This is a genomic window from Albibacterium profundi, from assembly GCF_042159835.1.
GTDB lineage: Bacteria > Bacteroidota > Bacteroidia > Sphingobacteriales > Sphingobacteriaceae > Albibacterium > Albibacterium profundi.
The window spans coordinates 1672472-1787814 of the sequence record NZ_JBBVGT010000002.1; the positions used below are offsets into that span (position 1 = coordinate 1672472).

A 115343-nucleotide genomic window follows, 5' to 3' on the forward strand; every position below is an offset into this window, starting at 1 on the left:
GTTGACGAAAGCCACATCCTGTTCAGAGGCGATACTAAAAACGTCCACTTTGCTTAACGAGGTGCTAACCACCGTAGATTTGCTCTGATAGTTAGCCAATAGGTCCAGTTTTCGTTTAAGCTGTTGCGCATATTCAAAGCGAAGCTCATTTACAGCTATTTCTAATTCACTTTTCAATCTGTTTAAGACAACTGAGATCCGTCCTTGAAGGATATTTTCAATTTGCTCTAAATTAGCATTGTAGTCTTCTTCACTTTGAAGATTCTCGCAGGGTCCTAAGCAATTTCCAATTTGATACTCTAAACATACTCTGAATTTCCCCTTTTCAATATTCTCCGGTGTAAGCTTCAGGTTACATGTTCGTAATGGAAAAAGCTCTTTGATAACATCTAATATAGCGTGCATCATGCTGACAGAAGCATAGGGCCCATAATACTTCGAGCCATCTTTAATTATTCTTCGTGTCCAGTAAATTCGAGGATACGGTTCATTCTTGATAACAATCCAAGGGTAAGTTTTGTCATCTTTCAACATCACGTTGTACCGGGGTTGATGTCTTTTAATCAAGCTGTTTTCCAAGAGCCAGGCATCAATTTCCGTGTCAACGATGGTGAAGGTAATTTTATTGATTTTTCGAACTAGGACTTTTGTTTTTGTGTTGTTATTCAAATCATTGTTGAAATATGAGCCAACTCGATTTCGAAGATCTTTTGCTTTTCCGATGTAAATCAGTCTATCGTTTGAATCCCAATATTGGTATACCCCAGGTTTATGAGGGATGTTTTTTAGTGCTTCTCTATGATTGAATGATGCCATGCTAGTCTCCTAAATCCAAAGTTAGAAAGCTATGTCGATAATAAGCGTTAAAAAGATGTAAAATCTTCTCTTTAGTGTCATAATTCGCTTTGTTTTAGCTATAAACCAATTACTATTGATATTTTTGCTAGCACTAAGTGAATACATTATGTTGCGCAAGCCACTCTTTATTTTCTATTTTCTTTTTTTCTACGCAATTATGCAGCTTATTTGGTGGGGTGTATTGCTTGCGCAGATTGCTCCAGAGCGGAAAGCAATGTTTATTGGGGAAGGGCTTTTCTTCTTTGTTATCTTTATAGGCGGCGCCATCAAGTTAAAACAGGCTTTAAAAAGAGAGAAGAAATTGCATCAGCAACAGCATAACTTTATGTTATCAGTCACCCACGAGTTAAAATCGCCACTTGCATCCATTAAGCTTTATATACAGACAATTTTAAAACGTGAGTTAGATAGAGAGCAACAGCAACAGTTCTTAAAGAACTCATTGAAGGATATTGAGAGGCTCGATGATTTAGTTGAAAATGTGCTGATTGCTACCAAACTGGAGAGCCAAAAGGTGCAATTCCAGAAAGAGCGATTCAACTTTTCTAATGTGGTGACCAGAATTTCAGAACGTTTGCAAGTCTATTCGTGCACAACACAAAGTATCAAATTGAATGTCGAGCCGGATATCTATATCAATGGAGATCATTTCGCACTTTCTTCAATGATAACCAATCTGCTTGAAAATGCTATCAAATATTCACCACCCTGCGAGCAGGTAGCCGTAAAGCTATATGAGGATAAAGGAAGCATTGTCCTTTCGGTTGCTGATTTTGGCATCGGGGTAGATGACGAAGAGAAAAAACGTATATTTAGTAAGTTTTACCGTGTTGGGAGCGAAGAAACACGTAAAACGAAAGGAACGGGGCTTGGCTTGTATATCGTGAAAACAGTGGTTGACAGGCATTACGGCCAGATTAAGGTAAAGGATAATAAACCTTCAGGAACTATTTTTGAAATAACATTTAATCAGTAAGTATGCAACATAGTAAGCAAAGAATATTGCTCGTCGAAGACGAAGAACACCTTCTGGAAGCCATTAAGTTAAATCTTGAGATGGAAGGTTATAAAGTTTCAACCGCCACTGACGGGAAAAAAGCTTTAAAAACATATAAAGAGGAGCGTTTTAATCTAATTATTCTAGATGTCATGATTCCGGAGATCGATGGATTTCAAGTTGCTGAAACAATCAGACTTGAGAATTCAGATATTCCCATCATGTTCCTGACAGCTAAAAATACAAGTGAGGACCGAGTAACCGGTTTAAAAAAAGGAGCTGATGACTATTTAGTCAAACCTTTTAATCTTGAGGAACTGATCCTCCGTGTAGGAATCCTTGTTCGCAGGAGTCTTTCCGGTGATGAATTAAAAGAACTTACGACTTACAAAATAGGTGACAAGACTATTGATTTTAAGTCTTTTGAGCTCAGGAAAGGTGACGAAGTAATCGCTGCACTGACGAAAAAGGAAACAATGTTATTGAAGTTGTTAATAGAGCGACGGAATGAAGCGGTTTCGAGAGAGCAAATTTTAGAAACCGTATGGAATTACGATGTCTATCCGTCGACACGTACGATCGATAACTTCATCTTGACGTTTAGAAAATACTTTGAACCTGATCAGAAAAATCCTACTTATTTTCATTCCATTCGCGGAGTAGGGTATAAATTTACTGACCCTAAAAGAGACTAATGCTTACATCCAAATGGCGGTGGGTAATCATCGTAGTTGCTATGATGCTTTTGGCATGGAACCTTTATAATCGCTCGTATCAGCTAGTGTATTTATTAGCGGCTTTGATAGCCTATACGATATGGTCGCATTTTAAAGAAGGTACCGTGGTGTCAGCATCACAAGCATTTAAAGACAAAGAATATGATAAGGCTAGAAAACTATTAGCCGATATTAAAAATCCAGAATATCTCCGTAAAAACCGTAGGAACTATTACGAATTTATAAGTGGTAATTTGGCTCTGCAACTCTTAGATGATGCAAAGGCTGAATATCATTTTCAGATAGCGTCTCGATTACCATTTAGGCGCCCTAACGATAAAGCGATCATCTTTGTACACTTAGCTAATATCAACCTTAGAAAGAAAGACTATGATCGAGTAAGAGCCTATCTCGAGAAGGCATCAGAGTTGGATGTTAGCTCAAGAATAGCACAAATAATTAATAGAATAGAAAACGAAATACCAAAAACGAAGTGAATCAAAACGTAGAGAACAGTTTGTTTATCCGCGCTGCCCAGTCAAAGCAGACGGAGCGTCCACCTGTATGGATGATGCGCCAGGCCGGTAGATTTATGCCTGAATATTGGGAAATAAAGAATAAATATTCTTTCCTTGAAATGTGTAAGACACCTGAATTAGCAGCCGATGTGACGATGCTTCCAGTTGATCTTTTAGACATCGATGCCGCTATCTTATTCTCGGATATTTTAGTGACTGCGGAAGCAATGGGAGGCGACCTGAGTTTCGAACAAGGTGTAGGCCCTCGTTTCTCCAATCCGGTTCGGAGTAAAGCAGATGCCGACGCTTTGCGTACGGATGTAGTTGATAAGCTTCAGTATGTAGCCGATGCAGTAAAAGAGACTCAGAGCAGACTAAACGGTCGGATTCCATTAATCGGATTTGCTGGAGCTCCTTTCACTGTATTAAGCTATTTAGTTGAAGGTGGAGGCACCAAAGATTTTAAAAAGACCAAGAGGTTGATGCATAATAATCCAGAACTTGCACACTTGATTTTGTCTAAGATCACAAAGGTGACTATTGATTATCTAAATATGCAGATTGAAGCTGGTGTAAATGCTCTTCAGATCTTTGATAGCTGGGCGCAGGCCTTATCGTGGGACGATTATGAGGAATTTTCTCATCGCTATATAAAGGAAATTATCGCTGGTTTAAATCGGCAAAATGTTCCCATTATTTCGTTCGGAAAAGGGAGTTCTGTTTTTGCCCCTTTAATGGCCGAAGCAAAACCGGATGTGATTTCCGTCGACTGGAATGCGAATCTGCGCACACTCAAGGATTCGCTTCCTGCGGGTATTGCAGTGCAGGGAAACTTGGATCCCTATATTTTCTACGCTGACAAGGAAGTCATCAAAAAGCGTATATATAAATTATTCGATAGTATGCGTGGAGTGGACGGGTACATCTTCAATTTGGGACATGGTATTATGCCCGATTTCTCTTTTGATAAAGTGAAATATGCAGTAGACGCAATTAAAGAGTACCGATATTAAGGAACATAGAGCCTAAAAAGTGATTTATTTATACGCTAAATCGATCCATATTATATTTGTCATTTGTTGGATGGCCGGACTTTTTTATATCGTCCGGCTATTCGTTTACCATGCCGAAGCTAAACTGAAAAAGGCCGCTGAATATAAGGTGTTGCATGAGCAATTTATGGTTATGGAAAAGAGGTTGTGGTGGGTTATAACCACTCCCTCCATGTACCTGACTATTATGGCGGGTATCGTGATGTTGTTAGTTAATCCAGCTTTGTTGCAGACACCGTGGATGCATGTTAAACTAGGCTTTGTTCTCGCACTGATAATCTATCACTTTAAATGCCAGCAGATTATTAAAAAACTATCCTTAGAAAAGAATCAATGGACGTCTTCGCAGTTGAGGTTGTGGAACGAAGTTTCGACGATTATTCTATTTGCGATCGTTTTTATCGTCGTGTTAAAAAGCGCGGTAAACTGGATATATGGTTTGGCGGGACTAGTTTCATTAGCGATTATCTTAATGATCGCTATTAAAATGTATAAACGTTATCGACAGAGGAAGCAAGAGAATCAGGAAAGCTAATACAATATTGTGAACTTAAAATCAAGTGGTTGAAAGGCTTCAATCAGACTGTCAATTAATTCATCTCCATATTTCACATAGAAAGAACCGAAGTTCTCCATTCGCTCTTGCAAAATACCTCCAGGGAACATTTTTTTCTTGATAAGCTCAATCTGTTCGAGTGCTTCCGTGTAATTTTTTTGGTCAGCTTTAAGTAGTTTTTTCTCCAGCCTGTCAATCGCTTTTTTTAATCTCGCTTCGATAGCTTCTGTACTTGGACCTAATGTTGGGTCAATTTTATGAGCGCGTAGTTTAATCTTCTCAAATATTGAATTGAACTCTCGCCACTCATCGTTAAGGTTGAGCCGGTGTTTGCTGTGAACACGAACATATTCTTTTTTTAACTCTGAAGAATCCTTAAAAAAGCTCTTATATGTGAAGTTTAATCGGAAAATTTTTTCGCTAAGCTCTTTACTGACAATCATTGCTGAATTGCGGGGGATAAGGATTGGAAACTCGATTTTATAGAATTCGAACAATCCTTTTAGCTGGAGCCAGTAGCTCACTTCCGCGCCACCGCCTATATAAGCAATGTTAGGTAAGACAAGCTCTTGATATAAAGGACGCATAATCACATTTGGACTAAAACGCTCAGGATGCTCATCCACTTCTCTTTCAAGTGCCTCTTTCGTAAACGTAATATCACTATTCAATACCTCAAACTCTCCGCTCTTATTCACGATAATCCGCTCTCTTAACTTATCCAATAAATAGAAGAAGTTGATGTCACGAACATGAACTTGCGACTTATATCCCTGTTCTTCCAGGACCTCACTGGTTTTAGAAACTTCTCTACTGCTATTCTGCTCAAGGATATCCGCCTTTATAATTGGTGATAACAGTTGTTTTAATTCGGGTCTGTCGGCATCAATAACAACCAAACCGTATTCGCCAAATAATTGGTTAACTAAGGAGCGGGTCGCATCGGCTAAGTTAGCATGGCTCATGTAGGCGTTCCCGATAATGTTAGATAGTTTCTCCGAATTAGCGGAAAGTCCTAAGATATTTTGATATGCTTTTACAGTCTCTTCGATTCCATCGGTTGTCAGCCGCCCCGTGGCGCCTGAAGCATCTCTGTCCCAGCGAATGGTATCTCTGAAAATGTGCGTATGATTTATCTCCTCAAAATCATGATCTTCCGTTGCCATCCAATATACTGGTATGAAGTCATGGTCTGGGAATTTAACCTTTAGGTCTTGGCTTAACTTAATGGTAGAAGCAATTTTAAAAATGAAGTAAAGCGGACCGGTAAATAGATTTAATTGATGACCAGTTGTTATTGTAAACGCATTTTTATTTTTCAATAACCGGATATTCTCTGACGACTTTTCTGTGGTAGATTCATCTTGTTGATCCAATAAGCTTGACACCAAGATGTCACGATTCTGAAAGCTAGCTTTTTTCTTTATCTGACGTTCGAAACCGTCAATTGTAGGTTTATTCGAATAAAAACCACTAAGCGAAGCATTATCTTCTATATAATCCAAAAGAAGAGAGGAGAAGCTGAATGTATCACGGTAGTCAATCGATGTCGCCTTCATTATACGTTTTATTTTACAACGGAACCATAGAGATCGAAGTCGTCTGCACGATCTATCTGAATTTCTGCAAACCTGCCAACGGTGAGATAGTCAGCTTGCTTCGGAATCAAAACCTCATTATCTACTTCTGGAGAGTCAAACTCGGTCCTTCCAACATAGTAGTCACCTTCCACCTTATCGATCATCACTCTAAAGGTTTTTCCAACCTTTAGTTGATTCTTTTCAAAAGAAATATTCTGTTGGATCTCCATGATCTCTTCAACCCGAGCATTTTTAACCTCATCGGGAACGTCATCGTTCAATGTATGAGCATGTGTATTTTCTTCGTGTGAATAGGTGAAGCAGCCCAAGCGATCAAATTTTGTTTCAGCAACCCATTCTTTTAATTCTTCAAAATCATCTTCTGTTTCGCCTGGATACCCTCCAATGAGCGTAGTTCTGAGAGCTATATCCGGAATGATGTCTCTAATAGAATTTACAAGATCAATTGTTTTTTGCTTTGTAATTCCTCTACGCATTGATTTTAGCATATTGTCCGATATGTGTTGAAGGGGCATGTCTAAGTAATTGCAAATATTACTCCGTTCCTTCATCACATCAATAATGTCCATCGGAAAGCCTGATGGATATGCATATTGTAAACGAATCCATTCAATACCTTCGATATCGGAAAGATTTTTGAGTAAGTCGGAAAGGTTTCGCTTGCCGTATAGGTCCAATCCATAATAGGTCAGGTCCTGCGCAATCAATATTAGCTCTTGGGTTCCGTTCTTAGCAAGATATTTTGCTTCTTGAACCAAGGCCTCGATGGGTTTTGAAACATGTTTGCCTCGCATAAGTGGAATCGCACAAAATGAACAAGGCCTATTACATCCCTCCGCGATTTTAAAATACGAGAAATGAGAAGGAGTTGTTAGAAGTCTTTCACCCACAAGCTCATATTTATAATCGGCCCCAACCGATGTTAATAGCTCTTGCAAGTCATTTGTTCCAAAGTAATTATCGACATTTGGAATTTCTTGCTCTAATTCTGGTTTGTACCGCTCGGATAAGCATCCCGTGACGATCACCTTTTTTAGTTTTCCTTGATCTTTTAGCGCACTGTATTCGAGTATGGTATCAATCGATTCTTGTTTAGCATTATCGATAAAACCACACGTATTGATAATAACAATGTCATCTTCACGAACGTCCTGGTCTTCATGAACCACGTCGATTTTATTGCCTTTCAGCTGCCCCATTAACACCTCACTATCGTGTGTGTTCTTCGAACAACCCAAGGTTACAACATTTATACGTGGCTTCTTCACGGCCTCCACCTCTTCTAGTCTTGTTTTCATTCTATTTGAATAGCGAGTTCACAAACTCTTTTTTGTTAAACAACTGCAAGTCATCGACGCTTTCTCCGACACCAATATACTTAACAGGAATCTTAAACTGGTCAGAAACGCCAATTACAACCCCTCCTTTGGCAGTGCCGTCAAGTTTCGTCAATGCTAATGCGTTTACATCGGTTGCCTGCGTAAATTGACGACATTGTTCAATGGCGTTTTGCCCTGTTGACGCATCTAGAACTAACAGTATTTCATGAGGAGCATCTGGAATTACCTTTCTCATGACATTCTTTATTTTTGTCAATTCGTTCATGAGTGCCACTTTATTATGTAGCCTTCCGGCGGTATCAATAATCACGACATCTTCATCATTTGCAACCGCCGATTGTAGTGTGTCAAAGGCTACGGATGCTGGATCTGACCCCATCGCTTGATGCACTACGCGAACGCCAACACGTTCACCCCATAGTCTAATTTGATCAACCGCAGCAGCGCGAAACGTGTCAGCAGCTCCAAGGACAACTTTATTCCCGTTTTTTTTAAGCTTATGGGCAAGTTTTCCTATGGTGGTCGTCTTTCCTACTCCATTAACCCCTACTACCATGATCACATAGGGTTTACTTTTTCCATATTCAAACTCCGCAAAATCGTCACTGTTGTTCTCGGCTAGCAGCCCCTGAATCTCGTCTCTTAAGATCTGATTTAATTCGGATGTATTAACATACTTATCACGCGCTACTCTAGCCTCGATACGATCGATGATCTTAAGCGTAGTGGTGACTCCCACATCAGATGTTACTAGGATTTCCTCTAATTCGTCTAAGACTTCATCATCAACAGTTGATTTTCCTACAACTGCTTTAGAAATCTTTGAAAAAAAACCTTCCTTAGTTTTTTCCAGCCCCTTGTCCAGAGCCTCTTTCATCTCCTCGGTAGGTTTTTCTTTCTTCTTAAAAAAATCGAATAACGCCATGATATATTTGAAATATTAATCCTGATAAAGATAGGAATTTTGCAACTGTATAAAAGCAAAAAAGCCCTTCCAGATTAGAATTGGAACGGCTTAAAATAACGTTTGGTAAATTTATTACTCGGCTGTTGGAGTTTCGATACTTTCTTTAGCTACTTCAACCGCATCTTTGATGTGGTCGTTGTGCGCAATAAGCTCTTTGAACGAATACGCTCCAGTTTTCGGAGAACGTACAGCTGTAATAACTTTTGTATAATCTTTTCCTTTTCCTGTTTTTAAGGATGCTACTGATTTCTTTGCCATTTCTTTATGTCTTTATTACGCGATTGCGTTTATAAAAAGATGTTATTTGATTTCTTTATGAACAGTAACTTTACGCAATACCGGATTGAATTTCTTCAGTTCTAAGCGTTCAGTTGTGTTTTTCTTGTTTTTAGTAGTAATGTAACGAGACATTCCCGGCATACCACTTTCTTTGTGTTCAGTACATTCTAAAATTACTTGAACTCTGTTACCTTTTTTAGCCATTATTGTATTTCTTAGATTCGGTCCTCAATAAATAATAGTGGAACGAAAAGTTTATTTTAAGATTCGAAAAGCATATGGGTGAGAAAATGCTAAACGTACCCTTTTTTGATAAATTTATTAATAACTGCAGATATCCCTAACTTATTGATTGTTTTGATAGCTGATGTAGATACCTTCAAGGTAATCCAACGGTCCTCTTCTGGGATATAAAACCTCTTTGTTTGAAGGTTTGGGTAAAATCTACGAATGGTTTTAACGTTTGAGTTAGAAACCTTATGTCCTTTTAATGCTGATTTACCAGTTAAATCACAAACTCTTGCCATGACTAATGCTATTTCGTTCTGTTATAATACTCTACTATTTTAAAGAGTGTGCAAATATCGAAAATTGTTTTTGATTATGCAATAATATTTCGATTTGATTTTATTCGTCACCCACAAAGATAATTCATATTCAGTAAATTGTTCAATGTATTAGTCTGGTTGAGGTATCGATTGAGTGATTGACATACTGGGCTTTTGTTTATTGTAGAATGAGGCTCGCGCGCGAAGCAATTTATAAAGCAAAACGTAAACTCGGAATAAACGGGTACGGTAACGTTGAATCCCCAACATAAACATAGAAATAATTTGCTTTTGTATTTTTATTCTTAAATTTAGAAATTCAATAACCTAACCTACGATTTAGAAATTATAGAACAGTAAGACAACCATGGAATTAAAAGTTAAAGATTTTGATGATTACCAAAAGACCTACGATGATAGTGTTAAAAATCCGGAAGAGTTTTGGGAAGGAATTGCAGAGACATTTTTTTGGAAGAAAAAGTGGACAAATGTATTGAGTTGGGATTTTGACAAACCCGATATCAAATGGTTCGAGAATGGTAAAGTCAATATCTCAGAAAATTGTCTGGATAGGCATATTTACAATAACGGCGACAAGCCCGCTATCATTTGGGAGCCCAATGACCCGAGTGAAGCAGCTCGTATTTTAAGTTATAAGCAATTGCTGGAAAAGGTAGAGCAATTCGCAAACGTACTTAAGAATAATGGTGTTCGAAAAGGAGATAGAGTATGTATCTATCTTCCTATGGTGCCCGAATTGCCGATTGCAATTTTAGCGTGTGCGCGAATAGGAGCTATACATTCGGTTGTTTTCGGTGGTTTTTCTGCCCAGTCGATCTCTGATCGGATTAATGATGCACAATGTTCGCTTGTTATTACGGCTGACGGCGGATTCAGAGGGTCAAAGGTGATCGAATTGAAAAGTATTGTAGATGATGCTTTGGTGACTTGCGATAGTGTGGAAAAGGTAATCGTATTGACGCGAGCTCGTATCGGGGTATCTATGATTAAGGGGAGAGATGTATGGTGGGAGGATGAAATACACAAAGTGGAAAGCCAAGGTAATCCGGTTTGCCCAGCTGAAGAGATGGACGCTGAAGATACCCTATTCATTCTATATACCTCGGGATCAACAGGCAAGCCAAAAGGTGTCGTGCATACTACGGGGGGATATATGGTTTATACCGGTTACACGTTCAGCAATGTATTTCAATACAATCCGGAAGAAATATTCTTTTGTACAGCGGATATTGGTTGGATAACCGGGCATTCCTACATCGTCTATGGCCCTTTGTCACAAGGTGCGACATCTGTAATGTTTGAAGGTGTTCCTACATGGCCCGATGCAGGACGTATGTGGGATATTGTAGAGAAACATAAGGTTAATATTTTATATACCGCCCCCACTGCAATCCGTTCCTTAATGGCTGCTGGTGATGAATATGTTGACGGCAAAGACTTGAGTTCAATTACTAAGTTAGGTTCAGTTGGTGAGCCTATCAATGAAGAAGCATGGAATTGGTATAATGAGAAAGTAGGAAAAGGGAAAGCTCCGATCGTAGATACTTGGTGGCAAACTGAAAACGGTGGAATCTTAATTAGTCCGATCGCTGGTGTTACGCCTACAAAACCAGGCTATGCCATGCTTCCATTGCCGGGTGTACAGCCGGTTTTAGTTGACGAAAAAGGAAAGGTATTAGAAGGTAATGGCGTTTCGGGTAACTTATGTATCAAGTTCCCATGGCCGGGGATGCTTCGTACCACATGGGGCGATCATGAACGCTGTCGACAGACTTATTTTTCGACCTATAAAGGTATGTATTTCACTGGTGATGGTTGTTTGCGAGATGAAGATGGTCATTATCGTATTACCGGCCGCGTGGATGACGTGCTAAACGTGTCTGGACACCGAATTGGGACTGCGGAATTAGAAAATGCCATTAATATGCATAGCGATGTTGTAGAGTCTGCCATTGTGGGATACCCACATCCGGTTAAAGGGCAAGGTATTTACGCCTTCGTTATTTTGGATAACGTCCATCACGATGAGGACTTAACTCGTAAGGATATTAATGCGACAGTTTCTAGGATTATTGGCGCAATTGCGAAGCCGGATATCATTCAGTTTGTTCCGGATTTGCCAAAAACTCGTTCCGGCAAAATCATGCGACGGATTCTTCGGAAAATTGTCGAAGGCGACTTAGGCAGTATCGGTGATGTGTCTACCTTGCTTGATCCTAGTATTGTAGAAGAAATAAAAGATGGTGCAGCAAAAATGAAGTCGTAAATAGTATTGTTACAAAACAAATTCTTATCAATGGCTGTTCTCCTAATAGTTAATTAATTGAATATTTTAACTTTTAAAATAAAAGAGAATGTCGAATTTAAAATTGAAAGGATCTTGGAACGAGATCAAAGGAAAAGCAAAACAGTCATACGCAGATTTGACCGATGATGATTTGTTATATGAAGAAGGAAAAGAAGACGAATTGTTAGGTCGGCTACAGAAAAAGACAGGAAAGACCCGTGATGAAGTAGTCAACTGGCTTAATGAATTATAATCTGATCCTGAATCAAAGAAAAGCGCCGTAACTTTAATTAGTTACGGCGCTTTTCTTTTCTTAAATTCGCAGAATGGCAGACAAGAAAATGACCGACGCACGAAAGCCCACCATACTAGTTGTCAATGACGATGGCATCACTGCCCCGGGGATTAAAGTGCTCCTTGAGGAAATGCAGAAAATAGGTGACGTGACGGTAGTTGCTCCCGACAGCCCACAATCGGGTATGGGGCATGCGATTACGATAGGTAAACCACTTCGGATCGATGAGGTACACATCTATCCCGGCGTGAAAATGTATAAATGCTCCGGAACGCCCGTGGATTGTGTTAAGTTAGCCGTCAACAAAATTTTCAAAGGTAAAGCTCCTGATATCTGTGTTTCCGGAATCAATCATGGGCTTAATAATTCCATCAATGTACTTTATTCGGGTACAATGTCAGCCGCTGTAGAAGGTGCAATAGAAGGGATCCCATCAATAGGTTTTTCCTACGATGATTTTGCTTACGATGCGAATTTTGGGAATTGCCGTCCCTTCGTAAGAGCCATTACAGAAGAAGTATTAAAACATGGCTTGCAAAAAGGAACTCTCCTAAATGTAAACTTTCCCAAAGTGGATCAGATAAAAGGCGTGCGTGTTTGCCGGCAAGGCAATGCCAAATGGGCTGAAGAGTTTGATGAACGTCTCGATCCGTATCAACGAAGTTATTTCTGGCTCACGGGCGTTTTTGTTTCTACTGATCATGGAGAGGATACTGACGTTTGGGCACTAAAGAATGGATATGCGTCTATGGTGCCTGTTCAATTTGACATGACAGCACACCATGCTATTCCAGAGCTTAACTCTTGGTCATTTGATATTAGTTCAAAGCCAGGTCCTATAAAGACTACGGAAGGCAAAGCAAGTGAGGAAAACTCATTTGACGCTAACCCCGGATTAGGATAATACATTGAAAAGAGATAATTTATATTTCGGATTACTGCTAGGATTGGTCGCTCCATTGCTGTCTTATTTATTGCTTAGCACAAATCTGATCGCTACCAATAAACCTCTTGCGTTTTTTGCTGTCGCGGGTTTGTTAAATCTTTTGTTAATGCGCTATTTCTATCATTTTCAACTGGGAAAAAGTGCGCAAGGCATTATCATTAGTACTTTCATTAGCTTGCTGTTTTTGCTATTTTTGGGGAATCTTCATTTAGAGATCTAATAATGAACTATTATCTCATAGCCGGTGAAACCTCGGGCGACCTACATGGCGCGAATCTTATGCGTGCGCTTAAAAAGAAAGATGAACAGTCTTCGTTTCGATTTGTAGGTGGCAATGAAATGGAGGTTGAAGGCGGTCAAAGCGCCGTTATTCATACATCTTCCATGGCTTTTATGGGCTTCGTAGAGGTGCTTGCCAATGTCTTCACTATTTTTAAAAATTTGAAGAAAGTAAAAAAGGATCTTTTGGATTACCGCCCAGATGCACTTATTTTAATCGATTTTCCAGGTTTTAACCTGAAGATTGCTGAGTTCGCTAAAAAAAATCAGATCAAGGTTTTCTATTATATATCCCCGAAGGTATGGGCTTGGAATCAAAAGCGAGTTTTAAAGATTAAGAAACGTGTAGATCATATGTTTTGTATCCTGCCCTTCGAAGTAGATTTTTATGAAAAATGGGGCATGCGAATCGATTACGTGGGAAATCCACTACTTGATGCGATTAGTCGGTTTGGGCCAGAAAGCAACTTTAGAGAAAAACACGGGTTATCGTCGAAGCCAATTGTTGCGCTGCTGCCGGGTAGCCGTAAGATGGAGGTGTCAAAACATCTGCCGCTTATGGCTGTATTGCCAAAGCATTTTCCACGATATCAGTTTGTTATAGCCGGAGCGCCCAATTTTTCTACAAGTTATTATGAACAATTTTTTGATGCAGATCAACTTCCTGTGATCTTCAATCAAACATATGACCTTCTTACCCATGCAGAAGCAGCTATTGTGGTCAGCGGCACGGCAACATTAGAAACTGCCTTGTTTCATGTACCGCAGGTAGTCGTCTATAAAGCGAATGCACTTTCCGTATGGTTGGCACGAAAGCTTATCAAGGTAAAGTATATTTCACTGGTGAACCTAATTATGAATGTTCCTGTCGTTCGCGAGCTTATCCAAGGTGAATATAATGTTGATTTGGTTAAAGATGAAGTTGACCGCCTGCTGAATAATGAACCCTACCGTGCAAATATGCTTCAAAATTATAAGTCCTTGGATATTAAAATGGGAGAAGTAGGTGCCTCTGAGCGAACCGCTGAATTAATCATAAAGTATCTTAGATAGAAAGTTTCGTTTTATAATCAAAATATTTATCTTCATAAAATAAACAAATCATACATAATGAAAAGCGTACTGCCAGTTGTAGCCATATCCATATTGTTAGCCTTCATTGGTTGCTCTACCGTTAATCAAACTGATAAGCTTAATTATTCAAATGTGGTATTTATTGATTCAACAGACACTCAAACTGACATTGTCAGAAAGGCTGCCACCGTACGTCCTTCTGACAAGCAACTGACATGGCAAAAATATGAACTAACCGCTTTTTTCCATTTCGGCGTTAATACGTTTACGGGACGTGAGTGGGGGACAGGAGATGAAGACCCGGCAATTTTTAATCCTACGGATCTAGATGTTGAGCAATGGGTAAAGACCATGAAGGATGCGGGGTTTAAGTTGGCTATTCTAACAGCGAAACACCATGATGGCTTTTGTTTATGGCCTTCGGAACAGACAGAGCATTCCATAAAGAACAGTCCTTATCAGGATGGGGAAGGCGATCTTGTTAGGGAGTTTACCGACGCGTGTAAAAAGTATGGGATGAAAGCTGGGATCTATCTGTCACCTTGGGATATGAATCATCCCACATATGGAGACTCTCCTGCCTATAACGAGGTGTTCCGTCAGCAATTGACGGAATTATTGAGCAATTACGGGCCAATAGACGAGGTTTGGTTCGATGGTGCGAATGGAGAAGGGCCAAATGGAAAAGTTCAGGAATATGATTTCCCGTCCTATTATAAATTGATTAATGAATTGCAGCCGAACGCAGTCATAGCTATCATGGGTCCGGACGTGCGGTGGGTAGGTACAGAGACTGGTTATGGTCGCCTAACCGAATGGAGTGTAGTGCCGACCGACGGTACAACCATTGATAAAGTTGCTGCAGAATCTCAAAACCAAGTCAGTTTTGCACCCAAAAAAGATTTACGTGGCGAAGATCTAGGTAGCCGCGAAGTTATTAAAGATGCTTCCGGCCTAGTATGGTATCCCGCAGAGACGGACGTATCTATCCGTCAGGGCTGGTTTTTTCATGAAGATCAAGAACCGAAAAGTTTAGAAAAACTTCTTGATATCTATGTTAGTTCAGTCGGCAGAAATGGAGTTCTTTTACTGAACGTTCCACCGGATAAACGAGGAAGAATCCATGAAAGTGACAGCCTTGTTTTGGCCGAGTTTGGTAAAGTTATTAACGAGGTGTTCAGTAACAACCTAATTAACGGCGCAGAAGTGTCGGGTGATGGGAAAGGTCTTCATACTCTCTTAGACGACGATTTCGACAGCTATTGGACAACCGAGTCGGAGTCTGACACGACGGCAACCTTGGAGTTTACAGCTGAGAGCCCGGTTCAGTTTAATACCGTACAACTGCAAGAGTACATTACGCTTGGTCAGCGCGTCGAGTCTTTTGTTGTAGAGTACTGGTCAGAAAACGAATGGAAGGTAGCTGGTGAGGGGACAACAATCGGTTATAAGCGTATCTTGCATTTCGATCCGATAATAAGCTCTAAAATACGCCTGCGTATCACCTCGTCAAGATTAAATCCAAGGCTTAGTAGCTTCGGTCTATTCAGTATGCCGGAGTTTAAGTCGGCTCTCTAATAATTAATGAAAGTCATTGAAAAATTCTCGAGTGTATGGTCCCGATGTTGCATGGTCACCCGTTTTAAAGATAAAATTAACAACGTTCACCGAGTCTAACTCACTAAACGCATAAGTCGCCTCTGCTAAATAGCTGTTAGCACCGGCTGATCCCATTCCTTGCGTCAAATGTGTAGCATCATCAATAAATACGTCCAGAGTATCCGATCGTTGATCACCCATTCGTATGTTGATTTCGGGGTACTTTGTGTTTAGTGCTTCAACATACCCATCACCATTGGGTACGAAGCCAGAATCATCCGGATTTTCGATAATGTTAAAACGAGCAGTTTCTTCACTAAAAACTACGATGTAAGGTAGTGCGGGAGGAGTAAGATCGACACCGGATGTCGTATCAATAACAGACGTGCTATCAATTACCACGATAGAATCTTGTTCCTGGGCATTTTGTCGACTGTCGCTCACGCAAGCATTCAGGATTAGAGAAAAGGCGAGAAGCGAAGGGATTAAATATTTTAGTGATTTCATCGTTTTGGTTTTTCTTGTACAGATACAACACAAAACCTCAAGGTGTGTTTACTGCAACTGGCAATACTTTTCCATTGAAAAATTTATGACCCGTCAATGCGAAGTCTGCAATGTATTTACCCATCTCGAAAGCTGCGACAGGAGACTGGAACTTGGGGAAGGCTTTTTCCAGCATTTCCGTTTGTGCCGAGCCCAAAGCTAAGCAATTAATGCTCACCTTCTTCTCGGCAAGCTCCGGAGCCAGGCATTCCGTTAAAATGTGCAAAGCGCCCTTGCTAGCCGAGTAGGCACTTAGGCCCGGAAACTTCACGCTTCCCTGATAGCCACCCATACTCCCAATGTTTAGAATATGGGAATTTTCACTCATCAGTGGCAGTAGGTTCTGAATCATTTTTACATGCCCCAATAGATTGGATTGGATCATTTGCGCAAATTCGATCTGGCTGACCTCCATAAACGGTTTGTTAATAAGCGCACCCGCATTATTAATTAAAATATCTACTTCACCCAAACGTTCGGATACAAAAGGCACCAAACCTCCCTCGTAATCATCATGGACAATATCAAATTGAGCAGGGTATAAGGTGCAGTCTGGATTTAACCCTTTTGCTATCTCATAGAGGGTGCTCAGTTTTCGCTGATTTCTAGCGAGCGCAATAACTTTGTGTTTTGAATCTAAGATCAAATCTAACACGGCCTCAAATCCTACACCGCTGCTTGCACCTGTAATAACAATGTTCATTTTTCTAATTGCTTAATATCTAAAGTTACGAAATTGAATTAAAACTTAGCCTTCAACAGCATCCTCGTTTTCTTCTTTCTTCGGAAGTTCTCTTTCTCCTAAAGCTTGTGGATGGAAGATAAAGTAGCTCCCCGTAATCGACATCAGTGCTGCGACGAAATAATACAATAAGCTTATGAGAACAGCGAGATGTGGATCTAAATTGAATATTTCCGCTCCGTATAGGAACACCACTTCTCGAGCACCTAAGCCACCGACGGTAAAAGGGAAAACGGCAACTAGTGACGATGCTAAAAACATAAAAAGGTACGGCGAGAATTTTCCGTCAAAATGAAGAGCATATAAAAGGCAGATTGCGCTGATTAATTGAAAAGACTGTACACAGATAGCTCTAAAGTGTGTCATGAAGAAGGTTTTGCTATAATCAGGAAAAACCTTCTTCATAAGAAGAAAATAGATCATCGTTCCCACGCAGATCGCGACAATCGGCATCCAGCTTGGGATATTTAATTGTGGCATAAAGATAATCAAACCCACTGTAATCAAACACAAAGCCCATAACCCACTTAGGCGGTCGAAAAAAATAGCCTTTAAAATCCTCCGTCCTTTAACACCGAATTTTTTACGAAGGAAAAATATTTTGTATCCATCACCTCCTATACCTCCAGGGAGGAATAAGTTGTAGAACATACCAAGTAGGTACAATTTGAAGTTGTACCATTCAGTCAGTTGCAAGCCGATACCCCGAAAAAAGCCATTTAGCCTTCTTGATGTAATAACTTGCGATATGCAAAACGAGATAAAGGCTAATAGAAAGAAAATCGGATCAGAAGTGGTCATCGCTTCCTCTAAGTCTTTCAAAGATACCCTACTAAAAACCAAATAGAGAGAAAGAGCGGTTATCCCGATTTTTAAGACGAGCTTAGTGATGCTCCATAATTTCTGTTTCGTCATTAATTCTCGTTGCCTAGTTTAGTTAGCGTTCAAAGGTAAACAAAGCAAAATAATTTAAGCGTAAAGACAGTTATAATTTATTCAACGTACACATGGTATAGTTTTTGACTTTTTATATGTAAACTTGTACATACTAAAATTAATACAAACATTATGAAACGATCAATTCAACTTTTTGGTATAATGGCATTAATAGCTCTTTTCTTTGGAGCATGTACTGCACAACAAGGAAGCGGCGGACCGTCTGCCTCGGCTTGGCGTAATGGGGTAAAAGGACAGTGGACATTAAACTCAGTTGAGAAAGAAGGTTTTCCTACCGGCGCATCGGTAAAAACCATTTTCGAAGAAGCCCCGATCGACTGTTTTATTGGCAGCACATGGGATTTGACTGGAAGCGGTAAAGGATCCATTACATTTTCAAATGCAGGCGAATTATGTGCGCCGGGAGCCGTAAGAGATATATTTTGGTCAATATTTCAGGCTGAAGGATCGTCAAGCTCACAATTTCAGTTCAAAAAAATTATGCCGGGCGACCGTGCGAAGGATGTAACCGCAGGATTCCGTTTAGATCTTCTGAGCGCTAACGACAGCGGACTTGTAATGCGTATGCCGGTGGACGTTGGAAACACCACAGCATACTTGGTCTTCAACTTTAGTCGGAATTAATCGATAAACCTTAGAATATAACTGAGAGTAGGTCTTAAGAAAAAGCCTGAATCATACTTAAATGAATCAGGCTTTTTCTTGTCTTAAAAATTAAGGCTCTGTAAATTAGATTATTAATGCTATTGCGAAAAAAAACCTTATAAATATTTTTGAAATCCATAATTCTAATCTATATTTGCATTCCCAAAAGGGAGATTAGCTCAGCTGGTTCAGAGCATCTGCCTTACAAGCAGAGGGTCACTGGTTCGAATCCAGTATCTCCCACGAAAAAGCCTCGAAATCCGAGGCTTTTTTTGTACAGTCTTGTCTAGCCTGTTCCGTTTAATGGTTCCTCCATTTCTCACGATAAGATGTTTTCGCTTAGACTTTTTGATTATCGATATAGTTATTTATATTTAAGTTTTTGCCGATAAAACCAATCGCTAAATTATGTCAAACGAAGTAAGAAAAACTACTATAGCTATTTTATTTGTAATATTATGTATTCCCGTTTCTTTCGCTCAAGAAATGATAGATCAGCGCAGGATTCCTATACATCAAAGCAAAGGTGCGAACGTAGAAGATCTATTTAGTAGTGTAGAGTATATTCCTCTCGAAAATACTGAGAACTCGATGATCCAGGAAGTCGATGATTTTTGGGCAACCGAGGATGAGATTATTGTATTTGATAGAAGAGGAAGAGCAATTCTGTTTTTCGATCATAACGGCCAGTTCAAGCATAAAATAGACAAGGTTCCTGATTGCGGACCATGCAATCGGGCTGAGTATCTTTTTTCTTCCGTCTTCGTGAATAAGGAGAAAAGAAAGGTATATGCCATTTACGGAACCTCTATGGACAATGTAACTATGGGAATCTTCGATTTTAACGGAAATTTTCTGGGTGAAAAAAAGGAGTGGTATACGCTGAACGGGATGGGGTTCATCGGCAACTCGATCTTGCTGGCACACTATTTCTTTAACGAAAAGAACCTTGACAATATTCAGTTCTTTCACCACGATAGCACAACGACGATTTCATATTTTGACCCAGAATTCAAAGCTGACTATGCCACAATCCCAAACCGCATTAGCAAGAATACATACGATGGAAAGCTTTATTGGAGCGAACCCTATGAAAATACGATTTATGCTATCGACTCCAACGGCAATATTTCCGGGGTTAAATTAATTTTTCCGGCGCACTACTCATTGCCCAACGATTTTGTCAAAAACAACCTTGGCAAAATCAGTAACGTGATCAGGTCTACTTATCCAAATGCAATCTTCGGCATTACGAATATCATGAAGATCGGGGATTTTATGGTGTTGAACCTCATGAGTCACATGTCGCTGAACGGGCTCTCGTCTATACTGTTGGATACCCGGTCGGGTGAGGTGTACGACCTGAACCAGATCAGACCCTCCGCATTGAACCATTATATGCCGATATCTTCACCTAAGAACCAGAGCTTCTTTCTGGACGACAATAACGAGCAATTGTATTCACTGGTCTACCCGCAGGATTTGATCGTGCGTTATAATGAAGGAGATATGATGAAGTATATCGGCCAAACCCCATCCTATGTCCAGGATATCGTAAAGAACAGCGATGTCTACAGGAATCCCATCTTAGCGATCTCCTCAATGAAATGATGGTGTCGGCATGAAGATTTACTCCGTTTTCTTATTGTTGTTTATTTTCTATGGTGGCTCCACGGTAGACGCTCAGACGAATGTAAAAGGGGACAATGGACTTTCGCTCTCCGGTTCGATAAGTGATTCAACCAGAAACATCAGGTTGGAAGCGGCATCTGTAGCCCTTTATAGACAAGGTGAGGACAAGGTACATAGCATCGCATTGTCTAGCCGGACCGGCCGGTTCATGCTTGAAAAGCTGCCTCCTCAAACTTCCTTTCGATTACAGGTCATCCACATGGGGTATGAACCTTTCGAACGAGAGATCATTATCGTGGATTCAAGTATCAATCTTGGCGAGTTGTATCTAACGCCAAGGGCCAACGAGTTAGAAGCGGTCGAGATCCTGTCCCCGGTCAGGATGAACGGTGATACGATCGAGTTTAATGCGGATGCCTTTCATCTTGATTCTAATGCCGTTGCGGGAGATCTACTGACGAAGTTGCCCGGCATAACCATATGGGGAGACAATGAAATAACATATAACGGTAAGAGGATCAATAAGCTATATGTTAACGGAAAGGATTTCTTTTCCACCAATGCAAATATTGCGCTCCAGAACATACCCAAGAATATAATCGATAACGTGCAGATCTTCGATACGGATCGAGAAAGGCGGGAGTCGAAAAACGCTAACATTGTCTTAAAAAAGGGAAAGGACCGAGGTATCTTTGGAAAAATCGGCGCAGGTATAGGTACTAACAAGCAAAACGAACTGGAAGCCATTGCCAACCTCTTTAATTCTTCTAACCAACTATCGGTAGGAGGGACAAAAAGCAACATCAACAAGCCCTTGGATGATATTGATCAACTGCTCAATAATACAACGTTTGGGGGCATCAGTCTGAAAGTCGATTACTTTTCAGATTTGAGAAAAAAGGGCTACCATGAAGATTCCGCCTATGGAATGATGTTTAATCATAACTTCCGTGACAAACCTTCGTATCAGATGGGGGATCATAATGAATTAAAAATTGATCTGTTCAGGAAATCATCAAATTCATTGACGGAACGTAACATCAATATGATTAGGTCAATGTCTGAGGGAGCCGACAACTCATCGGTTACCAAAGAGAGCCGGCATTCCGATTTTAATAATTTTCTCGGTAACGTGAGGTACCAATTTAAGAACGGTCAGAGAACGGACTTAAATATTTCGGCGAAGTTCGAAAAGCGGCAGGTGGACAATAACAGGAACACCTCGACGGTGGGCCAGCTATATGACATCGAGACCCGTGAGAGCGATTTGAGCCGGGAAGAGCTTGATGAAAGTATTCTAAGCCTGAATGCCGATCTCCGAATATCCAGTAAATTAAGATCGAACTGGGTCAAGTGGTACGACCATGTCTATTTTAAGTATGATTTGCTTTATAACCCATCTACATCCATCGTTGAAACCGATAAAAGCATCCAGAGTAGCAGTGCCGATTTTGATGACAGATCCTTTTTGAGAAACTCTAAGTTTAACGGAAGCATAGTGAACCAAGATGCGTACGTTAAGTTAGAAAGGATATTCCCCCAAAAGATGAGCGGCATCGTAGACATTGATATCGCACAGCGGGTCCGTCTAAACCACAACAGTTCGGATCATGTCGTTCGCGACTCCTCGGAGCTCAATGAATCCCTAACGTACGACGAGATCGAGTATGGGATCGTCTCAACTTCATCGTTGAGCCTGGGGAGAAAATTCATGATCGATGAACTATATATGAGGTATGAAAAGAGCATTGGCTTTTATTCAAATTTTGATGTACAGGTCGCCAATGATGATGTACGGTCCGGCTATTCGGACAGGAATATCAACAGGACAAATGCTTTTCTGCTGCCCTCGCTTCGTATTAATTACCTCAATAAAGTTGAGCAGAACTTTGTTAAGGACCTCAGTCTTTCATGGGATATCTCTTACCATACACCTTCGATCGGATTGGTCGCCCCCGTTGTTGACAGTATTAATATACTTAATCAGACCTATGGTAATCGTGATCTGGAGAACAGTAAAAATAATAATATTAGTCTTAGGTATATCTATGCAAGCTTTAAGCCAACAGGCCTTCACTATGACCTGGGATTTCACGCAAAGTTTTTGGAAGATGCCTTCGTGCCTAATATAAGCTACCGGAATGATGGTCGGCGAGAGCTTTACTTTATCAACGATAAGAATGTTCAAGTGAACTATGTCGCTTCGGCCAATATGCGGAAAGCATTCAAAATGTCCCGAGAGAGTAACTTTACTGCAAAGCTTTCCAACATGGGCGTGTTTTCGAAAAAGGGACAGGTAATTGACGGGGACTACGATAAATTAAAGAGCATGAGCTATCATGGCAAGTTGGATCTGTTGTTCAATTTTTCCGATTTTATTAAACTTGGCGTATACCAACAATTCGATTTTTTTCAACAAAAAAGTCGGTTGAATGCTGATTTCAAAAGTACGACCTCCGATTCAAACCTAAGTTTCGGACTCGGACTTAGAAAAAGGGCTTTCTTGAATACAAGCATTTCATATTTAAATGTCGAAAATAACAGCACCTCAGATGGTGTTTTACTTTGGAACGTTTCAGCTTCCTATCGGGCTTTGAAAAAAAGAAATCTGGAAATTAAGCTGTCTGCCCTCGACATACTGAACAACAACTCATCGATAACTGTCAATTCCACGAGTACATATACCATGTATGAGACCAATAATATTATACGCCGATACGTGATGGTGAACTTGTCTTACTATCCGAGATTTTTTTATTATTAAAAACATCTATTTAGCTAATAACTTTGAATGCAAACCTCATTGTCTGACATATTTTTATGACTTTCCGAATTCTGCTACGCAAGCCAGGGATTAGTTGAATTCAATATTCCACAAAAAAAGCCTCCTCTTCTTATTTTGTTCACAACAAAAATGTGAACTGTTTCACGATTGACTCCAAAATAAAATATACTAGACTCGATCCGTTTTGTTACGATATAGTTTTGGTCACGTTAGCTTTTTCTGTTTTTTTTAAATTTATTTGCGGATATTATCTTAATTGCATACATTTGATATGTAGAACATATAAACTTAAAAAATTGATTGTTTATTCTGAGGTCTATCAGTCGCGCTAATAGTTATGGCTGCTTTAAATAGTCCTCGTTGAATCTTTAGTGTAACCATTTATAAAACTAAGTCTCATGAAAAGACTAAAACCGAAGGTTTGTTTGTCGCTAATTGCTCTTTTTCTTATTGCTAGTTCATGCAATACGGTCTTTGATGATCATTACCACCCTGAAAACAAGTTAAATCTAAACATTATTCAGGTGCTGGAAGAAGATCCTGAGTTTTCCCATTTTGTCGCACTGATAGATAAAGCTGATTTGAGAAAAACTTTAGGAGAGGCCGCTATTTACACCTGTTTGGCACCTAATAATGAGTTCGTAGAAAATTATTTTCTAGACGAAAAAGGATATTCCAGTATGGATCAAGTACCCGTAGAAGATGCCAAAGTGTATATTAACTATCATTTTATTAACGGGATGTATTATATGTATGATTTTGAAAAAAATTATAGAAATATCGTTTCTCCTATTAGTAAAAGCCGTCGAACCAATTATAAGACACGTTCGGAAGGAAACAATCCTGGTAAAAACATTCGGATATTTTCATCTGCTTTTTTTGCAGAGCAAGGCAGTGATTATACTGCGCTTTTTGGTGAGTTCGATAATAACGCTGATTTTAGAATTGAGGGAGCCGACATTTCCGAACGTCGAGACATCGGTGCCAGAAACGGTGTTATTCATGTCCTAGCCACACCTTTATCACCCATGGCGAGGACCGATGAGGCATTGGCAGCAGATCCTGAGACGAGTATATTTTCGTCGTGGATAGAACGCCATTCTCAATATATTTTGGGCGAAAAAGATGAATTTGGCTATGTTGATACCACACTTTATAAAACCTATAGTTTTGGTCGAAACTTAGCAGATGAGAACATTGCTTCTACGCTTTTTGTTCCGACAAACGAAGCTATTGCGAATTATTTTGAACCTTATATGGATGATATCCATAACACTTTAGACTCGGTTCCCATACACGTAATGTATTCATTTATCCGATCGAGTATTCACAGTAATTTCTGGTATCCTTCAGATCTTAAACGAAATGACCCAGAATGGTCCGCCCTCACCGGCTATGTAAGTTACGGAAATGATGTTTTACCAACTATTCAGTCGATTACTCCCGCCAGCAATAGTTTACTTTATAAAGTAAATAGGATTGTCGAGTCTCCTGATATGAATAGCGTTCGAAGCGGCATCATGATGAAATATAAAAAATATCGTCAATGGTATTGGATGCTTACCAATAGAAATTTGGGTGCAGGTTTAACTGATGGGTTGTATTATCAACATAGCCCAAAAACTCTTCTTGTACAGTCGGATGAAGTGTGGGGGACACCTCTTGCCGAAGATATGGAGGTTGAAGCACAAGAGTTACGTCTCCAGGAATGCCGAGCAGGGGTATTTAACATGGACATCCGTGAAGATGGAGGGTTTAGAAAAAGATTTTATCCGACGGATTTTGGTTATATCTTATACGAAGATGGAAGATTTTATGATTACACTGGTCATTCGGTTGCTCTACTAACTCCACAACCGGTTTGGGAGAAAGTCAACGGAACCATATATGAAATAGATGGTTTTCTTAACCCAATAGATCGTCTGGATAATACCATAACTGTCTACCAAAAGATGTTAGAGGATCCGCAGATGTCATCATTTGTGGCTGCAGTTGACAAAGCTGGTCTTGCTGGTGAATTGCAATTGACGGGCTTTTTCACCTATTCGATTTTTGCTCCGAGTAATGTAGCTATGCAAGCAGGCGGGATTCAGGTTGATGAGTTAAGTCCTGAGGCGTTACGGAGTTTTGTTAATACATATATCGTTCCTAGTCGTTACCTTTTTACTGACGGAGTTTTCAATGGGCGGATTGCAAATAGAAATGCGCAGCAATTGAACATGCAGGGATCATGGGAAATGTTTACTATTTCCAAAGAGTCTCAAACGGCTTCTATAGAAGTTGCTAATAGACAAGCAAGCAATGGTGTATTACATCGTATAAACCAGATTTTATAAACTAAACAGCATATCAGATGTTTCAGCATTTTTGTTCTAACATATTAAAAATCATTTGTTTTCTGGGGATTTTGACTTCCCAGACTTTTGGGCAGTCAAAAGTAGTCATTGGAAAGGTGTTTGATAATAATCGATCCGTATCGTTTTCACATGTATCGGTAATGATCGTTAACCGGAATGACCTGATTTTAGGAGGTACAAAAACGGGCGAGGACGGAAGCTTTCGAATTACCGTTCCGGAGCAGGGCGCTAAGATTGTCTTTTCATTTATCGGTTACGTTAAACAGGAGATCCCCATTTCAACGATAACAGAGCCATTAAGTGTGATACTGCTCAGTGACAATCAGCAACTTGAAGCAGTTTCTTTGACTGCGCAAGGCACGCAAAGAGTAGATTTGGGCTTTATGACGATAGATAGGAAAGAAGTGTCGAGTTCTATAGCTAGTGTAGATTTAGAAGGAATCGAAAATGTGCCTGTGGCTTCTGTCGATCAATTATTGCAGGGTATGGCGCCTGGTCTGCAGGTGGTTGCTGCAAGTGGCGACCCTGGCGCAGCTGCATCCATTCGTATTCGAGGAATTTCGAGTATCTCAGGTATCAATGACCCTCTTTGGATTGTCGATGGTGCGGAGGTTATCGGAAATAATTATGATGTCCAAAGTATCTCCGATTTTGGTTTTAGTCCTATTGGTGATTTGGACCCGTCTGATATTGAATCTATTGATATTCTTAAAGATGCCTCGGCCACAGCCCTGTACGGATCTAAAGGAGCCAATGGTGTAATTGTCATTAAAACCAAGAGGGGAAAGAGGGGAAAACCTCAAGTTAATTTTAATTCAAAGTTTACACTTACCGAGGTGCCGAGAACTATTCCCATGCTTTCTGGAGATGAACAAAGGATATATTATATAGAATTATGGACCGGAGGACTAGATAATGGTTCTGCACTTCCGCAGCTCCGCGGAGATATGTCGCATCCTGATGCTTGGATCTATAACAATAATACCAATTGGATGGATCAAATAACCAGAACTGGCATGTATCAGCAATATAATACATCGCTAAGTGGTGGAGGTGAACGTATAAATTATTATTGGGGACTTGGTTATACCAATCAATACGGGACAACCAAGGGTACGGGTTACGATCGGTTTAATACCCGATTTAACTTGAATTACACCGTTTCAGATAAAGTATCCATCTCGGCAGACTTGAGTTATACGAATTCGTTGACTGATAAGCGAGGAACTGTTCACCCGACAGATCTTGATTCCGAACAAAAGATCAACCCAGTTTTGATTGCTCGGGAAATGCCAGCTTACTTTCCGGTATATTCGCGTAATGGTCTAAACTATTTTGTTGAACGAAATGAGCCAGTGTCGTATCATTCTCGCTTTAACCCATTGGCCATTATAGACTACTCTTCATTTTTGTCTAAAGCCAACCGTTTAATGGCATCGAGCAGTTTGAATTGGAAAATTATAGATAACCTCGAGTTCCGTGCCCAAATGTCTGCTGATTTTCGAGAAGCTGGAGATGAATATTTCCTTCCTGGATATGCCACAGATGCCATCCCTGGCGAAGCATTATATAATGCAGGTCGTCAGACCGAGGGGTATCAATTACTATTGAGCAGTACAAACCGGATGATTTGGAAACCCATAGAAGAAGAAAATCACAGATTGACCATGACTGGGGTAGTCAATCTCAACTTGAATAAGAGCAACTCTTCATTGTTGCATTATCATAATGGAGGATCACCTCAATTGCGTTCGGCAGATGCTTCGGCTATCATCTCACAAATTAGTGGCTCATTTGGTGATAAGCGCTACATTGGGATGTTTTTACAAGGACATTATGCTTTAAAAGATAGATACTTTCTTACTGTGACGGGCAAAACAGAGGGCGATTCTCGTTATGGTAACGACAATGCTTACTCAATCTTTCCAGCGATAGGAGCTGCTTGGGAGTTAACTAAAGAACCTTGGGCAGAGGATGCTGATTGGATTAGTTCTTTTAAGCCGCGTGTTGCCTATGGTATTACAGGAAATCTCCCAAATATTGATAATATTTATGATATTGCTTATGGGACTAATACCGGTTATCTCGGTAATACCTATATATATCCCAGTAAATTTGCTTATGAAGGCATAACCGAAGAGCGAACAACAGAATATAATTTTGGCGTGGATTGGTCGCTTTTCAATAATCGAATTAGTGGGCAGTTTGATTATTACACCAGAACTACTGAGGATCTACTCCTTAAAGAGACCTTGTCTTCGACACTTGGCTATTCTTCACAATATGTCAATTTTGGAACAGTAGAGAACTCTGGTGTCGAGCTAGGGATCACTGCCGATATCTTCAGGGGTGATGAAGACAGGCTGCGGTTAAAATCATTTTTTAATATTGCTTATAACCGCAATAAACTAATCAGCCTACCAGAGAATTTTGATGAAGGTTCTTTTCAAACTTCAAACCGGTCATTTGTATCACAACTTCAGGAGGGGGATGTTATCGGCGGTTTCTATGGTTATCGAGCGTTAGGAGTATATCCAAGCGACGCAGACGCTGAATTAAAAGATGAACTTGGCCGTACTATCTACGAGGCCGATGGAATCACACCAAAATACATGCGTTACGGGTCGGCAACTGGTGCTCGTTACCAAGGTGGTGATATGATATTTGAAGATATGAATGGTGACGGCATAATCAACGATCTCGACATGGTTCAAATAGGTGATGCTAATCCTTCTTTCTATGGGGGCTGGAATAACACGTTAACTTATAAGGATCTAACTTTGACCATAAATTTTCAGTATCAATTTGGTAATGACATCATTAATGCTGCTCGTATTTCGATGGAGCAAATGGCTTATTCCTATAATCAGTCAAGGTCAGTTATGAGCCGATGGCGAAAACAAGGAGACATAACCGATATGCCGCGCGCCCATCCGGATGGCGCCAGAAACCGGATAGCCTCGACACGTTGGGTAGAAGATGGGTCCTATGTCCGATTAAAAACTGTTTCGTTAACCTATAACGCTGATAAGGTTTTTCGTAAGTATGGACTTAAGAATGTGAGTTTCTTTGCGACAGCGTATAACCTTTATACATGGACCAATTACTTGGGGGTAGACCCAGAAGTGCCGATCACAGGAAGTGTAACTCTTTTTGGTATTGATAACAACAGTACCGCTCCACCAAGACAGTATACATTAGGTTTAAGGTTTAATCTATAACTCCTCTGAAATGAACAGAATAATAAAATATATTACAATAAGCTTCTTAAGCATCAGCATGGTATCATGCGACTCTTTTTTAAATGTCGACGTCCCCGATAATTTGATCCATGAGGAGTTTTGGTCGAATAAAGATCAAGTTGATGCAGCACTAAACGGGCTTTATACTTCACTTCATAATAATCTGGAGCGGTTTCATGCGTGGGGCGACGTTCGTTCTAGTCTGTATAAGCCAGGAAGTAATTTTAGCAGCTCCTATAGGCAGTTTTTGTCACACGATATTTATCCGGAGAATCACTTGGTTTCATGGTCTCCTGTATATATATCAATAACTTGGATCAACTCATTTTTGAAAAATGCACCTTCAACCTTGGAACGTGATGATACGTTTAAAGATAGTGATCTTCAGATTATGATGGGCGAGGCGCGTGCCTTGCGGGCATTAAACTATTTCTATTTGGTTCGTGCATTTAAAGAAGTTCCCATTGTCGACACACCCTATGAATCAGATACGCAGGAAATAAATACGGCTGCTTCATCTGAAGAAGATGTGCTGGATTTTATTGAAGCAGACCTGGCAGTCGCACTGGAAAAAACAGCAGAAAGTTTTGATAATGTCAATCTCCAATATGGTAGGTTTACCAAGAATGCCGTTCGTGCATTATGGGCTGATGTCAAGTTATGGAGAAATCAATATCAGGAGGTTCTGGACTTAACAGAACGTTTAGATCAACAATACAAAAATTCGATGGTTGCGCCTCTTGATTGGTTTACCATTTTCAATCCGGGCAATTCGAGCGAAAGTATATTCGAATACCAATACGTTCAAACCGGCTTAGGGTCTCCGCTGTATAACTGGTTTTCGCAAGGTCAACGTGGTGATGCAAGATTCCTCGCCAATATTACCAATATTAGTGTTAATGCGGGTGAGCTACTATATCCTCCAATAGATGATAAGCATTTCAGCGCTGACACGATCCGTTTAAAGAATTTTTCAGCATTTATGTTAGATCCAAGGTTTGAAACGTCTAATGGAACTGGATATGAAGTTTATAAGTTTACGGGTCAGACTGCGTATCAGTTAAGCTATAGACCAGCAGGAAGCCGGAATGCCAATTATATTTTCTATCGCTACCGCGAAATATTGTTTATGCAAGCTGAAGCACTAGCGATGTTAGGTAGATATTCGGAAGCTGAAAGCCGCATTAATATCATTCGTGAACACACTGATCTGCCACAGATAGAAGCCGGCGGTCTTAGTGATGGCGTTGATTTTATGAACTTCCTTCTCATGGAGCGGGAGTTTGAGTTAGGCTTTGAAGGGAAAGAGTGGTTTGCAGCGGTACGTGTTAGCCGTCGTTCAGGATATGAGAATATCTTAATAGAAAAGGCATCAAACAACAGTGCTCTTGGAGATTCGTATCAAGTTATTCGTGCCAGACTACTTGAGCCAGAAGCTTGGTTCTTGCCGTACCACGAGACAGAGATCGAAACGAATCAGATGTTGGAGCAGAAAGATTATTATAAGAATAAGTAAGTAATAACCATAAATATGAAATATAGGATATTGTTTTTAGGGCTTATAATAGCCTTGGCTGGATGTGAGAAACAATTCTCGGATGCTCGATATAACTCTGATGATGAACTTCAGATTATCGATTATATAGAAAGTCGTGAGGATCTCAGTACTTTTCTAGAATTGGTGGAGTATACGAACCAACGGAGTTTGTTGAAAACTGCAGGTGCTTACACATTATTCGCTCCCACTAACAGTGCGTTTGAGAATTTATTTAAGACCTTGGCCATTGATGGTAAGCGCATTTCGTCAATCAAAGATGCTGAGCCCACGTTTTGGTTAGAATACTTTCGATATCATTTGCTTGATGCTAAGATAAACACAAACGTATTTACCCATGGCCCATTACCCGAACCGACGCTCTTTCAAGATAAGTTTCTTATCGCCGACATCAGTAATTCCTATACGGCTATTAGTCTGAATAACAACGCCGTGATAAAAGAATATAATATTAATCTAAACAATGGTTTTGTAAATATTATCGATCAAGTTTTGGTACCGCCCACACAGTCCATTCACGATTTGCTGAGTCAATCTGGTAGGTACACTACAATGCTTTCGGTTTTTGAAGAAACTGATTTGGTCCACTACCTAAAAGATAGCCTTATTACATTATTAATTGAGTCAGACGAGGCACTCGAAGAAAGTAATTTTAAGAGAAATGAGATAGAAAACCTGAAGGAGTGGGCGTCGTATCATATTATTCCAGATTCTGGTTACTATCTAAATCTGTTGACTGCCCAGCGCTTTTACCCGTTATATGATAAAGAGTCGCTTGGATTTAGCGTAGATGAATTTGGACAATACAGCGTGAACAGTACTGTCAAATTTGATCAGACTAGCGGATATGGAATCGATCGAGTGGCTAGCAATGGTATCTTTCATACTCTCGCCGAGAAACTTGAAATTACAGAATCAGTTCCAGCGGTTATACGTTTAAATTTATATCCGCCTGGAAGTAATCACGGAAAACAGAATGTGTTTGCAAGCCCGCCTGCACGTATCTTACTCAATACGGGAACCCGTAGTTATCATCAAAATAAAGAGTTTAAGATTGTACAATTTAATGCAACACAGGTCGGCGATTACTTTTGGACGACCGTACCAGATGTTCCCTCTGGGAAATATAGAATCAGAGTAATGCACCGCGTGGGCGGGACTAGGGGGAAGTTCTTGACGATTTATAATGATGAGATTGTTGGGGAAAACATAAACATGGCGGTTAGGGACGGTATTTTCGAGGAATATGATTATTATGGTTTTAACTATGCGGGAGATATTGAAGTAGAAGAGAGAGGCGACGTTCAGCTCTATTTTGCTTTCACAGATTTCGGTTCAAACAAAAACCCGAGCTACTGTTGCGATCTGTTGCTAGATATGATTGAACTTATACCAATTAACGAATAAAAAACCTAATTATGAATTGCAAGACAATTTGTGTAAGAAACCTTATATATATCCTGATCACTCTATTTTGTGGTTTAAGTACGCGTCTTTATGCCCAGGAGGGTGAGCAGCAAGACGAGCCTGGTATAGTTGACTCAGTACTGCTCCAAAAACCAGACTCCATTATCCTTCATCTCAAAGAGCAATCATCTTCATTGACTGCTTTAGGAGCACTACGCGGTAATCCCAAATTATATGTTGCCGAAAATGGAAATATAGGAACCCCCTCGCAAGCGATCATTCGCGGTGTAAGTTCTATTAATCTACCCGCCTCTATACAGGTTTATGTAGACGGTATACCCCTGCGCTATTCGCGGTCGCTACCATCTTTTTTGTCCAATTATGACCCTGATCGGTTAATTTTTCTGAATCCGCAAGACATCGCAAATGTTCATGTCATCGGTGGGGCAAATGACTATCCCATATTAGGTGGCCGGGGCGCCAACGGAGCGGTCTATCTGGAAACAGAGCGTGGAGAATTTGGTGGTACAAAGTTGGATGTATCCGTTAACCATGGTTTTAGTCAATACGACTATACTATTCCGAGATTTGGTTCTGAAGCATTGAAAGCCTATTTATGGGAGCGCATGGCCGCTGACGGACTAAGTTATGACGAGCGCAGCGCACATCCGATTTTTGATCCAAATGCGGCTGAGACAAACAATGAAACCGACTGGCTGAAAGATATTCGGCAAACTGGAACATATAAAGACTACCATGTAAAATTAAAAGGAGGGGATGGAGATGCCAATTATCTGTTCTCTTTAGGGTATACCGATAAGGACGGAACCATCAAGAACAATGAAATGCAGCGCGTAGGCCTACGTTTTAATTTGGATTACCGACTTTCTCAGAAAATAGAAATCGTGAACAATCTTTCCTATACCAACAGCTGGGGCAGATTTTCAGAATATGGCAGCAACTATTCCATACATCCGATTTATGTGGCGGCAGCGAAGGCTCCTTTCTTTTCGCCGAATTATTATGACCAAGAAGGAGTGCGGACCGGACTTATGGCCGGTGTCGATACGTTAGGATTTAGCAATCCGAATGCACTGGTTAATAATATGGAAAACTCTAATCGATATAACCGGATCGACGGACTTATGGGGTTGCGGTGGAATCTGGCAGACGATTGGAAACTGACGGCTAATCTTTCTGTTAACTACACCAATTTAATCGAACGCCAGTATAGACCAGCGTTGGGAATTGCACCAGATGAATACCGTATCCGGCAGAACGCTGAACGCAGTTCAAGTGAATTTGGTTTAATCGGAGATGTTAAAGCCGTTAAAACAGGTGACCTGACTGATCAGATAGCCTACAAGGCTTCCTTAATGGCGAGCATCGATACCTACGAAGAAAAATCAATGTATGGTCGCAAGGTGAATGCCGGTACAGACGATTATGAAACCTTAAAACAAGGAATTGTTGATAGTGCGTCAAATACAAAATTCAAATCAAACTTAATGACCTTCATCGCTCAAGGCGAGTTGAAATTATCGAACAGAGCTTATCTGTCGGCTTTCGTCAATTTACAGGGGACATCTAATTTTGGAAGTCAGGGTAGATGGAACGTATATCCGGGAGCCACGGTTTCGGTAAACCTTCTCGAAGAAAACCAACCAACCGCCTGGGCAATTGATGTAGCTTATTCACGGACCGGAAATCACGACTTACGTGGCTTTTACCACTATAATTTATATTACCCGGTTAATTATTTCGGATATGGAGGGGCTTACTTCGGCAATGCAAAAAATGAAAATATCAGGCCGGAAAAAACAGATACCTATGAAGCGGGTTCTACACTATCCTTGTTGAATAATCGAATCTCCCTTCGCGCAGGGTATTATTATAAGCAGACAAATGATTTAATTACTTATCGCTCGGCTCCCAATGAACTAGGGCTGGGCGTTTCCGTAGAAAACAGCGGATCGGTTATCAATCAGGGAATTGAAGTCTCCTTAATAAGCAAGTTGATTCAGAAAAAAGATTTGCGTTGGGATCTGAATGTAAACGTATCAACATTGAAAAATTCGGTAGAATCTTTAGCTAATGGTTCTATCGAACGCACATTCGGAAATGTAACCGGTATTGCCATGGAAGGTGAATCTATCGGATCGTTCTATGGATATAAGATATCAGGCGTTTTCGAATCTGATGAGGCGGTTAATCTGATGAAAGCCGACGGCACACCATATATGGCGGGTGACTATATCGTAGAAGATGTGAATAACGATCAGAAGATCAATGCGCTTGACAGGCAAGTTATCGGATCGCCGTTACCAACACTTTTTGGTAATTTATTTACACAATTAAGTTATAAGGAACTGGGGCTGTCCGCTCAGCTTAGTTTTGCTTCTGGTCAGGATATCTACAATCGTTTCGATCAGCAGATGCATAGTATGAAAGACTATGCCAATCAGAATCCGGACGTATCACAGCGATGGAAATCGTCTACAGAAACCGGAAACGGACTAAGCCGCGCTGCACTTGACGATCCTTCAAACAATACAGCAGCATCAGATCTTTGGATCGAGGATGGTAGTTACCTCAAGTTGAAAAGCCTGACGGTGCATTACGATATTGCAAAGATAACCGGATCAAAAGCTTTTAAGAATATCAAACTCTACGCTACCGCTGAGAACCTATGGACACTTACTGACTATTCCGGTTTTGATCCTGAGATCAGCAATTTTACTGATCCTTTACTCCGCAACATCGATTTTGGTGCGCCACCACTGGGCCGAACCTATATTTTTGGAGTCAAAGCAACATTTTAACGGTGATTTAAGAATCTAACTATCATGAAGAGAATAACAAAATATAGCATATGGAGTGTAGCTTTACTCGCTACATCACTTGCTTCCTGTGGTGATTTCTTTGATGTAAAGCCCTATGACGCTGTCGTTGAAGATGAATTTTATCAAAATCAGGAAGACTTAAATGCAGCAGCTTTTGCAATGTATGAACCCCTGAGCAAAGATGTTCATAAGTTTTTATTGTGGGGTGATGCTCGTGCAGATATGGTCACTGCCGGACAAAAAGAGCCTGAGCCGTACATCAACGAGTTTGTGATTAATAATATCAGTGTTCAAAATCCGTATACCGATTACAGCAGTATCTATAAGACGATAGCACGCGCAAACCGACAAATGGAAAAAGTCGAACACGTATTTGCGATCGATAATAAGCTGGATGACCGTGATGCTAAAGCCTATTATGCCGAGGCGCTCCTGCTAAGGGCTATCTGCTATTATTATCTGGTTAGGACTTTCGATGAATTTCCGCTGATCTTGTCAGATCATGCTGAAAATATTACCTATACCGATGTAAACGGGGAACTTGTAAGTCGCGCCACGAATAAATTGACATCTTCTGAAATCCGAGGCTTACTCAATTACCCTGAAACGAAACAAGAAGTTTGGCTGCAAATCTATAACGATGCTTTATCCGTGATGGGATTATTGCCGCTTAACTATCAATGGAACAGGAATAGCTTGCCGGCAAACGAACGCTACGGTCGGGTTTCACAGCCTTTAGCGGCAACCTTTGCTGCCGAAGTGGCGATCTGGTTGGGAGAATATCAAACCGCATCTGCGTTTTGTAATTCTCCGATCTCCAATAATAACCATTCGCTGGGTACGTCCGGTGGCTGGCCTAATCAGTTTACTGCATCTACTGCTAGTCAGCATTCTATGTTTCTACTTGGATATCGCTATGACAATAGTTTTGAAACCAATCGCTTGCAGGAATTCACATCGCACAGGCGTGAAGACGGCGGGAAATATTACCTGAAACCTGTATCACAGACCATCAGTAAGATATTCAGCTATGAGCCAACTGATGTGCGCACTACCTTTAGTTACAAAACCTTCGGGAAGGACACCGTAATCTGGAAATACATCGGTTTAGACAATGTTAGCAGTATGCGGAGTGCCTATCAGGGGAACGCCAGTTGGCATGTATACCGTAGCGCGGATGCCTATCTGCTAAAAGCCCTGGCCGATTTGCTTTTAGATGATTATTCATCGGCATTTAACTTTATAAACAATATACGGACAGCAAGAGGTTTAGAAGAATATGAGCCAGAGGAAATAGACTATACCAATAAAGAAATGATGATGGAAATGATATTCAGAGAGCGTGCCCGTGAATTTGCGTTTGAAGGCAAGCGCTGGTACGATCTGATGCTCTATTCAAAATTATCAGGCGAAAATAAACTCGCAGAAATTGTCTCATCGAAATACTATGGAGAGATGAGGCAACAGGTAAAGCAAAAGCTGCAGACAGAAAGCAACTGGTATATTCCGGTGGATCCAACACTTTGGAACAACGTTAACTAAAACAACGATCGCATTATAAAGAATTATATTATGAAAAAAATCATTCCTCTTTTGTATCAATTTTTATTTACAATGCTTTTGTTGCAAACTGGATGTTATAAAGAACAACATTTTGATTTTCCAGGTCCTTTTGATGAAGACATCAAATTGCCGGATACCCTGCCTTTCCCTTTTGATGAAAGCAGGCAAGCGGGTATCTGGCTTATGAAAGATGGAATACCGGAACACGATAAAGTGTTGTTCAAAGGATATACTGACTACAAGGCAATGCACGATACCGTGTCTTGGATATTGGAACCAAATGGTGTTCGTTTACGGCCGCATCGTAATTTTTATCCCTTAAGTAATGCGGATCATTTAGGAGGTGACCCGAACAGCTACCAGCGAAACTGGGTTGTTTCTAAATATTTTGTTCCTGTAGGTACTGGGAAAAGCTTTTATATGTATTTTAAAGCTACTGTGGGCACGTTTAGTGGTACTGCGGCAGGTCTGGTTCTCGGAAGGAGTTGGGAAAACGGAAGAGAGTTTATATTTGGCTTTGACGGTTATTCGGCCATAGCACCTATGTTTTTCGTTGATTTGTACGAACGTACCTTTAGTGTCAGTCCGGACAATGGATGGCCCACAGTAAACGAGGTAATCACACCGGGTGTACCTGCAGAATTCGAAGTGGTGATCCATGAAAACCTCTTTTATGTAAAAGTGAATGGTGTATTGTGTTTTCAGTTTAAATTGCCTCATCAAGGTATGTATTTCTTTACACCCACGATTCGTCCATGGCGTAACTTCCTGACCATGTATGATTTTTATATTGAAGCACCCGAAGCCTATACTGTAGATTACGCGTTTTACCATACCGAATTTGATTATAACCGCTTCCAGCATCCTTCTTTGGCGCTAGCGGACAACGATGAAGTGCTTCTTTTTGCTGAAGGACGTAAAGATTATACTACGGCGCAGGAACGAATCGATCAGACGGTGAAGCCCGTGGGGAATACAGATATTGTCTTGCGCCGATCGACTGATGGCGGAAACACATGGAATGATCAGGTTCAGGTGATTGCGGGTGAGGGATCGAATGAAACCTTTGCCTATCCTCAAGTTGTAAAAGCGGCCGATGGAACATTAATCTTACATTATAGCAAAGTGGTTAGCGCCGCAGGTGTTAACGGATCTTCCTACAATACGAGTGAACAACGTGTATATCAGGTAAGTTCTACCGATAACGGCACTACCTGGTCGTCGCCACAAGATATTACCAATGTATTAAAGCCTGCTGACGGCGGAATGCAACATGCGTCCGGTCATGGGATTGTTTTAGAGCAAGAGGTGAATAAGGGCCGTTTGTTAATGCCGGTAAATTATGGGACTAATCAGGTTCGCGTTGCCTATTCAGATGATAAAGGCAATAGCTGGCAATTAGGAGGCGCGATAAGCGGTACGAATAATCTGCGCTACGGCTCGGTGGTCGAACTTGAAGACGGGCGCCTGATGATGTTGCTTTCGCATACCAATGTTAACCCGAGAAGTAAAGTAGTAAGTTATAGTGAAGACGGTGGGGTTACTTGGTCTTCCACAACGGGTTATTCGGAAGGAATTACCACTTTTGATTACGGACATATGTTTCCTAGTGTTTTAACAAAAGATGCTAACGGTAAATTGATGTATGTGGCACCAACGGGAAGAGAGACGGATGCACAGGCCTTTAATAGCCCGGCATACGCTCATACACCTGTATTGTTTACCAGTCAGGACAATGGAGCATCATTTTCATCGGCCGGTAATTTATTTACCAAACAAACCTACAATACCTATGTAACACCTACAGGTTTAATGGATGCGGTAGTATTGTCAAATGGAAAACTCCTTATCGCTACAGAAGGCGGAGTAGAAACTCCGTTTGAAGGGATTGTAGTATATCAGAAATAACACATTTAAAGATTAAAGTAATGAAATATACTTTTGTTATAACACGATTAGCCGTAATATTCGGGATTATCTCATCGGTTACACTCTTTGCTTGTTCAGACGAGTTTACCGGGATGGTTGATTCAGAAAAATTCGTGAAGCCAGCCGATGATTCCGAAGACAACGGGGAAATTGAAGCCCCGCACAAAATGAATGTCCGCGTATTTCAGGCTGATGAGGAGGGCTATCATTCGTATCGGATTCCAAGTTTAACCCGCGCTCCAAATGGCAACCTGATCGCCTTAGCCGAAGGGAGGAAAAGATCGAGTCTGGATTATGGCGATATTGATATAGTTTATAAAGTTTCAACAGATCAAGGTGAAAGCTGGTCGGCTCTTATGCCTTTGTTAGTAGAAGGTGAAGGAACCTGGGGGAATCCGACTATTCTGACCGATGAAGAAAATAACCGAATCTGGTTGTTCGTGTCCTGGAACGATGAAAATCACAGTCAGCACGGTGGCCGATTTGAAGGAAAAGATTATCCTGCGGTATCGGAATGGGGTGACAGACGGGTGTTTGCGACCTACAGCGACGACAATGGAATGAGCTGGTCCGAGCCTGCGGATCTGACCGAAGAATTGGTTCCAAAAACCTTTGTATGGGATGCTGTAGGTCCCGGAAATGGTATTCAGGTGAAACAGGGACCCACGAAAGGCCGCTTGATCATTCCTGCCGGCGAGCGTAATATCTATAGTGACGACCATGGTCAGACCTGGCACTTTCAGTCGCTGCCATTAGGTACTTTTGAGAGCGCTGTTGTCGAGCTAAGCAATGGACTGTTGATGCGGAATGATCGTGCAGTTTCGAGTTACTGGCTTCTTAGCAAAACCAGGCATGTAGCTATAGGTTCCATCGAATCCGGATTTTCGGATTTTACGGGTGACCGAAATCTGATCGATCCGCGTAGTCAGGCTTCTATTTACCGGTTGTCCTTTAACCCAAGTGTATTGGTCTTTTTAAATCCGGCCAGAAACGATGGCGATGAATTGGTAAATCGGTGCAATATGACGGTTCGGCTGAGTTACGACGAAGGCCAGACATGGAAAGACTCGCGCGAGTTAACTTATGATGGGGTTGAGCAGGCCGATCTTTGCACACTGGGTTATGGTGGTTATACGAGCCTGACCGCTATTAATGAAACCACGATCGGTGCCCTGGTAGAGCATAATACCACACCTGTAGGTGGCGCCGGGGCTACGCGGTACTTTTCGGTAGATTTTCATAAGTTCAATACCAGCTGGGTTCAGGGAGAGTGATAAACTGCTTTAGACTCACTGGCATAGTTGAGTCAAGGAAAAATTACAATAATTTTAACATTATTTAACGTAAAATATGGTTTTACTTAAAGAATACGGGGTATATTTGTAGTATCATAATTTAGGTTTATAATTGGTTAGTAAAGCCCCTGATCCTCCCCGTTTCAGGGGCTTACTTTTTGGTAGGAATTTCCATTAATCAGCTGAGATATGGATGCCGAGTAGCTTATAAAACTCCCTCAATATAGCCGGATGCCCGGGCCAGGCCGGTGAGGTGGTTAGATTGCCATCAGTAATCGCTTCCGTTGCTGCTATCTTTTTGTAAGTGCCACCGGCTAAATTAATATCCGGACCTACTGCGTCATAAGCCGTTAGGGTTCGACCTTCCAATACACCTGCTACAGTCAGGATTTGAATACCGTGACAGATGGCTGCTACAGGTTTATCGGCTTCGAAGAAATGACGTGTATATTCCAGCACTTTCTCATTTAGACGGATGTATTCTGGCGCACGTCCACCACAAACATATAGTCCGTCATAGTCGGCTGGATTCACTTCGCTGAAAGTTTTGTTCAGAATGAAGTTATGACCTCTCAATTCAGCATAGGTTTGAAATCCAACAAAGTCATGAATAGCAGTTGCTATAGAATCGCCCGATTTTTTGTCTGGGCAGACAACATCAACTTCAGCACCTGCCGAAAGAAGTGCTTGATAGGGCACCATGATTTCGTAATCCTCTACAAAATCGCCGGCCAACATTAAAATTTTCTTGCTCATTTGTTTGTGTTTTTTGGTTATTCGTTCCGAGCAATTTAATCAATCCATGGTCAAAAAGCGAGCAACATGCACTAACTTCATGTAAAATTAATCTGCTGACCTTTTAATTTTTGTAAAACAGAAAAGGTATATCACAATAGACATGTATCACATGAACGGGATATTATTACATATTGAATTTTTAATAACTCTCTATAATCATCGGTTTGACCGAGAGCATTAGGAAAGAAATAGATAATCAATTTGTAGTCATGTATAACAAGTTCTTTATCCGACCCTATGATTTTTAATAAAAAATCAAACAATTAAGTTCTATTATTTATTTTAGACAGAGAAGCTTATGCTAGGAAAATGATATGAAACAAAAGATAATATTAATAGGGTGATCATATAAAATCAAAATCATGAAAAAGTACATCAACAATTTGGGTGGAACCTTGACTGCATTACTGGTTTTTTTCAGTCTTGGAGTCCATGGGCAATCTGCAAAAGACATTGCCGGAGCTTGGAAAATGAACGATGGAGACAAAACCTCGGTATTAGTTTTTCAAGATAATTATTTTACTGAAAGTATCTTCAAGAGTGATCAGTATATTAAAAGCTATGGAGGACCCTATTCTGTGAGTGGAGATCAAATGGAGGTCGATCTTGAATTTGATTCGGAAAGGAGCGACCGCGTAGGATCGAAGTTAACAGCTAACGTAGCGATTGATGGCGATCAGCTGACAATAACTCAGGACGGAACAACACAAACTTGGACGAAGTCAGATGCGGGCGATGCTCCTTTAGCCGGCGTTTGGCATATTACAGAACGTATGCAAGGCGGGGAATTAGTGCCCATTCATCAAAGCGGAACGCGTAAAACGTTGAAAGTGCTTACGGGAAACCGCTTCCAATGGTTTGCAATTGATCCGGGAACAAAGCAATTTTCTGGGACTGGCGGAGGTACTTATACCTTTGAAAACGGCACCTACACAGAAAATATAGAATTCTTTTCAAGGGACAACAGTAGAGTGGGTGCCAGTCTTTCTTTTGACGGAGAGTTAAAGGATGGTAAGTGGCATCATAGTGGTCTCAGCTCAAAAGGGGATGAGATCTATGAAGTATGGAGTCGGGTGGAATAGCAAGAGGATTTAAACAAGAAAAGGCAGTCATTCTCGACCGCCTTTTCTTGTTTAAATCCTCTTAATTTTAATTAAGCTGAAACTTAGTAACCTGGGTTTTGAGTCAATCCTGGTTCTACTTTTAGTGAGCTTTCGTGGAAAGGCCACAGGTATTGATGCGGAGAGAATTTCCGATCTTCAATTTTCAATGATACAAGCTTGCCATTTACTTCTCTGGTATGGCCTAAGGCTGGTTGATTTAATACATCCTCAGCGATTCTCCAACGAATGATGTCGTAGTAACGTAAACCTTCACCAGCAAATTCAATTCGTCTCTCGTTCTGGATTAATTCCAACCACTGATCATTAGTATAACTGCTATAGGCAGGAAGCGTTACATCTGCAACAGTCATGTCTAAGCCGGCTCTTCTGCGGATATCGTTAATGCTCTTTTTTGCTAAAGCATCAAAGTCACCCATCATTAATTTAGCTTCGGCGTATGTCATTAATACCTCCGCATAACGTAATAAACCAAATTCCATATTCCCATCCCGGAAAGCATCACTTTCGGATACGAATTTTTTCCACCAGAAACCTGATTTACTTGCGCGTTGATTTTCATAGAACATCGGATTGTTTTGGTTGTAGATATCGATGGTCTCGCCATAGAATTCATCGCCTTGTCCAAAGATACTAGCTTCATAGCGCGGGTCGCGGTTCAAGTTAGGGTCTAATTCGTACTCTTCTTTCGTATGCAATGGACACTGGTCAATTGGGCGACCTTGCTTCGTCCAGTAAGCGTCTACTAATGATTTGATCGGCACCATATAGGATTGTCCATTACCAGTTCTGAAATGAGGTCCTAAATCTCTAAACGAATAGGTTTTATCCCCACTATGACTTTCAACGTTAAAGTGGATAATGAACTCATTATTGTCAGAGGACGCTTCATATTGAAAAAGATCACCGTAGTTCGGGTGAAGAGAATACCGACCGCTATCCATAATTTCTTTTGCCAATTTAGCTGCAAGTTCGTAGCGACCGTTAAAGAGAGCAAAGCGCATAATCAAAGCTTTGAACGAGTAACGATTGAACATATATTTATCAACCGTATATTCATCAGGTGGAAGAGCGTTTGCCACCGCCTCTGCCATTGGAAAGATGGTGTCTAGGATCTCTTGTTTGGGAGTAGCTGGCTGTAGAGCTTGCTCCAAATCGGCCGGTTCCAAATAAAAAGGTACGTTGCCAAAATGGAAGGTGAGACGGAAATAGTGCCAAATTCTAAGAGCTTTTAGAATGTTTTCATAGCGTGTCCGGATAGACTCATCTTCAACGTACGGTTCATCAATTGTTGCTAGGTAGTTATTCAAGCGGCCTACGTGCTTCAAATGGATCGTATAATAATATTCACCAAGACGGGAATTACTGTTCATTGTTCCATTTGCCATAAGCTGGTGATGGTCACCTGCTACACGTGCGTATCCATTGTCACTCCGACCGTCAAGCATATAGAAAAGAAGTCGGCGATCATTGTGATTCGTAAATACGTCGTAAAAGCTACTATAGGTAACTCGCTGTAAGTCGGCCTCAGTATTGAAAAACTCGTCAAAGGACGTGGCTGTAGGATCACTTTTGTCCAGAAACTTTTCACACCCTGTAAGTGCAAATGTTAGTAGGACAATGAAATATATTTTTATCTTTTTCATTTTTACGAATTTGATTCTTTATAAAATTGTTGCTTTAATCCCCAGACTGAATGTCGCCATCCGTGGATAGCTACCATCTCCACCATTACGTTCGGGTTCTAACCCTTCCCAATTTGTGAAGGTGATCGCATCTTGCGCATTCAGGTAAACGCGAAAGTTACGAATGCTATTGCTTAATTTAGGAAATGTGTAGCCTACCTGAAGGGTTTTGATTCTAAAGAAGGATGCATCACTCAACCATACGTTGCTAAGGTTGGCATTTGAGCTGTTTCCGGTCCACACACGAGGGAACCTAGCATTTGGGTTTTCAGGTGTCCAGCGATTATCCATATAGTATTGTCTTGGTGTACCGAGACTATTATCGCCCCCGTCCATCAATACAGGGTAACCTTCCAATCCATTTAATCGACCTGTACGTTCTCCGACGCCCATACCTAATGCGTAGAAATCCCAGTTTTTATAACGAACATCCAGTGTAATCGAATAGTTCATATGCGGGAAAGGGTCTCCCAAATCTACGCGGTCCATATCATTGATGATGCCGTCATTATTTTGGTCCACCAATTTGATGTCACCCGGAAGTGTATTGGGTAATTTTGCTTCTGTCGCGTCAACTTCCTCCTGTGTTTGGAAATAACCATTGCTTTCATAACCATAGTAGTTGTCAATCGCAATACCACGGTACCAGATTTTATCGGAGTTGCCTTTGAATATCAAGGTGTCGCTAGCTGAGTGTCCGGCTTTCAAAACTTTGTTTTCGTTATTGAATAGCATGGCACCAATACTGTAAGAAAGATCTCCTTTCGTTTCTCCCCAACTTGCGGATAACTCCCATCCTTTGTTTTCAACTTCACCAATATTCATTGATGATTCTAATGAGTTTGATCCGGTTAATGGGGGCACCGGGAAATCTCCATAAATTAGGTCGAATGAGTGTTTTTTATAAATTTCGGCAGTTAAGTTTAAACGATCGTCAAACATTGCCAAGTCCATACCCACATTCCATTGCTTTTGTGTCTCCCATGAGAATAAAGGATTCGGAACACGAATTGTCCATCCCCATGTGTTCACAATTTCTTGCCATAAATAAGGGGCAACATCTTCATTCCCAATAAGGCCATATGAGACTCTAAATTTCAGATTGTTGATCGTACCATCTTGTCGAATCTCATCCATAAAGCTCTCATTATGTACGTTCCAAGCAACAGCTCCAGATGGGAATAAACCCCAACGGTGGCCTGGAGCAAACTTACTGCTTCCATCCGAACGTAGCGTACCTTCGATGAGGTATCTATTGTCAAAGGAATAATTTACCCGACCAAAAAAGGAAGCTTTGCTTATTTCCCGATAGTCCGTATACGTATGGTTCATGATTTCTGTACCGGCAACTACGTACAATTTGTCCTTGTCCTGTCTTAGACCTCTTTCATAGTTCACGTTAGCGCGCGCAGTAAGTTGGCTAGTACTCACTCCTTGGCTTGCACCGACTGCGTTCCCCCATGTAGTAACGGGTTTCTCATCACCATCGAAAAACTTGAAGGTTGACCTTTTATGTTTATTGGCAGACTTGTTAACCATGTAAGACACATTTCCTTCCACTCGGAAGTTATCGTTGATGTAATAACGAGGTCTTAGGTTGATCGTGCTCCGGTCGTGCAGCGCATTCCATGATCCACCATGATGAATTGACGCTACGGGGTTCAAGTTGTTGTGGAGCATGTAATGATTTGGCCGGTCAGAATCGTAAAAAATGTCCTGTGTCGGGTTCATCTTCCAAGCATTCTTATATAAACCGTGTCCATCATCATTGGCGTATAAGCGATCTACTTGTAAACGATGAGCATAAAAATCGGCGAGGAGGACAAATTTGTCATCGATATTGATGTTTGTATTAAAGCGCGCAGAGAACTTCTCAGTTCCTTCAAGTGTATTAAGGCCATTCTCTTGGATGTAGCCAAGCATTAAATTAAATGTTCCAACGCCACCACCACCTGACACGCTAGCGGCAGTATTATGTGCTATGGCTTGTCTTTCCATGACGGCATCTAGCCAGTCGGTAGTTGCACTTAAGCCGTTTCTAGCCGAGTCGATCATAGCATCTGTATAGAGTAGGCTTTGATTCTGAGTAGCTCTGGCTTCATTATTCAAAAGCATATAATCAGCACCATTCACAAAGTCAGGCAAGTCTATTGGGTCACTAATGGCCGTCCACGTATGGATGTCAACTTTAAACTGACCACGATCTCCTCGTTCCGTTTCAATAACGATTACACCGTTCGCTCCGCGAGATCCATACATTGATGCAGATGCAGCATCCTTTAATACGGTAATACTTTTAACTTGATTAGGGTCGATATCGGAGAGCGATTGCTCCATACCATCAACGATAACTAAGGGGGCGGCATTTTGTAGTGTACTAATACCTCGAATTGAGATCGCTCCAGGGCCCGTTCCCGGAAGGTTATGTCCTTGCAAAACGGTCGCTCCAGGGATTGTCCCAGCAAAAGCTTCTTCTAATTTGAAAATTGGGCGAGATTTAATTTTTTCCATGTCAACTTCAGCGATGGATGAAGCAAGGTGTTGTCGCTCAACTGCGTTGTAGCCCATAACAACTACTTCATCCAGGTCTTGGCTGGATTCATATAATGTTACTTCGATTCGAGTTTTCCCTTCGGTACTCACTTCTACATCGGAAAATCCGAGTAGACTGAAGATTAATGTAACATCACCATTTGTCGTGATCTGGTAATGCCCATCGTTATCGGTATTGGCTCCGACGTTTGAGCCTTTTACCAGAACATTAACGCCAGGCAGTGTTAAGCCATTTTCATCTGTAACCGTCCCTGTGATGGTCTTTTGTTGAGCCATAGCAGGAAGCGTACAAAATAGAACAGCTATCGCAATTAAAGTCCTAATTTTAAGCATAGTAATTTTTGTTAAAGTGTTTCATATTATTTCATATTTCGTGGATGCTCTATACCGCTCAAATCATTCTATAGCATACCGCACCTTCGATTAGACGAACGGATATAAAATGGGTATAGAGTATAAATAATTGACTAAAGGTTTACGGAAGTAAGATTATCTACATTTAGGCTCCTTTCTTTTTTGTTAAGTAATGTGTGCATAAATATGGTTAATAAAACGCTCGTGTGCAAGAAAAAAGAAATTTCATAATATTTAATGAATAGAAACGTAATGATTGGTAATACCAAATCGGGCGATAACGAAATGTAACGCAATGTTTACGAATAAGATATCAAAGAAAAAAAGTCTTACTGATGAAATGCTATTGTAACAAGTTAGCGTTCATCTTTTGTGATTACTTGCTGAAACAAAGAAATCACAAAACAAAAGAAAAATACAGCTATTGCTCCGATAACATTCAGCCATAGAAAGGAAATAAGGTCTAAATTATAAATCAGGATAATACTGAGCTCCGCAAGGATGGCGGATATGAACATATTAGAGCCATTGATCTTTTTGTAGTAGAAGGCTACTAAGAAGATTCCAAGAATGGGGCCATAGAAGAGAGAGCCTAATATATTCACTGCCTCAATGAGGGAGCCCATTTGGGTGGCAAACATAGCGACTCCAATAGAAAATATAGCCCAGAACAACGTGTGGAGACGACTATGGAGTAATTGTTTTTTATCGTCATGATCTTTATAGCGAAGCCGCAATTGTATATCCTTATAAGATGACGAGGCTAAAGAATTTAGGGCGGCCGATATGGAACCCCAGGAAGCTAAAAAAATGACGGCAAATAAAAGGCCGATCATGCCTTTGGGTAAGGTATTCTGTACGAAATATAGAAAGATGTAATTGGTATCCGTTTTTTCAATACTGATTCCTGTTTCGTTTATCGTGTCTTCGACTGTGCTATGGAGATCTTTAATCTCGCTTTGGACGGCTTTATATTCGGCTACTGTTTGGTCTATGTTCGCAGAGTTTGCATCTCGTTCTTGAAGCAATTGCTTGGAAATCGCGATCTGTTTTTGCTGAAGAGCATTATGTTGTTCGTTAAATTGGTTAGCTATTTCTGGATGCCGATCTTCTAGGATGTCATATGAACGTTCATTAAAATAAACCGGTGCCGGCTTTAGTGCGAAAAAAGCGAAAAGCAAAGCACCGATAAGAAGGATACTAAACTGCATCGGTATTTTTACTAAACCGTTCAACAATAAACCAATGCGACCGGTCCGAACATTTTTTGCAGATATATAACGGCCTACCTGACTTTGATCGGTGCCGAAATATGAGAGAGCCAAGAAAAAACCACCAATAATACCGCTCCATATATTGTATCGGTCATTTAGATCAAAGTCGGTCGTGATAACATTTAACTTTCCTGATTTGCCGGCAATGAAGAGTGCATCGTTAAATGTGATTCCTTCGGGCATTTGTTGGATAAGTAGGTAGCCTGCGAATGCCATGCTTCCTAGGATAATCAGAAACTGAATCTTCTGGGTATGAGCAATGGCTTTCGCCCCGCCTGAATAGGTATATATAAGAAGGAGTCCGCCGGTAAGGATATTGGTAATATATATATTCCAGCCCAGAATGGTTGAGAGAATAATACTTGGAGCATATATACTAATCCCCGTAGACAGTCCGCGTGACATGAGAAACAGGAAAGACGTGAGGATACGTGTCTTTTTGTCGAACCGGCTCTCTAAGTATTCATAGGCTGTGTAAACTTTAAGCCGTTGAAATATAGGTATAAAGGTTACTGATATAACAATCATCGCTAAGGGAAGGCCGAAATAATACTGGACGAAACGCATCCCGTCCGTATAAGCCTGTCCCGGTGCGGACAAAAAAGTAATAGCACTGGCTTGAGTAGCCATAATTCCAAGTAGAACTACATACCAAGGAAGCTCTTGATTGGCTAATAGATAAGATTTTGCATCCTTTTGTCCACGACCCTTATACATGCCATAGAGCAGGATGAAAACTAGGGTCAAGAAAAGTACTAGCCAGTCGGTTAAGCTCATTCCCAATATTTAGTAAAAAGATAATATAAAACGATTTGTATTACTAACGCTGCAATGAGCAATATGTACCAAGTATTCCAGTTGTTCAGTTTTTTATTTTTCATCTTGGCCAATTGAAAGTAGATTGAAAAATAACTTGGATGCCCCACTGTGTCCTATCGGCAGTTGTCTAAAAAAGGATAATGGTGTATAAATAAAGTGACCTTTGCCGTACTGAGCATAAAGCAAGGCCCCTTTTTGAGGGTCTTCACCTTGATCATGCATTTCCAATAATGGCGTATAAGCCGGATCCCATTCGGATGGAAAGTAAGGTCCCATTTCTTGTATCCATCCTTTGAAATCATCTTGGTTGATTTTGTTTGGTGTGTTTAAGAGAGCGTTGTTCGGCTCTAAAATCGTGACTTTTGCATTTTCTTCCGCTACGCGATTTCGACTGATGGTAAAAGGATAGGGGCCAATATCAGTTGTAGCCATGTCTTGTAAGGTGTTGAATTGCATGACGACAGTTCCGCCATGGAAGACATACTCGTTAAGGACGGGCATCCATTGATCCATTCTCTTTTCTACGTTGATTGCACGAATTCCTGTGATAATTGCATCATAATTTTTAAGATTTTCCGCATTTTCGAAATCTGCCTCAGTCAAAAAGGTGACATCCATGCCCGCTAAGCGTAAAAAGGTCGGTATAAAGTCGCCCGCCCCCTGAATGTATCCGACTTTTTCTATTGTGCTTGATAAGTTTCCGTTCATTATCAGTGCGCTCGCCGGTGTAAAGTACTGCAGCGTGGGTATGTGATCGTATTGAACAAGGTGACGGTTCTTTGTGTAGGTTTGATTTTCTGTATGGAAGCTTGCCGTAATTGGTTGATTTGGATTCAGGTTTTTAAGGCTTTTGCTTTCAAGTGTAAAGCTTATTGTCGAATCCTGTCCAGCGGCGAGAGTTACGTTATTAATTGAAGTCAGCTTTTTTGTCCCTTGGCTTACGATCAATTTTCCTGCGTTCTCTTCTCCGCGATTTTCAATGTCCAAGGTTAAGTCTAAAGATGAATCATTTTTAACAAAATAGATCGGCTGGGTAAAGGTAATGTTGACGGGAGGTATTATTTGTAGCTGTTCAACAATGCCACCTTTGATGGGGTCCAGCTTTTTATAGGAAAAAGGAACGGATACATGAAACCGTTGCTCGCCAATCCGTAATGTTACCTGTGCATTTAAGTCAGCTTGTTTAAAAGGCAAGCCGATGAGTTCAGTTGAACTTACGCTGTATTGAGAGTCAGTTTTCGGTTCGTTGCTCAACCAATAGGGCTCTGTTGGTTTGGCATCAAATGGTATCCTTAAGTCGAAACTAAAATCGATGACTGAATCAATGGGTAATTCTCGTTGAGGCTCAAGTTCTTCAGTTAGTACTGTTATTTTTTCTACAACAACCGGTGTTGAGGATCTAGCAATCAGATTCAGATCGAAAGACAGAGCTTCGCCGGGTATTGCTTCATGTCGGTCCGTTACCATTTCAGCCATGAAGCCCGACGCACTTTGTATGGTATGATCGATAGCGGCTAGTTTGCTTTTTTGGGTAGAGCCTTCTTCTAGCGACTCGATCATGACGCGGATATTTAATAACGCTGGTAGGCTTGAACTGGGATTTTTGAAGTCGTATTCATCTAGGACTTTATTTATTGCCTGATCGATATCAGGACGTTCTAAATCACTGAAGGTGAGTGTAATATCATCGAATAGTGAAGATTGCATTGGTTCGCCATCGACGTGCGAGAAATATTCCGTTCGAACACCCGCAACCGATGGGGTGCCGGCACCTTGGCTCTGATGTTTACTGCGACTTACCCCAGCGAGTTCACCATAACCCATGCCTAACAATGGATCGTACTGACCAACTTCTATTTTAAACTGATTCTCGTTGGTCGTGTTTGTGTTACCAAAACGGAACGTGTTCCATACTAGCCGCTTAGCTTGCCATACTTTTGTATCCTTTAACTGTTCGGGGAATTTACTGGGATCGGCCGCAGCTTTAAAAGCAGCTTCGGCGATGGTGGCTGAGGCTGAATGCTGTCCATGTCCAGCAGCAGATGTAGGGGGAAAACGGGTAATGATCAAGTCAGGTTGGAATTGACGAATGATCCAAACCACATCTTTTGTGACGCTGTCGAGATTCCACTGTGTAAATGTGTCCTCAGAACTCTTAGAATAACCAAAGTCTATGGCTGTACTGAAAAGTTGTTTGGCGCCATCCACTTTGCGAGCTTCTAGCAGTTCGTAGGTTCGGATAAGGCCTAGGGCAGGACCTTGTTCGCTCCCTAATAGGTTCTGTCCCCCGTCGCCTCGTGTCAACGACAAATAGGCGGTTTCAACATTTTTTTCATTGACGAGCCAAGATAGTAGCCCCGTATTTTCATCATCAGGGTGGGCTGCTAGATATAGAACGCGTGGAAGGTTTTTTAGCATTTTTATTTCTTTGTAGATTGCTCCAGCGGGCTTTGGTCGGACTTGTTGGGAAAAAACAAAGGTGTACGAGCAAATGAAAAAGAATACGAATAAGGTTCTTATCATCGAGGTTCATTTAGTTTGTTATAAAAATAGCAAATCCAGTAAGAAATCAGTAAGAGTGAGCGTATTTGTTACCTATATTGTATATTTATATTTATAAACTTCAAAATATTTTGTCCTACATATGAACAAGATTGATTAAGATTAATATATTTGAACCTAAATTTTGAGAGTAAAATGAGTATTACCGGATTAACAAAAGATCTTCAAAAAATCAGTACACCAACGATGGCTGATATTGTAGAGGTCAGACTTATTGACTTTTTGAAGAAGAAAGCTTTTAAAGCAGGAGATGCTTTGCCAAAGGAAATGGAAATGGCAGAGGCTTTAGGTGTGAGTAGAAACGTTGTTAGAGAAGGTCTCAGTAGGTTAAAGATGCTTGGTCTTATTGAGTCTAGAAAAAAAAGAGGGATGGTTTTTGTCAATCCAGATATATTGGGGTCTTTCGAAAAGATCTTAGATCCCTTAATTATTGACGCTGCAACTATCAAAGATATATTCGAATTACGCTTGGTGTTAGAAATGGGGCTGGGTAAATTACTTTTTAGAAATAAGACGGATAAGAATATTGCCGAACTTGAGAAGATTGCCAAAACCCAAAACTTAGAGGACGATTCTTTCCGAATTAAGCATGAAATTGACTTTCACGGAAAGCTTTATGAGATTACCGCTAACGATACGCTAAAACGTTTCCAGAAAATGCTACTGCCAATTTTTGGTTATGTTACTTCGAAAGAGGAGAAGCCGACACGGGGAAAGACAAGTCACCTAGATTTGGTGGAAATTTTGAAAAATGGAACTCTTGAAGAGTTTAACAAAGGAATGGAAGAGCATTTGCAACCACATTTTGATCGGTTAAATGACTTTTAACTGAGTCAACACCGCATCTAACAAAAGATTTATAGCCGAAGTAAGTAAAAAAGTTGTTATGTAGTTGAGAATACTAATTCATAATTTATATATTGTCGATATGTTCTACATAAGGACAGAGCTAACAATTAAAATTTATCTTAATTATGAAAGTGTTTCTCTTATTTTTTGTAATTGCCGGATGGGTAGTATTGCCCAATCAGGAAGCATGGGCGCAGGATCGGACGGTTTCTGGTCAAGTCGTTAGCAGTGACGGGCTTCCATTAGAAGCGGTGACCGTCTCAAGAAAGACGGTTGCTAGTCAAGCTGTTACCAATAGCGAAGGACGGTATCAGATTACGATTCCTCTGAATGATACGGTTCTGGTTTTTTCCGCTATCGGATATGAAACTCTTGAATTCACTATTCCGTCATCAAACGAATTGAATGTTACCTTGGTTCCCGCCGAACAGAACCTGGATGAGGTTGTGGTTGTCGGTTACGGTACACAGTCGCGACGTACAATAACCTCAGCTATCACAAAAATCAGTGGCGAGACATTGCAAGACATACCAATTAGTACTGTTGGGGAAGGGTTGAAGGGGAAGGTGGCCGGTGCCCGGGTCTACCAATCGAATAGCACTCCCGGAGCTGATGCTGTTTTTAGAATTCGCGGTGGGTCGTCGATTAACAAATCAAACGACCCATTGGTGCTGGTCGATGGAGTTGAAAGAGCGTTTTCGGGAATTAATCCGAATGATGTAGAGTCAATCGAAGTATTAAAGGATGCTGCATCGACCGCTATCTATGGTTCACGCGCATCAAATGGGGTTGTGCTGATTACAACTAAGAAAGGTTCAGCTTCGCAAGCACCTCGTATTACCTTTGATGCAAACGTGGCATATCAGGAGGCTGAATCGTTGATAGATTTCATGAATGCCAGAGATTATATCAATACCGTTCGTCCGGCGGTTGCACAAAGCCCGAATCCACAATACAACAGCGCCTCCGGTTATTCGGCTAGTTCCGGTAATGATGAGAACTCTCTTTATTCTACACGTTATCTGAGGGATGGTGAAACTGTGCCAGCTGGATATTATTCAATGCCCGACCCGTTGGACCCGACTAAAACCTTGATTTATCAGGATAATGATTATCAGTCGCTGTTGTATCGTGATGTGTTGTGGCAGAACTATTATCTTGGTGTCGATGGTGGAAGTGAGTTTGTAACCTACTCCGCCAGTGGAGGATATACTGAAGATGAAGGAGTGGCTTTAGGTACAGGGTATACACGATATAGCGCCCGAGGCAGAACTGATGTGAAAGTCAGTGACCGGTTGACGCTTAATACTGCATTTGACTTTTCAAATTCACTTTCGAGCGCTTTCGAAAATCAAATGAATGTAATTGCAAGGGGATTAGCAACGCCGCCCACGCAGAAAATTTATTATGAAAATGGGAGACCAACACCAGGCTATAATTCATCATCGCCCAACCCAGTGTGGTGGGATTATACCCGTGACCTCGCAAACAAAGACAAGCGATTAGCATTAATAGGTGGTTTAGATTATCGTATCTTGGATCAACTGAAGGCCAATGTTCAGTTTTCAAATTATACCCATGTGGCGCAGTTTGACTATTTTGAGAAAGCACATGAGTTTAGCGGCTTGAGGACAACGAAAGCTGAATTTGGTGAATTGGAACGATCAAAGCTCGACGGGTATTTGTCTTATAATGACACCTTTAACGATCTCCATTCGCTGTCGGGGATGCTAGGATATTCTTATCAGGTAACGAATAATAAAGGGTTTTCGGCAAGTGTCACGGGTGCGAGTTCAGATAGAGTGCCAACACTTACAGCAGGACCGAACAAAACTGGGGCAGACAGTAATTTTGATGAAGAAGTGTTAATAGGCTATTTCGGTCGTTTATCCTATGATTATTTGAAGAAATACCTGTTAATGGCTACTTTTCGTTATGATGGTTCTTCATTGTTTGCTGTGGATAACCGGTGGGGTTTTTTCCCGGGAGTATCTGCAGGATGGATCATATCTGATGAAAACTTTATGTCGGATATTAATGTAGTCGATCATTTGAAATTACGTGCTAGCTACGGTCAAACGGGTAATAACGGGATAGGCTTGTATGATGCATTGGGTCGTTATGCAACCGATGCAAGGTATAATGAGGCAGCAGGGATTATTCCGACAATTATGCCTAACAACGCCCTGACATGGGAAACGTCAACGCAATTAGATGCGGGTTTTGACCTTAATATGCTAAATAACCGAATTTCAATCAGTGCAGATTATTTTAACAAAATAACCGAAGATTTACTTTTTCAAAAGGAACTGCCGAATACAGCGGGTTTTGGTAGTGTTCAGACGAATATAGGAAAAGTGAAGTTCCATGGCTTTGATCTGGAATTGTCATCACGGAACATTAGTACCGACAATTTCTCTTGGGATTCTAAATTAACTTGGAGTTTTGTCAAGAATGAGGTTTTGGAGTTGCCCGATAATGGTCGGGACAAAAATAGAATCGGAGGTATTACACTCGCAGATGGAACCGCCTTTGGGGGCACTGCTGAAGGTGAGTCGCTTTACAGATATTATGGCTACGTGGTCGAGCGAATTCTTCAGAATGAAACTGAGGCTGCCAATGCACGGTATGATGAACGTGCTCGGGGTTGGAACCCAGCTGATGGACAAAGCATTAGAGGTAGAAAATTGCCCGGAGACTATGAATGGGTGGATCGTGACGGTGATGGTGTGATTACCAATAATGATCAGTTTGAGCTGGGCGTCACTGTTCCGCATACCACCGGAGGGTTAAACAATGCGTTCTCTTACAAAAATTTTAGCTTAAATATCTTTGTAGACTGGGCTTTAGGACACTCGATAAACCATAATGCTTATATGCGGTATTTTATGAACACATTCGCCAATAACTATACGCTGGTTGATGAAGTTAAAAATACATGGAAGCAAGAAGGTGATAATACGAAATATGCTCGGTTTACAGCAAACGACCCAGATGCAGGAAATTCGAATTTCTCAAGAACTTCTGATGTCTTTAATTATAAAGGGGACTATCTGGCAATAAGGGAAGTTACGATACAATATCGTGTACCGGAGCAGGTGTTTAGTCGTGTAGGAATTAAAGGCTTAACAATTACATTATCTGGAAATAACTTGCATTACTTCTCAGCGGTTAGTGGCAAAGGGATATCACCTGAAATAGGGGCTGCCACAACATACAATGCCAGATATTATAATTATCCTCCGATCAGACGATTCTCATTTGGAGCTAAAATTACATTATAAAGACCTTGAATTATGAAAAATAGAATAAGTATCGTTATCTGTATGATCATTGGTTTGTTTGCATTTCAAGCCTGCCATGATAAATTAAATGTAGACTCAAAGAGTGCAATTACGGCCAATTCGATGTGGGAAAGTGAGGGCGACGCTATTGCCGCAATGTATGGGATGTATAATAGAATGCGTACAACCTTTAATAGCACGTATGCGTTTTGGGGCGAATATCGTTCGGGGCTTTGGGGGCCGGGTTTGGCAACCAATGCCACCTATAGCGATGTGTTTACTAACGAATTGACGAGCTCGCATACGCATGCAAACTGGCAAAATTTGTATACGACAATTAATAATAGCAATTTAATATTAAAGTATACTCCTGGAATCCAATTTACAAATGACGCTGAGAAAAATAAAGTGTTAGCCAATGCTCATTTTGTTCGTGCTTTTTGCTATTACTGGATCGGCAGGATATGGGGTGACGCGCCTATATTATTGAATGGGTTCGAGTCCGGAGAGCAAGAAGACTTATATCCTTCACGTGAGCCCGCTGATCAGGTTTTTGCGCAGGTGGCTGCGGACCTGGAAGCAGCCTATTCATTAATGCCAGAAAATGTTACGGATAGAAATATGGCATCGCGGGCAGCGATTAATCTACTGCGTGCTGATTATTTTCTATGGATGGCCAAGGTTAGAGATGGTGGAAGTTCGGCTTTGAATTCTGCGAAAACAGCTGTCGATGAAGTTATAAATGATGGTAATTATGTATTGCTGACGGACTTCAGGGACGTGTTTGAATCGAAATTAAATCAGGAGGTTGTATTTGCCTGGAGTTTTCTAATGGATGAACATACGGGGGGGTATCCAGCAGACTTTTTAGTTCCGCTCCAGTATGTATCCTCTCAATATGTTGAGAATCCTATTAAAGTAGGATCACATCAACAATGGATATTTCTGACGGACGAGTATATGAATTTTCTGTCCAACGATGATCGGGACAAACGGAGCGGTGTGAGTTTCGAAACGTTTTTTGATGAGCAGAAGAACTCCACCTTTCATTGGATTAATAAGTTTTCAGGCACATGGGAAAATTCTACCCGGGTTTTTGATTCGGATATCATCGTTTACCGCTATGCAGATGCCTTATTGCTGAGCGCAGAGGTGGAAAATGAACTAGGGAACACTCAGCTTGCGGTTAGTCGTCTAAACGAGCTTGCTAAACGTGCTTATGGAGTCGATAATTTTTATTCATCGACATTGTCCAAAATTGATCTGGACAAAAAGATTATCGATGAGCGAATGAAAGAATTTGTTGCCGAAGGTAAAATCTGGTGGGATTTTATTAGATTCGGAGTGGTATTCGAAAAGGTTCCGACCTTGGTTGGTCGCTCTGGTGAGCAGAATGTTCTGTTTTGGCCGGTTCACAATTCTTCAATCAATACCAATCCAAATATTATACAGACACCCGGACTTTAAATATGATGAATCTCTAAATTTGCTAATAATGAACTTAAATAACATAGTGATAAAAAGTAAGATACTTTGCTGCATATTCCTTTTGGGTTCCGTGATGATAAGTAGTGCTTATGCTCAAAAACATATAGAAAAGGAAGAAAGCAAGCCGATTCCGGTACTGGAGACCAGCGATCACCCGTATTCTTCTCTCCGTATACCAGCATTGGCTGTTACGCAAAAGGGAACTTTGTTGGCATTTGCAGCTGGAAGGATTGATAGTGGAAGCGATTGGGCTGATATGGATCTGGTGATGCGTAGAAGTGTTGACGGCGGAAATACCTGGCAGGCTTTGCAAGTGGTTGCTGAACGGGAGGGTAAGACGCCGGTCGACAATCCTACACCTATTGTAGGCAAAGACGGAACTGTTCACTTGATTTATCAACGAGATTATGCCAGGGCATTTTATACCTCGTCTACAGATGATGGCAAAACATGGTCTGCAGCTAAGGATATTACCGGCGTTTTTGATGCTTTTAAGGATGAGTATGATTGGAAGGTATTAGCGCCGGGTCCAGGTCATAGTATTCAACTGACTAGCGGTCGCCTGATTGTGCCGGTATGGCTAGCTGATTCTGATGTTGAAACGCCTCATAGAAGTCATAGACCGTCACGAATCGCTACAATTTATAGTGACGATAATGGCATAACTTGGCAAAGAGGAGCCCTGATTCCAGATGTGCCCGGATTTACAAATCCGAGTGAGACGATGGCTGTGGAACTCAGCGACGGACGAGTGATGCTGAATATTCGTAACGAATCGACTGAAAGACGACGAGGGGTTAGCTATAGTGACGATGGGATATCAGGATGGACAGCACCGGAATATGTTGATGAATTGTTTGAACCGATTTGTATGGCGACTATCGTTCGTGTTGATAATCCGGGTGTTAGTCCTTATCTGCTGTTTGTTAATCCAGATAGCAAAGATATTCCGAAGCATCCCCGTCGAAATCTTACGATTAAGTTGAGTGCAGATGAAGGTAAAACCTGGTCAGTAGCTCGGGTATTGAACGAAGGTGTTTCGGGATATTCAGATTTAGCTATGGGGCCTGATGGCACGGTTTATTGTTTATATGAAACACGGAAGGAAAATTCGAAAGGGGTGTCGCTGTATCTGAAAAAGTTTGATGTCCAACCACTTATCGATGCACTATAGCACATCCCAAATAAGAGTTTGTTATGACATGGAAGAGTATGAGCTTGTTCGCTATTTTGCTTGCTTTGGTTTTCAAGCTGGTGAATGCTGGGACGCCTCGTGATTCGCTAAGAGACGAACGTCCGAACTTTCTCTTTATTGCGGTTGATGACCTTCGCCCTCAACTGGGTAGTTATGGAGATTCTATTGCGATAACACCGAATTTAGATCGTATCGCAGAGATGGGGATGGTTTTTAATAAAGCTTACAGCCAACAGGCGGTTTGTGCACCATCCCGAGCATCAGTCCTAACCGGTCGGCGCCCGGATGCCACGAAAGTCTGGGATCTGAAAACTCATTTCAGAGAGGCTCTGCCCACGGTGGTTACGTTGCCACAAAACTTTAAGCTGAATGGTTATGAGGCTAGGAGCGTAGGCAAGATTTATCATGATACGCAACGTTTACAAGATACAGCGTCATGGTCATCGCCGGCAGTTTTGGAGATAACCGGTGAAGCTGGTCCAAAATATGTTCTTCCTTCAAATCAGCCAACCCAGAAGACATGGAAGAAGGATGCAACGGAACGTGCTGACGTTTCTGATTCTGCTTATGTAGATGGAAAGGTAGGTGTAGCTGCTGTTAAAGCGATCCGGGAACTTAAAGATACTTCATTTTTTTTGGCTGTAGGATTCAGACGTCCCCATTTACCGTTTTCTGCGCCATCCCGCTATTGGGATTTATACAATCGGAATGATTTGCCGCTTCCTTCTCATATGAACCCTCCAGAAGGTGCTCCGAAAATAGCATTACACCGTGGTGTGGAGCTTCGCGGTTATCAGGATATAGCAGATTCAGGAAGAATTTCTCATGATAAAATACGACAACTGCATCATGGGTATTATGCTAGTATTTCCTATATCGATGCGCAAATTGGTATGTTAATCGATGAACTTGAGAAACAAGGTCTGTTAAAGAATACGGTGATTGTTGTTTGGAGTGACCATGGTTTCCACTTGGGGGAACTCGGCTTGTGGGCTAAAACCACGAATTATGAACTGGATACTCGTGTGCCTCTGATTATATCAGCCCCGGGTCAGAAGACCGCTGGTTCAAAAACCGATGCGATAGTTGAGTTGGTAGATTTATATCCCACCCTTTCTGAATTGGCGGGAATACCGCTTCCTGAAGATCTGGATGGTGAAAGTTTATTGCCTCTATTGCAAGACCCTTCGACACCATGGAAAAATAGGGCCTTCAGTCAGTTCCCACGTCCCTGGATGTATAAAGGAGAGCCAAAGATTATGGGCTACTCGATACGCACAAATGACTTTCGGTATACAGAGTGGAGAAACGTTAAGAATGGTACAATTGCGGCTACTGAATTATATCGGTATGATGAAAGCGGAATTGAAGAAGTAAATTTGTCAGGGAAACCATGCTATAGATCGATTGAGATATCAATGAAGAAACGGTTGCTTAAACTTTAAGGAAATAAACGAGCGTTATTTTTTGCTTTTATAATTTATATACATACATTTGATATGTAGAACATATATACAAATTATTATTTGCCGAAATTATGAAAAAAGCTAGTCCCTGTCTGTTTCTTTTTATCTGTTTTCACTTTTTTATAGTAGAAACAAAATCTCAAGAGAGATCCGATTTGAACTATGTTTTTGAAGAAGGTACATATGGTTACGAGGTTTATAGAATTCCGGCAATTGTAAAAGGTAAAACTGGAAAATTGCTTGCTTTTGCGGAGGCGCGGAAATTAAGAAGCAATGGCGATTCGGGAGATATAGATATGGTCGTTAAGGTTTCAGAAGATAATGGGAAAACGTGGGGGGATATGATAACGATCTGGGACGACGGTCTGAATACCTGTGGTAATCCCGTGCCCATAGTGGACCAGGAAATCGGTAGAATTCATCTACTACTAACATGGAATCATGGCGATGATCGATGGGGGGATTTGACCAATGGGAGAGGTAAGGATACAAGACGAGTATTCTATACTTGGTCCGATGATGAAGGGCAGACATGGGAAGAGCCGAGAGAGATAACTGAGAGTGTGAAAGATGAAAAATGGGACTGGTATGGTACGGGGCCTGTTCATGGAATACAGATTTCGAAAGGTGCACAGAAAGGGAGGCTGGTTTCTCCTAACTATTTTACGGTACGCGAAGATGGTATTAGAAAAAATTATTCTCATGTAATTTACTCCGATGATCATGGAAGGACTTGGAAGGCCGGTAGTCAGACGATTGAAGAGGGTGTTGGAGAGTGCACGGTTACTGAATTGTCTGACGGAAAACTGATGTTGAACCTTCGGGCAAATAGTGGTACCACACGAAAGTTCTGTATTAGTGAAGATGGCGGTGAAACCTGGGGGGCAATGAAGACCGATTATAATTTGATTGATCCCTCGTGTCAGGGAAGTCTCTTCACCGACCATCGTGATGAAGCATTGCCTTTGTATTTTGCAAATGCTGCAAGTGCTGAAAGAAAGAACATGACGGTTAAGAAGAGTTTGGACAATGGGAAGACGTGGTCTGCTGAGCTGCTTGTTCATGAAGGACCATCCGCATATTCTGATCTCGTTGTGACCGAAGATGGTAAGGTTGCTTTATTGTATGAAGGGGGAATAGGCAGACCGTATGAGGGTATCGCCCTAAAGCTGATTGATGTCAGTGAATTTAAATAATATATACTTGGATAATAATACGATACATTAAATTTAATTCTATGATACGCATCTTTTTGCTTTCTAGTTTGATTCTTGTCTTTTTGGGGTTCAAAGTCGATACGGAGATTTCTGAACATCAATATCAGCTCCCTGTTCTTAAAAACAAGGAAAATAATCCGATTGTAAGGGTGAAAGTTGTTGCTGACAGTGATGGTCAAATTTTAACCGATGTGAGATTTGGGACGGAGGGTACGACTGACTTAAAAGACATAAAATCGGCAAAGCTTTATTATTATGGACAGGATTCATTGCCTGGAAAAATGGAGAATATTGAATCGCGTTTGTATGCTTCGGTGACTGACGTTGGAAAGAAGATCGTTTTTTCGGGTAATCAGAAGCTGAATAAAGGGGATAATTTCTTTTGGTTGTCATTTGAACTTGAAGAACACGCTGACTTGTCGCATTTTGTCGATGCTCAGTTTGTTTCAGCAAAACTAGATGGAAAAAAGCTTAGAGCTAAAGTGACGGGTAATCAACTCGTGCAGCGAATAGGCGTAGCAGTTCGCAAACATAATCAAGATGATGTTCATACTTCACGTATTCCTGGATTGACAACCACAAACGAAGGGACCTTGATTGCCATTTTTGATGCTCGTTACGAAAGTGGTCGTGATCTACAGGGACATATGGATATTGGTATTCACCGAAGTGAAGATGGCGGACAAACATGGGAGCCTATACAAATTGTAATGGACATGGGTGAATGGGGTGGCCTGCCACAGAAATTTAACGGTGTTTCTGATGCGGGAATTTTAGTAGATAGAAATACGGGTGATATATACATTGCCGGACTGTGGATGCATGGTCTGCTGGATAAAAATGGTAACTGGATAGAAGGTTTGACTGAAGAAAATGAAGAGTGGGATCATCAATGGAGAAATAAAGCTTCGCAACCAGGTTTTGATGTTAAGCAGACATCGCAATTCCTGATTGTAAAGAGCACTGATGATGGCAAAACCTGGAGCAAACCTGTGAATGTTACAGAGATGGGGAAAAAAGAGGAATGGTGGCTTTGGGCGCCGGCGCCTGGACAGGGAATTACGCTAAAAGATGGAACGCTCGTGTTTCCAACTCAAGGAAGAGACAAAAATGGCCATCCGTTTTCGAACATTACATATAGCAAAGACGGTGGGGAAACATGGGTATCAACTAACCCTGCTGTAAGTGAGGGCACGACCGAATGTATGGCGGTCGAGCTAACTGACGGTTCAATAATGTTGAACATGCGGGCGAATAGCAATCGGGGCGATACGACATCGACAAATGGGAGGGCTATTGCTGTTACAGATGATCTGGGCGAAACATGGACAGTACATCCTACTTCACATAGCGCATTGATAGAGCCCGTATGCATGGCAAGTATTATCCGACACGATTATCAGTCTGATAAAGGTGAACAAACTTATCTGCTTTTTTCAAATCCAGATTCCAAAACGCAGCGTAATAGGCTTTCAGTAAAAGTGAGTGATAATGATGGAGATAATTGGGATCAGTTTCCAGCCTTGATGTTAGATGAGTTTAACAGCCGAGGTTATTCTTGCCTGACCTCGATTGATAATGAAACAATCGGAATTTTATATGAAAGTAGTCAAGCCGATATGGTATTTCAGACCTTGACTATAGATGAACTAACAAATAAGAACTAATATATTTTATAATCAGAATAATAATACAGAAGATGGAAAAAATAACAGGATTAGTAGCCGCAACATTTGCAGCTTACAAAAGTAACGGAGAAATTAACCTCGATGTTATACCCGATATTGTTGAAAAGTTAATTGAAGATGGGATCTCCGGTGTTTTTGTGTGCGGAACGAATGGTGAAGGCCCTAACCTAACGATCGAAGAGCGGATGGAAATTGTTGAAGCATATGTCAAGGCTGTGAATAAAAGAATAACTGTTATGGTTCACGTTGGTCATAGCTCTGTTAAGGAAGCGTGCAAGCTCGCGGCTCACGCACAGGATGTTGGCGCGGATGCATTTTCTTCAGTCTCGGCGTTCTACTTTAAACCTGCTTCGGTAACTGAGCTGGTACGAAGTATGGCAGAAATAGCTTCAGCAGCACCTGATATTCCCTTTTATTATTATAACATTCCTCACCTTACAGGTGTTGCTATGAATATGTTAGACTTTATCGAGCAAGCAGAAGAAATTATTCCTAATTTTAGGGGATTAAAATACACAGCAACTACTTTATACGAATACGAAGCCTGCTTGAATTATAAAAATGGAAAATATGATATCTTGTATGGTCTCGATGAGATGCTATTGGGTGCGTTAGCTGTTGGAGCGAAAGGTGCGGTAGGAAGTACATATACATTTGCAGCACCGCTCTATAGAAAAATTATTGAAAATTTCGAGAATCACCGTATCGAAGAAGCTCGTGCGTTGCAGATGGTTTCCATTAAGATGGTTCAATCACTAGGTAAATTTAGCCCTATTCCGGCACAGAGAGCCATCGTAGGAATGGGAGGAATTGAGCTTGGTCCATGCCGCTTACCTTTAGTAGAGCTAACTGATGACGAGATTAGTTTATTAAAGAGTGATCTAGATAAAAAGAGTTTTTTTGAGTCTGTAGATCAGTGCCGTGACGCTCGAATAAAAGCATAAGTATTTATGAAACCTTTTTTTTATTTAACCGTACTTTTTATGACTATAATATCTGCTTGTAAAGAAGAAGCACATCCTTCATTGAAATGGGGAGATTTGCCAAATATTCCTGACAAAGTAGGTTTTGCCGGCTCGTTTGGCGGAGTATCAAATAATACTTTATTGGTTGCCGGAGGGGCAAATTTTCCAGACGGTGGTGCGCCTTGGGCAGGGTCAAAGAAGGTATGGCACGATCAGGTGTTTGCACTTGAACAAGATAGTCAAGAGTGGAAAATAGTTGGAAAGTTGCCAAGACCGTTAGGATATGGAGTTTCGATCAGTACTGATGATGGCTTGCTTATCATCGGTGGAAGTAATGAGGAGGGACATTATAGTGATGTATATCGACTGAGATACGCAGACGACAGCCTGTCTTACAGTCAACTTCCAAGTTTGCCTGAACCTTTAGCGAATTCTGCTGGGGTATTACTAAACAATATTGTTTATGTTATGGGTGGGACTACCGATTCTGCTTCTAAAGAGGCTGAAGATAACTTTTGGTCTCTGGACTTAAATGATATGGACGCCGGTTGGACTACTAGAGAACCTTGGCCTGGCCCTTCGCGAATGTTAGCAGTTGCTGGCGCAGATGAACATGCTGTCTACCTTTTCAGTGGTGCGCATTTAAAAGATGGTGTTCGAGAGTATCTTTCCGACAGTTATCGGTTTTCTGAGGAAAGGGGTTGGGAGAAGCTGCCTGCTCTTCCACGATCCGTTGTGGCAGCACCTACACCTGCCTATACTGACGCTAACTCCAATCTGCTCGTGTTTGGTGGAGATGATGGTAGCTTAGCAGATATCGATCCTCAAACTGAAAAACACCCTGGTTTTTCAAAGGCAGTGCTGAGTTTTGACCCAAATAGCAATGAATGGTCGACAATTGCGGAGCAACCGGGGAATGCTGCCGTAACAACCTCACTTGTGGTGTGGAATGGGGAAGTAGTTATCCCCGGAGGAGAAATAAGACCTGCTGTTCGAACCACGCAAGTCCGAACGGTTATTATTGAGTAGCTGTCAATTATACCTATTTTATGAAAAATACAAAATATTATCCATGGTTGGTGGTCGGCTTATTGTGGGTTGTCGCACTTCTGAATTACATGGACAGACAGATGCTGTCGACTATGCGACCGAGTATGGAAGCCGATATCCAAGAGTTGCAATCGGCTGCAAATTTCGGACACTTAATGGCTATATTCTTATGGATTTACGGATTTATGAGTCCTATAGCGGGTAGTATAGCAGACAAGTTCAGCCGAAAATGGTTGATCGTTGGGAGTTTGTTCGTTTGGTCAGCAGTTACCTTTGCAATGGGCTACGCAACAACTTTTAGTCAACTTATGTGGTTACGGGGGATTATGGGCGTTAGCGAAGCTCTATATATACCAGCTGGTTTGTCTCTAATTGCTGATTATCATAAAGACAAGACTAGGTCTTTAGCAATCGGTATACATATGACAGGTTTGTACATGGGGCAAGCTTTGGGCGGCTTTGGTGCCACCTTAGCGGAAGCATTCACGTGGCATACGGCGTTTAGATCTTTTGGTTTAGTAGGCGTAGTTTATGCTGTGATTTTGCTGTTTTTCTTGCATGAATCAAAAGAATCAGCGAGAACAACCGGGGGTAATACGAATTCTAATAATGCTTCTGTGAAAAAAGTACCTGTTTTTAAGGGTTTAAGTGTACTGTTGTCTAATATTGCTTTCTGGGTTATCTTGTTCTATTTTGCCGTGCCTAGTTTACCGGGTTGGGCTACGAAAAATTGGTTACCTACTCTTTTTGCACAAAACTTGGATATACCTATGTCATCGGCGGGACCACTGTCGACTATCACAATAGCTGCCTCATCATTTATTGGTGTTATATTCGGGGGACTTCTTTCTGATAGATGGGTGCAAAAAAACATTCGTGGCCGGGTTTATACGAGCGCCATCGGAATTGCCTTAACAATTCCTTCTTTGCTTTTACTCGGTTTTGGGAGCTCGTTGTTTCACGTAGTGGGTGCTGCTTTATGTTTTGGGCTGGGCTTTGGCATGTTCGATGCCAATAATATGCCGATTCTCTGCCAGTTTGTTTCGGCCAAATATCGTGCTACAGCTTATGGATTGATGAATATGGTCGGCGTTTTTTCCGGAGCATTTATAACAGATTATTTGGGACAGTCGACTGACGAAGGAAATTTAGGTCATGATTTTGCTATGTTGGCCGGCATTGTAGGTATTGCATTAATCGTGCAATTATACTTTTTACGACCCAAAGTCAATGATTTTACAGACTCGTAAAATTAGACAATCGATTGTGTTGAAAAAAGATGTTAAAAAATTTGGAAGATATATTACTTAGTGTTACTTTTACACTATCAAATCAGAGCAATCTATTCTGGTAATTGGTTAAATGTCTTTTCATAATTTAGGTTTATAATTGGTTAGTTCAAAACCCCTGCCCATCAGGGGTTTTGTTATTTTATAAGTTTTTGGTAATCTCGAAAGATAAAGGTTTAACAGCCGACCGATACCGATGGATCAACTTGCCATTTTCGTCAATAAGAAATTTCTCAAAGTTCCACTTAATTTCCCCGGTAAAATCTGGATTATTAGCGGAGGTGAGGTATTTAAATAAAGCATTGATGTCTTCTCCCTTAACGCTCGTTTTTTCAGCTAAAGTGAAGGTCACTCCGTAATTTTTCTCACAAAATGTTTGGATATCCTCATTGCTTCCGGGTTCTTGGCCGCCGAAATTATTCGCGGGCACTCCAATTACAACCAGTTGGTCTTTATATTTCTTTGAGAGCTCCTCTAGCTCGGCGTATTGCGGGGTAAAGCCACATTCGGAAGCAGTGTTAACGATCAAGATTTTTTTTCCTTTGAAGGTTGAAAGGTCGATCGGTTCGCCATCGATGCTGTTTAATTTAAATTGGTATACGTTTTCTGGGGGAGTCATAAATAAGACACTAAATAATAAGATAAAGAGAGTTTTCATGATTGCTGTTTTTAAATGTCATTTATATAGTCGCTCCGCTGAGCTTCCTTTTCTAATATGAATGCATACAAATCTTCAATCGGTTGTTGAATGATTTTTCCGATACGGATATTATGTTTTTTGCAAACATTGCGCAATTGCTTATTATAGAAATATGCTATCGAACCTACGAAATGGCATTCGTGTTCCTGATAATCAGCATAGCTGAAGACATTGGTTTTCACAAATTCTTCAAAGCCGTTATCTAAGAGCTCAGAAACATAACTATGATCGGTATGTTCAGCGAGAAATGGGGCGAATGAAGCTAAAAATGCGTTTGGATTGGGTTCTTGATAAACGTGTTTCATGATGTTCTCTTTATTAACATCATAGGTAGCTCCAAATGCCAAATTAATTTCCGAAGGCATTCGCCCGTATAGATAGTCGGTTACAAGTTTTTTTCCAAACCAAGCTCCTGAACCTAAATCGCCTAAGATAAAGCCAGTTCCAAATTTGCTAGGCAGTACATTCTCGCCGTCAAAAAAGGAAATGTTAGACCCCGTTCCCATCGTGCTGATAAAGCCAGGTCGCGCACCGCAAGTGGCATATGCGGAACCAATCAGGTCTGTATCAACAGACACAAATGCGTTTTTAAAGATGTGTGAAACTGCATTTGAAACAATTTCTCGTCGGTCCGGAGACGTACAGCCCGAGCCGAAAAAGTAAATTTCAGTAATATCGTTGATATAGGGTACTATTTCCTTAAACGATTGGATGATTTTGACGATTTCCTTTTCCTGCGTGAAAAATGGGTTGATTCCCTGTGTGCGATAACGTAATGGTTCACTACCATTGGGAGCGAACATCCAGTCCGACTTAAATGAACCACTATCGACGACAAGTATCATATGCAAATATTAAATTTCAAAATGTGTAGATTCAAATTTACAAATAATTTTAGTTAATCTTGTTGGGGTTTAAAACGACCCCGTGTGGGATATTGACTATATTGGGTTGAATTTACTTTCAAAGTTGTTTGCAATTTTCTTCTTTAACTATAAAAACTATGAGGACACGTTTTATCTATTTATTTATGATTCTAATGACGACAGCTTTCGCAACGAGGGCACAACCAAAAATAAGCTTTGATGTTTCGTTCACGGAGCCACAAGCACATTATATTGACGTTCAAATGGAAATCGACGATTTAAGTAAGGGTTTTGTCGACCTGAAGATGCCAGTATGGGCACCAGGATCTTACTTGATTCGGGAGTTTCCTAAAAACGTTGAAAGTGTTCAGGCGCGGGATTCCGGTTCAGAGGACCTGAAGGTTTATAAGATTGATAAGAATACATGGCGAGTAGAAAATGGTAAGGCAAAAAAGATTGTTGTGAATTACAGGGTCTATGCCTTCGAAGTGTCTGTTCGTACTAGTTTCGTCGACGAAAGTCATGCGTTTTTGTCGCCAACCGGGGTGTTTATGTTTGTTGATGGGTTTATTGATGAGCCGACCGAGGTGACGGTCACACCTTATGAGGGCTGGTCTAAAATATCGACAGGTTTAGAACCTGTTACAGGCCAAAAGAATACATTCTACGCTGAGAATTTTGACATTTTGTTCGATTCTCCGATTGAAGTTGGTAATCAAGATGTGTTTGAGTTTACTGCCGCCGGAGTGAAGCATGAGGTCGCCATGGTCGGTGGAGGAAACTATGATAAAGAGCGTCTAAAACGGGATATGGCCAGTATTGTTGAGGAATCTACTGCTGTTTTCGGTGTTAATCCGAATAAGCGATATGTCTTTATTGTTCATAATTATGCCTCGGGTGGAGGAGGTCTAGAGCACTTGAATTCGACCGTTTTAGGGGCGTCTCGTTTTGCTTACAGTAATCCGGCCCGCTATAATGGCTTCTTGGGACTTGTTGCTCACGAATATTTTCACGTTTGGAATATAAAGAGACTTAGACCGGAGAGCTTGGGTCCATTTAACTATAGTGCAGAAAACTATACAACAAATTTGTGGATAGCGGAAGGCTTTACAGCGTATTACGATAATCTATTAGTTCGTAGGGCTGGCTTTTATGATGAGAGTAATTATCTGAGAATGTTAACTAATGATATCGAAGCGGTGGAGAATAGACCGGGAAATTTGATCCAGCCATTAAGCTTGGCGAGTTTCGATGCTTGGATTAAATATTACCGTCCAGACGAGAATTCGGCAAATACTAGCGTGTCGTATTATAATAAAGGAGCGTTAATGGGTATGCTACTTGACCTGAAAACTCTTCATGCTACAAACGGTGAAAAGCGATTGGACGATATTATGAAGGCGATGTACGATCAGTATTACATTAAACTAAACCGTGGCTTTACAGATGCTGAATTTAAATCAATGGCTGAAAAGGTGGCGGGCGTTTCAATTGATGATATATACCATTATGTAAATAACGCCGAGTCGATCGATTATAATAAATACCTCAGTTATGCGGGAATGAGACTTGTCAATCAGTTGGAGGGAACTAGTATACCTGATTTCGGTGTCCGATTGGTCGGTAATCGTATCGCATCTGTCTCTAGAAATAGTGGAGCATGGAATGCCGGGTTAAATGTCCATGATGAATTAATTGCTATCAACGGTTATCGTATTGACGAGCAGGGAAATGAGATGGACCGTATTTTGGGGGGAGCCAGTGTCGGTGATGAAATTACTGTTTTGGTTTCTCGAGACGGAATCATCAAGGAGTTTAAGGTTACTTTGCCCGAGAGCAAACGCGCTGATTACGTGATTGAACCTATGCCTAACGCGACCAAAGAGCAGATATCTATAAGAAAAATATGGTTATCTATAGATTAGTGATTCGCTAAGATAAGAAAAGGCGGTTATGTGAATAACCGCCTTTTTAATTGTTGATTTTGTGGGTTTAGTTAGAATGCGAAACGAATGGAAAGACCAAAACCTTCAGCATCAAAACCTGTATCCGGAGTGACCTCTAAAGCTGGTTTCCAGTCTAGTGAAGCGTTAATCGGTGCGCCGTTAAACTTATAATCCAAACCTAAGACTCCGTCTATGCTAAGCGCAATTTCCGAATCATGATTGTCATGTTTATAATCCCATACACCAATTCCGGCACCACCACCATAGTACCATCTAAGTCCTGGAGCGTTGTTTATTGGTAGATGTCGCTCATACAAACCGATTAAACGGAAGGTAGAGTACTGGTTTTTCTTACTGCGGAAGTTCACGATAAAATCTAACGCATCGCTGCTGTTTACGAAGTGCTTGAACGTGATACCGTTTGCTACTCCGAAACGACCCCCGATAGCATTTCTATAGTCATTCCCTAATGCCTGAGCTTTTGCTTCCTGACTAGAAATGCTTAGAAAACCTACGGTAATAAATAGTAAAAATAGTTTTTTCATTTCTTTTCGTTTTTTTATATATACTATGCATTAACCAAATTTAATGCCAAATAGGCTTGATCTGCTTTATTAGACGATGTTGATTATGGACGTCTTAAATCAAGCTTATGTTCTAACATCATAGATTGGAATTATTTTCTTATTTTTAAGCAGGCGCATCACCTTAAAATTGACATTATGATGGAGATAAAAAGAATGTTTGATATTTTGGAAAACTACAAGCATAATTTTTCAAAAAATGAAATGGTGTCTGGAAAATTTAAAGGGCAATGGCAAACCTATAGTACAGACGAATTTGTTCATAATGTAGATAGCTTGAGTCGTGCTTTATTGAAGTCGGGTATAAAAAAAGGTGATAAGGTCGCCATTATGTCGGCAAATCGACCCGAGTGGAATTTTTGTGATTTCGGCGTTATGCAAGTCGGCGCGGCAATTGTACCTCTTTATCCTACCTTGTCACGACAGGATCTAAATCATATATTGACAGATGCAGGTGTGCAGCTAATTTTTGTTTCTAACGCGGAGTTATATAAAAAGTTAGAGAAATGTATCAGCGCTTTATCTACGTCAGTAGAGGTGATCTCTTTTGATGATGTGCCAGGAACGACTGCGTGGTCGGACTTTCTAAAAAAGGGAGATGCGGAAGACGATCTAGAAGAAATAAAGAGTCAAATAGATGAAGAGGACTTGTTGACACTGATCTATACATCTGGTACAACAGGAAAGCCAAAGGGGGTGTGCTTAAGTCATCGGAATATAATTAGTAATATTTTAGCTTCAAGAGATTTGTTCCCGGACGAGTATCAGAAGGCTATCAGTTTTTTACCTCTTTCGCATGTCTTTGAGCGAATGGTAGTATACATGTATTTTTCGCTTGGAATATCCGTATACTATGCCGAAAGTATGGATACGATTATTGATGATATCAAAGAGGTGAAACCTGATGGTTTTACGACGGTGCCAAGAGTATTGGAGAAGGTGTATGATGCTATCTATGCTAAGGGAAAAGCCTTGACTGGAATTAAAAAATCCATCTTTTTTTGGGCATTGAACTTAGGCTTGCGCTACAAAGAGCCTGGTAAAAATAGTGCTTTATATAATATCCAATTAGCCCTAGCTCGGAAATTGGTTTTTAAGAAATGGCAAGAGGCGCTAGGAGGCAATATTGTAGCTCTTATTTCTGGCGGGGCTGCATTACAAGAAAGGCTGACAAGGGTGTTCTGGGCGGCTGGAATACCCGTGTTGGAGGGATATGGATTGACGGAAACGTCGCCTGTTATCGCTGTAAATGGGTTAAAGGCTGATCAAATTAGGTTCGGGACAGTGGGTAAAGTCTTGTCTAACGTAAAAGTCAAGATAGCAGAAGACGGAGAAGTGCTGTGTAAGGGCCCCAGTATTTTTATGAGCTATTATAAAAACGAGGAGGCGACAGCTGAAATCATTGATGAAAATGGCTATCTCCATACGGGCGACATAGGAGAGTTAAGTAAAGATGGCTTTTTGAAGATTACAGATCGCAAGAAGGAGATGTTTAAGACCTCTGGTGGAAAATACATAGCACCACAGGTGTTAGAGAACAAGTTCATGGAGTCATTATTTATTGCTCAGGTAATGATTGTGGGTGAGGGGCGACGGTTTCCCTCGGCGCTGATCGTTCCTGCGTTCGAAAAGCTGAAAAGTTGGTGTAAAATTAAGGGCATCGAATGGCAGTCTGCGGAGGAAATTATTAAGAACCCTCAAGTGATTGATAAATATCAGCGTGAAATTGATCGACTAAATAAGGGTTTTGGTCACTGGGAGCAGATAAAGAAGTTTATTCTCTTGCCAAACGAGTGGACAATCGATGCGGGAGAGCTAACCCCCAAGCTAAGTTTGCGCCGTAAGATTATTTTAAATAATCATGCGACGGAATTGGACAGTATTTACGAGGGTGAGACTAAGAAATAAGTAGTTGATTTAGGAGTCAATTAGCTTATTGATATTCTCCATCTCGCCGAAGATGACCAATAAGTCGCCAGCCTCTAATCGGGTATGGGAGGTTGCGATGCCCGATGCTTCTTTGATAACTTTTGCTACTCCTTTGACCGTCTCTTGTTTTTCTTTGATGGTGGTAAGAACAATAAGCTGGTATTGATTGGTGAAATCAGCCTCGATCAATGTTTTACCTACATAGCGCTGGGGTACTTTGGTTTCAACAATACTGTATTTTTCCGATATTTTAAATGAGTCGACGATATTTAGGTTGACCAACCTCACGGCAAGCCGCTCGGCCGACTCTTCTTCAGGCATAATGAACTCTTCAATTTTCATTGCTTCTAATACCGTCTGCTGTAGATCGGATACTACACGGGCGATGATTCTTTTGATGTCAAATTGTTTTAAAACGGCAGTGGACATCAGAGAGGAGGCTTCATCTTCTCCGATGGCAACGATAACTGCATGAGCATCTTTCACAGGAAGCGATGCTACCGCGTTTTTGTCGGTAGCGTCTAAGCAAACTGTGTGGGTGATTTTATCTTTAAATTGCTCGACTTTTTTCATGTCATTGTCGGCGCCGATGACTTCGTGTCCGAGCTCCGTGAGTTTAACGGCGAGCGATTTCCCGAAATGTCCTAATCCAAAAACTATAAACTTCATATTTAATTTTTAATAATCTAACCTTATAATTGTACCGTATCAGATGGGTATTTGTAGGCTTTTATTTTTGTGTCCTTAATAAATGCAATTAATAATGTCAACGCACCAATTCTACCAACAAACATAGCGAATACAAGAATGATTTTTCCACCTTCGGAAAGTGAGGAAGTAATACCCAGACTTAGTCCACTAATGGCAAATGCGGACATGCTTTCAAAAGCAAGCGCTTGATAGTCTTTGTCGCCGTCAGTTAACGACAGCAAAAAGAGAATGATGCCATAGATCAATACTGAGAGTATAATAACGGCGAGAGCACGGATGCTAGTTTCTTTGGTCACTCGCCGCTTAAATAATTCTAAATTTTCTTTTCCTCTTGCGATACTAAAGATATTTAAGAAAGAAATGGCAAACGTAGTTGTTTTGATACCTCCACCGTTTGATCCTGGCGATGCGCCAACCCACATAAAGAAAAACAGCAACATAATGGACGGGAAGGTGAGATGCTGCATGTTAACGGTTGTGAAGCCCGCTGATCTAGGGGTTACACTTAGAAAGAAAGAGGAAACCATTTTTCCCCAAAGACTTTCGTGCTCCTGCAGACTGTGGTTGTACTCGAGCGTAAAAAACAACAAGGTGCCAACTGTTAGAAGGATACATGTGGTATAGAGAATAATTCTTGAACTGAATTGAAGTTCTTGAGCTTGATAGATAAATTTTTCACCATACAACAGTTTTCGATAGATGTTATAGGCCCAGCGTCGTAAATAAGAATATGTGTTCATTAATATATTGAACCCTAATCCGCCAAAGATGATCAGGATTGAAATGACTAGATGGACGTTGTAGTTCGACTTGAAAAGTGGATTATACAGACCATCGTGAATCGTCGTAAATCCGGCATTACAAAAAGCTGATACAGCATGGAAAACTGAAAAGTAAATAGCTTCGCCGGTCGAAATAAAGGTGTTCTTCGGAATGTTAAAATAAATGATAGCAGCTCCGATAATTTCAAACAACAAGGTGATATAGACAATTTTAGAGAGGGTGCTAATGACAGATCCAATTTTATTTTCGTTAATAAGTTCGGTGTACATTAGTCGGTTTTTATATGAAAACCCTCCGGTAAAAAAGAAACCGAAAAAGCCGGTAAAGGTCATAATACCTAATCCGCCTAATTGAAATAAAATTAAAATGATGGTTTGGCCAAACTGGGTGAACTTAACCGAGACATCGAAGACAGTTAGTCCAGTTACACAGACAGCGCTGGTTGATGTGAATAAAGCGTCTACAAAGCTAATTTGACTGTCTGTAGTTGAATTTGGCAGGATCAATAAGAGCGTCCCTACGAGAATCAATAGGAGGAAACTTATAACGAATAAAAGGGTAGGGTTAAAATAGAAATCATCGAAGAAAAGACTGACTTTGGATATTTCGATGAGGAGAGTGGCGAAAAAACCAATATAGAGCCATTCTGCACGAAAGAAGTTGATTCCTAAACTGCCGAAACCGAATATGCTGACAAAAATAACAAAGAGGAAGTAGATCGATATAATGATCTCTCCGTAGTGGATTAAGCGCCATTTTTTGTATAAACGCGTAATTAAAACGAGTCGTGCAAAATGTAAGGCGCCGAATAAATAGAACAGATATCGTAGAATATGGTCAACGAATAGAACGGTCTCAATATTCTTATTATACCCTACGTTAAAGAGAATAGTGAGGGTGCTGGCTATACTAAGATATAATAATCCCCGGTCACCGACCTTTAATAATTGTGGTATCTTCTTCGCTAGGCTTTTCCCCATTTACGGTTGTTTTATACTATTGGCTAAACGCTAAAATGTTAAGCATGTTTGCCTTTTAGGTCTCTAAAAGTAGTAAATTTATAGCTTTCGCAAATTTTTCTTAACGGTGTAGTGCTTTCTCCCCTCGCTTTAACGCAATATTGGTTTTATATTCGAACCATTGTTCTTTGAAGAGTTTTCGCATAGCGTTATCAAAATGTCTAGTAATCATAAGGTTTCTGAAGCCTCGCCACCGATTTATTGGCTCACTCGGCAAGGCGCGAACGCTAATAGAAAAACCTTCAGTAGCGTACTGTATAAAATGCCAATACCCGGACGGCATAAAAAGAGTCTCACCGGGTTTTATTTCGGCCTCTATTCCCTGGATAAGACGGAGAGCTGGGAATGTTTTATAATCCGGCTCTTTGAGATTGGCGATGCTGTGGAAGTTATAAGGTAGTTTATACAGGTTTGCAGATTGCTCTAGCGGGAATAGCCAAATTTTTTTAATCCCCTTATATTGCGAAATAAACACATGAGACATGTCGATGTCATAGTGGTTTCTTGTGCTGGATCCTTCACCACCAAAAAATAGATAAGGTAGCCATTTTAAAATCTTACCACCGGTTGGGTCATTATAGATTATGTCCTTATTCAGCTCAGGCTTCAATTTCAATAGATTGAATAAGAAGATGCGTAAATCGGTTGGCTCTTTCTCGATAAGATCAAGGTAATCACCAAATTTCATCTGCGTCACTGGAGCGCTGGCGACACGGTCTTTTGATGATTCTTCTTTGCCATACAGAGAAACGATTTGACTACCCGCAATTTCTTTAAAATAACTGTAAGTCCATTTGGTGAATGCCGGACTCTGCGGATCAATAAAATCTGATAAGATAACCGGTTTTCCCGGTTTTAGGTACTTGGCAATAAAGTCGTCACTGCTGATACCAGATATTCTTTCTATCTTTTCTAGTTGCACGGTACGTTCGTTTAATATGCCTTTGGCCTTACAAAAATACAAATAAACTGCATCTATGACGATGTGAAGAAAAAAATTAAAATACTTGTTTCCTAAATCTTTAAAAGTTAAATTTGATATGCAAGCATAATAATATTCATATGTCGAAAAATAATACAATTGATTACTATTTGAAAACAGCTTGGCAGTCGGTAGCTAATTCCTATAATCAGGTAGCATCGAAGGTTGGGTTAACACAAGCTTCTGGTTATGTGTTGATTAATATTCATAAAGAAGGAACGGCTGTGTCGCAGATTGCGAATCTTTTAGGGGTTCGATCGACAAGCTTATCAAGAATGCTGAATGGAATGGAGGAGCAGGGTCTTATTTATCGTGAGGCAAGTTCTCAAGACAAGCGATCTGTAAAAGTGTTCCTTACAGACTTAGGTTTAGAAAAGCGTACAGAAGCTAAAAATATTGTTCGGGAATTTAACGACTATTTGATTGATAATATGACAGAGAGTGAGCGTGATAAATTAGAGGCTTCCCTTATAAAAATCAATCAACTGGCGCAAAAATACATACAAGAAAATAATAAAGCGAGTAAGATATGAATAGACGGATTAGGAAAGTAGCTGTTCTGGGGTCGGGGGTTATGGGATCTAGGATTGCTTGTCATTTTGCCAATATCGGGGTGGAGGTGATGCTGCTTGATATGGTTCCGACTGAATTGTCGCCACAAGAGGAGAAAAAAGGTCTGACGATTCAAGATCGCTCGGTGAGAAATCGTATTGTAAATATGCATTTAGATAATACGGTGAAATCGAAGCCTTCACCCATATTTAGCAGGTCGGTCCTCAATTTAATTAAAACCGGAAACTTTGAGGATGATATGCGTGATATTGAAAGTGCCGACTGGGTGATTGAAGCGGTGATTGAAAGATTGGATATAAAAAAGAAAATATTCGAACAGGTAGAGCAATATCGAAAAAAAGGAACGTTAATTACTTCTAATACGTCTGGTATTCCTATTCGGCATATGGCTGAAGGTCGTTCTGAAGATTTTAGAAAGCATTTCTGTGGAACTCATTTTTTCAACCCACCACGCTATCTACGCTTGCTTGAGATTATACCAACTGAAGAAACAGATAAAGAGTTGGTTTCCTTTCTGATGGATTACGGCGATCGGTTTTTGGGAAAGACAACGGTACTTTGCAAGGATACTCCAGCATTCATTGGAAACCGAATAGGTGTCTATGCTATGTTGGCAATGTCGCATTTGGTAGAGCATTTCGACTTGAGTGTAGAGGAAACCGATAAATACACTGGACCCATTTTAGGTAGACCCAAGTCCGGAACGTTTAGAACTGCTGATGTTGTGGGACTGGATACATTGGCAAATGTTGCTAAAGGGTTGTATGAGAATGCAAGTGATGATGAAGCTAAGGATATCTTCAAGTTGCCATCCTACTTGCAGCAGATGATTGACAAGAACTGGCTGGGTGAGAAAAGTGAACAAGGGTTTTATAAGAAAATAAAAAAAGAAGGTAAATCTGAGATACTGTCTTTGGACCTTGAAACGCTAGAGTATGGGCCTCAAGAAAAAGTAAAGTCGGAAACGCTAGAGGCCGCAAAAGGAGTGGAGGATATGCGCAAGAGAATGAAGATCTTTGACGCCGGAACAGATAAAGCTGCTACTTTGTTTAGGGCTGCTCATTACCCTTTATTTGAGTATGTATCTAAAAGGGTTCCTGAGATATCTGATGAACTCTATCGGATCGATGATGCAATGCGTGCTGGTTTTGGCTGGGAGTTAGGTCCTTTTGAAATTTGGGATGCCTTAGGTGTGAAGGAGGTTGTTAGCAACATTGAGAACTCCGAGCGGTTGTTGCCCGGACAGTCGGGGAAAGTTGCACAGTGGGTCTATGATATGCTAGAATCGGGAAACGACAGCTTTTATCAGATAGATGACGAGGGAAGGAAATATTATGACAAGAACACGGGTTCCTATCAGATTATCCCAGGATCAGAAGAATTGCTTGTTTTAAATGATTTGCGTCGAAATCATACGATTTGGGAAAACAAAGGTGTGAGTATAATTGATCTGGGAGATGGTGTCCTAAACGCTGAGATTCATACGAAGATGAATACGGTCGACGGTGATGTTATTCGAGGCATCAATAAGGCAATTGATTTGGCCGAAAAAGATTATCGAGGATTGGTTATCGGAAATGACGCTGCAAACTTCTCGGCGGGAGCTAATATCGGTATGATTTTCATGCTTGCTGTGGAACAAGACTATGATGAGCTCGGGATGGCAGTTAAGGCTTTCCAGGATACGTCGATGAGAATTCGGTATTCATCCATTCCAGTCGTTGTAGCTCCGTTTAACTTGACTTTAGGCGGAGGTTGCGAGTTCTCGATGCATGCAGATTTTATTCAATTGCACGCCGAGACATATATGGGCTTAGTTGAATTTGGGGTTGGTGTTATTCCTGGTGGCGGAGGATCGAAAGAGATGGCTTTGAGGGCTGCAAACGAGTTCAAAGAAGATCAGATCGTTCAAAATATTTTGAAAGAAAAGTTTTTAACGGTAGGTCAAGCAAAGGTTTCCACTTCAGCAGTGGAAGCATTTGAGTTAGGATATTTGGAAGCAGGCAAGTATTCGATAACAATGAATCGGAGCAGACTATTAGCTGATGCCAAAGCAAAAGTTATTGAACTTGACACAGCAGGTTATACTCCACCTGTTAAGCGCCGAGTTAAGGTTTTGGGTAAACAGGGCCTAGGTATCGTTTATGCGGGAGCGAATTCTATGAAGGAAGGGAATTACATCTCGGAACATGATCAGCTAATTTCAGAAAAGTTGGGTTGGGTAATGTGTGGTGGTGATCTGTCTGAACCTACGGAGGTTTCCGAACAATATCTATTAGATTTAGAACGAAAGGAGTTTCTTTCCTTGGTTGCCACAAAGAAGAGCTTGGAACGAATACAGTTTATGTTGACTAAGGGTAAACCTTTACGAAATTAATTATGGAAGCATACATAGTAGCAGGATATAGGACAGCCGTGGGCAAAGCGCCACGGGGTAGTTTTCGGTTTACCAGAGCCGATGATCTGGCTGCCGAGGTGGTTAAGCATCTAGTGGCATCCGTGCCGAATCTTGACAAAGAAGAAATCGATGATGTGATCGTTGGAAATGCGACACCAGAAGCAGAACAAGGGCTTAATATTGGTCGCATGATCTCATTGATGGGGTTGGATACTGAACGAGTTCCAGGGGTCACGGTTAACCGGTATTGCTCTTCAGGTTTGGAAACAATTGCAACCGCAGTTGCTAAAATTAAGACTGGCATGGCTGATGTTATTGTCGCAGGCGGTGTTGAGGTTATGTCAGGAATGCCTTTTGGAGGTTGGAAGTTGGTTCCAAATGCTGAGGTTGCTAAGAAGCATCCCGACTGGTATTGGGGAATGGGGCTGACGGCTGAAGCGGTAGCCAAAGAATTTAATGTAAGTAGAGAAGATCAAGATGCTTTTGCATACGCTTCTCATCAAAAAGCATTATTGGCACAAAGAAATGGTCTTTTCGATAAAGATATTGTACCGATAACCGTGAAGGAGAACTATCTCGGCAAAACAAATAAGATAGAAACGAGCGAGTATATTGTAGACAAAGATGAAGGGCCGCGAGCAGATACCAGTGTAGAGCGATTAGCAGCTCTGAAACCAGTATTTGCGGCTGGCGGAACAGTAACTGCGGGGAACTCATCGCAGACTTCGGACGGAGCTGCATTTGTATTGGTAGTTTCTGAAGCAAAATTGAAAGAATTGAACGTGGAGCCTATTGCGCGATTAGTGAGTTATGCGGTGGCTGGAGTTCCTCCACGGATTATGGGAATAGGCCCTATTGAGGCGATCCCTTTGGCATTAAAAAAGGCTAACATGACTCTGAATGGAATTGATTTAATAGAGTTGAATGAAGCATTTGCATCCCAGTCGCTGGCGGTCATTAGAAAGCTTGGACTAGATGCCGATATTGTAAATGTAAATGGAGGCGCAATAGCCCTAGGGCATCCGCTCGGCTGTACGGGTGCAAAACTGTCAGTTCAGGTTTTTAACGAACTGAAACGACGTGACCAAAAATATGGAATGGTGACTATGTGCGTAGGAACGGGTCAGGGCGCAGCGGGTATATTTGAAATGTTATAGATAAAAGAGGCTATTAAATTCATTGTCAATGGAAAAGGATATTAAGAATGTAATAAAGGGTGGTGAGTTTGTCATCCGAGAAACGTCTCATAAAGATATTTTTATACCTGAAGAGTTCGACGAGGAACAATCGATGATCCGCCAGACGTGTGCAGATTTTATTGAAAGCGAGATTCTACCAAAGCTGGATGCTATTGATGCCCAGCAAGAAGGCTTAATGCAAGAACTCCTTGACAAAGCTGGTGCACTCGGTTTATTGGGAGTCTCAATTCCCGAGAAATATGGAGGTTTTGGTAAGAATTTTAATACCGCCATGCTTGTTACCGATGCAGTTGGTGCAGGCCACTCTTTTGCAGTAGCTCTGTCTGCGCATACGGGGATCGGAACCCTGCCGATATTATATTATGGCAATGATGAACAAAAGGAACGATATATTCCCAAATTGGGCACCGGCGAGTATAAAGCAGCATATTGTTTGACAGAACCCAATGCCGGCTCGGATGCGAACTCAGGGAAAACATCAGCTACCTTAAATTCGGAAGGAACTCATTATGTTATCAACGGTCAAAAAATGTGGATAACAAACGGCGGTTTTGCCGATATATTTATTGTATTTGCTAAGATTGACGACGATAAAAATCTATCGGCATTTATTGTTGAGAGAGGCTTTGGTGGAATAACGATGAATCCAGAAGAGCATAAAATGGGGATAAAAGGATCATCCACGAGACAACTATTTTTTAACGACTGCCTTGTTCCCGTTGAGAACCTTCTTTCGGAGCGAGAAAACGGGTTTAAGATAGCAGTCAATATTCTAAATATAGGGCGTATTAAATTGGCTGCAGCGGCTATTGGCTCATCGCGGATGGCAATTAACCATGCGATAAATTACGCAAATGAACGAGTGCAATTTGGTTTACACATATCAAAATTTGGAGCTATTCGACACAAGCTGGCTGAAATGGCCATTCGTAATTTTGCAGTAGAAAGCGCTGCCTACAGAGCCGGCCAGAATATTGATGATGCATACGAAAAATTAGTTGATAACGGGATGGAGGCTGGGAAGGCCCGCCTGAAATCCACCGAGCAATTTGCGATTGAGTGTGCCATCTTAAAGGTATGGGGCTCTGAGATGCTCGACTTTGTGGTAGATGAGGGCGTGCAGGTGTATGGTGGAATGGGCTTCTCGGCTGAGGCGCCGATGGAGCGTGCTTACCGGGATTCGCGTATCAACAGGATATTTGAAGGTACGAATGAAGTAAACCGGTTGTTGATTGTTGATATGTTACTCAAGCGAGCTATGAAGGGGGAGTTAGATTTGATGGCGCCAGCTCAAGAGGTGGCGGATGAGTTGATGTCGATTCCTGATTTCGAAGGTGCTGATGACGCGCTATTCGGTATCGAGAAAAAAATAATAAAGAACTTAAAAAAGGCCGGATTGCTGGTAGCAGGGGCTGCAGTACAGAAACTGATGATGTCTTTGTCTAAAGAGCAAGAAATATTAATGAATATTGCCGATATCATCGGTTTTATCTATTTAGCGGAATCGACATTGCTGCGTGTTGAGAAACTAGTATCAATGAAGGGTGAAAGTGACGTTCAAGGACAGATTAATATTGCAAGAGTTTATCTGCACACTGCTGTAGATGAGGTGTATATATCCGGAAAACAGGCTTTGTGTTCTTTTGCCGAAGGAGATGAATTAAAAATGATGCTTATGGGGCTTCGCCGTTTTACCAAGGTTGACCCTTATAATTCAAAAGAGGCTCGCCAGTATATCGCTAAGCAATTGATTGAGGCAAACAGATATTGCTATTAACAAAAAATATTTTATTTCAGACCTGAGTTGTAGCATACCTCGTGAGGCTTACGTTGTTTCTTTAGGTTTTAATCATTATGGTTTTTCCTGTTAAAAAATGTTAATTCCTGAATTAAATCAATTAAATAAATAACTTTGCATCGATAGTATGAAACACACTATGAAAAAATTAAACTTTTTATTTATTGCTCTGATCATTGGCGTAGGTTTTACGAGCTGTATGAAAGACAATGACTTCGAACTTTATGACGGACAAAAATATTTTGATATAGAGGCTCCAATATTAAAAGCATATGTTGATTCGGTCGATGCGCTTGAAGGGGCTATCCTTGATGAGACAGGTATTTGGTATAAGATCGTTGAACAGGGGTTAACTGACTCTGCAAATGCAGATTTCTATGAATATAACGTTAATAGTATTGGAGAATTAGAGTATCCAGAGGTTACAGTTAACTATACCGGAAAGTTAGTTCTCAATGGAACAGTTTTTAACGATTTTGAAGATCAAACTTTTTCTCTAGCCTCTGTACTTGCAGGCTGGCAAGTGGCCTTTTTTCCCGAAAACATGAAAGATAGAGATGGTGATATTATCCTTGATCGAAATGGTGATCCGCAAAAGATAGGTATTACCGCTCTTGGTTTACAGAAAGGCGCTAAAATTCGCATTGTAATGCCTTCACCATATGGATATCAGTCACAAAGTAGGGAAGGTATTCCTGCAAATTCACCATTAGATTTTTACATTGAGGTATTAGAAGTAAATCCACCTTCCTCTCCGTACTAAATATTTAACTACTAATCTTTAATGAATATACTTAATAGCCGATTCTTCCTGTTCTGTTTGTTTGGGGTGCTAGCTTTAGCCTCCTGCGAGAAAAAAGAATATCAAACGATTGTCGAGCTCGACGAGGAAAATATACAAGAATACATACGGAAGAATAATCTTTCCGAAGTCGTTCCTTTCGAAAATACAGGGATGTATTACCAAATTATAGAAGATGGCGATGGCGCACCATTGGATTACGATAAAAAGATTCCAATTGTATATTCATTTGTTACCCACGACGGAAGTTATAGCGCTATAGACACCTTTAAGGCGAGCAATAGATATGCTGATTACCTAGGGTATTTCCCTTATGGTTCGGCCGCTGCAAATAGCGGCTCAGGCTCCCCATTAGATAAGGAAGAGGGACTTAAGCGTGTTATACACGAGGTGTTGAAGAATGCAGGCGGTAAAATACGAGTGTTGGTGCCGTCTCGATTAGCTTATGGCCGAAATGGGTCGAAGCAGATTGGGTCAAATATGAGTCTGGATTATACCATTCATGCGATTGACCCTGATAACCTAGTGGAGTATGAATCTTATGTTATCGAGAAGTATATTCCGTCGATTGGTGGGATGCAACTAGGGGATTTTGAGAAAACTGAGACAGGGATATATTATAATATTTTGGAACCGGGAACCGGTGATATAATTTCTGAAAACTCAACAGTAAAGTTGGCTTATTCATTGCGGCTCCTTAATGGAAATATACTGGAGGAATCTGCAACTGACTCTACCTCTTTATCACTTGCCAATACGATTGAGGGTTGGCAGGAAATACTGCCAAAACTGAGAGCCGGAGGTAAAGTGAGAATGGTTTTGCCGTCGAGTCAAGGTTATGGCACTGCAGGAAATGTAAGCAGTTCTAACGCCAACGGAATTCCTCCCTTTTCTCCGCTTGATTTTGAAGTGAAAATCAAGTCGGCTACAAATTAAACAGTCTTCCGGACGAGTAAGACGGATTCAATATTTAGGAAATGGCTCGTAAAACAGCCTCTCTGAACGTTAGGCATGTGTGAGGAAAGAGATCATGTATCTTATTGTCCTCACACAATAAGTCGCCTTGGATATTCTTACTAAAAGCTCCCGCAATTTTTTTCGGTATACCACCGCTGGCGCTCAACCAAAAGGTTGAAAAGAAGGTATGCACGAAGGGCAGTGTGATAATGGTTCTTTTTACTTTAGAGAGCTTCATGAATTCGAGTAGCATCTCTTTATAGCTCAATACTTCAGGGCCGCCAATGTCAAAGCTTTGGTTGAATACCGCCGGGTTGAATGAAATGAAATCCAAGTACGCAATAGCGTCCGATAAAGCGATTGGTTGGCAACGACTTTCTGCCAGCTTTGTATTCGAAACGATGGTCATGCTGCTGGTCATTTTCTTAAAGATCTGCATCAACAAGGAATTCTTTCCAACGATATTGCTGGTTCGGATAATCGTGTAAGGGATATAACTATCTTCCAATAAATCCTTCACCTCATCTATTACTGGCGAACGTAATGGCAATACATATATAAGATGTGAGCAGTTGACTCTCCTGGCTTTTTTTATATAATTCTGCAGAGATAGTAATTCCAACTCCTGGTAAATATCCCCCCTTTCTGCGATGTAGTAACTGAAATAGAAAGCAACGTCAAGGTCGTCGGGGAAGTTTCGAGAGTACTTTTCTCGAATTAAATCACCCTGTATAGTTGCTAGATTTTTCTCTGACTTTTTAGTATTATAAAAAAGAGTCTCGCTCCTAATTAAACAAGTGACAGTATATTCCTTTTCGAGAAAGAAGGACACCAATTCTTGTCCTAAGTAGTTATTAGCGCCTGTTAACAGTATATTCATTATAAGATCGTTCGTATTCCTTTATACTAATACAAATCAAGTGTATTAAAAGTTTCTCTCAGTTGGATTTAATCTACACGTTTGTAAATAGAATGTAAATATCTTCAATAAAGCTGAATTTTGAAGAAGATCGGCCAAATATGAGTATATTTGTTTAATACGAATTACTTCTTCCAAGAATGAGCAATAGGACCATATTACTTTGGTTTAGAAACGACTTACGAATTTGTGATAATGAAATGATAAGTATGGCGCTTGAAAAGGCTAGCCATATTCTCCCTGTTTATATATATGACCCCCGGATGTTTATGATCACAGATTTAGGTCTAAAGAAAACCGGTGTTATGCGCGCACAATTTATCAATGAAAGTGTTCGTGATTTACAACAATCATTTCGTTCCTTAGGTGGTGAACTGCTTATACAGCAGGGACTCCCAGAGGAAATTATACCTCAACTTGCCGAGAAATACGGAGTCGATGAAGTTTACCATCACCGAGAAGTAGCCCAAGAAGAAACTCATGTTTCGGCGCTTGTAGAAGAGGCTCTCTGGAAGTTGCAATTAAATCTGCGCCATTTTATTGGCCACACATTATATCATAAAGAGGATTTGCCTTTTCCAATTAAGGATATTCCTGACGATTTCAATTTATTTAAGCGGAAAACAGTAAAAGAAGGCGTAATAAGACCCAGTATTCAAATAGACCGACAAATGAGTTTTGTCGGTAATATAGAAGAAGGACGCGTTCCCAACCTTTCGGATTTAGGATTCAATGATGGTGAAATTACCCGTGCTTCCGAGGCATCCATCATTGGTGGAGAATCACAAGCACTGACGCAGTTGAACAAACTAATTGAAAACGACGATAAAGACCTGTCTGAATCCGGTCTGTCTCCATGGCTGAATTTAGGGTGTATATCGGTGCATACATTTTATCATAACCTCGTTAACAAGGCTCGCTTTCCCAAGGCGATCTTCAATAAACTAATGGACGAACTATGGTGGCACGACTATTATCGGTTTATGTTTAAGAAATACGGTAATAAGTTCTTTAAGCTGGAAGGCTTTGCAGATGAGACGCCACGTTATGTAGATGACGATCACGATTTTGAAACGTGGCAAAAAGGACAAACATCCAATGAGGATGTGAATGCAATTATGAAATCTCTTTATGAAACGGGTTACATTAATCAGCAAATGAAGTTTGCAGCTGCATCTTATCTCGTCCATGATCTCAAAGTAAATTGGCTTCGAGGTGCTGCTTACTTTGAGGAAAAACTAGTGGATTATAGTCCGGCCAGCAATTATGGTAGCTGGGCACATGTGGCAGGGGTGGGGAGTAGCCCTAAACATAATCTTAAGTATATTGTTTAGTCGAATAAAATTAGTCGAATAAAAAAAACAGGATTCTTACGGCCACAATCATTTAATTTATAACTTTGCTCTATACGTATAAAAAACATGGATAAGCTTTCTTTTTTGAGTAACGCTGACTCACGTTATATTGATTCTATATATGAGTCATATAAAAATGATCCTGAGTCCGTTGATTTCGGATGGCAAAAATTCTTTGAAGGGTTTGATTTTGGTTCTTCCCAAGGTACCGGTAATGCAGAGACCCCAGAACATATTTTAAAGGAAATCAATGTATTGAATATGATTAATGGGTATCGCGAGAGAGGCCATTTGTTTACTAAAACAAATCCGGTTCGCGAACGCCGACAATACTTTCCTGGCAAGGAACTGGCTACCTTTGGTTTGGACGAATCCGATATGGATACCGTATTTAATGCAGGTGTAGAAGTTGGATTAGGGCCAGCCAAACTGAGGGATATTCGCCAATTAATTGAGGATACCTATTGCGATACGATTGGTGCAGAGTTCAAATACATTCGCCATCCTGAAAAAATTGCTTGGCTACAGTCAAGAATGGAAGGCGAAAGAAACGAGCCAAACTTTGATTTAGAAACTAAAAAACGAATGCTTCAGAAGCTAAATGAGGCAGTAGTATTTGAGAATTTCTTGGGGACGAAGTTTTTAGGTCAGAAGCGTTTCTCATTGGAAGGTGCGGAAAGCCTTATTCCGGCCTTAGATTCTGTGATACAGAAAGGCGCCGATCTTGGTATCGAAGAGTTCGTAATCGGAATGGCGCATCGCGGCAGACTGAATGTTCTCGCAAACATATTGGGTAAAACATATGAAACGTTATTCAATGAGTTCGAAGGTAAGACAACAGAGGATACTGAATTTGGTGGTGATGTGAAATACCATTTAGGTTTTTCAACCGATGTAACTACGGCAAACGATAAAAAAGTTCATCTAAGTCTATGTCCCAATCCTTCCCACTTAGAAACGGTTAATCCGGTTGTGGAAGGGATTGTCCGTTCTAAGATCGACATGAAGTATGACGGTCAATCGTCTAAGATTGCACCGATTTTAATTCATGGAGATGCGGCTATCGCTGGTCAGGGTATCGTGTACGAAGTTATCCAGATGTCAAAACTAAGCGGTTATAAAACCGGTGGTACCATTCATGTCGTGATTAATAATCAGGTTGGATTTACAACGAATTATAAGGATGCAAGATCCTCTACGTATTGCACCGACATTGCTAAGATTACACTATCTCCTGTATTTCATGTGAACGGAGATGATGTAGAAGCTTTGGTTTATGCGATTAATATGGCGGTGGAATATCGTCAAAAATACCATACCGATGTATTTATTGATATGCTTTGCTATCGTCGCTACGGTCATAATGAGGCCGACGAACCTAAGTTTACGCAGCCGTTGTTGTATAAAGCAATCGAAAAGCACTTAAATCCGCGGGAAATCTACAATAAAAAGCTTCTCGAGCAAGGGAGTGTAGACGCCAGTCTCGCAAAAGAAATGGAGAAAAACTTTAGAGCTCTCCTTCAAGACAGACTGGACGAATCTAAGGACGACGAAGTGATTTCTGATGTAAATCCTATGTATTCGGGTGCTTGGAGCGGATTGAGAAAAGCAAAGTATGAAGATATTTTTGTTCCCGCTGATACCGCTGTTTCCGAAAAGGATTTTATAAAGATCGCAAAAGAGATTACCCAGCTGCCCAAGGATAAAAAGTTTTTCCGAAAAATAGAACGCTTGTTTGTTGAACGGCGGAAGATGGTCGAGAATAAAACCTTCGATTGGGCCATGGCGGAGCAAATGGCTTACGGTACACTTTTAAATGAGGGTAAACGAGTTCGTATTTCTGGTCAGGATGTTGAGCGTGGTACGTTCTCACATCGTCATGCGGTGTTGACATTAGAAGACTCTGAAGAAGAGTATATGCCATTAGCACAACTTAATGGCGGCAAAGCCAAATTTGATATTTATAATTCGCATCTTTCTGAATATGGAGTATTAGGTTTTGAATATGGATATGCGTTGGCAAACCCACATTCTTTAACAATTTGGGAAGCTCAATTTGGTGACTTCGTAAATGGAGCTCAAATAATAATCGATCAATACATTGTTAGTTCTGAGGCGAAATGGCGACGCTCGAACGGATTGGTTATGCTGCTTCCGCATGGATATGAAGGACAGGGACCTGAACACTCATCCGCGCGAGTTGAACGCTTTTTGGAATTGTGTGCTGAAAACAATATACAGGTGGCAAATTGCACAACCCCGGCCAGTTTCTTCCACATACTCCGAAGACAGTTACATCGGGATTTTCGAAAACCGCTCGTTGTCTTTACACCGAAAAGCTTGTTGCGTCATCCGGCCGTCGTATCGAAGCTAGAAGAGTTTACGAAAGGCAAGTTTCAGGAAGTTCTTGACGATACATACGTTCGCTCTGCAAACGTTGAGCGTGTTCTATTCTGTACAGGAAAGGTCTATTATGATCTTTTGGAAAAACAGCAAAAGGACAAAAGAAAAGATGTAGCCATTGTGCGAGTTGAACAATTATATCCGATTCCTATGGATAAGCTTCGCGCTATTAAAACAAAATATAAGAATGCGGAGGAGTTCTTGTGGGTTCAAGAAGAACCAGAGAATATGGGAGCTTGGCCTTATATCTGTAGGAAATTACGTAAATCGAGAATCACACTGGAAGTGATATGTCGTAAAGAGGGCAGTAGTCCTGCAACCGGCTACCAAAAACAACATATTGCTCAACAATTGGTTATTGTTGAGAAGGCTTTCGAAACGACGGCGGGTAAGGAAGTTAAGGAGAAGATTAAAAAAACAACCAAAGAGGCAGCAAAAGTAGATTAATAAAACAAAGCATTTATGAGTTTAGAAATGAAAGTGCCTTCCGTAGGCGAGTCAATTACAGATGTAACTGTAGCTCAGTGGCTAAAGAATGATGGTGATTATGTAGAAATGGACGAAGTAATAGCCGAACTTGAGTCTGATAAAGCAACTTTTGAATTACCTGCGGAGAAGGCCGGGGTATTACGGCATGTAGCCAGTGAAGGTGATACATTGGAAATTGGTGCAATTATATGTAAAATCGAAGAAGGGGAGAAGTCGCAAGATGAAGATACAGGTGCAGCTTCCAATGACAAAGTGAATGAGGATACGAAAGATGATGTGAAAACAGAATCGGCATCAAGCGACACCGAGTCTCAAGAAACGTACGCCTCGGGTACTGCATCTCCTGCTGCAGCTAAGATTCTGAAAGAAAAAGGTATCGATGCAAAAGATGTGAAAGGCACTGGCAAGGATGGGCGCATTACCAAAGAAGATGCATTGAATGCTTCTTCCGCACCTAAATCTGAGCCAAAAGCTGCCAGCAAGGACACTATTTCGTCATCTGCTGACTCAGCGTCATCATCGTCGACCCCTGGTGGTGCTCGCGATGAGAGAAGAGAGAAGATGTCGTCTCTTAGGAAAACAATCGCAAAGCGCTTGGTAACCGTTAAGAATGACACGGCGATGTTGACTACGTTTAATGAAGTTGACATGAAGCCTATTATGGATATACGCACAAAGTATAAAGAGAAATTCAAAGAGAAGCACGGCATTGGTCTTGGCTTTATGTCCTTCTTTGCGAAAGCGGTATGCATGGCGCTGAGGGAATGGCCTACGGTAAATGCTAGAATAGATGAGAATGAGATTGTGTACAGTAATTTCGTCGATATCTCTATCGCTGTTTCCGCTCCTAAAGGCTTAGTCGTTCCTATTATTCGTAATGCTGAATCAAAGTCTTTGCAGGATATAGAAAAAAGTGTTGCCGAATTAGCAGGTAAAGCTAGAGATAATAAGTTAACCATTGAGGAGATGACCGGTGGGACGTTTACGATCACTAACGGCGGCGTGTTCGGCTCAATGATGTCAACACCTATTATTAATGCACCGCAATCTGCTATACTAGGCATGCATAATATCATCCAAAGGCCTGTTGCCATTAATGGCGAAGTAGTAATCCGTCCAATGATGTATGTAGCATTGTCTTATGATCATCGAATCATTGATGGTCGCGAATCAGTAAGCTTTTTAGTTCGAGTTAAGGAACTGCTCGAAGACCCAACACGCTTATTGTTGGACGTTTAAGCTAATAATTTTAAAGAGGGATTACAATGTTAATCCCTCTTCAATTATAGATCTTTCCTAGAAACAATTCCTTGAAACGGCTTCTACTTACAATTGTTTTAGTTTTTTCTCTTCATTGCATAAAAGCACAAGTGTTTGAATGGGATGTAGGGTTCTTTGGTTTTGTTGATAATAGAGAGTATGCAGCATCTGGTCGGGAGTCAAGCACGATTCTCGGAACCCAGTTCACTCCGGAGTTGGGGTTGTTAGCAGATAGTGTGCACCGTATACGTTTTGGAATGAACTTGTTGCACGAATTTGGGACGAAGAAATTCAGTAGCAGAGTAATGCCGACGATCTATTATAATTATCATAAAAATCAAGTCGACTTCTATATCGGATCGTTTCCTCGCGCTAGACTGACCGACCGTTTTCGACGATCGCTGTTAAGTGATACGCTTATCTATTTTAGGCCCAATCATACAGGAATGCTTTTTAAGGTCGAAAATAATCGATTAAAACAAACGATTTGGATCGACTGGGTTAGCAAACAGACAGTAGATCAACGTGAACAGTTTATGGTCGGCGTGTCAGGTACAGTCAAATTTGGCACATTCTTCTTTTCTCATGATGCTTTGCTCTGGCATAATGCGTTGCCAAAAGATCCGATAGACGACCTACATCTTCAAGATAATGCAGCTATTTCATTACGTCTAGGTGCAGATCTGACAAGATATACCCAATTGGATTCGTTGACGTTTGGGGTAGGAGGGCTTTTATCGGCCGATCGGCTGCGTGGCGTGTATGAATGGAAAGGAGCAAAAGGTGCACTAGTAGAAGCTCATGCCGGATATCGTTCCTTTTTCCTACATAATACCTTGTATTTTGGTGATGATCAGGTCACTGCGCTTGGTGATAATTTCTTTACGGAGCAAATCTATAACCGGCTTGATATTGGCTGGGCTCCGTTTCGTAGAGAACGCTTCTCAGCAGAGTTGATGACAACCTTTCATTTTACCAAAGGTGCCATCGACAATCAGCAAGCTCTGACTCTCCGCTATAATATTGGAGCAGGGCATCTTTTAAAAAACGCTAAGTTTAAGTAGTTTTATAGCATGAATCTAATAGAAGTAGATAGTGCCTCATTGGCGAAAGATTTTATTGAAATGGCACCTCAATTCTATAAAGGGGATGCTAATTATATCCGTCCGCTCGATGCGGATATCGAGAAGGTATTTGATTCTTCTCATAACAACTTCTTCAAGGAAGGAGAGTGTGTTCGTTGGCTCCTCAGTGATGCATCTGGGCGTTATATAGGACGAATCGCTGCTTTTTATACTAAACAAATTGTAGATAGCTCCGATTTGCCTGCTGGCGGTAGTGGATTCTTCGAATGTATTGATAATCAGGAAGCTGCAAGCATGCTCTTTGATGCAGCTAGGAACTGGTTGCAATCGAAAGGGCTCGAGGCAATGGACGGTCCGGTTAATTTTGGAGAACGTAACAATTGGTGGGGCTTACTTGTGGAGGGCTTCCACAAACCATGTTATATGTGCAATTATAATCCTAAATACTATCAAGACCTATTTGAAAATTACGGATTTCAAGTTTATTATAAACAGCATACTTACTGGCGAGACGTCCATTCAGAGTTGGATACTCGTTATGCCAAACGAGCGAGAAAGATATTAGAACACCGCGGTTATACCTTTGCGCATGTAGACAAATCTAAGTTAGAAAAGGCTGCGGTAGATTTTAGAACGGTCTATAATAAAGCATGGGTTAAGCATGCGGGTGTTAGCGAAATTTCCGAGAAGCAAGCTAATGATCTGTTAAAAAATATGAAGCCAATTTTGGATCCGCGGCTTATTTGGTTTGCTTATTATAATGGAGAGCCGGTAGCGTTTTGGATTTCCCTTCCCGATGTCAATGAATTGATCGTGCAAGAGCTAAATGGAAAATTTACATTATGGGGTAAATTGTTGTTTGTATGGCGGAAATTAACAAATCAATGCAAAACCATGTTCGGCGTAATTTTTGGCGTTGTTCCTGAACATCAAAAGAAAGGTGTGGAGATTGCTCTCATCGTTGAGTCTGCCACGCTCGTTCAATCGGGATCGATGCCTTATACCGAGTTACAAATGAATTGGATTGGGGATTTTAACCCAAGAATGATGCGTGTGGCAGAGCAAATAGGGGCAAAAATTTATAAAACTCATCATACATACCGTTATCTTTTCGATCGGACAAGACCTTTTGAAAGGTACCCTATAATCTAAATCACCTATTTGTAAAAAAATAATAAAACACATAGGCTAAAATCTCGAAAACATTTCGTAATTGTGTATGTTTGTACTGTTAAACTTGATTTAATCTAAAATAAAAACAAAATGAAAAAACTATTTTTAGTGCCAGCAGCTGCGGTTGCTTTATTTTTGGCATCATGCGGAGGTAGTAACACGAATAATGAAACTGCTGCAACGACAGACGAGTCGGCAACCTCTACTGAGACCACGGCTACTGGAGAGGCTTTAGAGCCAGCAGTATTTGAAATCGAAGGTAATGACCAGATGCAATTTGACAAGGATTTATTCACTGTTAAAGCAGGTCAAGAAATTCAGATTACATTAAAGAATGTTGGCGAGTTGCCAAAAGAGTCAATGGGTCATAACTTTGTGGTTTTGGCTCCGGGAACTGACGTAGCAGCATTTGGCGGTGAAGCGTTTAAAGCAAAGGATAATGACTACATCCCTGCTACCTTTGCATCGTCAATCATTGCTCATACCAAATTATTAGGACCAGGCGAAAGCGATACGATTACTTTCACTATCGATGAACCAGGTGAATACGAATTTGTATGTAGTTTCCCAGGTCACTGGGGTACTATGCGTGGTAAAATTGTTGTTGAATAATTAAGCCACACTCAGTGTAAAATTTTAAAAAAAGAGGCAGTCAGTTTTGGCTGCCTCTTTTTTTTGCACAATTTTTTAATCATTATCTTTGCCTTATAATAAGATCAACAAATATGGAATACGACGTAGTAATAATTGGAAGTGGACCCGGAGGATATGTTAGTGCGATCCGCTGTGGTCAGCTCGGTTTGAAAACCGCAATAGTAGAAAAATACAGCACGTTTGGAGGAACCTGCTTAAATGTAGGATGTATTCCGTCAAAGGCACTTCTAGATTCAAGTGAACACTTTCATAACGCTAAACATCGTTTTACGGAGCACGGTATTGGCCTCAAAGACTTATCGGTAGATATAGGGCAAATGATCAAGCGTAAAGACGAGGTCGTACAACAGACTACCGGAGGAATCTCTTTTCTCTTCAAAAAAAATAAAATAACTTCCTATCAAGGTGTTGGGTCATTTGTTGATAAAAACACCATTAAGATAACCAAAGAAGATGGTAAAGAGGAAACGATCAAAGCTAAGAATGTTATTATCGCTACGGGCTCCAAACCTTTCTCTTTACCATCCATTAAAATAGATAAAAAGCGAGTGATCACATCAACTGAAGCCCTTAATCTGAAGGAAATCCCTGAACATCTTGTTCTAATCGGAGGCGGTGTTATTGGCTTGGAACTTGGTTCTGTATATGCGCGTCTAGGTTCTAAAGTGACTGTTTTAGAGTATGCAGATTCTATTATCCCAACGATGGATAAGGGTTTGGGTAAAGAACTGCAAAAATCTCTTAAAGGTCTCGGTTTTGAGTTTTTATTGGGGCATAAAGTTACTGGTACAAGTGTAAAAGGTAAAAAAGTAACCGTAACAGCAGAAGACAAACAAGGGATGGAAGTTAAAGTCACGGGTGATTACTGCCTAGTGGCTATTGGTCGGATTGCTTATACGGACGGCTTAGGCTTAGAAAATATTGGAATAACAGTAGATGACAAAGGGAAGAAAGTTCCGGTAAATGAACATCTCGAAACTAGCGTAAAGGGCGTATATGCGATCGGTGACGTTATCAAAGGAGCGATGTTAGCACATAAAGCCGAAGACGAAGGCGTTTACGTAGCAGAGCATATAGCGGGACAAAAGCCCCATATTAACTACAATTTGATCCCTGGGGTAGTATATACATGGCCAGAGGTAGCTAGCGTCGGTAAGACAGAAGAAGAACTGAAAGAAGAGGGGAAAAAATACAAAGCAGGATCTTTCCCTTTCAAAGCAAGCGGCCGCGCACGTGCGAGTATGGATACTGATGGGTTTGTTAAGGTTCTTGCTGATCCCGAAACTGATGAGATTTTGGGCGTTCATATGATCGGACCGCGGGTTGCAGATATGATTGCTGAAGCAGTTGTGGCAATGGAGTATCGTGCATCTGCCGAGGATATTGCTCGTATCTGTCATGCCCACCCAACCTATACGGAATCCTTTAAAGAGGCAGCGTTAGCAGCTACAGCAAATAGAGCTATACATATCTAGAACTTACGAGCGGATTTTTATCCGCTCTTTTTTTATCATTTTATGAACTTTCATACAAGAAAATGGGTTAAACCGGAAGACCTTAACCCCAATGGAACATTATTCGGTGGAACGCTTCTACGTTGGATTGACGAGGAAGCAGTTATATATGCTATCATACAGCTTGGAAACCCTAGGGTGGTAACCAAGTTTGTGTCCGAAATTAATTTTGTGAGCTCGGCTAGACAGGGTGATATTATTGAAATGGGAATTAAAGCAACCAATTTCGGACGAACTTCAATTACCCTAACTTGTGAAGTGCGAAACAAAATAACCAAGAAAAGTATCTTGACGATTGAACGCTTAGTCTTTGTTAATGTGGATGAAGACGGAAACCCTTTCCCTCATGGTAAGACAGAGATTACCTATGCTTACCGATAAGTAGTTTGTAGGTTAACTCTACACGCTGAGTAAACATATTGTTAAAATAATATGAATATTTTGTAAAAATGGATAATTTTGCTGCTATCCGTTTACGCAGCAATGTCCACAAAACAAGATTTCAGAATAAATATATATAGCAGACTTTTTTGCCTTTTCTTAGCTCTTCTATTGATCTATGCCGTGTTAAGGCTAGGGTTTTACTGGGTAAACCTTTCTCTATTTCCAGATATAGACGCACCTAGTCTTCTAACGATGATGCTTGGTGGAGTAAAATTTGATGTTGCCGCTTTAATCTACCTCAATTCACTCTTTATTTTGATGCAAGCGATACCGTTTAAGTTTCGCTATAATACACGTTATCAGAGGGTGAGTAAGTGGGTTTTTATTACTACTAACACGATTGGGATCGCGTTGAACCTCGTCGATTTCGCTTATTATAAATTCACGTTGAAGAGGACAACTGGAACCGTGTTTAATCAGTTTTCGAATGAGGACAATAAATTCACTTTATTTACTGACTTCTTAGTCGACTATTGGTATCTTCTAATCACCCTGATAGGACTGGCTCTTTTACTTAACTTGCTATATACTCGCATACAGGTTCTAGCGCCCAAAAGTTTTAATACCACTCGATACCTAGTTCATGGTGGCGCTTTAATTCTAATTGTTCTATTCTGTATTATTGGCGTCCGTGGTGGATGGCGGCATAGTACGCGTCCTATTACGCTTAACAATGCGGGCGATTATGTGGATAGGCCGGAGCAAATGTATATTGTTTTGAACACTCCATTTTCCATTATCAGAACCTTAGACGCTGTAGATCTAAAGCCGAAAGATTACTATTCAGAAGACGAACTATCGGATATTTACAGTCCCATTCACCAACCCGACACGGTAGGTGCTTTCAAGCCGCTGAACGTTGTCTTGTTAATTATAGAAAGCTTGGGTAAGGAGCATATCGGTGTGCTTAACAAAGATTTAGATAATGGAAATTACAAAGGATATACACCCTTTCTGGATTCGTTGATCGGAGAGGGTTATACCTTTACTAGAACCTTTGCCAATGGTCGTAAATCGATCGACGCTTTACCCGCTATTATTTCTGGAATACCGAGTATTAGTGAGCCTTATGTCTTATCCATTTATTCGGGTAATAAGACGAATAGCTTACCGAGCTTATTAGGTAAAAAAGGTTATGAAACCGCTTTTTTTCATGGTGCACCTAATGGATCCATGGGTTTTTCAGCCTATGCTAAATTGGCTGGTTTTCAACACTATTTTGGTAAGGATGAATACAACAATAATGCAGATTTTGACGGAATATGGGGGATATGGGACGAGCCCTTTCTTCAATATGTTGCTAACACAACGAACACCTTAAAAGAACCTTTTTTTACAACTTTTTTTTCGCTTTCTTCTCATCATCCCTTTAAGGTGCCTGAAAAGTATGAGGGGGAATTTCCGGAAGGGAACCTACCCGTCCAAAAAGTTATAGGCTATACAGATCAAGCGCTTCGAAAGTTCTTTGATACGGCAAAAAAACAGCCTTGGTATGAGAATACATTATTTGTGCTCTGCGCAGATCACGCAACTGTTTCGTATTATCCTGAATATCAAACCACCTTAGGTGGATATTCGATACCGATCGTTTTTTATTATCCAGGGGGTGAGCTACAAGGAGCGTCTGATAACATCGTTCAACAAATTGATATCATGCCGACGGTATTAAATTATCTCAATTATGATGAACCATATTTCGCTTTCGGTTTTGACGCTTTTTCAGAGAACAGCTCGAATTTTATGGTCAATAACAATGGGAGTTCCTATCTTTTCGTTCAGGGAAATTACCTTTTAATCGGCGATATAGATCGCAGTATCGGTTTGTATAACATTTCGAACGATCCGATGCTGAAAGAGAATAAAGTTGGGGCCAGCTTACAGGTCCAGGACTCCTTGGAAAAGCACTTAAAAGCATTTATCCAACAATATAATAATCGGATGATTAATAATGAATTAGTTGTTAAGTGATGCAGACGGCACCAATGCTGCCTCTTCCTTAATTTCGCGCTTTAACTTCCGTTCTACCCAGAAAGGCGCTAATGGAATTAGCGAGGCAATGAAGAAAATAACAAGTCGTTTGAAGCTCCATTTATAGATGTACCAGCAACTAACTAGCAATATCAGGTAAGCGATGAAAAGTAATCCATGCGCCCAGCCTACATACTTTACCCCTAAAGGCCAATCTGCCAAATATTTTAAAGGCATGGCAATAAAGAATAAGATAACTGTTGAAACTCCTTCGATGAAGGCGATTTGCATGAAGCGGTTAAGAGTTAAATCTTTCATGTGTAATAGCTACTGTGAATAATCCTTAAGCCCCGAAAATACAGTTTTGTCGCGGGCTTAAGAATTTTCTTTCCAAGCTTGACAATAGACTGACTGTCTATCAGCTAGTGCTCATATTCTGGTTTCAACTCTTTGTGCTCGTAATCCTCAACCATCAGTTCTTCAATAGGTAAGCCTTCTTTGTCCAAACCCAGTTTATGCAAGATCGTATCGAAGAGCATGTAAACCACTGGAACTACGACCAGCGTTAAGAACAAGGAACTTATCAGACCGCCGATGATAACCCATGCCAATCCATTCTTCCACTCTGCACCGGCACCCGACGCTAAAGCGATCGGTAGCATACCGAACACCATGGCAATCGTGGTCATCAGAATCGGGCGGAGACGAGCATGGTTGGCGTTGATTAACGCCTGTTTTGTGCTTTGGCCTTCAGCTTTCATGTGGTTGGTGAAGTCGACCAGAAGAATTGCATTTTTAGCTACCAAACCAATCAACATAATAAGTCCCAGTATGGTAAATATGTTCAAACTATTGTTCGTTAACGCTAAGGCCAACAGCGCACCGATAATCGATAAAGGAATCGAGAACATCACTACGAATGGATACACAAAACTATCGTATAAAGCCACCATAATGAAGTACACCATAACAACGGCTATCAATAAAGCGATACCTAATGTTCCAAATCCTTCCGATTGGTTTTCCATGTCACCGCTCCAGATGTAGTTTACACCCACAGGCTTATGAATATTCTCCAATTCTGCCTCAAAGTCGGCAGCAATACTTCCGGTGGGTCTACCGACCGTCTGACCTTGGACTTTTACTGATGTGCTTTTATCTCTCCGTTCCAATTGCGTAGGACCCGACCCTTCTGTCACATCGGCAAATTGAGACAATTTAATAAGCTCACCTTGATTGTTAGCAAATAAAAGATTTCTTACGTCATTGACGTTCCGTCGATCGTAATCATCAAATCGGATATTGATATCGTATTCATACTCACCCTGGCGGTATTTTCCATCCGTGTTGCCATTAAAGGCAGTCTGCATCGTTGCGCCCACCGTTTGAAGATCCAAACCTAATGAAGACATCTTATCACGATTTACAACGACCTCAACTTCGGGATTTCCTCCTTCAACTGAGAGTTTCGTTCCGGTAGCACCGGGAATAGTGGCTAAAATATCTCGGGCCTGCTCTGCATAATCCATGATACTATCCAAGTTTGAACCGGTTACGATCAGCTCAATCGGAGCTTGTTCCGCCGTTCCCATAATGCTGACTGGAACAGTTTTGATCTTCACCCCAACCAGAATATCAGCAAGCTCTTTCTTGATTTTGGCCGCGTATACATCCGAAGGATCGCGCTCACTTTTATCAATCAATTTAACTGTGATCTCCGCTTTATACGGAGTCGCTAATGTCCCCATCATCCCGTCACTCGATTGTCCAACCATGGTAATCATCGATGTGATTTCAGGTTTTGAAGAAAGGAACTCTTCAGTTTTTAGCGCTACTTGGTTCGTTTGTTCTATAGAGGCATCCTTTGGTAACTCGAGCTGGACAAGAAACTCTCCACGGTCACTTTGTGCGAAAAACTCGCCACCAATAAAGCCAGCAATCACTAGACCAAATGAAGCAAAAAGCATAAGAGTTACAGCCACCAAGGTAATGGCTTTGTGTCCCAAACACCATTCCAAGATACGTGTAATCCAATTGGTGAATCGTTTCAGTAGTCGTTCAAAACCCAAAATGAAACGGCCACTGATTTTTTCAGATGTTATTTTCTCCAATTTACCAAACCTAGAAGTCAATAATGGTACGATCGTGAAGGATACTAACAAACTCAGTAACGTTGATATAATAACAACAACACAGAATTCGCGAAGAATACTGGATACCATGCCCGTACTTAACGAGATAGGAAGAAACACGACAACGATTACCAAAGTAATGGATACTACCGTAAAACCGATCTCCTTAGCGCCGTCAATTGATGCTCTGACCTTGTTTTTACCCATCTCCATATGACGGTATATATTCTCGATCACCACGATGGCGTCGTCGACTAAAATACCAACGACGAGTGATAGCCCTAAAAGTGACATCAGGTTCAGCGTAAAGCCAAAGAGCAACATGCCTATAAACGTGGAAATCAACGATACGGGTATCGCTACCATCACAATCACGGCATTCCTAAAACTATGCAAGAAAAGGAGCATAATTACCGCTACCAAGATAATCGCTAATATCAAATCGAATACCACGGCGTTCGCAGATTCTAATGTATACAGTGAGCTGTCATTAGCCACTTCTAGAGATAATCCCGCAGCTGCATGTTCAGTTTCTAATTGGCCTAAAATCGCACGTACTTCTTGACTTACCGCTACGGCATTGGCATCCGATGTTTTCAAGATTTGCACAGCAATAGAACTTTTTCTGTCCACTCTAGAGAGCTTCTCAACATCTTTTTGTGTATCCTGAACATCAGCGAGGTCTCTAATCCGTATTTGTGCACCGCTAGCGGTGGTTGTTACCACCAGGTTACGCAGTTCTTCAACACTCTTAAATTTACCTGCTAAACGAACTAAAATGTCCTGCTCCGTCGTTTTTATACTACCGGTAGGAAAATCGAGGTTCGAAGAAAGGATCATTTGTTGCACCTGTAATGGAGAAATACCATAAGCTTCTAATTTACCCGCATCCAAATTTACTTGAATCTCACGTTCCTGACCACCGATTAGATTGACCTGCGCCACCCCTGGTACTTGGGAAAGGATCGGTTGTATCGTTTTATCGATGAGGTCATAAAATTCTGCATCAGCCATATTGGAAGTTGCCGATAATGTTACGATCGGTAGATCGTCAAATGAGAATTTTGCTAAAGACGGAGCATCCACATCGTCTGGCAGATCAGCCAAAATTGCATTGATTTTCCGCTGGGCATCATTTAGTGCCAAGTCGACATCCGTACCACTGTTCAAAGTGATAATAACTAAAGATAGGCTCTCAAATGAAGTGGCATCAATTTTTTTGACGTTTTCCATTGACGCAACTGCGTCCTCAATCTCTTTTGTAACTGTATTCTCAACCTCATTTGGGGATGCACCCGGATAGACTGTCGATATCGAAACTACCTCTGGAGTAAATTTTGGCAACATCTCATAATTCAACGAAAAATAGCTCAAAATACCCATTAAACTGAGTGCAGTGAATACAACGATGACAAGGGACGGTCTTTTTATGGAGACTTCTGATATTTTCATTAATTATATTTTTATTTTGAAAACCAGGTTTTCAAACGTTTAAGATTGAGGACTAACTTTTGTTCCGTTAACCAGGTTAATCTGTCCGCTCGTGATAACAGTTTCGCCCTCTTTCAATCCACTTACAATCTCTACCTCTTCACCCATAATTCGTCCGGCTACCACTTCTTTTAGTTGCGCAGTGGAATCTTTTCCAAGAACGTAGATCTGATTACTGCTGACACCTCCGACAAACGAAGAGCGGGGGATAGTAATTTCTGGTGCTTGCTCTGGAAACTCAAAAACAGCGGTAGCATACATGCCCGCACGTACGGTATTTGCTTCCGGATTAACCACTTCAATTTTAACAGGGTAGTTTAACGTTGCGTCCGCTTTGGGTGCAATAAAGGTCACAGTTCCTGAAAACTCTTTGTCCGGAAATGTACTGGTCGTGATTTTAATTTGATCGCCAGTTTTAATATTGGCCACTTGCGACTCATTCACAGTGACATTTAACTCCAACGAGGAAACATCAACGATATTAAATAGTAATGTACTTGGTGTCACGTAAGCACCCTGTTCAATATTTCTACTGTTCACAATCCCAGAAATAGGTGATTTAATGTAAGCGTCTTGAACACGTCGCTTGGCTTGCTGTACCATGGTCTCAGCATTGCGTAAACTAAGAGCCACCTCATCAAGCTGAGCCCGGGTAACACCTCCAGTCTCATAAGAACTTTGATAACGTTCCATATCGGTCTTTGCTTTCTGGTAGGCTGCTTCTGCTTGCTGTAAGTCTAAGTTTGCGTACTCCGGATCTATTTTTACCAAGGTCTGACCTTTACGAACCCGATCGCCCTCATCAACCATCAGCTGAGTAACACGACCGTTTGTCTCTGCCAATAGGTCTAAGTCCTGCTTCGCAGCAAAATTACCGTTTACTGAGAAATTAAGAGCTAAACTCTGTTTTTCTGCGACAGCCGTTTTCACAACAATCGCTCCGCTATCGTCGGCCACGATTGCCGTCCGAGCTTCATTTTCTTTTTTATTATTGATAAGTACCCAGGTAATTAATCCGATGACCACGACAACGATACCTATGGTTAATATTCCTCTTTTCATTACTCGTTAATTAAAGATTTGATGTTACCTTGAGATTTTATTAATTCGATCTCAGCGATTTTATAGTTTAAAAGTGCTTGATTGTAGCTGTTTTGCGCGGTCACTAGTTCAGTCTCCGCTGTCAAAAGATCAGTCAGACTGGCCAAGCCGTTATTATAATTGTTCTTCGTGCTATTGTAAACTTCCTCTGCCAGTATCTTGTTCTGGTTCTGTGTCTCAATGGTGCTCAGGCTGTTGTTGATCTGTATTTTAGCATTCTCATAAGCCATCTGCAATGCGTTGGAAGAGTTCTTAATGTCCTCTTGCAACTTTTGGATATCAATAGACGCCTGCTTCAATCGTGAGCTGCGGGCTCCGCCATCAAAAATGGGTATTCTCAACGTCAGTGTAATTGCTGACATGTCATAGTTGAGCGCATTCTTTGTGTAAAGATTGAAGTCGTTACTTTGTGTATTGTACATATAGTTAGCACCCAAAGAAAGACTTGGATAAAATTCAGCTTCAATAGCTCTTTTTTGAAATCCGAGAAGCTCTTCTTGTTCTTTTAACACTAAATATGAACTCAGATTATTAAGGTCGAAATTCTTCTCAGCAATTAAATTATTTGCAGTCTCCTCCAGCTCCTCCAAGCTTGTTTGCGGAATTATAATACGCTGAGTTACCGGCATACCCATATAGTATTTTAGCAAATTCTCTTGTTGAGCAACAGCGTTGAGTAACTGCTCCTTTTGAGATTGTAGATTACTGCTGTTGACTTTGACCCGATCTAGATCAATTTTCCGAGCCAAACCAATTTCATATTGACTGGAAACAGTTTTCTCTAAGGTTTTATTGCGTTCAATGTTTGCATCCACAACAGCTAGTTGCTCTCGTGTAATGATGACTTGATAATAATTAGAAGCCACCTGCTGTAATAGGTTCTCTTCGGCAACTTTTGCTGCCATCGTATAATATTCTTTTGTGCTCTTTGCTGCTTTTAAACCGGTAAATACCTGTTGGTTAAATAATTGTTGATTTAGCTGTACTTGCGCTAATGAGCTCCACGTCGTACCTGCCTTTACAGCAATAAATTCGCCTGGCTCACCGCCCATGAATTCAGCCGGCAAAATAAACTGTTGTGCTAATACATTATTTGTTAAGGTAGCTGTACCATCAATCTGCGGAAGTGCCCCTGCCCGAACCTCTTTGATTTGATAATCGCCTTTAAGGATGTCTAACTTTGCTTTTCTCACCGCTTCACTATTGTTTAAAGCATAATTGAGGGCCTCCTGTAAAGTCAATGTTTCCTGTGCTTGGCTAACACCGATAAAAGAGAGTATGAAAAAGGCAAGCGTGAATAACTGCTTTTTAAAAGTCATATGTACATTAATTATTTCTTGTATTTAAACGCGTATCGTGTTTCAACCTATATGCATCTTTTTGAAAAGTTCCCTAGAATTACAGAAACTCTTCGATACAAGAAGTTCTTCTATTTCTTGGCTTCTAAGACGTAATTCAGGGGCGAATTGTTACATTAACTTATACTTTTTTTTGACCCTTGCCCATTCCTCTTTGGTTACTGTGTATTTAGTACGCTTACTTAGCTGCGTTTGCGTTGTCAAAATTTGTCGAATGCCGGTTTATCTTTTTATCTTTGAAACCTTCAATTTCTCAAATTTCTTAATTATGAAATATCCTTTGCAAGCTGATAAATCCCTTTTAAAACTAAATACCTTCGGTGTAGAAGCTTCCGCTAAGTATTATGCAGGAGTAAAATCAGAAAATGCATTAGGTTTATTAGCTGAGACAATTGAATTTAGCATGGAACCCTTATTGATTCTCGGCGGCGGTAGTAATATTCTCTTTACAAAGGACTTTCCGGGCTTAGTGCTCCATATGCAGATTCCTGGGATAAAGGTCCGTGAGGAGGGGAACGAGGTGTATGTTACTGCAGGGGGCGGCGTGGTTTGGAACGATTTGGTTCAGTATTGTGTCGACCGTGATTATGCCGGAATCGAAAATTTAAGCCTGATTCCCGGAACGGTAGGTGCGGCACCGGTTCAAAATATAGGTGCGTATGGGGTAGAGTTGATGGATGTATTTTTAAGCTGCCGGGCTTTTGATATCCAAGAAAAAAACATGATAATCTTTGATCATGCTGCATGTCAATTTTCTTATCGCGATAGTTTTTTTAAGAATGAAGGTAGAGGGAATTATATTATCACCGAGGTGACGCTTCGGTTGAGCAAGATCCCGAAGTTGAACCTGAGTTACGGTGCAATTGAGAGCGAACTTGAACGGAGGGGAATCAGCCAGCCATCACTTCGGGATGTGGCTGATGTGGTTTCAAGTATCCGAGTCAATAAACTTCCGGATCCTACAAGTATTGGAAATTCAGGTAGTTTCTTTAAAAATCCTATCATTTCGGCCGACGAGTTTAAGAGAATAGAGTCCATTTTTCCAGACATCGTATATTACCCTGTACAATCCGGCCAAATTAAATTGGCCGCAGGGTGGCTTATCGAAAAATGTGGATGGAAAGGCAAAAAGATCGGAAATACAGGAACTTGGAAAAATCAAGCTCTGGTGCTTGTTAATCACGGTAACGCCTCAGGATCAGAAGTTTATAAACTATCTGAAAAGATTATTGACTCTGTATATGCTAAATTCGGAGTACATTTAGAGCGAGAAGTCAATATGCTTTGACGTTAACTATCTCTTTATTTTATGTTAATTTAAGAAAATAGTCAAGTTTAGCACGGTGTTTGCAAAGTTTAGAGAAAATGCATTTAAATAATATGATTTTCTAAACCTGAGCACAGGGACCCAATACGGCAACCGAATGCTCCCTAAACCCTACGCAAAATGACTAAGTACGAATTCAAATCAATGGTTTCAAGCCACGCCGAGTCGTTAAAAATGTATGCTTTTCATTTTACTCATGATGATGAAGATGCAAATGACTTAGTTCAGGACACAGTGTTAAAGGCAATCACGTACCACGACAAGTTCAAAGAAGGTACAAACCTGAAGGGATGGTTATACACCATCATGAAAAACACCTTTATCAACAATTACCGTAGACTGGTTAAGATCAGTACCATGGTTACCAAATCAGAAGAAATATCTTCGTCTAACCTTGTGTACAGCTCGACAAACAACCGTGGCGAAAATCAATTCGTTATGGATGATATTAAGGCGGCGTTAAACGAGCTGTCGGAAGAGTATTATGTTCCATTTACGATGTATTTTGAGGGTTACAAATACCACGAGATCGCAGACCATTTAGATATTCCTATCGGAACGGTTAAAACCAGAATTCATGTAGCCCGCAAATCGCTCAAAAAATCACTTAAACCCTATGCATACGGAATACAATCCTCCGTATTCGCCGGGGTTAATTTTTAGGACTCCTTCCTATATCTTTTAATCATTTGGAAATACATTGTTATTCTCCCAAATAGATTCATGACACATTCCATCCTCGTTTCATCCGCATTTACGCGATAAAATGCGGATGAAACGAGGATGGACGATGAAGAAAATTTACAAAAAAGTAATAGAAGCTTCTAATGAAAGCTATTAAGCTTCTAGTGTAAATTGACTAAGGGATGTGAATAGTTTGATGCGTTCTGAAATCTCTTGTTGATCCAAGTTTTCTAACTTCTCTGTCCCAAACTTTTCGACGCAGAACGAGGCAAGGGCTGAACCGAAAATAACTGCATTTTTCATGTTGTTAAAATTGATTGTTCCCACCTTCGCTAAATAGCCGATGAAGCCTCCTGCAAAAGTATCTCCTGCACCTGTCGGATCGAAAACCTCAGCTAATGGTAGAGCTGGTGCAGAGAATATCTGATCTTTATTGAATAGCAAGGCGCCATGTTCACCTTTTTTAATAATAAGGTAGCGTGGCCCCATTTCAAGAATCTTCTGCGAGGCTTTTACGAGTGAATATTCACCTGAAAGTTGCCGCGCTTCCTCGTCGTTGATCGTCAGCACGTCGACATGCTTTAATACGTTAAGAAGATCATCGAGCGCGATGTCCATCCAGAAGTTCATCGTGTCCAATACTACTAACTTGGGTTTGTTCTCTAATCGTTGCAAGGTTTTTAGTTGTACCTCTGGCGTTAGGTTCCCTAATAGTAAATACTCGCAACCTTGATACGATTGAGGAAGAATGGGGTCAAAGTTTTCCAAGACGTTTAGTTCGGTGGTCAAGGTATCGCGACTGTTCATGTCGTTATGGTATTTACCAGACCAGAAAAAGGACTTTTCACCTTCTTTAATCTGTAACCCTTCTATATCAATTCCCTTCGATGTAATTTTAGCAAGATTTTCTTTGCCGAAATCGTCTCCGATGACGCTGACAATTTTTACTTGATCATATAGATAAGACGCCGCCAGGGAAGCGAATGTCGCGGCGCCTCCAACTATTTTGTCTGTTTTTCCGAAAGGTGTTTCGATGGCGTCAAAAGCGACGGTTCCGATAATAACTAAACTCATAATGGTAGATTAAAACAAGAATGATATCAAATAAAAAAGCCGGCTGTGGGCCGGCTTTTGCTCCTGAAGCTGGGCTCGAACCAGCGACCCTCTGATTAACAGTCAGATGCTCTAACCAGCTGAGCTATTCAGGAATGTTTTTTTATACTGGTTGTTCGTAATGTCAACTGTACATCTGGATCGAAAAGATCGTTTTGTACATGTACTATTTTTGCTCCTGAAGCTGGGCTCGAACCAGCGACCCTCTGATTAACAGTCAGATGCTCTAACCAGCTGAGCTATTCAGGAGTGTTTTTTGTCTGGTTAAGGCGGTTATCCGCATTAATTCCTCTTTTTAAAGGACTGCAATATTCGGAATTTTGTTCTGAATAAGCAAAAAAAATGTAATATTTTTTATTCTACTTAATTCATGCTTTTAGCGTTTTCGGACTTACTTTGTTCTACATCATCCCACGGTGGTTATCAAATGGGTCCCAAATGCACCCGCTCAAATGGCGGTTCCAACGAGAATATTAGAAATACACATGACGGAGTATTGAGCGTGATGTAAAACAAGCTCATAAGAGTGCTTGTTAGAAAATTCATAAAAAATACCTAATTTAGCAGCCCTGTTCGTGAATGGGGTAAACACGAGTTCATGAACAGGATAAATAAGAAAAAATGAAAACATTGTTCGATTTCGAAAAGCCCATAGATGATCTGGTTGGTCAGCTTGATAAAGTGAAGCAAGTTGCCGAGAAAACTCAAGTTGACATGTCAGCTACCATCAGTGAACTCGAAGCGGAGCTTAAAAGAACTAGAGAGCAGATTTACGGTAATATGACCGGTTGGCAAAAGGTTCAAATGTCCAGGCATCCCGATCGACCGCAAACCTTGGATTATATTTCCATGATGTGTGATAACTTTCTCGAGCTGCACGGTGATCGCACAGTGAAGGATGATAAAGCCATTATTGGTGGGTGGGCGAATATTGATGATCGGTCGCTTATGGTGATTGGGCATCAGAAAGGTAAGAACACGAAAGAACGCCAATTCCGAAATTTCGGTATGGCTAATCCAGAAGGCTACCGGAAGGCTTTGCGTCTAATGAAGATGGCAGAAAAGTTCAATAAACCGATTGTTACCTTAATTGATACGATGGGTGCTTACCCAGGACTTGAGGCAGAGGAAAGAGGGCAGGGTGAAGCGATAGCACGGAACCTGTTAGAAATGTCGGTTTTGCGAGTTCCGATTATCTGTATTGTTATCGGTGAAGGTGCTTCTGGAGGTGCATTGGGTATTGGTATCGGTGATCGCGTTTATATGTTAGAGCATACTTGGTATTCGGTCATTTCACCCGAGTCATGCTCTTCAATTTTGTGGAGAAGTTGGGATTACAAAGAACGCGCGGCGGAATCATTGAAGTTGACTTCCGAGAACATGCTTTCAAATGGATTGATCGACGGAATCATCCCTGAACCATTCGGTGGTGCACATCAAGATCCTGCACAAATAGGACAGACGGTTAAACAACAAATCCTAACCGATTTGAACCTCTTAAAAGCGAAAAATAAAGACGAAATGGTAACGGAACGTATCGATAAGTTCTGTAAGATGGGAGTGGTCGTAGAATAAATTAATTTCAGTAATTATTATGATATCAAAAAAGCACCGAGGTCCTCGGTGCTTTTTTATGTTTAAGAGTGCTGTTGGCAACTAGTTCAATCCAGACATCTGGTAACGTGCCTCAAAGTTTTTGAACAGTTCTTTCACTCGCGTATTCTCTTCAGTTTGTTTGTATTCAGCCGTTAATTGATCCAAAGCGTGGAGTACATACATCCCGAGCTGCATGTTGTTCATCTCCAGATTGGGTTTGGTTTCCGCAATCGTGAAGAAATAGTTCAGATTGTCTTCGATATAGTCTGTCGTATTATTAACAATACGATTGGCGTTTTCGATATCACCAACCATGTAGAGGCTTTCCGCCATAGATTGTTTTTGGATCGTTTCCCGCATCGCATAGATTTTTTCGGGGACAACTTGCAGGGCGCGTTCCATGACTGTTTTTGCTTTATCTATCTGACCTTCTTTTACGAGCTCATTGCTCAACGTATTGAAGTTGTTCATGATCAGGTTCAGCATGCCGTAGGACTCTGGATCTAAGTAGCTTGCCTCTTTTATATTACCCCACTTGAACTTGTCAATAGTATTGGTGTACATCGCATCCGTATTGATTCTCTCGATCATTTGATCCGGACTTTGTGTTGTGTCTGGCTGCAAAGGCATTAGTCGGTAGGTAAAGCCTTCGGTAACTAAGTATTTGTCAAGTCCGAGATAATTATCGCTCGGCACGGTGCGAGCAAAGTAAATCGGCCTTTCCCAGTTGTTATGCACCAAGATATCCATAATGGCAAGTTCAGTGCGACTAACGTAATTTCTAGGATAGGTCCACACCAAGGAATCAGCTACTTCGTCTTCCCATTCGCTTGGTACTGCATGGTTTTTAATAACATCTTCGCGATTTACCGTCAATTTGAAATTCTTGGTTGGTAAGAAATTCTCACGACTACCGTCTTGCATTGGTTGCTTATCCTGCGGATTATCGGACAATAGAATATTGAGTATGTTTTGTAGTTCAATATGTCCTTCGATGCCGTAATCTGTATAGCGGATGATATCACGCACCCCTTGTACAAACTGTTCGTCTTTCATACTGATTGGTAACGCATCGGCTTCGTTTACCTTCTCCTTCATTTGTCTCAAATACCAGTCGGCACTCAGCAAGCTCAGGTTGACTACACGAATATCTGGACGGACATTCTCTACCTCTTGTGCGTACCATAATGGATAGGTGTCATTGTCACCATAGGTAAAGAGAATGGCGTTTGGCGCACAGCTTTCCAAGTAATTAATCGCTAGGTCACGTGCCGTAGTTTTTTCGGAACGATCATGGTCATCCCAGTTTTGAGACGCCATAAGGACCGGTGCCGCCAAGAGACCAACTACGGTAGCGGCAATAGCAGCTGTTTTGGGGTTCGCCTTCTTTTTTATAAAGTCGCTAATTGCCAATACCCCCAGTCCGATCCAGATAGCAAAGGCGTAGAAAGAGCCTGCAAATGCGTAATCACGTTCTCTCGGTTGCAAGGGATTCTGGTTGAGGTACAATACGATAGCAATACCTGTAAAAAAGAACAACAGACCGACAATCCCGGCATCTTTTTGATTGTATTTAAAATGCCAGAAGGCTCCTAATAGTCCGAGGATCAAGGGTAAAAAGAAATATGTATTTCGTGAAGGATTGTTTTTCTGCGAATCAGGGAGTGCGTTTTGACCACCTAAGCGCATTTGATCAATAAAGGATATGCCGCTGATCCAGTTTCCATCCGTAAAGTTTCCATGTCCTTGTTGGTCATTTTGCCTCCCGGCAAAGTTCCACATAAAATAGCGGGCATACATGTGGCCGATCTGATAAGAAAACAAGAAGTTGATGTTGTCGCCAAAGCTTGGCTGTTCGCCTTCGCCGAGATTTAACCAGCTACGGTAAGCCTGCGCGTGCTCAGAACTATAAATACGTGGCAAGAAGGTTTCTCGGTCGTAGTTGTATTTGGGTTTGTTGCCCACTTTGACGTAATTGTTTTCTCCTTTTCGGTAGATGGCCGCACCTTCAACATATTCAATGGGCTGGGAATCGAAATAGGGGCCATTGAATAGCGGATCATCGCCATACTGCTCGCGGTTTAGGTAACCCAAGATGGAAAAGGTGTCATCTGGGTCGCTATTGTTTAAGGTTGGATCTGCATTGGCTCGTACAACAACCATGGCGAAAGAGCTATAGCCGATCAGGATAAACGAGACACAAAGTAACATAATGTTTAACATCGGCTTATGCTTTTTGATCGAGTAGATAATACCGTAGGTTAGCCCGCCGATCACCAAAATTGCGAAGAGGATAATACCTGAGCCAAATCCGAGTCCGAGTGAGTTGACAAAGAAAAGGTCAATATAAGCAGCAGCTTTAATCGAGTATTGAATAATCCCCCATAGAATAAATGCTAGAATAATACAACCGAGGAGAAGGGCCTTGATGGTGCCGCCATTGGTTGCTTTTGTTGTTTTTCGAAAATAAACGACAAGTGCCAGTGCAGGTATCGTCAACAAGTTAAGTAAATGGACGCCGATTGACAGACCCATTACATACGCTATTAGGATCAGCCATCTTTCCGAATAGGGTTCGTCTGCATGATAATCCCATTTCAATATGGCCCAGAACACAACAGCGGTACATAATGAGGCCATAGCATATACTTCGGATTCTACAGCCGAGAACCAAAAGGTGTCTGAGAATGTATAAGCTAAGGCTCCGACTAGGGCGGCACCCATTATCTGAATCAGTTGGGTTTGGGAAACTTCTGCTCCTCGAGGGGCTATTACTTTTCGCGCTAAAGCTGTGATGGTCCAGAATAAAAACAAGATGGTAAGCCCGCTGGAAACAGCAGAGCCGATATTCATCCAATAGGCGATCAACTCTGGATTACCCATAGCAAAATTGGAGAAAAGGTTTTGAAGCATTAAAAAAAGCGGTGCTCCCGGTTGGTGAACAATCTGCATTTTATAGGCTGCTGCAATAAATTCGCCGCAATCCCAAAAACTTGCTGTTGGTTCTAATGTTAAGACATAGGTAGTGGTTGCTATTAAAAAACTTAACCAACCGAGCAGGTTGTTTACTTTGCTATACGTCATCATATATGTGTCAAATAAAAATCGAAAATAAGTATTTGAATTGAATTAACTATTTTTTCTTTAAAATCGGGCTGATTTAGACCGTATTGAAGAAAAAAAATAAAATATGTTTGCAACATATGAAATATCGCTCTATATTTGCAGTCCGATAACGGAGATGCCTTAAATGAGAGGTATTTTGCCCGATAGTATAAAGGTAGTACATCTGATTTTGGTTCAGATTGTCTAGGTTCGAATCCTGGTCGGGCAACTGAAATAAGAACTCGGGTTGTTACACACAGCTCGAGTTCGTTCTTTATAAAAAAGAGTATAGCGTCATGCCTTTACAATTTAACACAGTAAAGCTTTTTTCTGGTACAAGTAATGTTGAACTGGCGGAAAAGATTGCTGAGTCCTACGGGAAGAAACTAGGAGAAAAAACTCTATCGCGCTTCAGCGATGGTGAAATGCAACCCTTTTATAATGAATCTGTTCGCGGGAGTGATGTCTTTATCATTCAGTCCACGAATACGCCGGCAGATAATATCATGGAGCTCTTGCTGATGATTGACGCTGCGAAGCGTGCTTCTGCACACTACATTACGGCCGTGGTTCCTTATTTTGGTTATGCGCGTCAAGATCGGAAAGATAAACCAAGGGTTGCCATTGGTGCCAAGATGATCGCTAATTTGATTACGGCAGCTGGTGCGCATCGGATTATGACGATGGACCTGCACGCTGCTCAAATTCAAGGTTTTTTCGATATCCCGGTTGATCACCTAGATGCTTCCGTGATTTTTGTTCCTCATATCAAGGCACTGAATCTACCGAATTTGACCATCGCTTCACCTGATATGGGTGGATCTCATCGTGCGCGTACTTTTGCCAAATACTTCAATGCAGAGGTGGTTATCTGTGATAAGCAGCGGAAACGCGCCAATGAAATTGAATCAATGTCGATTATAGGTGATGTAACCGGCCAGGATATTGTGTTAATTGATGATATCTGTGATACCGCTGGTACACTTTCGAAGGCTGCTTCGTTGATCATGGAGAAAGGAGCAAATAGTGTGCGTGCGGTATGTACGCATCCGGTTCTTTCAGGAAATGCCTATGAAACGATCGAGAAATCTGCTTTAACAGAGTTGATTGTAACGGATACGATTCAATTAAAACAGCAAAGCGAAAAAATTAAGGTCTTATCTACTGCTGAATTGTTTGCACATGCTATTAAGAATGTAAACGAGCACGGGTCGATCAGTAACCTTTTTAATATTGAATAGTTAAGTAATAAACAAATAAATAATAATATGAAATCAATTGCTATTAGCGGTTCTCTAAGAGAGAACGTAGGGAAAAGAGACGCTAAAGAATTGCGTTATGAAGGCAAAGTGCCTGCAGTTCTTTATGGTGGGAAGGAACAGTACCACTTTTCAGTGTCCGCAGCTGATTTGAAATCGTTGGTGTACACACCCGATGTTCATTTCGTAGATTTAGACTTGGAAGGAAAGAAATTCCAAGCAATCGTTCAGGAGATGCAATTTCATCCATTGAATGAGCAAATTCGTCACATCGACTTTTTAGAGTTGGACGACAAGAAGGAAGTTACCATGTTAATCCCGGTTAAGCTGACTGGAATATCTCCAGGTGTACGTGCGGGTGGTAAATTAATTCAGAAGCTCCGTTCACTTCGTGTTAAGGCGTTGCCGGCCAACATGCCTCAAACAATAGAAGTTAGTTTAAATAGCTTAGAGGTTGGAAAGTCTGTTCGTGTTGAAGAGATTAAACTAGAAAATGCACGCGTATTGAACAATGCGGACGATACGATTGTATCTGTAGTTATGTCTCGTGCGCTTCGTCAAGCAGAACAAGAAGCTAAAGCGAACGCTTAGTAATATTTTTGCGATAATAAGTATCGAAAAGGGTAATGATCTAGAATCACTGCCCTTTTTTTATGTCCTTTATTATTATTTGCTATTTTTGAGGCTAAATAAATCCAATACATGAAATACCTTATTGTTGGTCTTGGCAACATCGGTCAAGAATATGCAGATACGAGACATAATATTGGTTTTATGATTGCCGATGAGCTTGTGAAAAAAGCAGACGCTTCCTTCTCTACATTGAAATATGCGTATTATTCAGAGTTTAAATTCAAAAGCAGAATTGTGCATGTCATTAAGCCGACCACCTATATGAATTTAAGTGGTAAAGCAGTGAATTATTGGATGAAGGAACTGAAGGTTCCGATAGATAATGTACTGGTATTGGTAGATGATATTGCGATTCCATTTGGTAAGATCCGATTAAAACCCAAAGGGAGTAGCGCAGGCCATAATGGTCTGAAAAATATTGAGGCCTTGTGTGGTGGTCAGAATTATCCAAGATTGCGTTTTGGGGTGGGGGATAACTTCCCTCGTGGGCGTCAGGTGGATTATGTGTTGAGTGGCTTCGATGAAGATGAGCTGATGGAGTTACCTTCGCTAGTTGACTATTCGGTGGACATGATTCAGAGCTTTATTTCTATTGGGTTAGAACTAACAATGACACGTTTTAACAAATAAAAAAGATATTATGTTAAAGGTTTACGGGATTAAAAATTGCAACACCGTTAAGAAGGCACTAAATTGGCTTGAAGAAAACGGACAGGAGTATGAGTTTCACGATTATAAAAAATCAGGAATTTCTAAAGAGAAAATTAAAGAATGGCAGGCGTCAGTTGGCTGGGAACCATTAATAAATAAAAGAGGAACAACTTGGCGGCGGCTAGAAAAGGGAGTGCAAGATGAAATAGACGGGCCAGAGACAGCAAGTAAATTGATGCAAGAGAACACTTCATTGATTAAGCGGCCCATAATAGAAGGAAAGGGGCCAATCATTCTAGGCTTCGATAGCAGTGAATACGAAGAAAATTTATTATAAACTTAGCAATTATTGAATATGAGATTAACAAACACTTTACCATTGAAAGTTCTGGTTGGTATGCTATGCCTATCGAGCGTAGCGTTTGCGCAAACAGAAAGTAATTATGACTACGTAGAAGCATTTAGACCGGGATTTTATGAAACAAATGGGAATGAATATCGTTCTGCATCGGGAAATCCGGGGCCAAAATACTGGCAGAATGCGGTCGACTATCAACTCAAGGCAACATTGGATGATGAGGCCAGAACTGTAACTGCTTCGGTTACCATCGATTATACCAATAATAGTCCTGAAGCACTCGATTACCTTTGGATTCAGCTGGATCAAAACATGTTTAAAGAGGACGCGATCGGGAATAAAATTATTCCACTAACCAATAGTCGCTACGGTGCTAAAGGAGAAGAATTTGACGGCGGATATAAGATTGCATCGGTTAAAATTGGAAATGCTGCGGCAGATTATTATGTCGATGACACGCGGATGCAGGTAAACCTTCCCCAAGAGCTAAAAGAGAATGGAGGCACGATCCAGTTGACAATAGACTATAGTTATGTTGTTCCAAAATATGGATCAGATCGTACGGGCGTATTAGAAACGAAGAATGGCGATATATATTCAATCGCGCAGTGGTACCCTCGAATGGCTGTGTTCGATGATATTTTGGGATGGAATACCGATCCTTATATTGGGCCAGGTGAGTTTTATTTGGATTATGGAGATGTTGATGTAGAAATTACTGCTCCGAGTGATCATTTTGTAGTTTTGGGCGGTGAGTTATTAAATCCAGATGAAGTGCTGTCAACAGAAGAATTAAAAAGATGGAAGAAGGCGCAGAATAGTGATGAAACGGTAATTATCCGGTCGCAGGAAGAAGTGATAGCGAATAGAGCAAATTCGAATACGAAAGAAACCAAAACTTGGAAGTATCGTTTGGAGAATACACGAGATATTGCTTGGGGTTCTTCAGCTGCGTTTATTATCGATGGTGCCAAAATTAATCTTCAGGACGGAAAAACTTCGTTCGCCTTGTCTGCTTATCCGCAAGAAAGTAATGGTGGAAATGCTTGGGAGCGCTCTACAGAATATGTAAAAGCATCTGTTGAACATTATTCTGAGATGTGGTTTAACTATCCTTATCCAGTGGCAGTCAATGTAGCCTCTAATGTAGGAGGGATGGAATATCCGGCGATCGTTTTCTGTGGATATAAAGCAAAGGGCGCAAGTTTATGGGGGGTTACCGATCATGAATTCGGACATATTTGGTTTCCTATGATTGTGGGAAGCAACGAACGTCATCATGCGTGGATGGATGAAGGCTTTAATACCTTCTTGAATGGTATTTCTACGGAGCATTTTAATGATGGAGAATACTATCGTGGAAAGCAAGACGCAAATAAAATGGCTGCTATCCTTACAAACCCTGCGCTAGAACCAGTAATGACGGCACCTAGTGTGATGAATGAACGTCACATGGGTATTTTAGCTTATTACAAACCTGGATTCGGGATGAAATTGCTTCGGGATGTAATTTTAGGACCGGAACGTTTTGATAAAGCGTTGCGAGTTTACATCAACGAGTGGGCCTATAAACACCCAACACCAGAAGATTTCTTTAGAACGATGGAAAATGTTTCCGGTCAGAAACTATCTTGGTTTTGGAGAGGTTGGTTTAAAAGCAACTGGCAGCTAGATCAGGCAGTAACCAACGTAGAACAGAAGACGGAAGGTGCTGTTATTAGTATCGTTAATTTAGAGAAATTGCCGATGCCGGTAATTGCTGATATTACAACGGCAAGTGGCGAAACGACTCGGGTAACTCTTCCTGTAGAAGTTTGGGAGCGTAATGTTAACTGGGATTTTCTGTTCGAAACATCAGAAGATGTGGTGAAAGTTGAGCTTGACCCAGATAAAGTATTACCAGATTCGAATCCAAGCAATAATACTTGGAAGAAATAAAAAAACGAAAAGCCTGTTAGTCTGTTAATATCACTAGCAGGCTTTTTTATTTAATAAGAATGAAAAAAATATTCGTACTTCTATTGTGTATTATCGGAACCGTAAATCTTGCGGCGGGACAGACTCTGGAAGGGATTGTGATGGAATTGAATAGCTCAAAGCCCATTCAGCAGGTTGAGGTACGGAACCTTACAACGGATGCAACAGTAGAGACGAATGCATCGGGCGGTTTTGAAATAGATGCGGAGCTTAATGATTTGCTAACCTTCGGCTATCCGGGCTTTCGATTGGACACGTTAGTTGTCGTCGACTTTCAGATAAAACGGGTTTACCTGACGCCACTTGAAGATTTCAATATTTTAGAAGATGTCGAAATAACAGACTTATCGGATTTACAATTGGAAGAGGAAATACGTGTTGCGCGCGAGCGGGGTAGATCAGTTCATACTGTCCAGGGGGGTGGAATAGCTATTTCACCGTCGCGGCTTTTTGGGAAAGAGGCAAAAGATGCGAGGGAACGATATGACGCGCTACTAGAAGAGCAAGAACGTAGGCTCATTGACTCTAAATTTAATGAAGACAAAATCACGCCAATAACTCCCCTCAAAGGTAGAGACTTGGATTTGTTCATCGTTAAGTTTAGGCCATCCTATGAGTTTGCAAAGCAGTCGGACGAAGAGCAAATTCGTTTGTATATCATGGACTCCTATAAAAAATTTAAAAACATGAGTCAGGCCGAAAAAGATAGGATTAAGCTTACTGAAGAAGTAAACTAAGTGCTTCGGCTACAATAAAGGTGCTTCCTCCAATAAAAACCAAATCTTCTTTATCTGCCACTTTTAATGCGGATTTCACTGCATCACTAACCGAGGCATAAGCTTGTCCTTGAAGCTGAGTGGCGTCAGCCAGTTCTTCAAGTTCTGTAGCGGGTAATGCTCGTTCCAATCCGGCGCTACAGAAGTAATAATGTGCTTTTTTAGGTAAGATCGATAAAAGGG

87 protein-coding genes and 4 tRNA genes (2 of these 91 running past the window's edge) are annotated in these 115343 nt (G+C 40.9%); 60 read left to right on the plus strand and 31 right to left on the minus strand.

What is annotated here, in order from left to right:
- A protein-coding gene (uvrC, locus tag WKR92_RS08940; RefSeq protein WP_375557485.1) for an excinuclease ABC subunit UvrC crosses the window boundary here: on the minus strand, positions 1-816 show its beginning. 993 nt of this gene lie to the left of the window's left edge; 816 of the gene's 1809 nt are visible here — the first part of the coding sequence; it begins with the start codon at positions 814-816; its stop codon lies off the left edge, out of view.
- 151 nt (positions 817-967) lie between these two features.
- Here uvrC and WKR92_RS08945 point away from each other — a divergent pair, with 151 nt between their 5' ends.
- The 5 genes from WKR92_RS08945 to hemJ are packed head-to-tail and all read left to right on the plus strand — an operon-like array spanning position 968 to position 4676.
- Positions 968-1834, plus strand: a complete 867-nt coding sequence (locus WKR92_RS08945) for a sensor histidine kinase (RefSeq protein ID WP_375557970.1) — start codon at positions 968-970, stop codon at positions 1832-1834.
- A 2-nt stretch (positions 1835-1836) separates the two neighbouring features.
- Positions 1837-2550 (plus strand): response regulator transcription factor, encoded by a 714-nt coding sequence (locus WKR92_RS08950; protein ID WP_375557486.1) that lies wholly within the window; start codon positions 1837-1839, stop codon positions 2548-2550.
- The gene (locus WKR92_RS08955) at positions 2550-3068 is read left to right on the plus strand and encodes a hypothetical protein (RefSeq protein ID WP_375557487.1); all 519 of its coding nucleotides are present in this window, start codon (positions 2550-2552) and stop codon (positions 3066-3068) included. Before WKR92_RS08950 ends, WKR92_RS08955 begins: the two co-directional genes overlap by 1 nt.
- Positions 3065-4102, plus strand: a complete 1038-nt coding sequence (hemE, locus tag WKR92_RS08960; protein WP_375557488.1) for a uroporphyrinogen decarboxylase — start codon at positions 3065-3067, stop codon at positions 4100-4102. Before WKR92_RS08955 ends, hemE begins: the two co-directional genes overlap by 4 nt.
- Before the next feature lie 19 nt (positions 4103-4121).
- The gene (gene hemJ / locus WKR92_RS08965; protein ID WP_375557489.1) at positions 4122-4676 is read left to right on the plus strand and encodes a protoporphyrinogen oxidase HemJ; all 555 of its coding nucleotides are present in this window, start codon (positions 4122-4124) and stop codon (positions 4674-4676) included.
- Here hemJ and bshC read toward each other — a convergent pair.
- The 6 genes from bshC to rpmB all read right to left on the minus strand — a co-directional run bounded on the left by bshC (position 4673) and on the right by rpmB (position 9411).
- Complete coding sequence (bshC, locus tag WKR92_RS08970; protein WP_375557490.1) at positions 4673-6256, minus strand: bacillithiol biosynthesis cysteine-adding enzyme BshC; 1584 nt, start codon at positions 6254-6256, stop codon at positions 4673-4675. The genes hemJ and bshC overlap by 4 nt on opposite strands.
- A gap of 8 nt (positions 6257-6264) precedes the next feature.
- On the minus strand, positions 6265-7596 hold the full coding sequence (rimO, locus tag WKR92_RS08975) for a 30S ribosomal protein S12 methylthiotransferase RimO (protein ID WP_375557491.1): 1332 nt from the start codon (positions 7594-7596) through the stop codon (positions 6265-6267).
- A gap of 1 nt (position 7597) precedes the next feature.
- A complete protein-coding gene (ftsY, locus tag WKR92_RS08980; RefSeq protein ID WP_375557492.1) occupies positions 7598-8563 on the minus strand; it encodes a signal recognition particle-docking protein FtsY in 966 nt (321 codons plus the stop codon).
- A 114-nt stretch (positions 8564-8677) separates the two neighbouring features.
- Positions 8678-8863 carry a DUF4295 domain-containing protein gene (locus WKR92_RS08985; protein ID WP_375557493.1) on the minus strand — a complete coding sequence of 62 codons (186 nt, stop codon included), beginning with the start codon at positions 8861-8863 and terminating at the stop codon, positions 8678-8680.
- 42 nt (positions 8864-8905) lie between these two features.
- Complete coding sequence (gene rpmG / locus WKR92_RS08990; RefSeq protein WP_074490316.1) at positions 8906-9088, minus strand: 50S ribosomal protein L33; 183 nt, start codon at positions 9086-9088, stop codon at positions 8906-8908.
- Positions 9089-9177: 89 nt separating this feature from the next.
- Complete coding sequence (rpmB, locus tag WKR92_RS08995; protein ID WP_375557494.1) at positions 9178-9411, minus strand: 50S ribosomal protein L28; 234 nt, start codon at positions 9409-9411, stop codon at positions 9178-9180.
- A gap of 388 nt (positions 9412-9799) precedes the next feature.
- Between rpmB and acs the strand changes: the two genes are divergently transcribed.
- The 5 genes from acs (at position 9800) to WKR92_RS09020 (ending at position 15912) form a co-directional block, all read left to right on the plus strand.
- Positions 9800-11719: an acetate--CoA ligase gene (gene acs, locus WKR92_RS09000; protein ID WP_375557495.1), complete on the plus strand. Its 1920-nt coding sequence runs from the start codon at positions 9800-9802 to the stop codon at positions 11717-11719.
- A gap of 88 nt (positions 11720-11807) precedes the next feature.
- A complete protein-coding gene (locus tag WKR92_RS09005; protein ID WP_375557496.1) occupies positions 11808-11993 on the plus strand; it encodes a CsbD family protein in 186 nt (61 codons plus the stop codon).
- Between the two features lie 73 nt (positions 11994-12066).
- Positions 12067-12939: a 5'/3'-nucleotidase SurE gene (gene surE / locus WKR92_RS09010; RefSeq protein ID WP_375557497.1), complete on the plus strand. Its 873-nt coding sequence runs from the start codon at positions 12067-12069 to the stop codon at positions 12937-12939.
- Between the two features lie 264 nt (positions 12940-13203).
- Complete coding sequence (gene lpxB, locus WKR92_RS09015; RefSeq protein ID WP_375557498.1) at positions 13204-14313, plus strand: lipid-A-disaccharide synthase; 1110 nt, start codon at positions 13204-13206, stop codon at positions 14311-14313.
- A gap of 57 nt (positions 14314-14370) precedes the next feature.
- Positions 14371-15912: an alpha-L-fucosidase gene (locus tag WKR92_RS09020; RefSeq protein WP_375557499.1), complete on the plus strand. Its 1542-nt coding sequence runs from the start codon at positions 14371-14373 to the stop codon at positions 15910-15912.
- A gap of 3 nt (positions 15913-15915) precedes the next feature.
- Here WKR92_RS09020 and WKR92_RS09025 read toward each other — a convergent pair whose 3' ends face one another.
- From WKR92_RS09025 to WKR92_RS09035, 3 genes are read right to left on the minus strand one after another with little or no spacing between them, the layout of a single operon-like run.
- Positions 15916-16440 (minus strand): hypothetical protein, encoded by a 525-nt coding sequence (locus WKR92_RS09025; RefSeq protein ID WP_375557500.1) that lies wholly within the window; start codon positions 16438-16440, stop codon positions 15916-15918.
- 37 nt (positions 16441-16477) lie between these two features.
- On the minus strand, positions 16478-17182 hold the full coding sequence (locus WKR92_RS09030; RefSeq protein WP_375557501.1) for an SDR family NAD(P)-dependent oxidoreductase: 705 nt from the start codon (positions 17180-17182) through the stop codon (positions 16478-16480).
- Between the two features lie 45 nt (positions 17183-17227).
- Positions 17228-18136, minus strand: a complete 909-nt coding sequence (locus WKR92_RS09035) for a lysylphosphatidylglycerol synthase transmembrane domain-containing protein (protein WP_375557502.1) — start codon at positions 18134-18136, stop codon at positions 17228-17230.
- Positions 18137-18289: 153 nt separating this feature from the next.
- Between WKR92_RS09035 and WKR92_RS09040 the strand changes: the two genes are divergently transcribed.
- The 12 genes from WKR92_RS09040 (at position 18290) to WKR92_RS09095 (ending at position 39410) form a co-directional block, all read left to right on the plus strand.
- Positions 18290-18802, plus strand: coding sequence for a hypothetical protein (locus tag WKR92_RS09040; protein WP_375557503.1), 513 nt, complete (start codon positions 18290-18292; stop codon positions 18800-18802).
- 189 nt (positions 18803-18991) lie between these two features.
- Positions 18992-19066 (plus strand) — tRNA-Val (locus WKR92_RS09045).
- Positions 19067-19231: 165 nt separating this feature from the next.
- On the plus strand, positions 19232-20434 hold the full coding sequence (locus WKR92_RS09050) for a DUF4934 domain-containing protein (RefSeq protein ID WP_375557504.1): 1203 nt from the start codon (positions 19232-19234) through the stop codon (positions 20432-20434).
- 10 nt (positions 20435-20444) lie between these two features.
- A complete protein-coding gene (locus WKR92_RS09055) occupies positions 20445-23219 on the plus strand; it encodes a hypothetical protein (RefSeq protein ID WP_375557505.1) in 2775 nt (924 codons plus the stop codon).
- A 419-nt stretch (positions 23220-23638) separates the two neighbouring features.
- Positions 23639-25576 carry a fasciclin domain-containing protein gene (locus WKR92_RS09060; RefSeq protein ID WP_375557506.1) on the plus strand — a complete coding sequence of 646 codons (1938 nt, stop codon included), beginning with the start codon at positions 23639-23641 and terminating at the stop codon, positions 25574-25576.
- Between the two features lie 17 nt (positions 25577-25593).
- Positions 25594-28818, plus strand: a complete 3225-nt coding sequence (locus WKR92_RS09065) for a SusC/RagA family TonB-linked outer membrane protein (protein WP_375557507.1) — start codon at positions 25594-25596, stop codon at positions 28816-28818.
- Between the two features lie 10 nt (positions 28819-28828).
- Entirely contained in the window at positions 28829-30355 is a 1527-nt protein-coding gene (locus WKR92_RS09070; protein WP_375557508.1) for a RagB/SusD family nutrient uptake outer membrane protein, read from the plus strand.
- Positions 30356-30370: 15 nt separating this feature from the next.
- Positions 30371-31801, plus strand: coding sequence for a fasciclin domain-containing protein (locus WKR92_RS09075; protein ID WP_375557509.1), 1431 nt, complete (start codon positions 30371-30373; stop codon positions 31799-31801).
- Between the two features lie 11 nt (positions 31802-31812).
- Positions 31813-34623: a SusC/RagA family TonB-linked outer membrane protein gene (locus WKR92_RS09080; protein WP_375557510.1), complete on the plus strand. Its 2811-nt coding sequence runs from the start codon at positions 31813-31815 to the stop codon at positions 34621-34623.
- 24 nt (positions 34624-34647) lie between these two features.
- Complete coding sequence (locus WKR92_RS09085) at positions 34648-36186, plus strand: RagB/SusD family nutrient uptake outer membrane protein (protein ID WP_375557511.1); 1539 nt, start codon at positions 34648-34650, stop codon at positions 36184-36186.
- Between the two features lie 30 nt (positions 36187-36216).
- Positions 36217-38115, plus strand: coding sequence for a sialidase family protein (locus WKR92_RS09090; RefSeq protein WP_375557512.1), 1899 nt, complete (start codon positions 36217-36219; stop codon positions 38113-38115).
- A 20-nt stretch (positions 38116-38135) separates the two neighbouring features.
- Positions 38136-39410, plus strand: a complete 1275-nt coding sequence (locus tag WKR92_RS09095; protein WP_375557513.1) for a sialidase family protein — start codon at positions 38136-38138, stop codon at positions 39408-39410.
- A gap of 195 nt (positions 39411-39605) precedes the next feature.
- Here WKR92_RS09095 and WKR92_RS09100 read toward each other — a convergent pair whose 3' ends face one another.
- On the minus strand, positions 39606-40187 hold the full coding sequence (locus WKR92_RS09100) for a DJ-1/PfpI family protein (protein WP_375557514.1): 582 nt from the start codon (positions 40185-40187) through the stop codon (positions 39606-39608).
- A gap of 404 nt (positions 40188-40591) precedes the next feature.
- On the opposite strand from WKR92_RS09100, the gene WKR92_RS09105 reads away from it, so the two are divergent.
- Positions 40592-41311, plus strand: coding sequence for a DUF4488 domain-containing protein (locus tag WKR92_RS09105; protein WP_375557515.1), 720 nt, complete (start codon positions 40592-40594; stop codon positions 41309-41311).
- An 83-nt stretch (positions 41312-41394) separates the two neighbouring features.
- On the opposite strand, the gene WKR92_RS09110 is transcribed toward WKR92_RS09105, so the two are convergent.
- The 4 genes from WKR92_RS09110 to WKR92_RS09125 form a co-directional block, all read right to left on the minus strand.
- Positions 41395-42996 carry a RagB/SusD family nutrient uptake outer membrane protein gene (locus tag WKR92_RS09110; RefSeq protein ID WP_375557516.1) on the minus strand — a complete coding sequence of 534 codons (1602 nt, stop codon included), beginning with the start codon at positions 42994-42996 and terminating at the stop codon, positions 41395-41397.
- An 18-nt stretch (positions 42997-43014) separates the two neighbouring features.
- Positions 43015-45921, minus strand: coding sequence for a SusC/RagA family TonB-linked outer membrane protein (locus WKR92_RS09115; protein ID WP_375557517.1), 2907 nt, complete (start codon positions 45919-45921; stop codon positions 43015-43017).
- Between the two features lie 377 nt (positions 45922-46298).
- The gene (locus WKR92_RS09120; RefSeq protein ID WP_375557518.1) at positions 46299-47993 is read right to left on the minus strand and encodes a sodium:solute symporter family protein; all 1695 of its coding nucleotides are present in this window, start codon (positions 47991-47993) and stop codon (positions 46299-46301) included.
- A 93-nt stretch (positions 47994-48086) separates the two neighbouring features.
- Positions 48087-50453: a PIG-L family deacetylase gene (locus WKR92_RS09125; protein WP_375557519.1), complete on the minus strand. Its 2367-nt coding sequence runs from the start codon at positions 50451-50453 to the stop codon at positions 48087-48089.
- A 279-nt stretch (positions 50454-50732) separates the two neighbouring features.
- Between WKR92_RS09125 and WKR92_RS09130 the strand changes: the two genes are divergently transcribed.
- The 10 genes from WKR92_RS09130 (at position 50733) to WKR92_RS09175 (ending at position 65049) form a co-directional block, all read left to right on the plus strand.
- Positions 50733-51425 carry a FadR/GntR family transcriptional regulator gene (locus WKR92_RS09130; protein ID WP_375557520.1) on the plus strand — a complete coding sequence of 231 codons (693 nt, stop codon included), beginning with the start codon at positions 50733-50735 and terminating at the stop codon, positions 51423-51425.
- A 146-nt stretch (positions 51426-51571) separates the two neighbouring features.
- Complete coding sequence (locus WKR92_RS09135) at positions 51572-54730, plus strand: SusC/RagA family TonB-linked outer membrane protein (RefSeq protein WP_375557521.1); 3159 nt, start codon at positions 51572-51574, stop codon at positions 54728-54730.
- 12 nt (positions 54731-54742) lie between these two features.
- Positions 54743-56197 (plus strand): RagB/SusD family nutrient uptake outer membrane protein, encoded by a 1455-nt coding sequence (locus tag WKR92_RS09140; protein ID WP_375557522.1) that lies wholly within the window; start codon positions 54743-54745, stop codon positions 56195-56197.
- A 28-nt stretch (positions 56198-56225) separates the two neighbouring features.
- Positions 56226-57392: a sialidase family protein gene (locus WKR92_RS09145; RefSeq protein WP_375557523.1), complete on the plus strand. Its 1167-nt coding sequence runs from the start codon at positions 56226-56228 to the stop codon at positions 57390-57392.
- Positions 57393-57415: 23 nt separating this feature from the next.
- On the plus strand, positions 57416-58858 hold the full coding sequence (locus WKR92_RS09150; RefSeq protein WP_375557524.1) for a sulfatase: 1443 nt from the start codon (positions 57416-57418) through the stop codon (positions 58856-58858).
- A 176-nt stretch (positions 58859-59034) separates the two neighbouring features.
- Positions 59035-60075 (plus strand): sialidase family protein, encoded by a 1041-nt coding sequence (locus WKR92_RS09155; RefSeq protein WP_375557525.1) that lies wholly within the window; start codon positions 59035-59037, stop codon positions 60073-60075.
- Positions 60076-60116: 41 nt separating this feature from the next.
- Complete coding sequence (locus tag WKR92_RS09160) at positions 60117-61763, plus strand: BNR-repeat neuraminidase N-terminal domain-containing protein (protein WP_375557526.1); 1647 nt, start codon at positions 60117-60119, stop codon at positions 61761-61763.
- A gap of 32 nt (positions 61764-61795) precedes the next feature.
- Positions 61796-62728 (plus strand): dihydrodipicolinate synthase family protein, encoded by a 933-nt coding sequence (locus WKR92_RS09165; protein WP_375557527.1) that lies wholly within the window; start codon positions 61796-61798, stop codon positions 62726-62728.
- Between the two features lie 39 nt (positions 62729-62767).
- Positions 62768-63778 carry a Kelch repeat-containing protein gene (locus WKR92_RS09170; RefSeq protein ID WP_375557528.1) on the plus strand — a complete coding sequence of 337 codons (1011 nt, stop codon included), beginning with the start codon at positions 62768-62770 and terminating at the stop codon, positions 63776-63778.
- 20 nt (positions 63779-63798) lie between these two features.
- Positions 63799-65049 carry an MFS transporter gene (locus WKR92_RS09175; protein WP_375557529.1) on the plus strand — a complete coding sequence of 417 codons (1251 nt, stop codon included), beginning with the start codon at positions 63799-63801 and terminating at the stop codon, positions 65047-65049.
- Positions 65050-65230: 181 nt separating this feature from the next.
- Here the strand turns inward: WKR92_RS09175 and WKR92_RS09180 are convergent, their stop codons facing one another.
- A complete protein-coding gene (locus WKR92_RS09180) occupies positions 65231-65746 on the minus strand; it encodes a glutathione peroxidase (protein ID WP_375557530.1) in 516 nt (171 codons plus the stop codon).
- 11 nt (positions 65747-65757) lie between these two features.
- On the minus strand, positions 65758-66633 hold the full coding sequence (locus tag WKR92_RS09185) for an N-acetylglucosamine kinase (RefSeq protein WP_375557531.1): 876 nt from the start codon (positions 66631-66633) through the stop codon (positions 65758-65760).
- A 158-nt stretch (positions 66634-66791) separates the two neighbouring features.
- Here WKR92_RS09185 and WKR92_RS09190 point away from each other — a divergent pair, with 158 nt between their 5' ends.
- Positions 66792-68579, plus strand: a complete 1788-nt coding sequence (locus WKR92_RS09190) for a M61 family metallopeptidase (protein WP_375557532.1) — start codon at positions 66792-66794, stop codon at positions 68577-68579.
- Between the two features lie 71 nt (positions 68580-68650).
- On the opposite strand, the gene WKR92_RS09195 is transcribed toward WKR92_RS09190, so the two are convergent.
- A complete protein-coding gene (locus tag WKR92_RS09195; protein WP_375557533.1) occupies positions 68651-69145 on the minus strand; it encodes a hypothetical protein in 495 nt (164 codons plus the stop codon).
- Positions 69146-69322: 177 nt separating this feature from the next.
- Between WKR92_RS09195 and WKR92_RS09200 the strand changes: the two genes are divergently transcribed.
- Positions 69323-71092, plus strand: a complete 1770-nt coding sequence (locus WKR92_RS09200; protein WP_375557534.1) for an AMP-dependent synthetase/ligase — start codon at positions 69323-69325, stop codon at positions 71090-71092.
- A gap of 9 nt (positions 71093-71101) precedes the next feature.
- Here WKR92_RS09200 and WKR92_RS09205 read toward each other — a convergent pair whose 3' ends face one another.
- From WKR92_RS09205 to WKR92_RS09215, 3 genes are all read right to left on the minus strand, one after another.
- Positions 71102-71782 carry a potassium channel family protein gene (locus tag WKR92_RS09205; RefSeq protein ID WP_375557535.1) on the minus strand — a complete coding sequence of 227 codons (681 nt, stop codon included), beginning with the start codon at positions 71780-71782 and terminating at the stop codon, positions 71102-71104.
- Between the two features lie 23 nt (positions 71783-71805).
- Entirely contained in the window at positions 71806-73587 is a 1782-nt protein-coding gene (locus tag WKR92_RS09210; RefSeq protein WP_375557536.1) for a TrkH family potassium uptake protein, read from the minus strand.
- Between the two features lie 100 nt (positions 73588-73687).
- Entirely contained in the window at positions 73688-74548 is an 861-nt protein-coding gene (locus tag WKR92_RS09215) for a cupin-like domain-containing protein (protein ID WP_375557537.1), read from the minus strand.
- A 140-nt stretch (positions 74549-74688) separates the two neighbouring features.
- On the opposite strand from WKR92_RS09215, the gene WKR92_RS09220 reads away from it, so the two are divergent.
- From WKR92_RS09220 to WKR92_RS09245, 6 genes are all read left to right on the plus strand, one after another.
- A complete protein-coding gene (locus WKR92_RS09220) occupies positions 74689-75141 on the plus strand; it encodes a MarR family winged helix-turn-helix transcriptional regulator (RefSeq protein ID WP_375557538.1) in 453 nt (150 codons plus the stop codon).
- On the plus strand, positions 75138-77558 hold the full coding sequence (locus tag WKR92_RS09225; RefSeq protein ID WP_375557539.1) for a 3-hydroxyacyl-CoA dehydrogenase/enoyl-CoA hydratase family protein: 2421 nt from the start codon (positions 75138-75140) through the stop codon (positions 77556-77558). The genes WKR92_RS09220 and WKR92_RS09225 overlap by 4 nt, the downstream gene beginning before the upstream one ends.
- 2 nt (positions 77559-77560) lie before the next feature.
- Positions 77561-78736, plus strand: a complete 1176-nt coding sequence (locus WKR92_RS09230; RefSeq protein WP_375557540.1) for an acetyl-CoA C-acyltransferase — start codon at positions 77561-77563, stop codon at positions 78734-78736.
- A gap of 28 nt (positions 78737-78764) precedes the next feature.
- Positions 78765-80555 (plus strand): acyl-CoA dehydrogenase FadE, encoded by a 1791-nt coding sequence (locus WKR92_RS09235; protein WP_375557541.1) that lies wholly within the window; start codon positions 78765-78767, stop codon positions 80553-80555.
- 160 nt (positions 80556-80715) lie between these two features.
- The gene (locus WKR92_RS09240; protein WP_375557542.1) at positions 80716-81339 is read left to right on the plus strand and encodes an FKBP-type peptidyl-prolyl cis-trans isomerase; all 624 of its coding nucleotides are present in this window, start codon (positions 80716-80718) and stop codon (positions 81337-81339) included.
- Between the two features lie 21 nt (positions 81340-81360).
- Positions 81361-82314 carry an FKBP-type peptidyl-prolyl cis-trans isomerase gene (locus tag WKR92_RS09245; RefSeq protein WP_375557543.1) on the plus strand — a complete coding sequence of 318 codons (954 nt, stop codon included), beginning with the start codon at positions 81361-81363 and terminating at the stop codon, positions 82312-82314.
- Positions 82315-82348: 34 nt separating this feature from the next.
- Here WKR92_RS09245 and WKR92_RS09250 read toward each other — a convergent pair whose 3' ends face one another.
- Positions 82349-83215: a Rossmann-fold NAD(P)-binding domain-containing protein gene (locus tag WKR92_RS09250; RefSeq protein ID WP_375557544.1), complete on the minus strand. Its 867-nt coding sequence runs from the start codon at positions 83213-83215 to the stop codon at positions 82349-82351.
- Between the two features lie 179 nt (positions 83216-83394).
- On the opposite strand from WKR92_RS09250, the gene WKR92_RS09255 reads away from it, so the two are divergent.
- From WKR92_RS09255 to WKR92_RS09295, 9 genes are all read left to right on the plus strand, one after another.
- Positions 83395-84588: a deoxyribodipyrimidine photo-lyase gene (locus WKR92_RS09255; RefSeq protein WP_375557545.1), complete on the plus strand. Its 1194-nt coding sequence runs from the start codon at positions 83395-83397 to the stop codon at positions 84586-84588.
- 87 nt (positions 84589-84675) lie between these two features.
- Positions 84676-87459, plus strand: a complete 2784-nt coding sequence (locus WKR92_RS09260) for a 2-oxoglutarate dehydrogenase E1 component (RefSeq protein ID WP_375557546.1) — start codon at positions 84676-84678, stop codon at positions 87457-87459.
- A 15-nt stretch (positions 87460-87474) separates the two neighbouring features.
- Positions 87475-88740 (plus strand): 2-oxoglutarate dehydrogenase complex dihydrolipoyllysine-residue succinyltransferase, encoded by a 1266-nt coding sequence (odhB, locus tag WKR92_RS09265; RefSeq protein WP_375557547.1) that lies wholly within the window; start codon positions 87475-87477, stop codon positions 88738-88740.
- Positions 88741-88811: 71 nt separating this feature from the next.
- Positions 88812-89825, plus strand: a complete 1014-nt coding sequence (locus tag WKR92_RS09270; protein ID WP_375557548.1) for a lipid A deacylase — start codon at positions 88812-88814, stop codon at positions 89823-89825.
- 9 nt (positions 89826-89834) lie between these two features.
- Positions 89835-90998: a hypothetical protein gene (locus WKR92_RS09275; RefSeq protein ID WP_375557549.1), complete on the plus strand. Its 1164-nt coding sequence runs from the start codon at positions 89835-89837 to the stop codon at positions 90996-90998.
- A gap of 111 nt (positions 90999-91109) precedes the next feature.
- Positions 91110-91631: a plastocyanin/azurin family copper-binding protein gene (locus WKR92_RS09280; RefSeq protein WP_375557550.1), complete on the plus strand. Its 522-nt coding sequence runs from the start codon at positions 91110-91112 to the stop codon at positions 91629-91631.
- A 113-nt stretch (positions 91632-91744) separates the two neighbouring features.
- A complete protein-coding gene (gene lpdA / locus WKR92_RS09285; RefSeq protein ID WP_375557551.1) occupies positions 91745-93148 on the plus strand; it encodes a dihydrolipoyl dehydrogenase in 1404 nt (467 codons plus the stop codon).
- A 42-nt stretch (positions 93149-93190) separates the two neighbouring features.
- Positions 93191-93568: an acyl-CoA thioesterase gene (locus tag WKR92_RS09290; protein WP_375557552.1), complete on the plus strand. Its 378-nt coding sequence runs from the start codon at positions 93191-93193 to the stop codon at positions 93566-93568.
- 171 nt (positions 93569-93739) lie between these two features.
- Complete coding sequence (locus tag WKR92_RS09295; RefSeq protein ID WP_375557553.1) at positions 93740-95599, plus strand: LTA synthase family protein; 1860 nt, start codon at positions 93740-93742, stop codon at positions 95597-95599.
- Here the strand turns inward: WKR92_RS09295 and WKR92_RS09300 are convergent.
- From WKR92_RS09300 to WKR92_RS09315, 4 genes are all read right to left on the minus strand, one after another.
- Positions 95585-95917 carry a DUF3817 domain-containing protein gene (locus WKR92_RS09300; RefSeq protein WP_375557554.1) on the minus strand — a complete coding sequence of 111 codons (333 nt, stop codon included), beginning with the start codon at positions 95915-95917 and terminating at the stop codon, positions 95585-95587. The genes WKR92_RS09295 and WKR92_RS09300 overlap by 15 nt on opposite strands.
- Positions 95918-96021: 104 nt before the next feature.
- Positions 96022-99183, minus strand: coding sequence for an efflux RND transporter permease subunit (locus WKR92_RS09305; protein ID WP_375557555.1), 3162 nt, complete (start codon positions 99181-99183; stop codon positions 96022-96024).
- A 39-nt stretch (positions 99184-99222) separates the two neighbouring features.
- The gene (locus WKR92_RS09310; RefSeq protein WP_375557556.1) at positions 99223-100284 is read right to left on the minus strand and encodes an efflux RND transporter periplasmic adaptor subunit; all 1062 of its coding nucleotides are present in this window, start codon (positions 100282-100284) and stop codon (positions 99223-99225) included.
- Entirely contained in the window at positions 100284-101642 is a 1359-nt protein-coding gene (locus tag WKR92_RS09315; protein WP_375557557.1) for a TolC family protein, read from the minus strand. The genes WKR92_RS09310 and WKR92_RS09315 overlap by 1 nt, the downstream gene beginning before the upstream one ends.
- A 307-nt stretch (positions 101643-101949) precedes the next feature.
- On the opposite strand from WKR92_RS09315, the gene murB reads away from it, so the two are divergent.
- Together murB and WKR92_RS09325 are read left to right on the plus strand one after the other, a co-directional pair.
- A complete protein-coding gene (gene murB, locus WKR92_RS09320) occupies positions 101950-102969 on the plus strand; it encodes a UDP-N-acetylmuramate dehydrogenase (RefSeq protein WP_375557558.1) in 1020 nt (339 codons plus the stop codon).
- A gap of 159 nt (positions 102970-103128) precedes the next feature.
- Positions 103129-103671, plus strand: coding sequence for an RNA polymerase sigma factor (locus WKR92_RS09325; RefSeq protein ID WP_375557559.1), 543 nt, complete (start codon positions 103129-103131; stop codon positions 103669-103671).
- A gap of 174 nt (positions 103672-103845) precedes the next feature.
- Here the strand turns inward: WKR92_RS09325 and WKR92_RS09330 are convergent, their stop codons facing one another.
- The 3 genes from WKR92_RS09330 to WKR92_RS09340 form a co-directional block, all read right to left on the minus strand.
- A complete protein-coding gene (locus tag WKR92_RS09330; RefSeq protein WP_375557560.1) occupies positions 103846-104766 on the minus strand; it encodes a PfkB family carbohydrate kinase in 921 nt (306 codons plus the stop codon).
- Between the two features lie 60 nt (positions 104767-104826).
- Positions 104827-104900: transfer RNA gene (locus WKR92_RS09335), tRNA-Asn, on the minus strand.
- A gap of 80 nt (positions 104901-104980) precedes the next feature.
- A tRNA-Asn gene (locus WKR92_RS09340) sits at positions 104981-105054 on the minus strand.
- Positions 105055-105426: 372 nt separating this feature from the next.
- Between WKR92_RS09340 and WKR92_RS09345 the strand changes: the two genes are divergently transcribed.
- Positions 105427-106380: an acetyl-CoA carboxylase carboxyltransferase subunit alpha gene (locus tag WKR92_RS09345; RefSeq protein ID WP_375557561.1), complete on the plus strand. Its 954-nt coding sequence runs from the start codon at positions 105427-105429 to the stop codon at positions 106378-106380.
- An 81-nt stretch (positions 106381-106461) separates the two neighbouring features.
- Here the strand turns inward: WKR92_RS09345 and WKR92_RS09350 are convergent, their stop codons facing one another.
- Positions 106462-109485: a protein O-mannosyl-transferase family gene (locus tag WKR92_RS09350; protein WP_375557971.1), complete on the minus strand. Its 3024-nt coding sequence runs from the start codon at positions 109483-109485 to the stop codon at positions 106462-106464.
- A 179-nt stretch (positions 109486-109664) separates the two neighbouring features.
- Here WKR92_RS09350 and WKR92_RS09355 point away from each other — a divergent pair.
- From WKR92_RS09355 to WKR92_RS09385, 7 genes are all read left to right on the plus strand, one after another.
- A tRNA-Gln gene (locus WKR92_RS09355) sits at positions 109665-109735 on the plus strand.
- Between the two features lie 67 nt (positions 109736-109802).
- Positions 109803-110747: a ribose-phosphate pyrophosphokinase gene (locus WKR92_RS09360; RefSeq protein ID WP_375557562.1), complete on the plus strand. Its 945-nt coding sequence runs from the start codon at positions 109803-109805 to the stop codon at positions 110745-110747.
- A gap of 27 nt (positions 110748-110774) precedes the next feature.
- Positions 110775-111356: a 50S ribosomal protein L25/general stress protein Ctc gene (locus tag WKR92_RS09365; RefSeq protein WP_375557563.1), complete on the plus strand. Its 582-nt coding sequence runs from the start codon at positions 110775-110777 to the stop codon at positions 111354-111356.
- Between the two features lie 111 nt (positions 111357-111467).
- A complete protein-coding gene (pth, locus tag WKR92_RS09370) occupies positions 111468-112028 on the plus strand; it encodes an aminoacyl-tRNA hydrolase (RefSeq protein WP_375557564.1) in 561 nt (186 codons plus the stop codon).
- Positions 112029-112038: 10 nt separating this feature from the next.
- Positions 112039-112386, plus strand: coding sequence for an ArsC family reductase (locus WKR92_RS09375; protein WP_375557565.1), 348 nt, complete (start codon positions 112039-112041; stop codon positions 112384-112386).
- Positions 112387-112404: 18 nt separating this feature from the next.
- Positions 112405-114345, plus strand: coding sequence for a M1 family metallopeptidase (locus tag WKR92_RS09380; protein ID WP_375557566.1), 1941 nt, complete (start codon positions 112405-112407; stop codon positions 114343-114345).
- Between the two features lie 59 nt (positions 114346-114404).
- Positions 114405-115121, plus strand: a complete 717-nt coding sequence (locus WKR92_RS09385) for a hypothetical protein (RefSeq protein WP_375557567.1) — start codon at positions 114405-114407, stop codon at positions 115119-115121.
- On the opposite strand, the gene WKR92_RS09390 is transcribed toward WKR92_RS09385, so the two are convergent.
- A protein-coding gene (locus WKR92_RS09390; protein WP_375557568.1) for a bifunctional folylpolyglutamate synthase/dihydrofolate synthase crosses the window boundary here: on the minus strand, positions 115102-115343 show its 3' portion. 1093 nt of this gene lie beyond the right edge of the window; the window shows 242 of its 1335 coding nt (coding positions 1094-1335); its start codon lies off the right edge, out of view; it ends in the stop codon at positions 115102-115104. The genes WKR92_RS09385 and WKR92_RS09390 overlap by 20 nt on opposite strands.

What these genes read in the sequence shown, in the direction of transcription:
- WKR92_RS09075 (WP_375557509.1), top strand. Translation starts at nt 30,371, where the DNA reads ATGAAATATAGGATATTGTTTTTAGGGCTTATAATAGCCTTGGCTGGA.
- ftsY (WP_375557492.1), bottom strand. Translation starts at nt 8,563, where the DNA reads ATGGCGTTATTCGATTTTTTTAAGAAGAAAGAAAAACCTACCGAGGAG.
- WKR92_RS09330 (WP_375557560.1), bottom strand. Translation starts at nt 104,766, where the DNA reads ATGAGTTTAGTTATTATCGGAACCGTCGCTTTTGACGCCATCGAAACA.
- WKR92_RS09150 (WP_375557524.1), top strand. Translation starts at nt 57,416, where the DNA reads ATGACATGGAAGAGTATGAGCTTGTTCGCTATTTTGCTTGCTTTGGTT.
- WKR92_RS08955 (WP_375557487.1), top strand. Translation starts at nt 2,550, where the DNA reads ATGCTTACATCCAAATGGCGGTGGGTAATCATCGTAGTTGCTATGATG.
- WKR92_RS09005 (WP_375557496.1), top strand. Translation starts at nt 11,808, where the DNA reads ATGTCGAATTTAAAATTGAAAGGATCTTGGAACGAGATCAAAGGAAAA.
- WKR92_RS09230 (WP_375557540.1), top strand. Translation starts at nt 77,561, where the DNA reads ATGGAAGCATACATAGTAGCAGGATATAGGACAGCCGTGGGCAAAGCG.
- WKR92_RS09260 (WP_375557546.1), top strand. Translation starts at nt 84,676, where the DNA reads ATGGATAAGCTTTCTTTTTTGAGTAACGCTGACTCACGTTATATTGAT.
- WKR92_RS09170 (WP_375557528.1), top strand. Translation starts at nt 62,768, where the DNA reads ATGACTATAATATCTGCTTGTAAAGAAGAAGCACATCCTTCATTGAAA.
- WKR92_RS09220 (WP_375557538.1), top strand. Translation starts at nt 74,689, where the DNA reads ATGTCGAAAAATAATACAATTGATTACTATTTGAAAACAGCTTGGCAG.
- WKR92_RS09145 (WP_375557523.1), top strand. Translation starts at nt 56,226, where the DNA reads ATGAACTTAAATAACATAGTGATAAAAAGTAAGATACTTTGCTGCATA.
- acs (WP_375557495.1), top strand. Translation starts at nt 9,800, where the DNA reads ATGGAATTAAAAGTTAAAGATTTTGATGATTACCAAAAGACCTACGAT.
- WKR92_RS09325 (WP_375557559.1), top strand. Translation starts at nt 103,129, where the DNA reads ATGACTAAGTACGAATTCAAATCAATGGTTTCAAGCCACGCCGAGTCG.
- lpdA (WP_375557551.1), top strand. Translation starts at nt 91,745, where the DNA reads ATGGAATACGACGTAGTAATAATTGGAAGTGGACCCGGAGGATATGTT.
- WKR92_RS09110 (WP_375557516.1), bottom strand. Translation starts at nt 42,996, where the DNA reads ATGAAAAAGATAAAAATATATTTCATTGTCCTACTAACATTTGCACTT.
- WKR92_RS09035 (WP_375557502.1), bottom strand. Translation starts at nt 18,136, where the DNA reads ATGACGAAACAGAAATTATGGAGCATCACTAAGCTCGTCTTAAAAATC.
- WKR92_RS09240 (WP_375557542.1), top strand. Translation starts at nt 80,716, where the DNA reads ATGAAAAAATTAAACTTTTTATTTATTGCTCTGATCATTGGCGTAGGT.
- WKR92_RS09180 (WP_375557530.1), bottom strand. Translation starts at nt 65,746, where the DNA reads ATGAAAACTCTCTTTATCTTATTATTTAGTGTCTTATTTATGACTCCC.
- bshC (WP_375557490.1), bottom strand. Translation starts at nt 6,256, where the DNA reads ATGAAGGCGACATCGATTGACTACCGTGATACATTCAGCTTCTCCTCT.
- WKR92_RS09135 (WP_375557521.1), top strand. Translation starts at nt 51,572, where the DNA reads ATGAAAGTGTTTCTCTTATTTTTTGTAATTGCCGGATGGGTAGTATTG.
- WKR92_RS09345 (WP_375557561.1), top strand. Translation starts at nt 105,427, where the DNA reads ATGAAAACATTGTTCGATTTCGAAAAGCCCATAGATGATCTGGTTGGT.
- WKR92_RS09080 (WP_375557510.1), top strand. Translation starts at nt 31,813, where the DNA reads ATGAATTGCAAGACAATTTGTGTAAGAAACCTTATATATATCCTGATC.
- odhB (WP_375557547.1), top strand. Translation starts at nt 87,475, where the DNA reads ATGAGTTTAGAAATGAAAGTGCCTTCCGTAGGCGAGTCAATTACAGAT.
- WKR92_RS09200 (WP_375557534.1), top strand. Translation starts at nt 69,323, where the DNA reads ATGATGGAGATAAAAAGAATGTTTGATATTTTGGAAAACTACAAGCAT.
- WKR92_RS09085 (WP_375557511.1), top strand. Translation starts at nt 34,648, where the DNA reads ATGAAGAGAATAACAAAATATAGCATATGGAGTGTAGCTTTACTCGCT.
- WKR92_RS09305 (WP_375557555.1), bottom strand. Translation starts at nt 99,183, where the DNA reads ATGAAAATATCAGAAGTCTCCATAAAAAGACCGTCCCTTGTCATCGTT.
- WKR92_RS09115 (WP_375557517.1), bottom strand. Translation starts at nt 45,921, where the DNA reads ATGCTTAAAATTAGGACTTTAATTGCGATAGCTGTTCTATTTTGTACG.
- WKR92_RS09065 (WP_375557507.1), top strand. Translation starts at nt 25,594, where the DNA reads ATGTTTCAGCATTTTTGTTCTAACATATTAAAAATCATTTGTTTTCTG.
- WKR92_RS09130 (WP_375557520.1), top strand. Translation starts at nt 50,733, where the DNA reads ATGAGTATTACCGGATTAACAAAAGATCTTCAAAAAATCAGTACACCA.
- lpxB (WP_375557498.1), top strand. Translation starts at nt 13,204, where the DNA reads ATGAACTATTATCTCATAGCCGGTGAAACCTCGGGCGACCTACATGGC.
- WKR92_RS09380 (WP_375557566.1), top strand. Translation starts at nt 112,405, where the DNA reads ATGAGATTAACAAACACTTTACCATTGAAAGTTCTGGTTGGTATGCTA.
- WKR92_RS09315 (WP_375557557.1), bottom strand. Translation starts at nt 101,642, where the DNA reads ATGACTTTTAAAAAGCAGTTATTCACGCTTGCCTTTTTCATACTCTCT.
- WKR92_RS09060 (WP_375557506.1), top strand. Translation starts at nt 23,639, where the DNA reads ATGAAAAGACTAAAACCGAAGGTTTGTTTGTCGCTAATTGCTCTTTTT.
- rpmG (WP_074490316.1), bottom strand. Translation starts at nt 9,088, where the DNA reads ATGGCTAAAAAAGGTAACAGAGTTCAAGTAATTTTAGAATGTACTGAA.
- WKR92_RS09070 (WP_375557508.1), top strand. Translation starts at nt 28,829, where the DNA reads ATGAACAGAATAATAAAATATATTACAATAAGCTTCTTAAGCATCAGC.
- WKR92_RS09365 (WP_375557563.1), top strand. Translation starts at nt 110,775, where the DNA reads ATGAAATCAATTGCTATTAGCGGTTCTCTAAGAGAGAACGTAGGGAAA.
- WKR92_RS09125 (WP_375557519.1), bottom strand. Translation starts at nt 50,453, where the DNA reads ATGCTAAAAAACCTTCCACGCGTTCTATATCTAGCAGCCCACCCTGAT.
- WKR92_RS09120 (WP_375557518.1), bottom strand. Translation starts at nt 47,993, where the DNA reads ATGAGCTTAACCGACTGGCTAGTACTTTTCTTGACCCTAGTTTTCATC.
- WKR92_RS09140 (WP_375557522.1), top strand. Translation starts at nt 54,743, where the DNA reads ATGAAAAATAGAATAAGTATCGTTATCTGTATGATCATTGGTTTGTTT.
- rpmB (WP_375557494.1), bottom strand. Translation starts at nt 9,411, where the DNA reads ATGGCAAGAGTTTGTGATTTAACTGGTAAATCAGCATTAAAAGGACAT.
- WKR92_RS09190 (WP_375557532.1), top strand. Translation starts at nt 66,792, where the DNA reads ATGAGGACACGTTTTATCTATTTATTTATGATTCTAATGACGACAGCT.
- WKR92_RS09290 (WP_375557552.1), top strand. Translation starts at nt 93,191, where the DNA reads ATGAACTTTCATACAAGAAAATGGGTTAAACCGGAAGACCTTAACCCC.
- WKR92_RS09360 (WP_375557562.1), top strand. Translation starts at nt 109,803, where the DNA reads ATGCCTTTACAATTTAACACAGTAAAGCTTTTTTCTGGTACAAGTAAT.
- WKR92_RS09375 (WP_375557565.1), top strand. Translation starts at nt 112,039, where the DNA reads ATGTTAAAGGTTTACGGGATTAAAAATTGCAACACCGTTAAGAAGGCA.
- WKR92_RS09020 (WP_375557499.1), top strand. Translation starts at nt 14,371, where the DNA reads ATGAAAAGCGTACTGCCAGTTGTAGCCATATCCATATTGTTAGCCTTC.
- WKR92_RS09250 (WP_375557544.1), bottom strand. Translation starts at nt 83,215, where the DNA reads ATGAATATACTGTTAACAGGCGCTAATAACTACTTAGGACAAGAATTG.
- WKR92_RS09040 (WP_375557503.1), top strand. Translation starts at nt 18,290, where the DNA reads ATGAAACGATCAATTCAACTTTTTGGTATAATGGCATTAATAGCTCTT.
- WKR92_RS09160 (WP_375557526.1), top strand. Translation starts at nt 60,117, where the DNA reads ATGATACGCATCTTTTTGCTTTCTAGTTTGATTCTTGTCTTTTTGGGG.
- WKR92_RS09275 (WP_375557549.1), top strand. Translation starts at nt 89,835, where the DNA reads ATGAATCTAATAGAAGTAGATAGTGCCTCATTGGCGAAAGATTTTATT.
- pth (WP_375557564.1), top strand. Translation starts at nt 111,468, where the DNA reads ATGAAATACCTTATTGTTGGTCTTGGCAACATCGGTCAAGAATATGCA.
- WKR92_RS08985 (WP_375557493.1), bottom strand. Translation starts at nt 8,863, where the DNA reads ATGGCAAAGAAATCAGTAGCATCCTTAAAAACAGGAAAAGGAAAAGAT.
- rimO (WP_375557491.1), bottom strand. Translation starts at nt 7,596, where the DNA reads ATGAAAACAAGACTAGAAGAGGTGGAGGCCGTGAAGAAGCCACGTATA.
- murB (WP_375557558.1), top strand. Translation starts at nt 101,950, where the DNA reads ATGAAATATCCTTTGCAAGCTGATAAATCCCTTTTAAAACTAAATACC.
- WKR92_RS09255 (WP_375557545.1), top strand. Translation starts at nt 83,395, where the DNA reads ATGAGCAATAGGACCATATTACTTTGGTTTAGAAACGACTTACGAATT.
- WKR92_RS09100 (WP_375557514.1), bottom strand. Translation starts at nt 40,187, where the DNA reads ATGAGCAAGAAAATTTTAATGTTGGCCGGCGATTTTGTAGAGGATTAC.
- WKR92_RS09205 (WP_375557535.1), bottom strand. Translation starts at nt 71,782, where the DNA reads ATGAAGTTTATAGTTTTTGGATTAGGACATTTCGGGAAATCGCTCGCC.
- WKR92_RS09210 (WP_375557536.1), bottom strand. Translation starts at nt 73,587, where the DNA reads ATGGGGAAAAGCCTAGCGAAGAAGATACCACAATTATTAAAGGTCGGT.
- WKR92_RS09300 (WP_375557554.1), bottom strand. Translation starts at nt 95,917, where the DNA reads ATGAAAGATTTAACTCTTAACCGCTTCATGCAAATCGCCTTCATCGAA.
- WKR92_RS09195 (WP_375557533.1), bottom strand. Translation starts at nt 69,145, where the DNA reads ATGAAAAAACTATTTTTACTATTTATTACCGTAGGTTTTCTAAGCATT.
- WKR92_RS09105 (WP_375557515.1), top strand. Translation starts at nt 40,592, where the DNA reads ATGAAAAAGTACATCAACAATTTGGGTGGAACCTTGACTGCATTACTG.
- WKR92_RS09055 (WP_375557505.1), top strand. Translation starts at nt 20,445, where the DNA reads ATGAAGATTTACTCCGTTTTCTTATTGTTGTTTATTTTCTATGGTGGC.
- WKR92_RS09310 (WP_375557556.1), bottom strand. Translation starts at nt 100,284, where the DNA reads ATGAAAAGAGGAATATTAACCATAGGTATCGTTGTCGTGGTCATCGGA.
- WKR92_RS09225 (WP_375557539.1), top strand. Translation starts at nt 75,138, where the DNA reads ATGAATAGACGGATTAGGAAAGTAGCTGTTCTGGGGTCGGGGGTTATG.
- WKR92_RS09090 (WP_375557512.1), top strand. Translation starts at nt 36,217, where the DNA reads ATGAAAAAAATCATTCCTCTTTTGTATCAATTTTTATTTACAATGCTT.
- WKR92_RS08950 (WP_375557486.1), top strand. Translation starts at nt 1,837, where the DNA reads ATGCAACATAGTAAGCAAAGAATATTGCTCGTCGAAGACGAAGAACAC.
- WKR92_RS09350 (WP_375557971.1), bottom strand. Translation starts at nt 109,485, where the DNA reads ATGACGTATAGCAAAGTAAACAACCTGCTCGGTTGGTTAAGTTTTTTA.
- surE (WP_375557497.1), top strand. Translation starts at nt 12,067, where the DNA reads ATGGCAGACAAGAAAATGACCGACGCACGAAAGCCCACCATACTAGTT.
- WKR92_RS09095 (WP_375557513.1), top strand. Translation starts at nt 38,136, where the DNA reads ATGAAATATACTTTTGTTATAACACGATTAGCCGTAATATTCGGGATT.
- WKR92_RS09385 (WP_375557567.1), top strand. Translation starts at nt 114,405, where the DNA reads ATGAAAAAAATATTCGTACTTCTATTGTGTATTATCGGAACCGTAAAT.
- WKR92_RS09175 (WP_375557529.1), top strand. Translation starts at nt 63,799, where the DNA reads ATGAAAAATACAAAATATTATCCATGGTTGGTGGTCGGCTTATTGTGG.
- WKR92_RS09025 (WP_375557500.1), bottom strand. Translation starts at nt 16,440, where the DNA reads ATGAAATCACTAAAATATTTAATCCCTTCGCTTCTCGCCTTTTCTCTA.
- WKR92_RS09165 (WP_375557527.1), top strand. Translation starts at nt 61,796, where the DNA reads ATGGAAAAAATAACAGGATTAGTAGCCGCAACATTTGCAGCTTACAAA.
- WKR92_RS09245 (WP_375557543.1), top strand. Translation starts at nt 81,361, where the DNA reads ATGAATATACTTAATAGCCGATTCTTCCTGTTCTGTTTGTTTGGGGTG.
- WKR92_RS09050 (WP_375557504.1), top strand. Translation starts at nt 19,232, where the DNA reads ATGTCAAACGAAGTAAGAAAAACTACTATAGCTATTTTATTTGTAATA.
- WKR92_RS09030 (WP_375557501.1), bottom strand. Translation starts at nt 17,182, where the DNA reads ATGAACATTGTTATTACAGGTGCAAGCAGCGGTGTAGGATTTGAGGCC.
- WKR92_RS09280 (WP_375557550.1), top strand. Translation starts at nt 91,110, where the DNA reads ATGAAAAAACTATTTTTAGTGCCAGCAGCTGCGGTTGCTTTATTTTTG.
- WKR92_RS09185 (WP_375557531.1), bottom strand. Translation starts at nt 66,633, where the DNA reads ATGATACTTGTCGTCGATAGTGGTTCATTTAAGTCGGACTGGATGTTC.
- WKR92_RS09235 (WP_375557541.1), top strand. Translation starts at nt 78,765, where the DNA reads ATGGAAAAGGATATTAAGAATGTAATAAAGGGTGGTGAGTTTGTCATC.